We start from the raw sequence: 115,343 nt of genomic DNA, 5'->3' as shown, positions 1-115,343 counted from the left end.
TCTGGAAGTGATGGTCACTCCGGAGGACGTGTTCGTGACGCTGTCGAACGAAGGATATTTGAAGCGGACAAGCAAGCTGTCGTTCACGCGCTCCGGCGGCGAGCTGGAAAGCACAGGACTGAAGGAAGGCGATTACGTCCGCTTCCTGCTTGACGTGAATACGATCGAAAGCCTGCTCATTTTTACGCAAAAAGGACAGTACTTCCTGCTGCCTGTCCATCAGGTGCCGGAGTACAAGTGGAAGGAGAACGGGACGGCGATCGTCAACGTCATTCCGACTTCCAAGGAAGACCGGATCGTCAGCGTGATTCCGGTGAAAGGATTCGACGACCCGGGCAAATCGCTCGTCTTCGTAACGCGCAAAGGACAGGTCAAACGGACGGAACTGAAGGAGTACATGACGAACCGCTCGAACGGTATCGTAGCCTGCAAGCTGAATGAGCAGGATGAAGTGCTGCATGTTCATCTGAGCGACAATACGAAGGAAATACTGCTTGTCACCAAGCAGGGAATGAGCATCCGCTTCCGCGAAGAGGAAGTGAACCCGATGGGCCGCTCGGCCGCTGGCGTGCGCGGCATACAGCTCAAGCAAGACGATGAAGTCGTCTCGGCGGAATGGATATATGGCGATGAGGGAGAGGTGCTTGTCATCTCCGACCTCGGTTACGCCAAACGTTCCCTGGTCGTGGATTATCCGCTGCAAGGACGCGGAGGCAAAGGCATTCCGACCTTCGAATTCAAGGAGGGCAAGCGGGTCAGACCGAATGGCACGGCCTTGGTCCGCACGTTTATCGTCAAGATGGATTACGTTGTCACAGCTTTGATGAGCAGCGGTGAGAAAGTGCGCTTTTCCACGGAAACCGCGCCTCTGGAAGACCGCAAATCGACGGGCAAGCAGCTTGTGCCTGTGACGAAAACGGATGCGATCATCGATTTGTTAAGAGCGCCGCTGTAGCGGCTCAGGTTCGGCGCGCTGCCGAAATTTCTCAGTCATAGCTGACAGTGGGCGGATCCAGCTTTTCGATAAGCTGAAACGCCACTTCCAACACGACCCACAGCGGCATCGGTTCATCCAATCGATCCAGCCACTGTGGGTCTTTAATTAGACCGGCATCCAGCGCCTTTTTGCCAATTTCCTGTTTCCAAGCTTCCACCCTGAATCACTCCTTTTCGCGGTAGCAAATAACAACGGGAGTAGACGGATGCCTACTCTTGCCTTACGCCTCAGTATATGTCGGAGTCAGCCATTATGTTAACCGCGGCGCAGATCGCCGATATTTCAATCGTTTTCGACAGCATGTCCCAAGGGAGCGCGCGGACATTGTCTGAAAATATTAATGCCGTTAACCTTTAAACCGTTTTCACATCATGGTATACTGAAATCAGGGGCTTTTTAGGAAGCGAGTTGATGACTGTGTATTCAGAGGAATTCGGGAAATTATGGGTGAGGCTGTCAAAAGAGTTGAAGACGCAAATGGAGACAGGGCTTTCGCCGACGTTGACGGAAGGACAACTGAATGTGTTGGAACTGCTTTTGAACAGCGAGCGCATGAAGCCGTCCGACCTGATCGAGCATTTGGCGACGACGCCGGCCGCCGTAACGACGCTTCTGGACCGGATGGAAAAAAACGAGTTGATCGTACGCGAGCGGGATGAGCATGACCGCCGGATCGTATGGGTCAACGTGACGGACAAAGGAAAGGCGGAATGCGCGAGAGGGATTCGAATCCGCGAAGAAATGCTGGATTCTTACCTTAGCCGCGTTTCCGCCCATAATCAGAAACTGCTTATTTATTTGCTCGGCAAAGTCGCCGGCTGACGCCGCCGGCACAGACGCACGCAGGTGCAGGGCGGGAGTGCGCAAGCTAGTCCTCTGAGAAGAGGCTTGCAAACTCCCGCCACGGCCGCTCGTCCGGCGGCAGCGAGCGGAAGCGCAGCGTCTCTTTGAGCGTCGGATGCTCAAAGGCAAGCTCCGTCGACCAGAGCGCAAGCTGCTGGCCGGGCTTGTTCACGGCGGCGCCATAGCGCTGGTCGCCGTACAGCGGGCAGCCCGCCGCCGCGAGCTGGACGCGGATCTGGTGCGGCCGCCCGGTGTGCAGCTTGATCCGGATCAAGCTGAAACCGTCCCGGCTGCCGAGCAGCCTGTAGTCCAGCACGGCCTCCTTGGCGTCCGGCTGGCCTTGTTTGACCACGCTGACGGTATTCGTCCGCGTGTCTTTGCGCAGCCAGTGCCGCAGCGTAGCCTGCGGCACTGACGGCGTGCCGTGCACGACAGCGACGTACGTCTTGTCGAGCTGCCGGGTCCGCACCGCGTCCGATAACCGGGACGCGGCTTTTGACGTTTTGGCGAATACCATGACGCCGCCAACGGGACGGTCAAGCCGGTGCACGAGCCCGAGGTACACGTTGCCCGGCTTGTTGTGGCGGCGCTTCAGGTCGGCCTTCAGCGCGCTGAGCAAATCCAGGTCGCGCGAGTCGTCCTCCTGCGTCGGCATATTGACGGGCTTCACCACGACGAGCACGTGGTTGTCTTCATACAGAATCGGAATTTGCGCAGCGTCCGCTTCTTCGATCGGTCCGGCCAACGGCTTACGCCTCCCAGCGTCCGAGGATGCCGCAGGGCAGCATTAGCCCGGAATGGGTGATAGGCAGGCCGATTTCGCCGCTGGAAATCGTACCGCCGTGCCTCTGCTTCATCGCCATCGTCAAAATGTTGTGCAGCACGGTTGCGGAAATGCCGGTCGTGTAGGAATTCACGAGCATGAAGAGCGGCTTGTCCGTCAAAATCGACATGCACGTCTGGATGAACGGGAACAGATCGTCCTCCAGCTTCCACGTTTCGCCGTTCGGCCCGCGCCCGTAGGATGGCGGGTCCATAATGATGGCATCGTATTTGCTGCCCCGGCGCTGCTCCCGCTGCACGAATTTGAATACGTCGTCCGTAATGAACCGAACGGGGCGGCTGCCGAGTCCGGAGAGGTGCAGGTTCTCCTTCGCCCACTGCACGACGCCTTTGGAGGCGTCAACGTGGCATACCTCGGCGCCCGCATATGCGCAAGCGAGGGAGGCGCCGCCCGTGTAGGCGAACAGGTTCAGCACCTTGATCGGGCGGCCTGCGCCTTGAATTTTCTCGATCATCCATTTCCAGTTGACCGCCTGCTCGGGAAACAAGCCCGTATGCTTGAAACCGGTCGGCTTGATGTAGAACGTCAGCTTCTGGTCGTATGTAATCGTCCAGCGCTCGGGCAGCTCGGTGCGGTTCTCCCATTGTCCGCCTCCGCTGGAGCTGCGGTGATAATGGGCGTCCGCCTGCAGCCAGGACTTCGTTTCATTTTCCAAAGGCCAGATGATTTGCGGGTCCGGCCTTCTCAGCACGTAAGTGCCCCAGCGCTCCAGTTTCTCGCCTCCGCCGGTGTCGAGGAGTTCGTAATCGGCCCAATCTTTTGCAAAAAACATGCTGTAATCCATCCTTCAACTTGTATACTTGTCAAACATCCATTGTACACCATTTATTGACTTAAATCGATCTTTTCAATCAGCGCAGGAAGTTCTTTTTGGGCAAACTGCTGCATTTTTTCATTGGCCAATTGTTTGCGAAGATCGGCCTTCACGTCGTCGAACGTTTTGACGTTCCGCGCTTCCACTTTCATGACGTGGTATCCGAATTCGCTCTCGACCGGATCGCTGAGCTTGCCGACTTCCAGCTCGACGGCCGCTTTTTTAAAGTTCGCCACCCAGCCGCTTACTTGCGCGTTCTCGTACAATCCCCCTTTGTTTTTGGAACCGGGGTCGTCGGAGTATTCCTTAGCCAGCGCTGTGAAGTCGCCGCCGTTCTTCAGTTTCTGCTGTACTTCCTTGGCGCGGGCGAGCGCTTCTTCCTTCGTGCGCAGCGCTTTCCGGTCAGGACTGCTTGTATCGATCGTCGCGATCAGAATATGGCGGACGGAGGCCGTCGTATACGTATCCTTGTCGGCGGCTAAATTTGCGTCAAACTTGGCTTTTGCCTCCGCATCTGAGATACTGGAAGCAGCGGCGTTTTGCGCATTGAAATGAGTCGTCAAAAAGCCGCTTACATCCGCTTCGGTCAGCTTGGCAGCGGTCAGCGCATCAACAAATTGCTGTTCGGATTCCTTGGTTTTCCAAAGGGCAATTTGCTTATCCGCTTCTGTCTTGGCGTCGGCGGCTTCCGCTTCGGAAGCTTTGCTTGCCCAAATTTTCAACTGAATCAATTGCTTGACCATATACTCCCGGTAGCTGCGGTCGTTTGCATCCCCGGCGCCTTGCGGCTGCAGGAAGGCCAGCACGGCGATGAACTTGTCCAGTTCGCCTTCCGTCACTTGTCCGCCTTTGTACGTCGCTGCCACATGGCTCGGGTTTTTGCCGACCCAGATCGTTTCGTTCGCTTCATCCCATTCCACGGGTTTTCCCAACGCTTCGCTGACAAAACGCAGCGGAACGTAAGTGGAGCCCTCATAAATAAATCCTTTTCCTTCTGCGGGTGCTTTTTCCACGCCATCGAACATATACTTGAGATTTCGGAAGGCAACTTCAATTTGGCTGCCTGCTGCAAATGCAGCGGTCCCGCTCAACAGGGAACCGATCGTCAACCCGACGATCAGCCCTTTCATTTTGTCATTCATTGTCTATTTTCCACCTTTCAGCTCGATATATTTATACATTTCACCGGGAGGAGCGCATTTTCCTTTTTTCTTATTTGCGATTAAAGGAATTCCTTGATTTTTGTAGTATTTGTACTCTATGGAAGCAGGCTGAATCAGGGAGGGATATGGTGAAGATGAAAGAGATACCCAGTTCAGAAGATTTATTTTTGCTTCACGAAGGATCCCTTTACCACAGCTACAAGCTTTTGGGGGCGCATGTAAGCCGCACGCCCGGACAGGAAGGAGTCAGGTTCGCGGTTTGGGCGCCGCACGCCCGCAGGATCTGCATTCTCGGCGATTTCAACGGCTGGAGTTCTGGCAGCCATGTCATGGAGCGGCTCAGCACGCTCGGCGTCTGGATGCTGTTCGTGCCCGAAGCGCGGGAAGGCGATCATTACAAATACGAGATTCACTCCGCGAACGGCCGGATTGTGCTCAAAGCCGATCCCTATGCCTTTTACTCGGAGATTCGTCCGGGAACCGCTTCAAGGGTCTGCGATCTGCAAGGCTACGAATGGCAGGATGAGGCTTGGCAAAAGCGCAAGCAGGACGGATCGGCCTACAACAAGCCGCTGTCCATTTACGAAGTCCACCTGGGAACATGGCGCAAAAAGGACCGGCACAGCGAGGATTTGTACACGTACAGGCAATTGGCCGAGGAGCTCGTCGATTACGCCGCCGAGATGGGGTATACCCATATCGAGCTGATGCCGCTGGCGGAGCACCCCTTCGACCGCTCGTGGGGATATCAGGCGACCGGATATTACTCGGTGACCAGCAGGCACGGAACTCCGAAAGATTTCATGTATTTTGTGGACCGCTGCCATCAGCGGGGCATCGGCGTCATTATGGACTGGGTGCCGGGACACTTTTGCAAGGACGATCACGGTTTGCGCCAGTTTGACGGCGCGCCGCTGTACGAATATCAGGATTCGCGAAAAGCCGAGAAGCTGGAGTGGGGAACGCTGACGTTCGACTTCGGCAGACCGGAAGTCATCAGCTTTTTGATCTCCAACGCGGTATTTTGGATGGACATGTATCATATGGATGGGATACGGGTCGATGCGGTGGCGAGCATGCTGCACCTCAATTTCGGCAGGTGGTCCGAAGAGCCGATCTACAATCAGTACGGCGGTACGGACAATCCGGAAGCGGTCGCGTTTCTCCGCAAGCTGAATCAGGTGGTGTTCTCCTATTACCCTCATGCGCTCATGATGGCGGAGGATTCCACGGATTGGCCGCTCGTCACCGCCCCGGTTCACGACGGAGGTCTGGGCTTTAACTACAAATGGAATATGGGCTGGATGAACGACATGCTTCGCTATATGAAGCTGGATCCGATTCACCGGCGCTATCATCATAATTTGATCACTTTTTCTTTCATGTACACGTTCTCCGAAAATTACATTTTGCCGCTGTCCCATGACGAAGTCGTTCATGGCAAGCGTTCATTATTGCATAAAATGCCGGGAGATTACTGGCAAAAGTTCGCCAATCTGCGCGCCTTTTACGGTTACATGCTCGGACATCCCGGTAAAAAGCTGCTTTTCATGGGCGGGGAATTCGGGCAATTCGATGAATGGAAAGATTTAGAAGAACTGGATTGGTTCCTGCTGGAGCATTACGACATGCACCGCAGCATGCAGCATTACGTCAAGGAGCTGAACCGGTTTTACCTGGATGAGCCCGCCTTGTGGGAGCTGGATCACAGTCCGGACGGATTTCAGTGGATCAACCCCCACGATCAAAGCCAGAGCGTAGTCGCCTTTATTCGCAAAGGCGCAAGTCCCGCGGATGACCTCATCTTTGTGTGCAATTTTACCCCGGTCGTCCATCCGGATTACCGGATCGGCGTTCCGCGGCAAGGCGCGTACAAGGAAGTGTTCAACAGCGATTCGGTCAGCTACGGCGGTTCGGGTCAAAGCAATTCGGAGCTGCTGGCCAGCAAGCCTGAGCCGTGGCATGGTTTTCCGAACAGCTTGGCGCTCCGTTTACCGCCGCTAGCCGCTATCTATATCAAGTGTGTAGACGCAGTCCAAATCGACAATGCAGAAGGAATAGGGGGAATTCAACAATGCGAAGCAAAGAATGCGTTGCCATGCTCCTCGCCGGCGGGGAAGGCCGGAGATTAGGCGTACTGACGAACAATCTGGCAAAGCCTGCCGTACATTTCGGCGGAAAGTACCGGATCATTGATTTCACCCTAAGCAATTGTACGAATTCGGGGATCGACACGGTAGGCGTGCTGACCCAGTATCAGCCCCTGGTGCTGAACTCGTACATCGGGATCGGAAGCTCCTGGGATTTGGACCGCAAATACGGCGGCGTCACCGTGTTGCCCCCGTTCATGGAACAGAAGGGCGGCGACTGGTATAAAGGCACGGCCAATGCGATATACCGCAATATCGGATTTATCGAGCAGTACGATCCGGAATATGTGCTGGTCATCTCCGGTGACCACATTTATAAAATGGACTACGATTTGATGCTCAAGTACCATAAGCAAAAGAAAGCCGATGCCACAATCGCGGTCATTGAGGTGAAGTGGGAGGAAACGAGCCGCTTCGGCATCATGAGCGTGGATGAGCAGCAGGCGATTACGGAGTTTGCGGAAAAGCCGAAGGAAGCCAAAAGCAATCTGGCTTCGATGGGCATTTATATATTCAACTGGAAAGTGCTTAAAGATTATTTGACGCGGGATGAAGCGAACCCGGACTCCAGCAAAGATTTCGGCAAAGATATCATTCCGATGATGCTGAAGGAACAGGCGCGCATGTTCGCTTACCCTTTCGAAGGCTACTGGAAGGACGTAGGGACGATCGACAGCCTGTGGGAAGCGAATATGGATCTGCTCGACGACAATAACGGTTTAAACCTTAACGATAAAGATTGGCGGGTATATTCCTTGAGTCCTTACCAGCCGGCGCAGTATGTCGCTCCGACGGCCACCGTGCGCAGGTCGCTGGTGAACGAAGGATGCGCGATTTTCGGCGATGTTGATCATTCGGTGCTGTTTTACGGGGTACAGGTCGGCGAAGGCAGCAGCATCCGCGATTCGGTCATTATGCCGAATGCGAAGATCGGCAGCAATGTGACGATCAACAAAGCCATCATTGGTGAGAATACGGTAGTGGAGGACGGCGCGAAGGTCGACGGCAACGGCGAAATCGTTCTGATCGGCGGTAATGAACGGGTTCCAGCGAATACAAATCAGAAAGGATGATTTCGATATGAAGCATGTGATGGGCGTCATCAATTTAGTGAATGAACCTGACGATTTGGAGGAACTGACGTATTACCGCTGTGCCGCTTCCGTACCTTTTGCCGGGAGATACCGCCTGATTGATTTTACACTTTCGAGCATGGTGAATTCGGGCATTGATAATGTCGCCGTATTCACGCAGCATAAATATAGATCTTTGATGGATCATCTGGGGTCGGGCAAGGAGTGGGATCTCGACCGCAAGCGCGGGGGGCTGTTCGTGCTGCCTTCCGTTTTGGATGAGCCGACAGGAATTTCCCGCGGCGATTTGTATCAATTTTACAGCCACCGCGACTATTTTTACCGGGGAAAAGAAGAGCTCGTCATCATTTCGCGGAGCCATATGGTGTGCAACATCAATTATGTGGATGCGGTGCGTTTTCATCAGGAATCGCAAGCGGACATTACCGTTATTTACAAGCAGACGGATGAGGATGTGCAAGGAAAATTCCGCCGGCTTGCCGTCAAGGAGAACGGGCAGATCACGCTGATCGAGGATCATACCGGGCGGCTGCGCACGAACAACATCTCGATGGAAATGTACATCATGAGCAAAGCGCTGCTGCTGGATATGGTCGAGTCCTGCTTGGCGCAAGGATACGATCATCTCGTGCGTGACGGCATCATGAAAAACATCGACAAGCTGAGCGTTTACGGTTATAAATTCGAAGGGCACGTCGGCGTCGTGAATTCGATCCAGGGCTATTACAAGCACAGCATGCAGCTGCTCAATCCGGCCGTATGGCGGGAGCTGTTTTTCCAGAAAAATCTGATCTATACGAAAGTTAAGGATGAGCCGCCGGCCAAATATTTGGAAAGCGCAGCGGTCAAAAATGCGCTGATCGCCAACGGCTGCGTTGTCGAGGGCAAGGTGGAGAACAGCATATTGTTCCGCGGCGTAAAAATCCGCAAAGGCGCTTATGTGAAAAACAGCATCATTTTGCAAAACTGCGAGATCGAGGAAAATGTAATCATCGAGAACTCCATTCTCGATAAGGACGTCTTTATCAGCAGAGGCCGGGTGCTTACCGGAGACAACAAAGCTCCGTTTATCGCAGCCAAAACGAAGGTGATTTAAGCTTTTACAAATCCTCAGAGGAGTGGGACGATGAAAATATTGTTTGCCGCATCCGAAGCGGTGCCTTTTGCCAAAACAGGCGGCCTTGCTGACGTCATCGGCTCGCTGCCGAAGGAGCTTGCGCGCCAAGGGCTTGACGTGCGGGTCATTTTGCCGAAATACGGAAGCATCCCGCCGAAATATAAAGAGCAGATGGAATCCGAAGCGGTGTTCGACATCTATGTAGGCTGGAGAAAGCAGTTCATCGGCATCGATGTGCTTCAGGCAGACGGCGTTACCTTCTACTTTGTGGATAACGAATATTATTTTCTTCGTTCGGGGCTGTACGGGTACGGCGACGAGGCGGAACGGTTCGCCTTCTTCTGCCGAAGTGTCATCGAAGCGCTGCCGGTTCTCGATTTTCAACCTGATCTGATCCACTGCCACGATTGGCAGACGGGTATGATTCCGGTGCTGCTGAAGGCTCATTACAGCCATCTGCCTTTTTTTGCCCCGATCAAAACGATCACGACGATTCATAACTTGAAATATCAGGGCGTTTTCAGCCAATCGCTCATGAAAGATTTGTTCGGCCTAAGCGACGACCATTTCACCGGTACGGCACTCGAGCTGCATGGCGGAGCAAGCTTTTTGAAAGGCGGACTCCTTTACGCAGACCAGATTACGACGGTAAGCCAAACCTACGCCGAGGAGATTCAAACTCCGTATTACGGCGAATATTTGGACAGTTTGCTGCGGCACCGGAAGCATCAGCTGACCGGCATCGTCAACGGCATCGACTATGAAACGTTCGATCCGATGAATGACCCGCATCTGGCTGTCAATTACCGCGATTCTTTGCCCAAGAAGCAGCAAAACAAGCTGGCTTTGCAGGAGCGGCTCGGGTTTCCGGTCAACGGGGATACGCCGATGATTGCGCTGGTCACCAGGCTCGTACAGCAAAAAGGGCTGGATCTGATCCAGCACGTGCTTCAGGAAATATTGTCGCTCGACATTCAACTCGTCGTACTGGGAACGGGCGATTACGGCTACGAGCAAATGTTCCGCCACGCCGCGGAAGCGAACCCGGACAAAGTTGCGGCGCTCATTTATTTTGACGAGACGATGGCTCGTGGGCTGTACGCGGCATCCGATCTGTTCCTTATGCCGTCGCAGTTCGAGCCGTGCGGTATCGGCCAACTGATCGCGCTGCGCTACCGCTCGGTGCCGATTGTCCGGGAAACCGGCGGCCTGAAGGACACGGTGCTGCCCTACAATGAATTCACCGGCGAAGGAACGGGCTTCACATTCACCAATTATAACGCTCATGACATGCTTCATACGATCAGGCGGGCTGTGTTCTTCTACCAGAACGATCGCGAAGCGTGGCTGCGCATCCAGCAAAACATGAAAAAATGCGACTTCAGCTGGAAAAAGTCCGCACAGCAGTACATCGCGCTGTACAAAGAAACGATCCGCAGCCGTTAAACGCCCAAAACCGGAAGCCCTTAAGGGGGTTCCGGTTTTTTTTGCCGACCGGCTGCCGTCATACCGCGCAACACCGCGAGCTGGGAGCTGCGTGCGGTGCGAAATGCAGTCACGGCCGCCTCCATCCGGAACCGAATTCGGCGATTCCATTGCCCCAAATGCAACCGGCACCGCTAAAGATCTGCTGTAAATGCACGCTCTACTCCGGCTGAACGCTGCTTCCCCAAATCGAACACAACATTTAACGGCATATAGTGTCTGGAGGAGAGAGCGCCTCCGCTTGCAGAGCGGAGGTTTGCGGCATGGAGGTTGTAGTATAGTGACTCGCAGAGCGGAGGTTTGCGGTAGGGAGGTTGTAGTACAGAGACTTGCAGAGCGGAGGTTTGCGGTAGGGAGGTTGTAGTACAGAGACTTGCAGAGCGGAGGTTTGCGGTGCGAAGGCTTGTAGCATTGAGGCTTGCGGCGCGGGGGTTTGCGGCGCGAAGGCTTGTAGCATTGAGGCTTGCGACACGGAGGTTTGGAGCACCGAGATTTGTAAACACTGAGGCTTGTAGCGCGTAGAAAACCTGCGAGAGTGCAGCTTTTTGCTCGTGGGTACGCTAACACCGAAACAATCCTGTGCATTTCAGGCTGCCCAGAACCCCTCACGCCATAACCAGTTGCACAATCTGCCTGGTGGCGCGAAGAAAACCTGCAAAAGTACAGTTTTTGCTCGAAGGATACGCTAGCCACGAGATATTCCTGCAATTGTGCAGGCTTTTCGCCGCGAATATGGGCTCAGATTCATTTCCATCGAAAATTCCTGCACAATCGCAGGCTTTTCGCCAAAATGAACCACTTTTGCGGAAAAAACCTGCACTTTTGCAGGCTTTCTCCTTGCCAAGCCGCGATGTCCCCCCACTTCAGTGCCGGAACCCGTCCAGGAGAGGTGTGGGGCGGGGAAAAGCGGCTGTGCCCCTCTCAGGCTGCTCGAACAGGGTGTTGCGCAGAGTGTCACGACTTTCCCTCGGCAGATTGATTTATTAAGGTTACTTTTTTGCGCCCAAGGGTCTTTATAAATCTTCGGGTCATGACGATAAATACAATGCCGGATGAAAATAAAGACGGGAGGCGGTAGTGTACGATGCGCCGGACAGAAGTATGTTCGACAGACGCTGACCTGTACCTATGCATGTTGTTTCAGACTACAGTCGAAGTATGGTTTGACGGGGAGCTGGAGGATGCCGGAGCTTTGATCGAAGGCTACTCCGATGAAGTCATCAAAGTAGGCGGCGTCTATTATTTGCGGAAGCTGTGCCTGATAAAAAAATAGCCTTCATCCCCGGAGAGCGCTGTATTCGTTCGGAGTTCAATTCCAAAGGGCAGGGGGAGCAGGCAGGATGAGTCTCAAGGTAGTCATCCTTGGCGGCGGAGTAGCCGGAATGAGCGCGGCTCATGAATTGATGGAGCGCGGCTTTCAGGTTGCCGTATACGAAATGAAATCGATACCCGGCGGCAAGGCGCGGAGCATGCCGATGCCGAATTCGGGTACGGAAGGCAGGCGGGATTTGCCCGGCGAGCACGGGTTCCGCTTTTTTCCGAAGTTTTACAAACATATTACCGATACGATGAAGCGGATTCCTTACGGGGACAATCCGCAGGGCGTTTTCGACAATTTGGTGGAGGGCTCGCAGTTGGGACTGGCTTTCTTTGACCGGGCTATGCTGCCGTTCATGGCGGAATTTCCGCGGACGTTCCAGGATTGGAAGACGCTGATCAAATCTTTGTTTGACAACGGCCTCGGTCTTAGCGATTACGACGTGGAGCAGTATGTGTCCAGGCTGTGGCAGGTGATGACCAGCTGCGACGAGCGCAGGAAGTTGGAATACCAGCAGATCGCTTGGTGGGATTTCATTGAGGCCGATAAGCAGTCAGAGGCGTTCCGCAAGGTGTTCACGGGGCTGACGCGGATTTTGGTCGCGGCCAAGGCGCACGAGGCCAATACAGGCACAATCGGCACGGTCGGGGCCACGCTGATGATGGATATGGTGACGCCGGGCTCCAGCGCGGACCGGCTGCTGTGCGGCCCGACCAATGAGGTGTGGATTCAGCCGTGGCTCGATTATTTGACCTCGAACGGAGTGGAGTACCACCTGGACGCCAAGGTCGATTACATTCACTGTGCGGGCGGAATCATTACGGGCGCAGCGGTTACGCAGGGCGGCGCCACGACGATGGTGACGGGCGACTATTTTATTTCCGCGCTGCCCGTAGAAGTGATGGCGGAGCTGATTACAAGCGAGATGCTGCAGGCCGATGCGACGCTGTCAGGCATCAAGAAGCTTGCGGAGTCTGTGGATTGGATGAACGGGATTCAATTTTATTTGAATCGGGACGTACCGGTCATTCGCGGCCATGTCATTCATATGGACAGCCCTTGGGCGCTTACGTCGGTTTCGCAGGCCCAATTTTGGCCGGACGTGGATTTGGCCGAATATGGTAACGGCCTGGTCAAAGACGTGCTGTCGGTGGACATTTCGGACTGGCATACGCCGGGAATTTTGTACGGGAAGCCGGCGATGCGCTGCACTAAGGAGGAAATCAAGAACGAGGTCTGGGAGCAGACGAAAAAAAGCTTGAATGCCGGCGGATCCGTTGTGCTGTCCGACGATCAGCTCGTGGACTGGTTTTTGGACTCGGACATTCAGTTTCCGAATCCGCATGAAACGATCAATCTGGAGCCGCTGCTCGTGAACAAGGTCAACACCTGGTATTTGCGGCCCAACGCGTATACGGCGATTCCGAACTTGTATCTGGCGGCGGATTACGTGCGGACCAACACCGATTTGGCGACGATGGAGAGCGCGAATGAGGCCGCAAGACGGGCTGTCAATGCGATTCTCGAAGCCAGCTGCTCCGATGCCGATCCATGCGAAATATGGGAGATGTACGATCCCTTAGTGCTGTCGGCATGGCGCAAAAACGATCGCGACCGGTACCGGCAAGGCTTGCCGTGGGACGGGAAAATCGTTGGCTGACGAAGCGGGGAAATAGGGCCGTCCGGCTATTTCCCGGGCAAGCGCACGAACCGCTAGGTTCCGACATAAAGGAGTGCTATCCGCTGCGATAGAGCTCCTTTTTTTGTCATGAGCCGCGTTTATTTTCAGTCAAGAAACAATTAGGTATAATAGAATTTAACTTGCTTAAACGATTCCTCGGCGATTCGTGAAAAAGCTTCAGCGCTTTATCCGGTCACGGGAGATATGGAGTGTTCCTATGAATGTGCTTTCCCATCTGCCTACAGGTTTTATTGTGATCAACATCCTGCTCGCTTTGACTATTGTATTCCTGGAGCGGCGCAATGTGGCGGCAACCTGGTCATGGTTAATGGTGCTGCTCTTCATCCCCATTCTCGGATTTGTCTTGTACTTTATTTTCGGGCAAAATTTGAGCCGCAGAAAATTGTACAAATGGAACCAGTCGATGCTGGAGAGGGTGCAGACAGTGATCACTGAGCAGTCGCAGCAATTGAAGGACGGCTTGCTGCTTCGCGATCTTCCCGAGGTGCAGCCGTACAGCGAGTTGGTTTACTTGAACGTAGCGACGAACGATTCTTTTATTACGCACGACAATCAAGTTCGCATTTTTACGGACGGCGTGTCCAAATTCGACGATTTGCTGGACCGGATCGCACAAGCGCAAGATCATATTCATCTGCAGTACTATATTATAAAGCCCGATCAGCTGGGCAAAAAAGTGGTCGCGGCGCTGGCAAGAAAAGCCGGCGAAGGAGTTCGGGTCAGATTGCTGTATGACGATATCGGTTCGCGCTCGCTGCAGGACGCTTTTTTTCGGGAGCTGAGGGAAGCGGGCGGAGAGGTGGCGGCTTTTTTCCCGTCCCGCATTCCTTATCTCAATTACCGCGTCAATTACCGCAATCACCGCAAGCTGGTTGTAATAGACGGTATCGTCGGTTATACGGGCGGCTTTAACATCGGCGACGAATATTTGGGTCTGGACCGGCGGTTCGGCTTTTGGCGGGATACGCATTTGCGGTTGTCGGGAAGCGTCGTTCTGGCGCTGCAGGCCAGGTTCGTTCTGGACTGGAATCTGGCGTCGGCGTCCAAGATCGATATGGAACCGGCGTACTTCCCCGAGAGGACGGAACAGGAGGCGTCCGGCCGGGTGCCGATGCAAATTATCGCCAGCGGACCGAATGAGAAGTGGCCGCATTTTGTCCATACGTTTTTGAAAATGATTCATTCGGCCAAACGCCGCATTCTCGTGCAAACTCCGTATTTCATTCCCGAGGAAAGCTTGCTGAACGCTTTGCGGATCGCCGCGCTGTCGGGAATCGACGTAAGAATTATGATCCCGCAAAAAGCGGACCACTTGTTCGTGCATTGGGCTTCGCTGTATTTTGCCGGGGAGCTGCTGCAGGCGGGGGTCAAATGCTACTTGTACGATAACGGCTTCCTGCACGCCAAAACGATCGTCGTCGACGGCCGGGTCGCCTCCGTCGGGACGGCGAACCTGGACATTCGCAGTCTGCGGCTGAACTTCGAAACGAGCGCATTGATATACGATGCGGAGACGGCGACATCGCTCGAACATATTTTTTGGAAAGACATGGAAGGCTGCCTGGAATTGACGCTCGAAGAATACGAAAAGCGCTCGCTGCGCATCCGTTTTCTTGAATCGATTTCCAAGCTGATCTCGCCGATATTGTAAGCGAGGGGGCCCGCAGGTATGAATAGCGTACGAACCGAACAGTGCGCAGCGGAAATTATGCGTTGGGCGCTGTTTATTTTTTTAATTCCTATATTGTCAATCTTTGCATTTCGCATTATAGTAAATATTAGAACTTAATTACCGATAATTGGGAGAGTTATAGATGGTCTTCCTTTTTTTTATGCTGCTAAGCGTTATTGAAACTTCAGCGATGTATTATTTGATGTTCAAGCTTTTTAAATTTGACATTTATGTTTCGTCGATCGTTTTCGCCAGTATCATTGCCAGCTTTATCAGTTTCTCCCTCCGCGAGATGTACGGATATTTCACTCTGGATATACTTCTGCAGCTGGTGTTGACGTTCTTGTTCCTTTGGCTGATGTTCAGGGTTCATGTGTTTTATGCCGCGGTGATGGCCGCAACCGGTTTTATCGCTTATTTGCTCATTCAGACAGGCTTGTACTTTTTCATGAATGTGCTCGGCTTTATACATAACGAACCCGGCCCTAATCAGGCGACGACATATTTGTTGCAGCTTATATCTGCAATCATCGCCTGTCTCATCGGCAAGTTGATCCACTTAAGAAACAAAGGCTTCTCTTTCGTACCTCACAGCAATCACGGCTCGATTGCGCTTCGCGGCAAAAACAGGCATATTCTTCTGCTGTACGTGCCGGCGGTCATCCCTATCACACTGATTTACTATTTTGTACAGGCGCATATGAACAAATTGTTTTTCATCATTCCGGTCTCGCTCGGATTTGCTTTGCTGGCCTTATTGTCCTGGGCGAACAGAAGGGAGCTAAGCGATGATTGATAGTCTTGCCGCCCGCGCCGCAACTGCGATCAAGCGTGCAAATCCGGAGCAGACGAGCTCTGTCGAAGTGCTCCGATATGCGCTTATCATTTACATCAATACCACGTTGATCGTCGTGGAATCGCTTTTGATCGGTTGGCTGAGCGGCAAGCTGAAGGAGACGCTGCTGTGCCTCGTCGCCGTCAATGTGCTGCGGTATTTCTCGGGCGGCAGGCATGTGCGGACGACGTGGGGGTGCAATCTTGTCAGTGTCGCGATTTTTACGATCGTGCCCCATGTGCCGCTGTACCATTCTTCGCTGACGATGATAGCCAACCTCGCGAGCGTGCTTTTGGTCCTGCTTTTTGCGCCTAACATCGATTCGGAAACGAGCGTCGAAAAAGCGGCGCATCCCCGGCTTAAACTGATTTCGTTCTGCATAGTTGCCGTCAATTTTGCCGCGGGAAGTTGGCTGCTGGCACTGTCGTTTTTAATTCAGTCATTAACTTTACTGCCTGCGAAAGGAGGTGGTCATGATGAAAGCGGCGATAGCTAAAAAAATATCCGATATGCTGACTCGTTCTGCCAAAGGGATTCAAAAAAGAAACAAACCGTGCTTTGCTTCACCGAAAGTACCGCAAGAACTGAGACAGGCGAAGAATTAAATTCACTATTGGAGTTGGAAAGAAGAATGCGAGTTCTGCGTGAGGATGGATCTGTGTATGAGCTGGAAGAATCGGATATTTTGTATTTTACTATACATAGGAATGCAATTACTGTACATACGGAAACTGCATATTATCTATATCCCACGTCATTCGAGCAGATTCTTTCCGCATTCCAGCAGGCAGGCTTTGAACGTGTGGACCGGTCCTACATTGTTCATTTGAATCAGCTGAAAGGCTACAACGAAGACCGCCAATCCGTATATTTCGAAAACAATGACTTTGTGCCGGTTTCCGCCAAAAACTTGCAGCGCTTGCTCCGGCAAATGAAAGACCGAACGGATCGGAGCGAATAATACGATGGTGCAAACAAAATCCCCTCCGGGCAGATGCGAACGGAGGGGATTTTTGCTTGCTGCTGGTGAAGCCGGGTGGCCGCGATTACTCCGGCATGTTCCCCGCCTTAGGATCGGGGACGAAATCCGTTTTGTAATCCAGGTAGTTGACGCTCGTGACCATGCCCGCGGCGGCATGATGCAGATCGTGGCAGTGGAACATCCAGTTGCCGGGATTGTCCGCTTCGAAAGCGACGACGTATTCTTCGCCCGGTTTCACGTTTAGCGTGTCTTTGATGATCGGCGATCCTTCCAGCGGCTTGCCGTCCTTGCTTAATATTTGAAAGAAATGTCCGTGCAAATGCATCGGGTGATCGTCGGATTTGGATGTATTGGTGAGGCGAACTTTGACCAAATCCCCTGTTTTTACTTGAATCGCGTCGGTATTCGGGTACGCCTTGTTATTGATCGTGTATACGGGGTTGCCCTGATGCTCGTTCGTCCCCAGGTCCATCGTGTAATCCAGGTTGTATTTCTGGTCCAGTGTGAATTTGGCCTTGGCCGCTTTGCCGTATTTCGTAATGTCCAGAACCGGCAAATCCTTGTCGTCGTCAGCCCGGTCTTTCGAGTCCGAGGAACCCTCGTACTGAATGAGGGCTTTCATGTTTTTGACAGGAGCCTCTTTGCCGTGCTCTTCCAAGTACCATACGCCCGGGTTGACCGCTTCAAATTCAAGGTCGTATCGTTCTCCCGGAGCGACGGCAATGAGCTGATCCTTGATGAGCGGCGGATTTTGAATCGGCTGCCCGTCTGTCGCGGTCACTTTAAATTCCTGGCCGTGCAAATGCATGTTATGCGATTTATAGCCTGCGTTGATCAAACGGATGCGGACTTTGTCGCCCTTTTTGACAGTAAGCTTGTCGATGGAGGACCCGGATTTGCCGTTGATGGTGTACAGGTCATACATGCTCATATCGTGCCCTGCGGCCGCAGAGCTTTGGGAATTTGCAGTTGACGCATGGTTGGAGGCGTCCATATTCATTTTGGAATGATCCATACCGGACATATCCATTCCAGACATATCCATACCGGATGTCCCCGAGCTCATCCACTCATCCAGAACAAGCGTGTAGTCGCGGTCGGGTTTTTCCTCGTTTTTCGGCTCTACGATCAAAGAACCGTACAGACCTTTATCCACCTGATTGACGCTGTCCTGATGGGAGTGGTACCAGTAAGTGCCGGGCACTTCGGCTTTAAATTCATACGTAAACGTTTGCCCGGGCTGTACGGCGTTTTGTGTGACGCCGGGAATTCCGTCCATATTGTTCGGAACCGGCACGCCGTGCCAATGGATCGTAACGGGGGCGGACAGCTCGTTTTTCAGATTGACCTTCAGGACATCGCCTTGTTTGACCCGGATTTGCGGTCCCGGAACTGAATTGTTGTAGGTCCATACTGGGATGATTTTGCCGGGAAGCACTTCCAGATTGCTGGCTTTTGCCGTCAGTGTAATTTCTTTTGCCGTCAAGGTTTCGCTGTTGTTCGTTTTGCTCTCTGCCGATGGTCCGGTCTGCCGTGGCTCTTCCGTATTCATGGCATGATTCATTTTGGGATGATCCATGCCCTCCATGTTTTTGTCGGCGTTCGTACACCCTGCAAGCAGGGCGGAAATCGCTCCGCCAATCCACAAATATTTTAAACTCGTCACAGCTTTAATCATGTTTACCTCCAGATCTTGTTTTGTCATGCGGATCTTATAACCTCATCATAACCCGTTCATATGTAGAAGTTGTGTAGAAGCGGTTGCATTTTGCATAGGATAGGGGATATTGGTATAATCAATCGCAGAGAGGGGGACGTTTGCATGGAACCAAACCATACGGAGCTTACGGAATCTTGCCATTCCCCGGGTGAACGGAAGAGCCATCATTCGGACAAAATCAAAACGAATTTAATCAGCAGACTGAACCGCATCGAAGGACAAGTCCGCGGGGTTAAAGGGCTGATCGAGAAGGACACTTATTGCGACGATGTGTTGAATCAGATCGCCTCGATCCAATCCGCCTTGAACGGCGTCGGCAAGCTGCTGCTCGAGCATCATATGAAAAGCTGCGTCGTCGAACGGCTGCAGGAAGGCGATCATGACGTAATAGCCGAACTTTTAACGACGGTGAATAAGTTGATCAAATAAAATATATAGGGGGGTACCGTATGTTGGCCGCGGCAGCATGGCTCATTGCGAATGAGGCGCGAAGACGATGAAGACCGTACTCATGGTCGATGACGAAGCGAAAATCAGAGAAGTCGTGGCGTCCTATTTGGAAAATGAAGGATTCAAAACGCAGGAAGCCGGGACAGGCGCCGAAGCTTTGCAATATGTAGCCAAAGGCTCGATCGATTTGGTCATTCTGGACCTGATGCTGCCGGACATGATGGGAGAGCAAGTGTGCCGGCAAATCCGGCAGCGTTCGTCCGTGCCTATTTTGATGCTTACGGCAAAAGTGGCGGCCGACGACCGCATCGAAGGATTGACGCTGGGGGCCGACGACTACTTGACAAAGCCGTTCAATCCGCGCGAGCTTGTAGCCCGGGTCAGAGCCATTCTCCGAAGATCCACGGAAACCGAGCTGTTGGCCGACAGCATCCATTTTGCGGAAGGGCTTGTGATCGATACCCGCCGCCATGAGGTGTTCAAAAAGGAGCGGCCGCTGAATTTGACGCCCAACGAATACAGGCTCCTGATTTCATTGGCGCGCCACCCGGACCGTACGTTTACCCGCGAGCAGCTGATTGAAAAGGTGCTTGGCTTCGATTTCGACGGGGATGCGAGAACGATCGACCAGCATATCAAAAATCTTCGCTACAAGCTCGAAGACGATCCCAAAAACCCGCAGTTTCTCGTCACCGTCTACGGTGTCGGTTACCGCTTCGCGGGAGGTGCCGCGCTTTGAAAGGACTTTACTTACGTCTGACGATCGCTTTTGTTAGCATCGCTTCAGGCGTTTTGCTTATTTCCACGCTTACGTTTATTTGGCAAACGCACTATCATTTCTCTTTATACCAGCAGCAGGCGATGGAGCAAAATATGGATACGGCCGCTTTCGACTCCCATTTTGAAGAAGCGCTTATCCAATCCGTCGTATGGACGTCTGCGATCGTTATCGTGCTTGTCGCCGCCGTCAGCCTGCTAGTTGCCAAACGGATCACGGCCCCGCTTATTAACATGAAAAAGACGGCCGAGCAGATGGCCCGAGGAAAACTGCATGTCAGAGCGGAGCTCAGAGGAAAAGACGAGCTTGCCGATCTCGGCCAATCGTTGAATCGTCTGGCGGAGCAGTTGCAAAGACAGGAGCAGCTGCGAAAAGCGATGACCGCCGACATCGCCCACGAGCTGCGTACTCCGCTGACGACGCTCAAAAGCCATATGGCCGCGATGATGGATGGGATATGGGAGCCGTCTCCAAAGCGTCTGGAATCGTGCTATGAAGAGGTGGAGCGGTTGGCTGATCTGGTCGGGGATTTGGAGCAGCTGACGGAAATGGAGTCGCCGCATTTTCAGGTACGGATGAACCGGGAAAACTTGACGGAAATCGTGCTGCAGAGCGTGGAATCGGTAAAGGCGGCCTATTTGCAAAAAGGCGTGCAGCTTAAAGTGAAGGGAGCGAACCCGTACCTTGTTCAGGCGGACCGCAAACGGGTTATGCAGATTTTGCTGAACTTGCTGTCCAACGCCCTGAAATTTACGAAGTCCGGCGGGGAAGTCGTCATTGTCGTGAGCAGGGAACCGATGCATGCGGTATTCACCGTTGCCGATTCCGGCATTGGCATACGTCCTCAAGAGCTGCCATTCGTGTTCGAGCGATTTTACCGGGTGGATAAATCCAGGGACCGCAAATCCGGCGGCAGCGGCATCGGACTGACAATCGTGCAAAAATTAACGGAAGCTCACGGAGGCTCCGTACATATCCGGAGCGAAGAAGGAAAAGGGACCGCCGTAACGATAAAATTCCCTGCTGTGTAAGCCGACTCCATATATCGCCTGTTGTCACGTACAGCCTATGCTACATAAAATGGTTGGAACAAGTTTGCGGCTGCCCCTGCGAAGAGTGCGTTTACGCAGATCGGAGCGTGCGTGAAGGAGGCGATGTATGGATTACGCTTATTTCAAAGAAAGAAGAAGTTTCGTTCCCGGGACGGGCTCGGATGATCCGGCTTACGGCACGAATCGTGTCCTCAACGATTGGGCGATGCACGCGTATATATACGGATACCCTTTGCTGCTTATGGATATTACCCGCAGAAGCGGGTTGTTAAGTTTGGCGCAGATGAACCGGTTTTATCATCAAAAAGTGCCGGCGACACCAAAATTTACACTCGTCGTCAGACCTAACGTGGATACGCTGTATTCCTCCGCCTGGCTGGATTTGTCGCGGGGCCCGCTGCTGCTGCATGTGCCGAATACGGATGACCGCTACTACGTGCTGCCTTTGCTGGACGCCTGGTCGAACGTGTTCGCTTCCGTCGGAGCCCGCACGACAGGAACGGGTGAACGAGTGTTTGTAATCGTAGGGCCCGGCTGGCACGGCGCGCTTCCCGTCGGCATTCCTGTAATTGCCGCCCCGACCAACGCGGTATGGATTACAGGGCGCACGCAGACGAACGGCCCGGCGGATTATGCGGCGGTGCACGCCATCCAGGAGCAGTACGAATTAACAAGGCTGAACGGCTCCGTCCCTGCCGGAATGCCCGAATGGGACGCCTTGCTTCATAAACACATTATTTTGGGCCGGCGTTCTCCCAGGGATGCGATCGCATCGATGGATGCGGCTGCGTTTTTCAATTTGATGATGTCGGTGATGTATCGGAACCCGCCTTATCCGGCTATCCAGTCGCATGCCATGACGGCGGAGCTCGGAGCGCTGGGGCTCATTCCGGGTCCGCATTTCGACTTTTACAAACTTCACCCGACCGTGCAGCAGGCTTTGGCTAATGCCGTCCGCAGCGGCCCGCAAACGATCCGCACTGCCTCAGATGAATTATTTAAAAAAAGCGAAACGAACGGCTGGAGCATGCTGCTGAAAAACATGGGCTTTTATGGAAAAGATTACGTCCGGCGGGCGGTAGTGGCGATGAATTTATTTGGCGCCAACCTTCCGGAAGATGCGGTGTATGCGTACAGCTCTGTTGACAGCGACGGCAGCCCGCTGGATGGAAGCAACAATTATGTGATGCATTTCAATGCGGGCAGGCTGCCTCCGGCGAATGCTTTCTGGTCGGTGACGCTCTATAACGCCGCAGGATTTTTGGTGGAAAATCCGCTAAAACGCTATGCCGTCGCTCCGCACCTCGGAAAGCTGAACTACAATAAAGACGGCTCCCTCGATATTTATATCCAGCATGCTTCGCCGGGGCATGAGCGGGAGCCGAACTGGCTGCCGGCGCCTGCGGAACCGTTCAACCTCACACTCCGCATGTATTGGCCGCAGCAGCCCGTTCTAAAAGGCCGATGGCACTCGCCGCCGGTGGAAGTCGATCTATACAGGCCGGCGCAGGGGCCGCCGGTTAAGCGGCTTTAGCGGCCGGACGCCGGGGGGGCCGCGGGGGCTGTGGAGCGAGCTACCGGCGGAACGCTTGGCGGCGGTGTGCGGCGGGTGGAGTCAGGCCGCCGGAGGGCACAGCTGCCAGAGGTAGCGCATCGCTGGCTGGCTGGCCGGTTGGCGGCGATGCGCGGCGGGTGGAGTCAGGCCGCCGGAGGGCACAGCTGCCAGAGCTAGCGCACCGCCAGTCGGCTGGCCGGTTGGCGGCGGGGCGCGCCGGCAGTGGCATCTGCCTAGAGCAGCGCGCAGAAAGCCTGCAAAAGCGCAGTTTTTTGCCCGCTGCTCCGCTAGTAACGAAACATTCCTGCAAAAGTGCAGTTTTTTTCGCGAAAAAACGGGCGCAGACTCGTTTTGATTGGAAATTCCTGCACAATTGCAGGCTTTTCGCCAAAACGAACCATTTTCATGGAAAAAGCCTGCACTTTCGCAGGCTTTTTCGTGCTGCCGGGCCGCTTCACCCGCCGCTGCGACGTTTTTTGGCGGCATAAGAACCGGTTGCCCGCCAAACCCCCAACGGCTTTTCCGAAAACAACACGCTGTTTTCGTAAACATTGTTACTTTTTAGGTAAATTAACCTTCTATTTGTCCTAAATACCTTACTTCTTCGCCGTTTAATTTCACAATGAGTATGGGTCCACTTTTTTTCATTGGTTCGTAAATCTCGGTTCCAACAGGAAGTTGGGTCGCCATTTCATCTTTGAAAGGAAGACCATCTTTATACTGTTTCGTAATGGTCCCGATACTTTTTCCAATTGTAAGTTCTGCTTTTTGCACCCATTCTATGTTGTTAGCGTTACTGTAAACGATTCCTTTGAATTGGAAAATATCCGCATCATTGCTCGCCCCCCTTTAGAGATACTAACGGACTATTTAAGAATTTTGTTCCAAATTCCACGCCTTCAGATACCTTACGTTTTTAAACAGCCGTCCGGAATTCTTATACAGTTTTAAAATTCACCCCTTACAAGTATCCGTAACACCTTCTTCCGCCTGTCAGCAAGCTCCGGTTTCTTACGCAACTCCAAAAAACGGAACGGAATCAAAACATGTAGTTATCGATGTATTTGGTCGGCAATACCCTCGAACCTATCCATCCCCAACGTGCGCGAATCCCGGGCGCGCGTTGTGTCGCCGACGCATGGCGGCGGTCAGAACCCTATTGCTTCAAGCGAGTGTGGAACGAATTGACATGCTGGATTTGATAAATCGACTCGGATGCATGAGTTCTTCTTGGAACGATTTCATGCGTCAAAATTCTTCATCTTAGCGAAGCTAATAATCATGTATCTCCAGTTAAACGCGGTTGAAATGTGAATATTTAGCCGTTCGATGAATTTGGGGAGCGTTCAAAATATTTGGCCCGTAGATTGGGTTTATATGTGGCTGCCATCGAAGTACCTGACATGTCGTTGAAAGTTTTGTTGCAGAATTTGTTTTCATTAGTGGGCGCAATACAAGCACATAGCGTCGCCTCGAAATTTTGTTGGTCCGGGGTTTGTGGCCTGGCTGTTCACGGGGAGGGGGCCGAAATTGCAGATGACACAGGAGCGTCCTTGGTCGATTTACCGCCATCATGCAGCGCAACACCGCGCACTGGCAGCTGCGCCGCAGTTTCGGCCCGCGGTGTCGGATATGCCGATTGCATGAGTTTTGCAGATACCACAGAATTTTTTACAGAAAGGGGTAGACGGGGGTGTAATTTTACGATAAAATCTGATATATCAGATATCAAATATGATGTTTTCAAGGAGGGCTGAATTCTTTTGAGTGCTGAATCCGTTTACACAGCCTTGAATTATGCCGGAGGCCAGTGGGTACCTTCTTTGACGGGCGAAGTTGAGCCCAGCTTTGATCCGTCCGCGAAGGGCCGGATTGTCGGCTATGTGCAAAGCTCGAACGCGGACGATCTGAATGCCGCCGTGCAGGCGGCGAAGCAGGCGCAGCCGTCATGGCGCAAGCTGTCCGCGCCCGCGAGAGGCGAATTTTTATATAAAGCGGCGGCCGTTCTGGAGCGGCGGCTGGATGAAATCGCCGAGACGATGACGCGGGAGATGGGCAAGACGCTGGCGGAGGCGAAGGGGGAGACGGCGAGAGGCGTCGCGATTTTGCGCTATTACGCCGGGGAAGGCATGCGCAAGGTCGGCGATGTAATTCCTTCCACCGACAGCGGGGCGCTGATGTTCACGACGCGCGTGCCGCTCGGAGTTGTCGGCGTCATCACGCCGTGGAATTTTCCGATTGCGATTCCCGTTTGGAAAATGGCCCCTGCGCTCGTCTACGGGAATACCGTCGTCATCAAGCCTGCAACCGAGGCGGCGCTTACAGCGGTCAAGCTGGCGGAATGTTTTCATGAAGCCGGTTTTCCGGCGGGCACGGTCAATCTGGTAACCGGTCAAGGATCGGTGATCGGACAGGGCATTATCGATCATCGGGATATTAACGCGATTACTTTTACCGGATCGAATCAGGTCGGCAAAAAAGTCGCCATCGGCGCCATCGCCCGCGGAGCGAAGTTTCAGCTCGAGATGGGCGGCAAAAATCCGATCATTATCGCGGCCGACGCGGATCTGGATCAGGCCGTGGAAGCGACGGTCAGCGGCGGTTTCCGCTCCACCGGGCAAAAATGTACGGCGACGAGCCGGGTCATCGTACATACAGAGGTGTTCGGCGCGTTCACGTCCAAGCTGATTTCCCGCGTGAAACAGCTGCAAATCGGCGACGGGATGCACCCCCAAACGTGGATGGGCCCTTGCGCCAGCGAGAATCAATACAATACAGTCGCCTCTTACATCCGCAAAGGCGTCGAAGAGGGCGCCGTATTGCTGTATGGCGGCGGGCAGCCGAAAGGATTGGAAGACGGCCATTATATCGAGCCGACGATATTCGGGGAAGTAAACTCCCGGATGACGATAGCCCAAGAAGAAATATTCGGGCCGGTGCTGGCGCTGATTGAGGTCGACTCCATGGAAGAGGCACTTCATATCGCCAACGATGTGGAGTTCGGGCTGAGCGCATCGATTTTTACGCAAAATATTCAACATATGATGTCCTTTATCCAGGACATGGATGCCGGGCTCATCCGCATCAATGCGGAAAGCGCAGGGGTCGAGCTGCAGGCGCCGTTCGGCGGCATGAAGCAGTCCAGCTCGCATTCCCGCGAACAGGGCCAGGCGGCGATTGAATTTTTTACGGCGATCAAAACGGTTTTTATCAAGGCATAGCGTCGATAGGACGAAGGACGGCAAAAAAGGGGGACCCGGTATGGATGTGCAGGAACATAACGATGATATCGCTTCGCAAACGCGGTCCATTCGCGATGTCATATACGAGCGGTTGAAGGACGCGATTTTGTCGGAGCAGTACAAGCCCGGCCATCATCTGAAGGAAAGGGAGCTGGCGAAGCAGTTCGGCATCAGCACGACGCCGCTCAAGGAAGCGCTGCGCCGGCTGGAACAGGAAGGGCTTGTAACGACGAGCGCGCGGCGGGGAACTTTCGTCTCCGGGGACATTATGAACTCCGTGGAGGAAATCAACTGGGCCCGCTCCGCTTTGGAAGGAGTGGCGGCACGGCTGGCCGCTCTGAAAATAGCGGACGAGGAAATCGCGCAATTGACGGCCGTGATCGACAAGATGCGAGCCTACACGGAAGCGAAGGACGCCGGGCAGCTCATTGTGCTGAACGAGCATTTTCACAAGCTGATCCGCATGTGCGCCAAAAACAACTATATTTTTCAGCAGATCGAAGCGATCCGCTCGTTCGACCGTTCTTTCCGCAAAAAGGCTTTGTCTCATAAAGACGAGCTGGAGCGCGGTTTTCAGGAACATTACGAAATTTACCGCAACATTGTCGCCAGGGACGCCGACGGTGCGGAGAAAGCGATGATCTCGCACATTCGCCGGACAATCGTATTTGTCAAGGAAAGCACAAGCCCGAACGCCTAAATATGTTGAAAGGAGGCTATGATCTCGATGTTCGAACTTTTAAAAAGCAAGCTGAAAGGCATTAATGCGATCAACGTAACCCCGTTTGACGAGCATCTGGAAATCGACTGGGTCTCCTTGAAAGCGAATATCGATTTTTTGCTGGAGCGCCGTATCGAAGCGGTTTATCCGTGCGGCAACACCGGGGAATTTTACGCTTTGACTTTGCAGGAAGCGAAGCAGGTGACCCGGTTTGTGACGGAAACCGTCGACCGGCGGTGCGCGGTCATAGCCGGCGTCGGCTATGACGCAAGAACGGCCTGCGAGCTGGCCGTACACGCCGAGAAAGCGGGAGCCGACGGAATTATGGTCCATCAGCCGGTGCACCCTTACCTGCTGTCCCAGGGCGTCGTCGATTATTACAAACAGATCGCCGCTTCAACCTCGCTGCCGATGGTGCTGTACATCCGCAGCGAGCAGATTACGCACGAAACGATCGCGGAGGCGGCGGCGATTCCGAATGTGATCGCGGTGAAGTACGCGATCAATCATCCTCCATCGTTCAGCCGGGCGGTGCAGGAGATTAAAGAGGATATCGTCTGGATTTGCGGAACGGCCGAGATGTGGGCGCCTACGTTTTACGCTGCGGGCGCGGAAGGTTTCACCTCTGGCATGGTGAATGTCGATACGGAGCGCTCGTTCGCGATGCTCGAAGCTTTGAAAAGGCGCGACTACAAGCAGGCGATGGAAGTTTGGAAAGATATTTTACCGTTCGAGCAGCTGCGCGAGGCGAACCGGAACGGCAACAACGTCAGCGTCGTAAAGGAAGCGATGCACCAGCTCGGACGCATCGCGACGAATTCGGTTCGTCCGCCGATCAGCGTTTTGACGAGCAGGGAGATGGCGGAGGTTGCGGCTATGATCCAAGCCTGGGGGCTGCAAAAACATGCTTGACGCATAAACAAATTGAAAGCGCATTAATGGACGTATACTTACGCGGCAGGAGGAGTTTTCGTTGACGACTAACCTGAATAAAACCGGCTTGCTCAAGCTGATCCGGCTGACCGCCGAGCGGACGCTGGAATTGAGCCATACATATTCGGAGCAGCCGGGAGGCATTCGCTGGCGGAGATGGGACTGGAGCATCGGCGTGGCCTTTTACGGCGTATGCCGGGCTGAGGACGTATGGGAGGATCGCCGGTTCGAGGCCGGAATGAAGGCGTGGATCGATGAACGGATCGATTCGCATATCGAAAAAATATGCGTCAATTCGAATTCGCTGCTGCTGACGCTGCTGCGGCTGCCCGATCGCAGCGCCGACGGCAAATATGCCAAGCTGTTTCGCACATTCGACGGCTATTTGCTGGAGAGCGGTCCGCGAACGGCCTCGGGGGCGCTGGAGCACACCGTGCTCGACAATGACTGGTCGGATCAGGTGTGGGCCGATACGCTGTTCATGAGTCTGCTGTATATGGCGCAGCGGGGAACCGCCTTGCAGGACGAACGGTATTTGCAGGAAGCGGCCGAACAGCTTCATATTCACTGCCGGCTGTTGTTCGACCCGCAGGAGAAGCTGTTTTACCACGGCTGGAACGACGCGCAGCGCAAATGGATCGGCGTTCATTGGGGACGGGGCAACGCCTGGATGACGGCCGGCATTGTCGAGATTTTGGAACTGCTTGCCGACGAATTTCCGCAAAAGAATGCGATTCTGGAATGGTTGAACGCTCAGGTTGAAAGACTGATCCAGCTTCAGGACGAATCCGGATTATGGCGGACCGTCTTGAATAACGAAGCGACGTATTTGGAAACGTCGGCGACGGCGGGGATCGCTTACGGATTGCTGAAAGGCATCCGCCTTGGCTTCATCGACCGCAAGCATATGGATTCGGCCGTACGGGCGCTTGCCGCCGTTGTCCGGCAGGTGGACGAAGCCGGCAACGTTGCCGGGGGCTCTTCCGGAACGCCGGTCAAGGCCGACGCGCTGGCATACAACAGCATTCCTTATGAAATAACGCCATTTACCCAAGGGCTGGCGCTGCTCGCTTTGTGCGAGGGAACCCGGCACGATTTTGATAGGACAGGAGCGAAACCAGAATGAAGCTATCCGATATTCGGCTGACGGTAGTAGGGGTGCCCCGGGACACGGGCTTTGTAAGCAAACATGTCATCGTAGAGCTTATGACGGACGAAGGGCTGACAGGCATCGGCGAAATGTCCGACTTTTCCCACCTGCCGCATTATTCGATTGATTTGAAAGATTTGACTACAGTGCTCAAGAGCATCCTGCTCGGCAAAAATCCGTTTGACATTTCATTGATCAACATGGAACTAAAAAGCAACTTCCCAGAAGCCAATTTTTACTACGAAAAGGGCAATTTTATCCGCAACGGCATCGACGCTGCGCTTTACGATCTTTGCGGCAAAGCGCTCAACGTTTCGGTGGCCGACTTTATCGGCGGTTCGATCAAGGATAGGATCAAGGTGTGCTTCCCGATATTCCGGCACCGCTTTATGGAAGAAGTGGAAGTGAATCTAGGCGTTGTGCGAAAGCGGCTGCAGCAAGGGTTCGACACGTTCAGGCTGTACGTAGGCAAAAACCTCGATGCCGACGAAGCGTTCCTCGACGGGGTCAAGCGCGAATTCGGCTCCAGCGTGACGATCAAATCGCTCGATTTCAGCCATCTGCTGGACTGGAGAGCGTCGCTGCAAGCGGTCAAGCGGTTGTCGAAGTACGATTTTCAGATGGTTGAAAGCCCTGCCATGCAAAATGATTTCGAAGGCTTACATCATTTTCGCTTCAAATCGGATTATCCGGTCAGCGAGCATGTGTGGAGCTTCCGTCATCAATACGAGATGATCCGCCATGACAGCGTCGATATTTTCAACATTTCGCCGATCTTTATCGGAGGCATAACAGCCGCAAGGAAAGCGGCCGCCGCAGCCGAAGTGGCGGGCAAGGGCTGCCTGATGGGAACGACGCAGGAGCTTTCGATCGGCACGGCGGCCATGGCCCACCTGGGCAGCTCGCTGGTCAATCTGAACTACACGTCCGACCCGACCGGCCCCGAGCTGTACGTCGGAGATATCGTCAAGCATCCGGTAAAATACGAGAACGGCTATTTGCTTGTGCCGGGGCGGGAACTGCCGGGGCTGGGCATGGAGCTGGATTGGGATAAAATCGCCGCCTACAAGGTCGAAGATTTGAGCTGGGGCGAGGTTTCCGTCCATCAATTGCAGGACCGGACCGCCCAGACGAAAAAGTAAGCGCTGCCTTTTACATTTTATATAAAAAGGGGAAATGAACATGAGAGGCAAACGATGGCTCACAATGGCATGTTCCGGCTTGCTGACAATCGGACTTGTGGCCGGCTGCACGAATGGGGGGAAAGAGGGGGCTTCCGCCGGAACGGCCAAGCCGTCCGCCGAGTCGGCGGACGGCAAGCCTTACCCGATTTCCATAGCGCTGCGCCAGGTCGGGGACATTCCGGCCAAAGGCAACGAAGTGGAGCAGGCTATCGAAAGCTATACGAATACCAAGCTGTCGATTCAGTGGATTCCGCAGGCCGCTTTTGACGATAAAGTAAACGTGATGATCGCTTCCGGCGATCTTCCCCAAATTCTCAAGGTGAACTATGTGCCGAGCATTTTGGGCGCGGCGCGCAACGGGGCGTTCTGGGAAGTCGGGCCGTATTTGAAGGACTACAAAAATTTGGCCGCTCAGGACAAGCGCTATTACGACAATATCAAAATTGACGGCAAAGTGTACGGCATCCCTAACTACCGGGATATCGGCCGGGCGGCGGTCGTATACCGCAAAGACTGGTTCGACAGTATGGGCCTCAAGTTTCCGGTCACGCTGGATGATTGGTACAACGTTATGAAAGCGTTCGCAAAGGACGATCCGGACAAAAACGGCAAAACCGATACGTACGGCACGATGCTCTTTAAAAATTACAACGCCGGAACGCAGCCCGTTATTACGAGGCTGGCCGTCAGCATCGGCGGCGTCAACCGTTGGGGCGAAGACAAGGGCAAATTTACGCCTGAATTCGTGACCAAGCCGTACATGGACGTGCTGAAGCTGTTCAGAAAGCTGTACGAGGAAAAGCTGATCAACCCGGATTTTGCCGTGTACGATGTAACCGAGCTCGATAAAACGATGTATGACGGACGCGTGGGCATCCGGTTGAACGTCTCCGCGCAAAACGTGCAGGGCTATCAGTCCGCGATGAGCAAGACGCTGCCTGCGGCGGTGTGGGATATCGCCCCGTTCGGCGGCACCGACAACCCGCGCATTGCGGGAGAGCCGGGGAATTTCGGCTTCCTGGCCATCCCCAAATCGGCGGTAAAAACGGAAGCGGATTTGAAAAAGGTGCTGACCTTCCTCGACAAGCTGCTGGACGAGCCGATGTCCACGCTGCAGATGAGAGGCATCGAGGGCAAGCATTACGTCAAAGTTGACGGAAACCGGACGGAGTACAAAGATTTTAACTTGTTCCAGCGCGAGGTCAAGCCGTACCGCGACGGCCTGCTCAATATCGAAGGCTACAATGTGGCCGATCTCAAAGACATTCCGGTCGCGGAGAAAGCGACGAAAATAGCCAGAGAGAACATCAAGTACGCGGTGCCGAATCCGGCGCTTACTTTAAACTCGGCGACGTACAGCGAGCGCGGCAACGAGCTCGACCAGATCATCCGCGATGCGGAGACGAAGTATATCATGGGCAAAATCGACGACGCCGGCTGGCAGGCCGAGGTGGACAAATGGCGGAAGTCCGGCGGCGATAAAGTGATCAAGGAGTACGAAGAATCGTTTGCGGCGTCAAGCAAATGACCGCCATGCAAGGAGCAGCGCGCGATGTGCGCAGCTGCTCTTATTTTCAACCGGACTAGGAGGAGGAACTATGGACTCGCCAACTCATGCCCACAGCAGCGCCGTGCGTAACAAAAGCAAGGCTTCGCAGCGCAGCCCCTTGATGAGGGAATTGCTCAGAGACAAGTGGATGTACGCAATGCTGCTGCCCGGGGTGCTGTATTTTCTCATTTTCAAATACGTTCCGATGTACGGCGTCGTAATCGCTTTTCAGGATTACAAGCCCATTATCGGCGTCGCGAACAGCCAGTGGGTCGGGTTGAAGCATTTCGAGCGCTTTTTTACCGAACCGCAATTTTGGGATTTGTTCCGCAATACACTGCTGCTGGCCGTGTACAATATCGTTTTCTTTTTCCCGCTGCCGATCGTGCTTGCGCTGATGCTGAATGAAGTCAGGGTGGAAAAATTCAAGCGTTTCGTGCAGACGATGGTGTATATCCCCCACTTTGTATCCTGGGTGGTCGTGGTCGGGATCTTCTACATTTTGCTTACGACGGAGGGCGGGGTCGTCAATGAAATGCTGTCGGCCTTTACCGGACACAAGATCGCATTTTTGCTGGAGCCCGAATGGTTCAGAACCGTCATTGTGACGCAATCGATCTGGAAAGAGGTGGGCTGGGGGACGATTATTTTTTTGGCCGCATTAGCCGGAGTGGACGTGCAATTGTATGAAGCATCCCGCATCGACGGGGCGAACCGCTGGAGACAGTTGTGGCACATAACGCTGCCCGCGATCCGCAGCACGATTGTCATTTTGCTCATATTGCGCATGGGAACGTTTCTCGATTCCGGGTTCGAGCACATTTTCCTGATGCTGACTCCTACAAACCGCGAAGTCGGCGAGGTGTTCGATACGTACGTGTACGTAAAAGGATTGACGCAATCGCAATACAGCTACAGCGCAGCCGTCGGGTTGTTCAAATCGTTGGTAGGCCTCGTTTTGGTGCTCGGGTCCAACTGGCTGGCCAAAAGATTCGGCCAGGAAGGCGTGTACTAGAACGGAATACAAGTCGGGAGGGAGTTTGGCATGAATCAGACGCACATTCGGGTTGACAATACGTGGGGCAACAAAATTTTCGATTGCATGAACTATGTCGTGTTGGCGGCCATAGCGCTGGCCACCGTGCTGCCGTTCGTTTATATTTTAGCCGTCTCGTTTACGAGTCCTCAAGAGGCGGCCAAAGGAGGGTTCATTCTTTTTCCGAAGGAATTTTCCTTATCGGCGTACAAATATATTTTCTCGACGAATACGCTGCTGCGCAGCTTGCTGGTCTCGATCTACATCACCGTGCTCGGCACCGCGATCAACTTGCTGCTGACGTGTCTGATGGCCTATCCGCTGGCGCGGCAAACGCTGCGCGGCCGGCAGACGATTCTGATGGCCGTATTGTTCACGATGCTGTTTAGCGGCGGGCTGATTCCGACCTATTTCGTCGTCAGCTGGCTCGGATTGACGAATTCGCTGTGGTCGCTCATGATCCCGAATGCGATCAGCGCGTTCAACCTGATCGTGCTGAAAAACTTTTTCCAACAAATCCCCGACGGGCTCGAAGATTCCGCAAGGATCGACGGCTGCACGGATGTTGGCGTATTGTTCCGCATCGTGCTTCCTTTGTCCATGCCGGCTATCGCTACGTTCGGGATGTTTTATGCGGTGGCGCACTGGAATCAGTTTTTTAACGCGATCATGTACATCAACGACAGCCACAAATGGCCCGTGCAGGTGCTGCTGCGCGAAATCGTCATTTTGGCGCAAAGCCGGATCGGCGATACCGGGTTCGAGGAAACCGAGATCCAGCCGCAAACGATCCGTATGGCCGTTATCGTCTTTGCGACGATCCCGATTTTGCTCGTCTATCCGTTTTTGCAGAAGCATTTTGCCAAAGGCGTCATGCTCGGCTCGGTAAAAGGCTGATTCGCATAAGCCCATGCCCCTTTAAGGCGGGGAGGGCTGCCCGGGCAAATCGCGACACCCTGTGGGGGCTAGGGGAACGAGTGAGGCTAATTTGGAGGACAGCCGCTTTTTCCGGACGCTCGCCTCACCCGGTGTGGGTCGTGGAACTGCACAACTGGGCAGGGAAGCAGCTTGCCAGGGAAAAAACCTGCGAAAGTGCAGGTTTTCCCTCTTGAATTGGCTTGTTTTGGCGAAAAACCTGCAAAAGTGCAGGGATTTTCGCTGAAAGTGAGCATAGGTCTATGTGTTCGGTGAAAAGCCTGCACTTTTGCAGGAATTGTTCGTGGATAGCGATCAAGGACGCAAATTCATGTATTTTTGCAGGTTTTCTTCGTGAAGCCAGACAGATTATGGCTATCTCCTCTAACATGGAGGTTTTTCAACAGCCTGTGCCATGCCTTTTAAGGCATGGCTTTTTCTTTTTGCTCAACTATCCGTTTGCCGGCCCGAGCTGCGCACCAGCTCCCAAAACACTTCAATGGCTTTGGTCTGGAATTCCGCCGATTGCGTAATGATGGAGAACCGGCGGGTAAACGGTGTGCCGGCTGTTGCGACGATGCGCAGGGTGCCGAGGGAAAGCTCCTTTTGCGTAGCCCAGCGGGAAAGCAGGGTGATCCCGAGACCCGCTTCCACCGATTCTTTAATAAGCTGCGTGCTGCCAAATTCCAGCAGGCGCTCAGGCGCAAATTGAAAAGCGGCGAACATTTTGTCTGCGGCTTCCCTCGTCCCCGATCCGACCTCGCGAACGATCCAGGTTTCTCCCTGCAGTTGAGACTTCCGCACCTCTTGCAGCTCCGCAAACGGATGATCGGCGGAAGCGAAAATGTACATCGAATCCTCCGCAAACGACTCGGAAAAAAGCTTGTTCGAATTAAAATCCCCTTCGACGATGCCCACGTCCAACTGCCGGTTTTCCACCAGCTCGCATATTTGCTTCGTATTCCCGATCGTAACGGCCGGCACAATGCGCGGATATTGCCGCTGCAAAGAGGCGATAATACGCGGCAGCACGTATTCGCCGAACGTATAGCTCGCGCCGACGGTCAAATTCCCGCTTGCCGTATTCGCCAAATCGTCGACCAGGCGCTGCATGCGCGAATACAAGCCCAAAATTTCTTTGGCATGATGATAGACGATTTGCCCGGCTTTATTCATCCGTACGAATTTATTGCTCCGATCAAGAAGCCTGACGCCTACCGAGCGCTCAAGCGTTTGGATATATTGACTGACCGCCGGCTGGGTCATATGCATTTCTTCTGCAGCCCTCGAAAAGCTTTCCAGCTCGCATACCCTAACAAAGACGACCAAATGTTGATCCAACTGTATCAACCGCCTGTTCATCGCGATTTTATTATATATATTTACTTATGATCAATATTATAATGATTTATTTTTCTTATGTACATAAAAGGTTTAATCTGAACATGTAAAACCAATGGAGGTGAAGCATATGGCAGGAGCATCCGAAGAAAGAGTCGCCATCAAGCGGATAAAAGAAGTGAAGCCTGCGTCCGTCCGGCAGTGGCTGGGCGGCATTATGTTTACTTTCGTCATTGCATGGGCTGGTCTTGAATTATCGCGGCTTCCGGGACTTTTGCATTTGGGCCAGCTCGGATGCGCGATTTTGATTGCGGTTTTGTTTCGGCAAGTATGGGGATATCCGGAGATGTTTCGTTCGGGGATTCAGTTCTCGTCCAAAAAAGTGCTGCAGGGCGCCATCGTGCTCTATGGATTAAAATTGAACATCCATGATGTTTTTAACCAAGGATTAGGGCTGCTTGTCCGCGATGCGGGAATGATCGTCCTGGCCATTGCGGCAACGATGCTGCTCGCCAAATGGCTCAAAGCCGATCTGTCGCTTTCGCTGCTGCTCGGCATCGGAACCGGCGTTTGCGGCGCCGCAGCCATTGCCGCGGTTTCGCCGATCGTCAAAGCCAAAGACGAGGATACGGCTCTGGCAGTCGGCATCGTCGCGCTGATCGGCACCGTCTTTGCCGTCGTCTACACCGTCCTGAGGCCGTATTTGCCATTGTCGCCGGTTGAGTACGGCGTATGGTCGGGCATCAGTCTTCACGAGATCGCCCATGTGGCGCTGGCGGCGGCGCCTGCCGGGCAGGACGCTCTGACCTTTGCGCTGCTTGCCAAGCTGGGGCGCGTATGTCTGCTGGTGCCGTTATGTTTTATCCTGATGTATGGGATGAAGCGCAAAGGAAATTCCAGCGCCGGCGCGCCAATCGCGTTTCCCTGGTTTCTCCTCGGCTTCCTGGCGATGAGCCTGTTCGGCAGCTATGTGCTGACGCCTTATATTCCCGCCGCACCATCGGCGATGAACGGGATATCCGGCGTGACGGCTTTTATGCTGACGATGGCGATGACAGGGCTCGGATTAAACGTCAACTTGCGCGGTCTGGGGGCGAGAGTGCTGCGCCCTGCGGCGGCGATGACGATCGCCTCGGTGCTCCTGTCCGTGCTGGCTTATTGGCTCAGCTAGACAGGGGGCGTGCCGGGGCGTGCCGGGCGTCTTTGCGTGCCTCCCGCAGGGCGGTTGACATCGGCCAACCTTGCCGAGTAAGATGAATGAAACGTATTAGCACAGCGTCAGAACGCTGTGCGCGACAAGACTATGTACATGTCGGAGGCAATTTGGATGGCCACAATTAAAGAAATCGCCCTGTTGGCACATGTGTCCCAAGGCACCGCCTCCATCGTGCTGAACGGCAAAGGCGAGCAGTATCGCATATCGCCGGCGACGCAGCAAAAAATATTCGAAGCCGCCAGACAGCTTAACTACCGGCCGAACATTTCCGCCCGGCGTTTGCGCAGCGGCGGAGAAATCGTGCTGCCGATCATCGCCTTGTTTTGGGCGCTGGATACCCGGACCGCGCTGATCAGCCGGTTTTTGAAGGGACTCCAGGAAGCGCTTCTGGAGGTTGAAGACGAGTACGAAATGCTCATACAGCCCTACGTGGGCTCCAAATTGAAAGAGGCCCGGAGTCTGATTACGGGCACGCGGTTTAACGGGGCGATCATCGCGATTCCGACGGAGGAGGATGAGGCGTTTCTGGAGGAAGCGCAGTTGGGCGTCCCGATTGTGTTGTATCAGAGAAGTTCGGACAAATATTCGACGGTGCATGTGGACAGCTTCAGGAGCGGAGAGGAAGTCGCCCGGTTGTTTGCCGGCCGCGGACACCGGCGGGTCGGAGCTATCGTGCCGAGCGTCTCGTCCGGAGCGATCAGGCTGCGCATGAACGGCTTTCTTGCGAAGGCGGCCGAGCTTGGTTTGGAGGTGGCGGCGGAACATATTGCGTTCGCCGATTTCTCCGAGCGCGGCGGATACGAGGCGGCCGGGCGGCTGCTGTCCGGCGGCGGCGCGCAGCCGTCCGCACTGTTTGTCATCAGCGACCAGATGGCCGTGGGCGCGTTGGCTGCTTTGCACGCGTTCGGCAAAAGCGTGCCGAACGAGATCGAGATCATCGGCTACGACAACGACGATGTGACGCCTTTTACGATTCCGGCGCTGTCGACGATCCATCTGCCAGTTGAAGAAATGGCCGGCGAGTGCGTCAGGATGCTGATTAACTTGATGCATCATAAAACGACAGGTCCGGTCACCAAAATGTTCGACACGAGCTTCGTAATCCGAGAGTCCTGCGGCGATTTCCTCTAGCTGGGGCGGCTTCCTCTTGCCCGGCACGGGGACTTAGCTCAACCGGGAGACCTCATCCCTGTCAGCGATGAGGTCAGGGGTTCGAGCCTGGTTCGAGCCCCCCTAGGCTCCACCAAAATTAACGTTGCGGCACCGGGACTTCCCGGTGTTTTTTGTTTTTGACAAGAAGGCGTTTCCGCTTTAAACGGTCAAACGTGAGATCGCGCAGCAAAGTGCAGCCGGCTCGCCATCGCCCGTTCATCCAAAGACCCGGAACGAAGGTCTCCGACAACACGATTTCTCTGTTCGCCGATTCCGGCTTCATTATGGGTGGCTGACAACCAGTCCAATGACTATCTGCTTGACAACAAGTAGGATTCGAGGTGAGAGGAATACGTGACCTATAACCGGCATTGCCGCTGTTCAGTTTCGTCTTCAGCCCGGACCCGATGAAGACCGAATTGTCAGAGGCGTTGTGAAATGGCTCTTTCCTGATGCGCCTCTCCAGGCGCGGGTTGCAGTGCTGCACGGCGAGTGTCGTGCTGCGGCTTGGCAGGCTGATCTGATGAAAGCCTGCGAAAGTCAAGTCGCCCGAGAAAATCGCGGCACTTCGTTAGATTAGGGGAACCTGGCGCGCTTCCTGGCGTAGGTCGTGGAACTGCACAACCGGGCAGGAAGCGGCTTGGTAGGGAGAAAACCTGCGAAAGTACAGGCTTTTTCTCCGAAATTGGCTTGTTTTGGCGAAAAACCTGCAAAACTGCAGGAATTTCCGCTGAAAGTGAATCTGTGTCCATATATCCGGCGAAAAGCCTGCACTTTTGCAGGAATTCCTCTTGGACAGCGACCCAGGCCGCAAATTCATGTATTTTTGCAGGTTTTCTTCGTGCAGCAAGGCAGATTGTGGCTGTCGCCACTAACGCAGGGGTTTCCGGGCAGCCCGACTTTCGCAGGCTTTCTCCGCGCAGCCAAACAGCAAGGCAGCCAGGACATCCGGTTCTGCGCGCGAGTTCCGTTCCCTGACCTTTGCAGATTTTACATGCTCAACCGACAAGGGCCGCATGTAGAGTCGACCGACCGCCGTCATACGGTGCAACACCGCGCGCTGGTTGTTTGCGAACGACTGGCAATGTTGGTCATTTGCAGGTTTTTCACACCATGCCGATGATCCCGGTTATCCATTGTCCGATGGATGTATTCGTTTGTCACCCGCATAGTCTAACGACAAGAAACTATCAACAAAGGAACTTTGATCTATAGAGGCTTTCGACGTTCCAAGGGAGTCTCTTGTCGTTTTTTTCGCGACAAGAAATTACCCGCAAAGTATGTTTAGCGTCAAGATCTGAAGCCTCAGGAGGGAAACCCCGACATCAAGTGGATGTTTATGAGTCCTTTCGCGCACTTTGAGTCAGGCTATATCTCGGCAGCTTCGTTGCAATTATAGGCTGGATAACACTGCGTGCGCCAATTGTTTAACCAAGCAAGTCGGCAGGTTTGTCGATTAATTACTTTCGCTATAATAGGAGTGGCAACATGCCTGAAGCCGGCCGTAGGCGCATGCTGGGACTTCGGCGCGGGGGAGTGGCCATTCTGGAATGAATCTGGAAGCACTCCTCAATGTATCATTCTTCAAATGAGGTAGAAAGAGTTACATCCTTGTTATTTTCCAAGTCATGAATCACTCTCTTTATCTTTTCATTCGCCGCTGCATAAGCATCAGGCCCTAAAAACAGATGCAGCGGAGGAGTGGAAGTTGAGGCAATTTGTATCAAGACGTCAGCGGCCTTTGCGGGATCCCCCTGCTGTTTACCTGACGATTCAAGATAGCGATCAATTGAAGCCTGAGCTTCCATATACGCAAGGATTGGATTTGGTGAGATTGCCAATGATTCTTTGGTTAGGAAGTTGGTACGGAAAGCACCGGGATAAATAACGGTGGCCGATATTCCGAACGGTTTCACCTCAGCAGCCAAAGCCTCTGTAAGACCGGATACTGCGAATTTGGTGGCAGAGTAGCTGCCCCAACCGGAATAACCACCTCTAAACCCGCCAATGGAGGAAATATTAAAGATGTGACCTGAGCCTGCATTCCGAAGATGCGGAATAACATGACGCAATACGTTCATAATGCTAAATACGTTAATGTCGAAATGGGCGCGTATCTCTTGGTCGGTCAGCGACTCGAACGTTCCTTGCAGCCCATAGCCTGCGTTATTAACGACAACGTCAACATTGCCAAATTTGCTAATTACAGATGTAATGGCGGTTCGAACATCCTGCTCATGGGCAAGGTCAACCTGTAAAGGCAGAAAATAATCTGTTTCTTTGGTACCTACGGCTGTTATTAGCGCATCGAGGCTTCTTGACGTTGCAGCAACCCGATATCCTTCTGCCAAGAGTTTTTGTGTTAGTGCAAGCCCGAAACCTTTAGATGATCCTGTAACGAACCAAACTTTTGGATACTTCACTTATAAAAACCTCCTGTGTTAAATCGATTGATGTCCGGTCATCCGGACGGATTTTTGGATCGGGAATTTCTGCGGGATAAGATGACTGCCCAAATAGCAAACGCAATTCCAGCAGCCGCAACCCAGGTGACGGACGACAGTGATACTTGCTCTACGGCAATGCCCCCTATTCCAGCACCGGCAGCCATGGCGAGCTGAAGTACCGAATTGTTTAAGCTAAGCATAATTCCTGCAGATTCAGGAGCGAGCGTAATTAAGTGTAATTGTTGCGGAGGACCCAGAGCCCATACCGCGAACGACCAAAGGATTAACATCGGGATCAAAATAGCCGGAGAATGGATCGTTAATGCGATCATAATTAGAGTTATGCCATTAATCGATAATCCTCCGAATAGGGCGCTGTGAATTCCCCATTTGTCCGTGGCGAATCCCCCGAACCTGGATCCGATCAAGCTGGCGATGCCAATAACGAATAACGCAGTGCTTAAGGTACTATCGCTCATCCCGGTTACCGTAATAAGTAATGGTGAAATGTAGGAGTAGAAAATGGAATAGCCAACAATCCAGAAGAAAGTAACGGATAAAGCAATAACCATCTTCGTTTGCTTCAGTAGTGCGAGTTGATTACGCAAGGGTACAGGTTCCTCCCCATCTATTCGCGGAATCGTAAGCGAAATAATGATGATCGCCAGTAACCCAACCAATGCGATTCCCCCGAAAACGGCCTTCCAATCGTATGCGGTGGCAATAACTCTTCCAATCGGAACACCGAAAATCAAGGAAGCCGTAAAGCCCATAAGCACGGCTGCAAGAGCACTTCCTTGCTAGCCTGGCAGGGCAACCTTGGACGCTATCGTTAGTGCGGAAACAACCGTGACCCCTGCGCTTACACCCATAACGATCCGCGATATAATAAGTAGTTCATATCCCTGCAATACATAGGCGATTCCATTTCCTATTACAAATAAGAATAGAGCGTAAAGCAGAAGTTTTCGTCGCTCCATACGGACAGTCAAAGCCATCACGAACGGTGCACCAAAAGCGTAAGCGAGCGAAAATACGGTAATCAGTTGACCCGCTGTCACCACCGAGACACCCATTGACTCTGCAATTTTATCCAGTATACCCGCTATGATATACTCCGATGTTCCGACTAAAAAACTAAGAATCGCTAATGTGTAAATTTTTAAAGTGCTTGACATGTTTGTTTAGTTCCTCTCTCGATATGAACGTTTATTTTTCCCGATAAAAAATCATGCCTCCGTGGTAGAAAATACCGTCCCGAAAATCTCCGTCAGCAGTGAATCCGGTATCATCTACATAGTCGATATGATCTCCTTTCATGGTATAGCTGCCTTGATAGGCGCTTTTCCTATTGCCGCGGGCCTCGTCGTAACGTCCGTTAGGCAGAAGCTCATGACGAATGTAACCGTCCCGGGTAACCCACATACCGACATAGGATTGTTGTTCTACAATGTTTTTTTTCTCCATTTTGATTTCCTCCTTTGATTTATTATGGTTACTTGCGAACGCATCCTTTCAATATCCTGTAGCGTAAGTAAGCTTTTCGGTAATTTCAGTATGTAACAAATGAGATGTTATCCGGTAGCCGATTCCTGTTGAGTTATTGCATAATACTCCAAATCATAATAAAATGAAGCGAAAACGGAGCAAAGGAAGGAGGCTGTGACGATAAAAATGGCATTGGATGACGAGATCATTAGACAGCAGAAAGAATTGGCTTTGATTATTGATCGTTATAGTGAAGGAACGCATTCTACAGCCATTTCTTCATTGAAGTTCATTCGCTCTAATGGAGAATCTCAACCGGTCTATTCGATCTATAATCCATCATTGTGTATTGTTGCACAAGGATCGAAATTGATTATGCTAGGTCAAGAGAGTTATCGATATAATCCAGCGTCCTACCTGGTTGCCTCCGTACATTTGCCGATTACCGGACAAATCATCCAAGCCACTCCACAGCATCCTTACCTCAGTCTTCAACTGGATTTTAGTACGGATCAGATTGTTGATATGATCAAGGAGTTCAATACAGAATGGAATCATAAGGAAGGTTCGAGGCGCGGCCTGATGGTAAGTAAAACTAGTCCGTCTCTTCTCGATGCTGTATTGAGGTTAGTCCGTCTTTTATATACACCTCAGGATATTCCTGCTCTTGCTCCTCTAATAATCCGTGAAATTCTTTATCGGATTTTACAGGATGAACAGGGAGCTTCCGTCTTACAGTTCGCCGTGGCCGGCAGTAATGCCCAACGGATCGCAAAAGTGATTAATCTTATTAACCGCGATTTCGCTAAGCCTTTGCGTATTGATGAGCTAGCTGCGGCTGCAAGCATGAGTGCATCTTCATTGCACTCTCATTTCAAAGAAGTTACTGCAATGAGCCCCTTGCAATATCAAAAACAAGTAAGATTGCAGGAGGCTCGCCGTTTATTGCTTTCAGATATTCCGGAAGCTGCAAATGCCGGATTCCAAGTGGGCTATGAAAGTCCTTCCCAGTTCAGCCGCGAATATGCTCGAATGTTCGGTCTGCCCCCATTAAGTGATATCAAACGTCTTCGTGAGTCTATATCCTTACAAGACTCTAAGTAATGGGAAACACCATCCACCCAGTGAGAAAAGGTGGATGGTGTTTTCGAATCTTCTCTTTTAACAGGAAGGAACACGTCCCCATGAGAAAACAATTGTTCGTGCTGATCGGCATGATCGTTGTCTTTGCCGTAACCACCTCTCTCACTATCTATGAATGGCTCCATCCCGATGCGGATTACCCTGAGGCACGGGCGGGCGTGCTGGACGCCAGAGATTGGGATTTTGCGGTGCAGGGAATTATTCCGCTTCGGGGGGAATGGGAATTTTACAAGGACCGGCTGCTGACGCCCGGCGACTTCGCCGGCCATGAAGAGGAGCTGCAAGGTCAGCGGAGGCTGTTGAGCGTCCCCGGCGACTGGAAGGGCAGCGTATCGGCCAGCGGCTTCGGCGCGGGTACTTATCGGCTTCGGGTGGAAGTAAGCGATTCCGATTTTTACAGCCTGAGAGCGAAGAAAATCCGCATGTCCAGCCGCATCTATATGGCGGGCGACGATCTTGGGGGCTCCGGGCGTCCCGCTTTGGCAGTTGACCGTTTTGTTCCAAGCAACCTGCCGTTTTTCGGGACGGTTAAGGCCGAGAGCCATACGATCGAGATTATCATTCAGGTGGCGAGCTATCGTTATCTGCAAGGCGGGCTCGTGCAAGCGCCGGAGTTCGGGTTGACGGATACGGTGCAGAACCGGCGGGACAACGCCCGCATGGCCGACATGATTCTCATCACAACGCTTCTGGTTTTCGGTATTTATTTCGCAGGCATGTTCAGACAATGGAGCAGGGAACCGTACCTGATCTTTTTCAGTCTGTTTTGTCTGTCCCTGGGTCTGTTCTTTGGTATCGATGACGAGATTGTCGTGGCCTCGCTGCTGCCGACGATCTCCTTTCCGCTGCTGCAGAAGCTGCTCTTCATCCTGCCGTCGCTGTCGATTCTGTTCTTTATTCATTACGTGCGTCTCTATCTGGACGATAAGCCCGGCAGATGGCTGAAGGGGTTTCTGCGTGTTTGTTATGTGTTTATGGCTGTTTTGGTCGTGATTCCTAACGAGTATCTGGTACCGATCCTATTGCCCGGTATCCTGATGCAGATGCTGGCCTTCGGTTTCATTTTTACGTTTATTTTCCGCAATCTCCATCATGGTGTAAGGATCTATTATATTCTGCTCGGGGCATTTTTCCTCATTTTCAGCTGGGTGTTTGCCCAGACTCGCTATCAGCTGGCGCTGGACAGCCCGTACTATATGATTGTAACGCTGCTGTTGGTGGTATTGTCGCAATCGTTCCTCATGACCGACCGGATACGTACGGCTTACTTGCGGATCGAGCGGCTGGCCGAGCAATTACTGATTTATGACCGGCAAAAGGACGAATTCCTGGCCAAAACATCGCATGAGCTTCGGACGCCGCTGCACGGCATCGTCAATCTGTCGCAATCACTGCTCGACAACACCGACGCTCCGCTTGCGTCCGGGCATCGCGACAATATCCGGCTGCTGAATCTAATCGGACGGCGGCTAGCCGGGCTCGTGAACGACATTCTCGATATGAACCGGATTCGCTACGGCGAGCTGCGGGTGCAGCCGAAGCCGGTGGACCTGTACATCTCAACCGCCTTCGTGATGGAGACGCTGTCGATCGCACCGGTCAAAAGCGGAGTTCGGTTCGCTAACGAGCTGCCGCCGGGGCTGCCCCTTGTTCTGGCCGATGAGAACCGGCTGCGGCAAATTTTGCATAATTTATTGGAAAACGGATTGAAGTACACCGACCATGGAACGGTGTCCATATCGGCTCTGAGACAGGAGGGGACGTTGCTCGTCACGGTCAGCGACACCGGCAGGGGGATACCGCCGGAGATTATGGGCGCTCTATTTCATCCTTTCTTCCAATACGACGAAGAAGGCCCCCGCTCGCGCGTCGGCATCGGGCTCGGGCTGAGCATCTCGAAGCAGCTCGTCGAATTGCAGGGCGGCGTCATGCGGGTGGAATCCGAGGTGGGACGGGGCTCGCGGTTCACGTTCACGCTGCCGGTTGCCGAGAGCGCGGAGAACGAGGCGTCCGCGTCCGCGGAATATGCGGATTACACCGAGTATACCGAATTCGCGGAATTCCGGGAGAATCCGGCGCTGCTCTCCGCAGTCGGGGCGGGCGGCGACGGCGGCGGGGAAGCTTTTCACGTACTAATCGTCGACGATGAGCCCTCCAACCTGAAGGTGGCGATGGACGCGATCGCCTCCATGAAGCATACATATATGGCGGTGGGGAGCGGGGAGGAGGCGCTCGAAGCGCTTCGGAGCAGCAAGCCGGATCTGGTGCTGCTGGACCTGATGATGCCCGGCGTGTCCGGCCTGGACATCTGCCGGGATATTCGGACGCTGCACGGGCTGGCCGAGCTCCCGGTGCTCATGTTGACCGCGTCCGGGCAGACGGGGGATATTCTCGCCGCCTTTGCAGCCGGGGCCAACGATATTTTGCAGAAGCCGTTCGAGATTGCGGAGCTCAAGGCCCGCGTCCAGTCGCTGCTGGCGATGAAAAGCTCCTCGGAGCAGGCCGTGCGACGGGAGATGGATTTTTTGCAGACCCAGATTACGCCGCACTTCCTATACAACAGCCTGAACGCACTGGTCGGGCTGAGCTATAAGGATGTGGACAAGCTGCGTGAGACGATTGAGCATCTGACCACCTATCTTCGCGCCAAGTTCACGTTCATCTTCCAGGGCGAGGCGGTCCCGCTGGAACGGGAATTGGAGCTGGTCCGCGCCTACCTGGCGATTGAGCAGCTTCGCTTCGGCCAGCGGCTCCGGGTCCGGTATACGATTGACGAAAGTGCGCGCAGCCTTCTGCCGCCGCTGACCCTCCAGCCCATCGTAGAAAATGCCGTCCGCCACGGCATCGGGCCGAAGCCCGAGGGAGGAACGGTGGACATCATCGTCTGCAAGAGCGCGGACGGCGTGGAGATTGTCGTTGAGGATGACGGCGTCGGGATGGACGCGGACAAGCTGGCGCAGTTGGAGGAAGGACATACCGGCGGCATCGGGATCGGCAATGTCAACCGCCGGCTGCAAATGAGATACGGGCGGAAGCTGGAGATTGTCAGCAGCCCGGGTACCGGTACCCGAATTACGATCTTTTTGACGGAGGAGCATCATGTGGAGAGCCATTCTGATTGACGATGAAGAAATCGCGCTTGATGTACTGGAGATCAAGCTGAATGAGATCGGCAGCATGGCGGTCGTCGGCAAATTCCAACTGATCGCCGAAGCGCTTCGCCAATGCGAGGCATTGCGCCCGGATCTCATTTTCCTGGACATCGAGATGCCGGGAATGAACGGATTGGAGGCCGCCGAGGCGCTGCTCGCCCGTTGTCCTGACGCCGAAGTGATCTACGTGACGGCCTACCACCAGTATGCGGTAGATGCGTACGATACGGAAGCGATCGGATATCTGCTCAAGCCGGTGGCTAAGGATAAGCTGCTCAAAACGCTAGCGCGCTACGAGAAATTGCAAGCCAAAAAGCGGGGCCAAGGCGGCGAACAGGCTGGACCGGATAGAAAGGGCGCGCCGGAGGGGCCCGATGCAGTCAAGCCGGCGCTGTCGCTGAAGGTGCTGGGAAGCATGGAGCTGTATACCTCGGACGGCCGTCTGTTGACCTGGCGCACCCGCAAGACCAAGGAGCTGTTCGCTTTTCTTTGGCATCATCGGGGACAGCCGGTCTACAAATATGCCATTCTGGAGCATTTATGGCCGGACGATCAAGCGGAGCGGGGGCAGAAGCTGCTGCATACGTCGCTCTATTACTTGCGGAGCATGTTCAAGTCGGAGGGCTACGGGGAGATCGTCCGGTACGGCGACGAGCGGTACTGGCTCGACCCGGCGGCCATTCTTAGCGACCTGGAAGAGCTGCTGAAAGGACTTGAGACGGGCCTTCGCGGGGAAGACGGGCAGAAGGCAGTGGCGCTGTACGGAGGCGACTATCTGGAGACCGATCATTATCGTTGGGCGGACGCCTACCGGGTCGAGCTGCGCTCCGCCTTCATAGTCGGCCTTCTTGCCTCCCTGGGCGAAACCGGAAATGAGTCCAGGGTCATGCTGCTGCGCAAGCTGATTGAGCTGGAGCCGGGACGGGAGGAATATTACGATCTGCTGGCGGATGTGCATGAACGAATCGGCGATAGGGCCGGCGCCCGTCAAGCGCAAGCCATGAAAGAGCGGATACTGCTGGAGGAGAATTAGCGCGGAAGCGTGCTTGTATTCGATAGGAAACGGTTATCGGGTGTTTATCCGATGGCCGTTTTTTGTCGTTTTTTAGGGAATGTTGTAAAAATGTTGAGAACCGCTTTGTTACACTGGAGATGCCGGTTGGCATAATCAACCAGGTCCCCTTCTCAGGTCCCGGCAACGGGTCCGGATCGGGCTAAATCGAAAAGGAGTGAAGAAAGACAATGGCGGCGCTCAAAAAATGGCTTTCAATTATGCTGGCTTTCGTTATCATAGGAGCCATGATTCCGCAGTATGCGACAGCCGGTTCGTACGGCTGGGATCTCCGGAGTCCTTTGCCCACGCGCAATACGTTTAACGCCGTGGCTTACGTCAACAACATGTTCGTGGCGGTGGGAGAAAACGGGACGATTGCAACTTCCACAGACGGAATAACCTGGAGCAGCCAAAGAAGCAATTCCAACGCTATTCTTAACGGGGTTACTTATGGGAATGGCAAATATGTGGCGGTGGGAAACTGGGGGTATATCCTCACTTCAACCGATGGGGTCATATGGTCAAGTCAGCAAGTCGGCACCACCAATCTTCTGGGTGTCGCTTTCGGTGGAGGCAAGTTTGTGGCGGTGGGAGGGTCGGGAAAGATTCTGGTCTCAAGCGACGCATCTTCATGGACAGAAATAACAGGCGTTACAACGGATAGGCTCATGGCCATCACCTATGGCAACGGCTGGTTTCTTGCGACAGGAGCGTCCCCAACACGGGTGATCTCGGATGACGGGGTGACTTGGACTGACGGGGGCGCTTATACGAATTGGGAAGGATATACCGGCGTTGCCTACGGCAACAACAAGTATGTGGTGGTAGGCAGTCAGGGAGGGATTATTTATTCGACTTTTCTCTCGAGAACTAACTGGCAGGCGTGGGCAATTGGCAAGAACAGGGGCAGCGCCGCCATAGACGGTTTCTCTGGCGTCACTTATGGGAATGGCAAGTATGTCGCGGTGGGGATCGGTGGTAAGGTCTACACTGCCTCCAACTACGCAAACGACTGGCAAGCGCAGAGCAGTGGTACGACCAACAATCTGAATGCTGTGACCTATGGCAACAACATCTTTGTGGCGGTGGGCATTTATGGGTCGATCCTGACTTCTGCCGACGGTGTGACATGGACGAGTCGGATTCAAGGCACGACACAGCCCGTTCGAGGCATCGGTTTCTTCAATAACAAATTCGTGGGAGTAGGGTATTACGGAACGCTCCTGACTTCCAGCGACGGTGCGTTATGGCAGAAGCAAGCAATGGATTCGTCGATCAGTCTTGAAGACGTTAGCTATGGCAACGGCACATACGTGGCGTTAGGATCTGGCGGCAGAATCATGACTTCAACGGACGGAACAACCTGGACAAGTCAAGCGTCAGGCGGCGCGTGGACGGATTCTTATTATGGCTTGAGCTACGGCGAGGGGAAATTTGTAGCGGTCAAATATGGAGGCAAAATCCGGACCTCGCTTGACGGAGCAACCTGGACTGAAGTCACGAGTCCCACGACGAACACGCTCAATGGCATCAGCTATAGTCGTCATCTGTTTGTGGCGGTAGGCGCCGGAGGCACGGTCATCACTTCGCCAGATGGAGAGAACTGGACGCTGCAAACGAGCGGCACACAAGTCAATCTTAAAAGCATCGGCTACGGCAGCGGCAAGTTTGTAGCGGTGGGAGATACCGGAACGATCCTGACCTCAACCAACGGTGTGGATTGGGTCGCGCAAACCAGCGGAATACAGAGCATACTTAACGGCGTGGGCTACGGTAATGGCGCTTTTGTAACCGTGGGAAAAGACGGGGTTATTTTAACCTCGACCGACGGCATGAATTGGACGCCGCTGGCGAGCGGTACCCAGGAAGAACTTAACAAAGTCAGTTACGGCAACAACACCTATGTGGTGGTGGGTCAGAACGGAATCATTCTAAAGCGAACCGTGCAGCCGAACAGCACAATCGATCCGTCCGGCGCAAGCTTCGATAAGTATGCCTCGTCTGCGGATTATACCGATGTGAATGTTACGCTGTCCTTGAATGGAAATACACTGACCGGCATCAGTAACCAATCCTCGGTGCTGGGAGCGGGCGTGGACTATACGGTAAGCGGAAATACGGTGACGATCAAGAAGGAGTATTTGGCCGCGCAATCGGTTGGGACGACGAGGTTGGCCTTCACGTTCAGTGCGGGAACGGCGCAGACACTGGAGATTGCGGTCAGCGACTCAACGCCGCAGAATGCGACGGTGAGCTACGCGCCCGGGGATCATGGCACGATCAACAGAACGAGCGAGCAGGTGACGATCGGAGGGCATCCTTCGGAGGTGCCGGCGGTTACCCCTGCCAACGGCTACCGATTTGCAGGCTGGAGCAGTGACGGAGGGCTTACAAAGCTCAACAGCCAGCAGGTAGCGGCCACGACAGTAACGGCGGACGTTCTGTACACGGCGTACTATTCGAAGATCGTCATGGGCGATGCGGATGGAAGCGGGTCCGTAACCCCTGCCGATGCGCTGCTCCTGACCCAGCATATCAAGGGCAAGATCACGCTGACGCCGGAGCAATTGCAAGGACTGGACATGAACGGTGACGGGCGATGGGACGAAGCCGATGTAAAAGCAATTCTCGCGATCGTTGCAGGAAAGGGCTGATGAAATGCATTGGAAGAAACTGATTTCGATCATACTTGCTGTCAGCATGATACTGTCTTTCAGTACGCTGGCGGCCGGCGCACCGGACCCGAAGAACTCTCTCAAGGTAAGCAGTGCGGAAGGTAGTCCGGGAGGTACCGTTGAAGCGGCAGTATATCTGACGCCGATCGACTTAATTAACCAATATGACATTACGATCTCATTCGATCCCGGGTCACTGGAGCTGGTGCAGGGAAATGAAATTACCAACAATTTAGGCGTTAATCAAAATGGCGATACCTTCGTGCCGGATTTCTCCAATGCCGGTACGGTCAACGTACGAGCCAATCTGGTCGAATACTCCATCATGACTGATAATACGAAAGTATTCACCCTTCATTTCAAAATCAAAAATACCGCACAGCCTGGGGAACTGGCGCTGAATGTGCCCAAGCACGATCTCTATGAGGGGGGAAACCTCCCATTGACAAATGTGGAAGCGGGCAAGATCAACGTGATTGCCGGAACTCGCACCGTGACGTTCGATTCGCAGGGAGGCAGCGGGGTTGACACCATCACCCATGTGAGCGACGGTACGACGATTGCCGAGCCGGCGGCGCCGGCAAGGGCCGGCTACACGTTCGCAGGCTGGTACAAGGAAGCGGAAGGGAGGAACGCGTGGAATTTTGCCGTGGATACCGTAACGTCCGATGTGATGCTCTATGCGAAGTGGACGCGGAACGCGGCGCATATTGAGATCGGCGCAAAGAGCGGAACACCGGGGTCAACGGTTAACGTGCCGGTAACGGTAGCCAGCTCGACGTATGGAATCGGCGCTTACGGCGTACAAATCGATTTTGACTCGGCAGCGTTGGAAGTAACGAAGATTACGGGAGAAGCGGGAGACTACTTCGACTCCAACTACGATAACGGCACGGGCTGGCTAAAAGCCGTGTGGGCGGACAGTGATGCCGGAGATACGCCGATTGCAGCGGGAGAGAAGCTGTTCACCGTCAGCTTCAAAATCAAGAGCGGGACGACAGCGGGGGACAAGCCGTTGACGGTGCGGACTGAAGATTTGAGCCATTTCTCAATCTCGGATTCGCTAGCAAACGAAATGGAAGCAACACTGACGACCGGCAAGGTCACGGTGAGCGAAGGACCGGTGCAGTACACGATCAGCTTCGATACGCAGGGAGGCAGCGTGGTTAGCGGCATTACCGTAAACAGCGGTACGACCATCAGCGAGCCGACAGCGCCGACGAAAGCCGGTTATACGTTCGCTGGCTGGTATAAGGATGCGGCATGGACGAATGCGTGGAACTTTGCAGCGGATACGGTAACGTCCAATGTGACGCTATATGCGAAGTGGACGGCGATTCCGGCAGTTCAATACACCGTGACGTTCAATACGTATGGAGGCAGCGTGGTTAGCGGCATTACCGTAAACAGCGGTACGACCATCAGCGAGCCGACAGCGCCGACGAAGGCTGGCTATACGTTCGCAGGCTGGTACAAGGATGCGGCGTGGACGAATGCGTGGAATTTTGCAGCGGATACGGTAACGGCTGGTGTGACACTCTATGCGAAGTGGACGGCGATTCCGGCAGTTCAATACACCGTGACGTTCGATACGCAGGGAGGCAGCGTGGTTAGCGGCATTACCGTAAACAGCGGTGCGACCATCAACAAGCCGACAGCGCCGACGAAGGCCGGTTATACGTTCGCAGGGTGGTACAAGGACGCGGCGTGGACGAATGCGTGGAACTTTGCGACGGATACGGTAACGTCCAATGTGACGCTCTATGCGAAGTGGACGAGCAATTCTTCGGACAGCTCGGGTTCGGGCAATTCTTCATCTTCTTCTTCGACCAATTCAAGCGCAACCGTCGAGAAGCAAGATGGCCTGCAAGTCATCGTCGACGGCGTGGTGAAAGAGCAAATTGCCACAGGCGCAATTGCCAAGGAGAACGGCAAGAACGTGCTGACGGCCACTGTCGACCAAGCCAAGCTGGTTGAACAGTTGAAACTTGCGGCAGACAAATCCACCGTGGTCGTTCCTGTGACTGCCAGTGTGGAGAAGGTGTCGGTTGTATTGACCGGCGACGCGGTGAAGAGCATGGCAACCAAGCAGGTAGTCCTGGAGGTACAGACGCCAAACGGTATCTACAAGCTGCCGGCGCAGCAAGTCGCTATCGACGAGGTTTCCTCCAAACTGGGAACACAGGTCGGGTTGTCGAACATCGTCGTTCATGTGGACATTGCCAAGAGCGATGAATCCGTGGCGGATCTCGCAAAGACTGCGGCGACTCAAGGAAACTATGGAATCGTGGTTCCGCCTGTCAGTTTTAAGGTGACGGCCTTTTACAACGGCAAAACGGTAAGCGTGGAGCACTTCAGCAGCTACGTGGAACGCGAAATTCCGCTTCCCGACGGCCTCGACCCAAGCAAGGTGACAACGGCTGCGGTAGTGAATCCGGATGGCAGCGTTCGCCATGTTCCGACCTTCATCACGACTCGGGCAGGAAAGCATTATGCGGTAGTGAACAGTCTCACGAACAGCGACTACTCACTGATCTGGAATCCGAAGACATTCACGGATGTAGAGGGGCATTGGTCGAAGCAGGCCGTGAACGATATGGCCTCGCGGATGATTGTCAAGGGTGTGGATGCGTACCGCTATAACCCGGATGCTTCTATTACGCGGGCGGAATTCGCGGCGATTGTCGTACGGTCGTTGGGCTTGGCCGACAACGGCAGCAGCAGCGCATTCACCGATATCAAGCCCGGCGATTGGTATGCGGGGGCCGTAGCCAAGGCTGCGGAGTATGGCTTGATCGAAGGCTACAAGAACGGGATGTTCGATCCCGCTCAGACCATTAACCGGCAGGAAGCATTGGTGATCATGGCCCGGGCGATGAAGCTGGCGGGGCTAGAGACAACTGCGAGTGATGCAGAATCCTTGCTGTCCCCGTTCGCAGACCGGGGGGCGGTAGCTTCTTGGGCGAAGCCGGCCGTTGCTGCGGCCGTGAAGAACGGTCTTGTGAAGGGCTCGTCGGAAGGATTGGAGCCAATGGGCAATCTGACCCGGGCCGAGACTGCGGCGATTGTACAACGGTTCTTGATCAAAGCCAAGCTGATCGACAACGGGAACGCCACTCAAGGTTAAGCTGAAAAAAGCGCGGCAGCACCGGAGCGAAGACGGCGTCGATTGTGCAACGATGGTTGCAGACTGCCGAGTGGATTCGAGGCAAGCTAATCAAATTCACTTAAGCAGAAGGTGGAAGACAGAGCGCAGTAGCACTCACGAACGTAGGTGTAAAATTGAAAAAGCCTTGTCCCACAAGGTATTCGTAATGCAAATGTACAGAACCCCCATCGCTTCCCTGGCAGCGGTGGGGTCAGGGGGCAGATCCCTTAGGAGTCTGTCGGACGGAGTTACTTTTGTGCATATCGGGGTAAATCAGGATTGCGTATATTGCCTCTCACGATGCATAATTGCTGTCATTATCGGACAGACTCCTGGGTCTTAAAAAGAAAGCGTCACTACGATAATGTAGTGGCGTTTTCTTTTTATTTCATTTTTAGTATACTGAACGTATAGTTTATGTACCTGTTGTTCAAACATGCAGCCCAAAAAAGGGGAGGGTTCGGTGCAAGAAAAAGGAAAAAGAGGGCGTCCGCGTAATGTTGAAACGCAAAAGTCGATCCTGACCGCTTCTTATGATCTCTTATTGGAAAATGGATTTGGAGCGGTCACGGTAGAAAAAATTGCTGATCGTGCCAAGGTCAGCAAAGCTACGATTTATAAATGGTGGCCTAACAAGGCCGCCGTGGTGATGGATGGTTTTATGTCTGCCGCTGCGGCAAGACTGCCCGTGCCTGACACAGGTTCAGTATTCGATGATATTCTCATTCATGCCACGAATTTAGCCCGGTTCTTGACAAGTCGGGAGGGTATGGTGATTGCGGAATTAATCGGTGAGGGGCAGATTGATTCAGGATTGGCGGAGGAATATCGGGCCCGATATTTCCGGCCTCGCCGGCTTGAGGCCCGGCAACTTATGGAGCGGGGAGTTCAACGCGGGGAATTGAAGAATAATCTCGATACCGAATTAAGCACGGATCTCATTTACGGACCGATTTTTTATCGCTTGCTGGTAACAGGTGAAAAATTGGACGATTCATATGTCCAGCATTTGGTCACTAGCGCATTTGAAGGAATCCGCTCGCCCTGAACTTATGAAGTTTGGAGGTGCCATATAAACAATGATGCAGCGATACCGCCCCGTGCAGCCGCCCGGACTTCAGCACGATATGCTCCCTGCAGGCTTCAGCTACCGGGAATATGCGCCCTGCGAGAAGCTGGCTGCGTGTATTGCCTGTTTTTGGACCATAGATTCCCATGCATCCGCAGTGAACCGTATCATACCTGACGGCTGCGTAGACATGATTATCGACCGACACTCTGCCTCTGCCCGGAAGGCCGCGTTTATCGAAGGCTTGATGACCCGATATGAGGTAATGAGCTTTTCGGAGCCGCAATCTCTATTTGGCATCCGCTTTTATCCGGAGATGGCGCAGCGCCTGCTGCAATGTCCAGTCACCGTTTTTATCGGTCATCATGTCTATCTGGAGAAAGTTTGGGGAGCCAAAGCGCTGGAGATGGTCGAAGGGATTCTGTCCGCTTTGACCGTGAGGGATATGATCGACGTCGCAGAACGCACATTCCTTCGCTTGCTCTCCAATAGCGACGATTCCTCAGATCGGCTGCTGCTTGCCGGCATGCAATACTTGTATGCTAGCAAAGGGACGATTTCAATGTCGGCGTTGGCGGACAAGCTGAGTTTCAGCGAACGGCACATCAGGAGAACCTTCGATCGTGAGCTTGGTTTAGGTCCGAAGGAAATCGCAAGCCATTGCGATGAAATACGGCTATTATGATCAATCGCATTTCATTAAGAGCTTCAAGCGCTTTTACGGCTTATTGCCTACACAATTGTCGAAAACGGACTGAACAGGTCCGTTTTTTACTATTTATTCTTAGCGGAAACAGTTATATTAATCATTGAATCCATGGAAAGCCGGGATCTAACAAAAAGCAGGAGATGATACCAATGGGAATCAAGCTCGATATGGTCGGCATTGTGACGAAGGATATGAAGAAGGCGCTGGATTTTTATCGTTTGCTCGGCCTCGAAATTCCGGAAAGTGCAAATAGCCAAGTGCATGTAGATGTACAGCAAAACGGTTTCCGGCTGGCCTTCGACACGCGGGAAATCATTGCAGATGTGTACGGCGGATGGGAGGAACCTTCCGGACATCGAATTGAGTTGGCCTTTCTGTGCGGCAGCCGCGATGCGGTAGACGAGCTGTACACTAAAATTACGGAGCATGGATACAGTTGTCACCGTGAGCCCTGGGACGCCGTATGGGGACAGCGATACGCGATCGTGAAAGACCCCGACGGCAATCTAATCAGTTTGTTCGCCTAAACTTCATTGCATTGACTGTGAGAATTGTTTTAGCTAAACTATTCTTTACATGTCATTTGGATGAGGAGAAGACCATGAGCAAAACCGTTCCTATTATATCCGGCGTGTCGCTGCAAGCTCGCAATTTCAGGCTGCTGTCATTAAGTTTAGAACAGCTTACATACAATTTGGAGGTACTTGCTCCGCATCGGCATGATTGTTTTGAAATCTTTTGGGCCACCGGTGGATACGGGAAGTTTCAAATCGATTTTCAAAGGTACAGCTACTCTCCGCATTCACTCTGTCTGATTTCCCCCGGTCAAATTCACCGTTGGCTGGAAAATGAATCGGATGAGCCGCTTACAGGCCGCCTGCTTATCTTTTCCAAGGACATGCTCGCAGAAAATAATATAGATCAAGCGGACTGGAGCGCGGCATCTTTCTTCCATTTTATGGGCGGGCATCCGATCTACAATCTCAATCCCGATCAAGCTGCCGTTGTCCAGGACCGTTTTCGTTTATTGGAACGCGAACAGACGATGGGACTTAAAAATCGCGAGGCTGCCAAAATAGGCGATTAACCGGACTATTTATGGCACTTTCCCACCCGCCATTGACGTTGATAATGATTCTCGATTAAGATGTGACCAGAATCAGACATTGATTGCCTTAGGGGGATGACAAAGCGTGAGTTTGGAACATTTAATCAGGGAACGGCGAAGTATCCGGAAATTCAACAGCGTGCCGGTTTCGCAAGAGTTGGTCATCAAGCTGCTGCAAAAAGCCGAACAACTGTGTCCTTATGATGGAGAAGCACGTTGGCGCTATGTCTATGCAGGTACTCCCGAAGCGCGGGAACGGTTGGCTGACTACTTAATGGAAAAAATGCAGGAAAGCAAAATGGCCAGACTGGTTCTGGGCAAGCTGGCCGAGAGCTATCGCAAGCGTTTTGTGGAGGTGCCTGCCAACGTCATTGTGATGGCAAAGACGGATTCCGATCCGATCCAATACGATGAAGCTGATGGATAGGCTTATTGGGCCGCTGCACGACCTCCGATTTGAAATGCGTCCGGTTCCGCAGGCACTTGTGCTGGCTTTGGAAAAGACGCTGGGTGTAAGGGTTTCTTTCTATGACTGGATGTTTGATCGCAGGTATTGCCAAAAGCTTGGCGTATCGGAAAAGGAGAGAATCGTGGCCGTACTTGATTTGGGGTTTTATCCGCAAATACCGGAAGCGGCGCCATCATCGTCTCCGTCTTTAAGATGGAGCTTGCTGTAGAAATCGAAGCGCCACCCAAAAAAAACGCGAAGGCTCAATGCCGCGCGGTTTTTGGTTGAAGGCGGTCGAACCTGTCATGACCGGATTCGGCCTGTGCTGCAGGTTGCAATCCGGTTTTTCCGTATCATCCGCACGCCGAATCAGGCGTTTTTTTGCGTTTACAAAGAAAGAATTGACGTGAAAACGGTTTATAAATATAATAAAAACGTATTAGCAAAACGTTTTAGCATAACGTATTAGCACGAATATTTCATTTATATCGAAATGAGAGGGAGAAACGGATGAAAGCACTTGCCCAAGGCGTGTGGCCGACGATGGTCACTCCTTTTACAGCGGAAAACGAGGTTGATTACGAAGTTCTGGAACGGGCGATTGAGTGGTATATCGGCAACGGGGTGGACGGCCTTTTTGCGGTATGCCAGTCCAGCGAAATGTTTTTTCTGAGCCTGGAGGAGCGGGTTCGGGTTGCGGCTTTTGTCAAAGAGAAGGCAGCGGGACGCGTCCCTGTCATAGCTTCGGGCCATATCGCGGAAACGATGGAAGATCAGGTGGAAGAGCTGAATGCGATCGCCGCGACGGGAATTGACGCTTTGGTGCTGATTACGAACAGGCTGGCGCAGCAGGACGAGTCGGACGAGGTTTTCAAAAGCAACCTGGAGAAGCTGCTTGCACAAATTCCGGCGGACGTCCCGCTCGGGTTTTATGAATGCCCGTTTCCTTACAAAAGACTGATTTCCCCCGAATTGTTGAAATGGTCGGCGGACACCGGCAGATTCCTTTTTCTTAAAGATACGAGCTGCGATGTGGAAAATATAAAAGCAAAAATGGAAGCTGTCCAAGGCACAGGCCTTCAAATATATAACGCGAACACGGCGACGCTGCTGGAAACGATCAAGCTTGGAATTACGGGATACAGCGGCATTATGGCGAATTTCCATCCCGATTTGTACGTCTGGTTGATGCGTCATTGGGCGGAGCGGGCTGAGGAGGCCGAGCACTTGATCCAGTTTTTAAGCATAGCCTCCTTGATTGAAAAACAATTGTACCCGGTCAACGCCAAATATTACTTGATGCTGGAAGGCGTCTACTCCAACTACGTGAGCCGTTCCAAAAATTATCAGGAATTTACGGCGACGAACCGCCTCGAAGTCAGGCAGTTGTACGCTTTGTCCAAAGCTTATGCCAAACAGTACAAAAACTAACTCAAACAAGCCTACTTTCAGGAGGAATGATCGATGAGTACAGCGGTGTTCACGAATCGTTTGCAAGGAGATTTGCCGAAAATCGGAATCCGTCCGGTGATCGACGGCCGCCGGGGCGGTATCCGTGAATCGCTGGAGGAGCCGACGATGAATATGGCGAAAGCTTGTGCTCAATTTTTGAGCGAACATGTGCGCCATTCGTCCGGTCACCCGGTGGAATGCGTCATTGCCGATACGACGATCGGCGGCGTGGCCGAAGCGGCGAAAGCGGCGGAAAAATTCCGCAAGGAAGGTGTCGGGCTGACAATTACCGTAACGCCGTCTTGGTGCTATCCGCTCGAAACGATCGACACCGATCCTTGCATGCCGAAAGCGGTTTGGGGCTTCAACGGGACGGAGCGCCCCGGCGCCGTGTACCTGGCTTCGGCGCTCGCCGCCCACAATCAGAAGGGGCTTCCGGCCTTCAGCATTTACGGCAAAGACGTTCAGGATATCGGAGACAGCTCCATTCCGGAGGACGTGCAGGCCAAACTGCTGCAGTTCGCCAAAGCGGGATTGGCGGTGGCGACGCTGCGCGGCAAATCGTATTTGGCGATGGGAACCGTATCGATGGGTATCGCCGGCTGCATCGTGGACGAGACGTTTTTCCAGGAATATTTGGGCATGCGCAATGAGTATGTGGACATGTCGGAATTCGTGCGGCGGATGGAACGCGAAATTTATGACAAGGACGAATATCGCAGAGCGCTTGCCTGGACGAAGGAGAACTGCCGGACCGGAGCGGACGTCAACCCGCCGGAGCTGCAGCGGACGGCCGAGCAGAAGGAGCAGGACTGGGAAACGGTCGTGAAAATGACGCTCATTGCCCGCGATTTGATGATCGGGAATCCGAAGCTCGCCGAGATGGGCTACGAGGAGGAAGCGATGGGGCGCAATGCGATTGCCGCAGGCTTCCAAGGGCAGCGGGCTTGGACGGATCATTTTCCGAACGGCGATTTCATGGAGGCGATTTTGACCAGTTCGTTCGATTGGAACGGCATTCGCGAGCCTTTCATGCTGTCTACCGAAAATGACAATCTCAATGCGGTAACGATGCTTTTCGGGCATTTGCTGACGAACAGCGCGCAAATTTTTGCCGATGTGAGGACGTACTGGAGTCCGGAAGCCGTGAAGCGCGTGACCGGGCAAGAGCTGACGGGGGCGGCTGCGGGCGGCGTCATTCATTTGATCAATTCGGGGCCTGCGGCGTTGGATGGAACCGGTGAGCAAATGCTTAATGGGCAGCCGGCCATGAAGCCGTTCTGGGACATCAGCGATGAAGAGGCTCAAACATGTATGGACGCTGTGCAGTGGTGCCCGGCGGTCGATTTTTTCCGCGGGGGCGGGTATTCGACAGACTTTACGACGCGCGGCGGCATGCCGATGACGATGGCGAGGATCAACTTGATCAAGGGTGTCGGGCCTGTGCTGCAGCTTGCCGAAGGATATTCCGCCCGTCTGCCTCAGGAAGTTCACGACGCGCTCGATCAACGTTCGAATCCGACGTGGCCGACGACATGGTTCGTCCCGATCGTGACCGGAGAAGGCGCGTTCAAAGACGTGTACTCCGTTATGAATAACTGGGGCTCCAACCATTGTGCCGTCAGCAGCGGCCATGTCGGCGCCGAATTGATTACACTGGCGTCGATGCTGCGTATCCCGGTCTGCATGCACAATGTGTCCGAAGACCGCGTATTCCGGCCAAGCGCCTGGACGGCGTTCGGCATCAACGAGCCGTTGGGCGCAGATTATCGGGCTTGCTCGGCGTTCGGGCCTTTGTACCGGTAGAGCGGGGCGGCGCATGAAAAAGAAGTACGTCATTGGCATTGACTACGGTACGGAATCCGGGCGTGCGGTTCTCGTCGATGTCGATACCGCGGAGGAACTGGGCGTCCATGTGACGCCCTACCCGCATGGGGTCATCGACGAAGCTTTGCCTACTCGGGCAGGCCCCTTGAGCCGGATTGGACGCTGCAGCATCCTGGCGATTACATGGAAGTTTTGCGCCGTTCGGTGCCTGAGGAGTCTATCCGATGAACCACGTAGAAGGTATTTATCTGCAAAATGACAGTCATTACGCAGCGTAAGCGGCAATATATGCAGTCATTATTCACCCGGTATGCACAAAAGTAACTCCGTCGGACAGACTCCGAGGTGCTGCAAAGCTCAGGCATCGCGCCCGGGCATGTGATCGGGATCGGAGTTGATTTTACGGCGTGCACGATGCTTCCCGTCGATGAGGCCGGCGTGCCGCTGTGCATGAAGGAAGCATACCGCGATGAGCCGCATGCGTATGTCAAGCTGTGGAAGCACCATGCCGCACAGGGAGAGGCGAACCGCATCAATGAGACGGCGGAGGCGATGGGTTTGTCTTTCCTGGGACGGTACGGGGGGAAGACGTCGTCGGAGTGGATGGTTGCCAAAGCGTGGCAAACCTTGAACGAAGCCCCGCATATATACGATGCGGCGCATCAATTTATAGAAGCGGCGGACTGGGTCGTGTAACAAATGAGTCCCGGCACTCCGTGATGGTTGTGGAGGGGAAGTCTTTGACATGGGCGAAATTCGCCTGCTGCGAAGACAGCGCAGCCGTTCGCTAACCGGGGTGGCGCCCGCAAAACCTGCGAAAGTCAGGCTGTTGAAAAATCCCCGCGGTCAGCGGCGATAACTACAATCTGCCTGGCAGCACGAAGAAAACCTGCAAAAATACATGAATTTGCGTTCTTGATCGCTGGCCACGAACAATTCCTGCAATTGTGCAGGCTTTTCAGCGGGGACATGGGCTCAGGTTCAATTTCAGCGAAAATTCCTGCACTTTTGCAGGTTTTTCGCCAAAATAAGCAAATTCCAAAGAAAAAACCTGCACTTTCGCAGGCATTTTCCTATCAAGATGTCTCCTGCCCATTTTGTTCAGTTCAGTGACCTCACAAGGAGAGGTGCGCGCCCAGAAAAAGCGGTTGTTCCTCAAATTAGGGCCTCACTGTTTCCATTAGCCCAAACTGAGTATCGCGATTTTCTCGGGCAGCCTGGAAAGTGGGAGGTTCTCCGCGCTGCCAAGTAGATGTACCGGTTCTCCGCGCTGCCAATCAGATGTACCGGTTCTCTTCGCGCCACCAAGTAGATGTGCCGGCTCTAGTAGGCGGGTTTTGCATCAGCTCTTACAGCTTTTCTGCGCGCGCTGAGCAAGTTGGAAAAGTGTTATCCGCGGAGGGAGAACGAGGGCGGCGTGCTGCTTTCGCATCGTTCGGAGCGAGAAACTAAAGCCGGGAACCCTTGGGAAGGGGAATCCCGGCTTTTTGTTTCGCGGCCCGTACTTTCAGCGCGGTTCCGGTGCAACCGAAATGAACTTCCTCCGCTACCGGGCCGGTTTGCCATATCCAAGCTGTGCTTTGGCTGCGTCCGACATCATGTTCGGCGTCCAGGGCGGTTCCCATACGACTTGGACTTTGACGGATTTGAGGCCCAGCTGGCCTTGGAGGACGTACTTGGCGCCCCCGGCAATCGTATCGTGCAGCGGGCAGCCCGGCGTAGTAAGCGTCATGCGGACAACCAGCTCATCCTCTTTCCAATCTATCCCATATATAAGTCCGAGATCGACAATATTGACCCCCAACTCCGGATCGTTCACCTGCCGCAGCAGACCGAGAATGCGTTCTTCCGATCTTTCGTCCATATGCCATTGCTCCTTTCTTCATGTGTCAACGGGTAAACACAAGCGAGATGAAAGAAATATATCCGAGTGAAACGGCGGAAAATACGACTCCGCCGACGACTGTCAAAGTCTGCACGCCTAACATCAAACCGGAAAACAGAAGCAGCAGAGAGCAAGCAAGGGCGGTTAGGCCGGTTTGAACTCTTTTTTCTCCCAGCAGTTCCGCCAATGTCGGTATGCCGGGTTTTCCCGCTTGCGGGCCATATTTGTGCGTCCACCATAAAAATGGCACAATTTTGGATAAGTAACATAAAATCGTAAAGCCAACCCAACCCGCCAAATAGATCCAGCCGGCAAGCGTGACAAATTCGGCCGTCAATGTACGATGTGTGTTCCACGCTAAATACACCAGCATCACAGCGGCTGCGCCGGCAAGAACGCGGCTGCTCCAAACGGACCATGCGATCCCCGCACCCGGATGCCGCTTATGGCGGTATTTGCGGATCTGGGCAAGATGCCAATTATACGCGGCAAGGGCTAGCGTTATACATAGGAATGCGGCCCATTTTGCCCAAAAACCCCATTCAAACAGGAAGGCAGCTGCACCCGTTAAAACGCCGAGATTCCACAAACAAAGCGTAACACTCCGCGATCTTGTCGGAAATCCATGCGCCAAATAGAACATGGGCGCCATTTTGTAGCTGAATCCGGTAATGAGCATCCCGAACCAACCTACGGCCCCGAGCCAAATATGCGCGCCGAATAATCGTTCATGCAGCATGTTCCACTCACCCAGCGCAAAATTCAGCCCCATAGCCATGCCGGAAATCCCTGTCAAAGCCAGATACAAAACGGAGCAGGCCGTGCTGACAGTAATAGCGTCCCACTGTGCGGCGCGGAATAAGGTGACGGCCATGTTCCAGGCGAACAGGAAAATACCGATCAGCGCAATCGTTGCAAAGCCCGCGATCCAGGCAACTTTCCCTTCCGCAAAACCGTACAGCAATCCGGCTGTGCCAACCGTAAAAAACGCGTAATGAACATAAGCAAGCTTTTCACTGTAAACGTTCGACTGCAAAATAACATGAATGAGCTGGTATACGGCTCCCATCGCAATCATCGTGGCCCATCCCAATATGAGCAAATGAATGTGAAACCAGCCGGACGGACCGCGCATATAGCCGTTCATCCAATCGGCCAGCGCGGCCAGCGAAGATAGATGAAACAGCACAAACCCGGTGATTCCCGTTACAATGAACAAAAAGGGGAGTCGGAACATCGGCGTTCACCTCTTCACCTTTTGTATGGCAACACGGGCGGAGCCGTCCGGCTGCTCTTCGATCTTATACACATAGCCAAGAGCATTCAATTCCTCGATGAGAAAAGCGGGCACCCGATCATTGTGAATGATCACTTCGTCGCCAAGTCCGCACGCTTCCAGTGCGCTTAATGTGCGAATCATCGGCTGCGGCGGTTCAAGCCCGCGGTTGTCGAGTTCTATCGTCCTTCTATCGGCTGCCGCTGTTTCTTTGCACTCCGGGGCTTCTTCCGCCATTTTTGCCGTCCAATCCTCCGGGGAATCCAGCCATTTCTTGTTTTTCTTATTTACAAAAGTGACCTTCCAGTGCTGCAAGTCGATTTGCTCTGTTTTGTGGGCATACCCTTTCAGTTTCATAATCCCCAGCAAGGGAGTCGGCTTTATTGTGGCGTGCAAAACAAAGATATCGTCGATTTCTAATGAACGGACCTGATCCATAATCATTTGAAAAGGCTCCATTTTTTGCTGCAAATAAGGTCTTACATCCAATTCGAAAGTTCGCGAAGCTGCAGGTTTCATTTTGGATCACCTCCCCGTACCGAATATCGTTTATTTCGCCGGCAAGTTTTGATTACAGGTACAGTATAAAGGAGCGATGCGAGCAGCTTTGTGATTGGAATCACAATCAAGCAAAACGATATTCGGACATCGTGATATTGATCACAGATGGAATGTATCTGGTCCCGTACAATCGATGTAAAAGAACGTCGGGAGTGAGAGCCGAATCCGCTGCCCGGGATATCGGGCGAGCGGCTCTTGCTGCCGATCCAAGGAGGTACTGCACCATGAAGTCGGAGTTTGTTTTGGATATATGTTTTATTCGTGAAAGAAGTTTGGAGGATCGGTTCATCCAATCGGTAGAATTGCTGCTGGAGAACCTATTTGCCGGCAAAGCGCGCTGGAATGCGGCTGAAAAGCAGGAAGAAGGGCTGGACATTGTCATCGCCGAAGTTGCAGGGCATGGAGATTGGGAGGAAGAGGAGGACATGATCCGGTATTTGAAAGAGCATGCGCCTTCCCATTTTTGGGAGTGGCTGCAAGGATACCGGCTGGAGATCGATGTGAAGCAGAAGGCGGAATGCAGCCATTGCGGCAAACATGCATCCGCGGCAGGAGCTTCATGATCGGGCGGCGAGCGCTGTCATCAAAATGCGCATAATGCCGGAACATGCAAAGAAAGCGCCGGGTTAGAGGGACTGAGCTGAGACTGAGCTCCCTAACCCGGCGCTCTTTTTGCGCTGTCTTAAAAACGCGGCGATTGCGGCCAATGCGGCGGCTTGTCTCGATCGGGAATGACAAACGAAATCGTCGTTCCCACGTTCGGCTGGCTCCGAATCGTTAAGCCCCGGCCGTACCGCTGCGTCAATCGGCGGTTCGTATTCAGCAGACCGATGCCTCTTTCGTTCTTTCCGGCCTGGTCAAGCAGCTGGCGGACTTTTTGTTCGTCCATGCCTTTGCCGTCATCCTTGATCTCAAAAAGGGTGGCGCGCTCCAGGCGGGCAATCTGGATATACACCGTGCCGCCTCTGGTTCTGCTGAGCAGGCCGTGCTGGACCGCATTTTCGACCAATGGCTGCAGAGTGAGCGGCGGAAGAAGCAGATCGATGTCAGGTTCGATATCCCACTGGACGGACAGCCGCTCCTCAAAGCGTTCCTGCTCGATAAACAGATAGGCCCGCACCAACTCCAGTTCATGGGCGAGCTCAACCAGCTGCTCCGAATTCAAAAAGTCGATGCTGATTCGCAAATACGATGTAAAAGCTTCTGTGAGGCTGCGCATTTTGTCCGTGCTGATCTCGCTTAACGCCATAATGGCATTGAGCGTATTGAACAGAAAATGGGGATGAATTTGCGCTTGCAAATAGGCGGCCTCCATACGCAGGCTTTCGTTGATCGACTGCTTTAACGTCGTCAGCGACCGGACGCGGTATTTCAGCTCCATGGCGTCGACCGGCTTGGCGATGTAATCGTTGGCTCCCGACAAGAAGCCGGAATAAATATCTTCGGGCTGGCTGCGCGCAGTCAGCAGCAAAATCGGCAGCTCCGAGCTCGTGAAGCGCTCCCGCACAAGGCGCGTCAGCTCATAGCCGGACATATGCGGCATCATGACGTCGGCGATCAGCAAGTCCCACGGCTCCGTACCGAGCAGCTCCAGAGCTTCCTGGGCGGACATGACGCTTTTGATGTTAAACGGGTCCGCGGAAAAAATGCTGGCCAGCACCCGCAAATTTACCGGATCGTCGTCCACGGCAAGTATGTTCAGCCGATCGGCAGCAGGGTGCACGTCCCTCATAACGGCGGCCTCGGCGCTCATAACGGCGGCCTCGGCGGCAGCGGCATTCCCGATAAACAGCCCGCCGGCGGCTTCCATGTACGACTCGGCTCCATGGTCGGTATGCGACAGCGGGAAAGCGTCGCCTGAATGCTGGGCCAAAGGGAGCGTAAAGCTGAACACCGAGCCTTGCCCCGGCTCGGACTGCATGGACAGCACGCCGCCATGCAGCTCCACAAGCTGCTTGCAGATGCTCAGTCCAAGCCCGATGCCGCCGCCGCTTATTCCTTGCGGTCCTTGCTCGTACGGCAAAAATATGCGCTCTCGCGTTTCCACATCCATCCCGCATCCGGTATCCGTCACATGGATGACAGCTTGACCGTTTCTGACTTCCGCCGAAATCGTCACCGTGCCATAATCGGTGTATTTAATGGCGTTGTGCAGCAGGTTGAATAAAATTTGCACAAGCCTCTGCTCATCGGCAAAAACGGGCGGCATGGATTGTGCAATATCCATTTTCAGCCGGACGGGCGTGCCGTCGGTCATAAATTCAAGCATGTCGATAACGCCGGAAGCGACCGACTGGATGCCCAACGGTTCCTGCTTAAGCGCGATCCGCTTGTCTTGAAGCCGTGCGATGTCAAGCAGATCGTTCAGCATATGCGACATTCGGCGGCTGATCGTAATCAGCAGCTTCATCTCATTGAAGCTTTTTTCGCTCATCGTATGCTTTTCATTCGTCACGACGGCTTGGGCGATATTGATAATACCGTGCAGCGGCGTCCTCAGCTCGTGCGAAGTGTTGGCAAGAAATTGGTCTTTCAGCTTGTCGGCGGCCTGGAGCTGTTCGTTAAGCTTGGCGTTTTCCTCAGAATTACGGAAATACCGCTTGAACCAATAAGCCGAAAACCCGACGATCGCGGCGATGACATCGATTGGATAATACAACCGGATCGCCGTTCCGTTATGATAAATCACGCCCCAGATGACGCTGGACAAAATGCTGACGGCTGCAAACAGCAGGAATACGGAATCCTTATGATTTCTGAGAATCATCGTTCCGATCAGCCAGACAAACCAAACTATCGGGAACATATACAGAACCGCAAAAAAGTTGACTGAGGCCGGAGCATAAATATGCTGCGCCGACGCAGCCAGCACAAATGCCGAATAAAGGCCAAGCGCAGCTGAATAGCCGTAGAACAGTTTGACGCGTTCCGCATAGCCGGAGAAGCTTCTTGCCATAAGGAGTATGAAAAAGGGCAGCCATATATAGGATAGAAGCTTGATTTTCAGAGCCCACGTGTAATTGATCGGAAACCAGATCAGCAGCAGCGTTTCGTGGTCGGCCGCAATCGATACGCTGACGGTAACAAGCAGCAGAAAGAACACCAGGAACGCCTTTTGCCGGGGATTGAAAACGTACAGTATGCAGGCATACAAGCCGTGCAGCAGCAAAATGACGAACGTGACGAGCTGAAAACCGATAGAGTACCAATGCTCGGTATCAATGGCCGCCTGCGAGCCGAAGTGAATCGATCTCGTAATTCCGCCGTTCCGCGGATGGTCGAAATTGGCAGCCTGTATAATCAGTTCGATGTCCGCTTGTCCGTCTGCGGTATAAGTGGCCGTGTAAGAGACCGACTTCGGCTTGTACAATTCCGCTTGCACAGCCGGCCGCCCGATTGCGGACTCGACTTTTCCGTTTATTTCAACCATAGAGGCGGTTTCGATCTCCTGAAACCAGAATCCGTACGGCTCATCTATGGGCTTATCGATCAAAATGCGCAGCCGGTACGTTCCGTAGCCGAACGACGTGTCTCCCGCTTCGGACAAAGCGCCGCTCCAATCGCCCGGAACTTGAACATAGCGCGGCTTGCCGGCGTTTTGGCGCAGCAGGTCTTCATGCGAAACGAACTTGCCCGGATAAAATTCCCATTCGCCGTCCAGCGGGATGGAATGCGACTGTTTAAAATTCCAGCTGCGCAAATCCACTACGCCGCGCAACGCTTGCGGATGCTCCGGGGTAGCGACGATCCCGAACCAAATCAGCCGCAATCCAAGGAGTACGGCAAGAAACAACAAAATAAAAGCTGCATATTTCAACATATAGTTGCCTTGTTTTGTATTCATAATTTTAATAATTCTACGTAAAGTCAGTTTTTCCTTTTAAAAGCTTGCCGATCGTCTTCCCCGGTTTTATCCCGGCGAGCAGTTGAAAAACGCTCGATTTTGAGCAAATTGACATGGTATGGCAGTTGAAAGTATAGATTTGGCAGTGCTTTTCGGGCCAGGATCGTGGTGTCAGTCAGGCCACTAACGAATGTACAACGACTAAAGCCAGTATCGAGCCGCTCGTGCAGCGGGCCGTTATGCTTTGCTTTGGCTGAGGAGAGGAGCCGCCTGCTCAAGTTTGCCGCGGCCGATGCCGGAGACCATGACATCCGGTTTACTGCTCCCGGATAGAGCAGAAAGCACATCCTGCCCGGCAGCGTGAAGAAAAGCTGCAAAAGTGAGACTATCGATCGCCCCGCCCGTTTACGCTGCGCCTCAACCTGGCAACGTGCGAAAAGCCTGCAAAAGTGCATCTTTTTGCTCCCCGGTGCGCTTGCCTACGACAAATTCCTGCAAATCTGCAGGTTTTTCCGCCCAAACTCCCACTCTAGCCCAAATTGACCGGAAATTCCTGCACAATCGCAGGCTTTTCGCTAAACCGGGCCGTTTCCACCGAAAAAAACTGCACTTTTGCAGGTTTTGCGGGATGTGCCGGCCGCCGCTTAACGAACCAGTACCAGCTAACACGCCATGGGTACACCACGACACAAGTTGATCTGCCATAGTGGAACTATCGATCGCCCCGCCCGTTTACGCTGCGCCTCAACCTGGCAACGTGCGAAAAGCCTGCAAAAGTGCATCTTTTTGCTCCCCGGTGCGCTTGCCTACGACAAATTCCTGCAAATCTGCAGGTTTTTCCGCCCAAACTCCCACTCTAGCCCAAATTGACCGGAAATTCCTGCACAATCGCAGGCTTTTCGCCAAACCGGGCCGTTTCCACCGAAAAAAACTGCACTTTTGCAGGTTTTGCTTGCTGCATCGATCGACTGCCGTCATGCAGCGCGACATCACGCGCTGGGCAATGCGCGCGGCGCGCCAGCCTTGCCCCGGGCAGCATCCCGGTTGCCCTGCCGAAGTGTCGGGACTTTCCCGGCACTTTCTGCATGTTGCTTTTGTCAACGCTTGGAATTGGGCCACGTCTGCCGAGCCTCATATTAATTTGATATTGATAATCATTATCATGTATAATGGTGCCAACAAATGCTGTGAATATTTTGGAAACGATAACTATTCTTTAGGAGGCAGCGGCATGACACAGGCGTTGGAGCTTTACGATATAACGATTATTGGCGGGGGGCCGGCCGGGCTGTATGCGGCTTTCTACAGCGGCATGCGCGATATGAAAACGAAGCTGATCGAGGCGAAGGAGGAACTGGGCGGCCGGTTGAGAATTTATCCGGAGAAAATGATTTGGGATGTCGGAGGCGTCACGCCGATTCGCTGCGAGCATCTCATTCAGCAGATCATCCAACAGGCGCATACGTTTGATCCGACGATCGTATTAGGCCAGCAGATCAGCGGACTGGAGCGGTTGGAGGATGGCACGATGGTACTTACGGCGGAAACGGGGGAGCGGCACCATACAAGGACTATTATTCTTGCATTGGGATACGGCGTGTTGAAGATGACGAAGCTGGAGATCGAAGGAGCCGACCGCTATGAAGTAACCAATCTGCATTATACCGTGCAGGAACTGGAAGGCTTCCGCAGCAAGCGGGTGCTCATTTCCGGCGGCGGCGATTCCGCAGTCGATTGGGCCAACGAGCTGGAGCCTATTGCGGCAAGCGTAACCGTGGTGCACCGGCGCGACCGTTTTGGCGGACATGAGAAAAATGTGAAGCGAATGCAAGAATCGTCGGTCGATGTCCGCACGCCGTATGCCGTGATGCAACTGCATGGCGCAGGGGAAGCGATCGAAGCGGTAACGGTCGCCCTCGTAGATCCGGACGGCAGCTTGACAGACCAAACGGAGCGGCTGGAGGTAGATGCCGTAATCGTAAATCACGGGCTGCGCGGTGATTTCGGTTCAATTGTCGACTGGGGAATGGATATGGGGCAGTGGAATATCAATGTGAACGAAAAGCTCGCGACCAATTTGGCGGGCATTTTTGTGGCGGGAGATTCGGCGAATCACCCGAGCAAGGTGAATCTGATTGCCGGAGCGTTCACCGATGCAGCGTTGGCGGTCAACAGCGCCAAGCTGTACTTGGAACCGGAAGCGCCGAAAGCGGCATACGTTTCCTCGCATAATGCCAAGTTCAAGGAAAAGAACAAGGCGCTTGGCGTAGTGGAAGAGGAGGCGTGAGGCGGAGGGCAGCGAGGTAGCGACCAAGATTGCGTTTTGAATAGGATGCATGTTCGGCTCATGCGTATAAAAGAACTGCGGCTCAAAAAAAGGGGACGTTATGAAACGAACGGCGCTTTTTTTGGTTCCGGGGCTTTTTGGATCGATGAGCGATGTCATTATTCCGGGAACCGAGGATTGGAGTTTTGGCATGGCCGGAGCCGTATACGAGCCGTTTGTTCTCCTTTTGGAAAGCTTGGGTTACCGGCGAAATGTAAATTTGTTTATTGCTTTTTATGATTGGAAGCGGCGAATCCCGTATTCTGCGCATGCTTGATTGCCGGCATCGGCCAAAGCACGATTCAATATCTCCGCCGGGCGGATTCGCATCCGTCAGCGACAGCAGGGGCGGGAGAGAGGTTGGAGACGGTTGACAGCAGCGCCGGAGACGGCAATGTGATGGTGGAAAGTGTTTTTCTTTTGGAAGGAGATCCGTATAGGCCGAACTTCATATTTTCAAGGCGCTGCAGCCGGCGATACACCCTTGGCTCAGCCATAAACAACCGCGTGACGCTCGGGTTTCCGGGTGTTTTTTTGTTTTTTTCGGGTGCGAAAGCGGTATCTAGCCTGAAACCGTTTTGCATTATATTATAGATATTGTTCTCTGCTGCATCATCGCCAGATCAAGCTGCTTGGCACGATGCAGAGGACGGAAGACGTTCCCTCATTTTTATGCAATGGAGGCTTTTGTTGTGAATAACGTTGTCTCGGAGTGGGCCGAGTCCCACTTTCCATTATATACGGCTGACAGCATCCATTCGCTGTACAGCACCACGAAATTGCCGGAGTACAGGATTCATGAGCGTTTAACGGTGCTGATTGCGATTGCCGGCGGCAAGGGCACCCTTCGGATCGACGAAGATCAAGTTTACGAGCTTATGGAAGGAAGTGTCATCCTGCTCCCGGCGCTTAGCGATGCAACTATCGTAGCGAATGTTTTACAGCCGCTTCATGCTTACAAGCTTACAATCAGCACCCGGGAGCAGGCGATGCCGCTGCCTGAAGGCGCAATGATGCGGAAAAGCGAGGTGGTCGCAAGCTCCAATATTCAGTTGTTCCCTTATGAACCTGAGATTGTGGCTAATGTGGAGGAGCTGTATATCCACCGGTTACCCGCCAGCGAAGTCCGCCATGTGCGCAATCAAATTATGTTCCACCAAATCATTCTTCAACTGCTGGAGCGGCAGGAGGCCAAGTACGCAGCTAGTGAGCAGCCGTCCATGAAGCGCAGCATCGCTTATTTGGAAAACCATTTTAGCGAAAAAATTACCCGCGAGCAGTTGGCCGCAATGGCAGGCATAAGCCGATCTCACTATTCCATCCTGTTTAAGCAGCTTACCGGCTTTTCTCCCAACGAATACTTGTCCCGACTGCGCGTTCACCGGGCAAAGGAGCTATTGATCGGCGGCTCGGGCACGCTTAGGGAGATTGCGCTAAAGGTGGGCTATAAGGATGAATTTTATCTCAGCCGCCGTTTTAAGCAGCAGACGGGAGCGGCGCCTTCCGGCTACAACCGCGGATCGTTCCAGCGCGTGGCCGTATTGCTTGCGCCTTACGCCAGTCATCTGCAGCTGCTTGGCTTGGAACCGGCCGTCATCATTTCGGAAAGCAGCGAGTATGTGAATATTGACGGTCTGCAGCCGTCGCAAACGATCATGTTTGTCAATACGAACTGCTCTGCCGAGCAGGTGAATTCGGTATTGCTCGAGACCGACATCGAGCTGATTATTGCGGCAAAAGAGCATTTGCAGGAATACGGGCTGAATCCCGGACAATTGCGGGCCGCAGCGCCTATCGTGGAAGTTTCATGGATGGAAATGGGATGGAAAGAGCACCTGCGTCTTATCGCCCAGGCTATTCAGAGAAGCGATCGGGCAGAGCGGTGGTTGGCCGTTTTTGAACAGGAAGAGCAGGCGGCCCGTTCATTGGTGCAGCAAAGCGCAGCCGCTAATGAAATCGTAACGATTTTCGTTATTAAGCCGGAAGAACTGCTCGTATATGGAGCGCGCAATGTCGGATACGTGATGTATCAATCGCTTGGGCTGCGGCCTCCGGCAAAGATCGGGCAGAACATGGACAAGTTCGGAGATCGATTTCATTCCGTTTGCATCGAATTATCCGAGCTTGCAGATTATGCAGGGGCTCGCTTGCTGGTTGTTGTATTTCCCGATGACAAAGGCTCCACGGCCCATTCCGAAACGGTATTCCAGTCCCGTGAGTGGAACAGCCTTCCCGCCGTACAGCGGAACTGCGTGCATCTGCTTGATCTGGATGAATGGGTCCCTTACAACCCGATCTCGATTCGATTGCAGGTTCAACGCGCAGTAGCTTTATTTACCGGTAACCATTAGTCCAAGCTAATTTTCAAACAAAAAGGCATGGTTCGGCGCATAACGTATCCATATAATAGGGTATGTAATTGAGAATGATTTTCATAATCGAATCGCAGCATAGCTTTTGGAAAGGGAGAGAGTCATTTTATGAAAAAGCTTTTTATTCCGCTTGCACTTTTTGGTCTGATTGTATTGAGTGCTTGCGGTGGAAATCAAGCGGGCGAAGCCGCTAACGGCAAAAGTTCGCCGTCCCCCGCGCCTTCCGCGAAATCGGAATCCGGCAAATTTACGTATCAATCGGAGAACGGGCCGGTGGAGGTTCCGTCCAATCCCAAGCGCGTCGTTGTGCTTACCCGGTTTTTAACGGGCAACGTTATGGCGCTCGGCGTGCCTCTGGTCGGAGCAGACGAAATGTCCAAGACCAACCCGAATTTTGAAGAGAAGCTGAAAAATGTCCAGGCGGTTACGGACGAAAGCGTCGAGAAGATCATCGAGCTGGAGCCGGATCTCATTATCGGGCATTCGGACATTAAAAACATCGATAAGTTCAAAAAAATCGCCCCCACGGTTACTTATACTTACGGAAAAGTCGATTACTTGACCCAGCAGCTGGAAATCGGCAAATTGTTGAACAAAGAAAAGGAAGCGCAAGCCTGGGTCGACGATTTCAAAGCGCGGACCAAACAGGCCGGTGAAGAGATCAAGGCGAAGCTCGGCGCAGATGCGACGGTCTCGGTCATCGAGACGTTCAATAAGCAGCTCTACGTCTATGGCGATAATTTTGGCCGCGGCACCGAAATTTTGTATCAGGCATTCGGGCTCCGCATGCCCGAGAAAGTCAAGGAAGCGACGAAAAAAGACGGTTATTTTGCCGTATCGACGGAAGTGCTGAAAGATTACATGGGCGATTACGTTATTTTCAGCAAAAACGCGGACGAGGACAATTCGTTCCAAAATACCGAAACATACAAAAACATTGCCGCAGTCAAAAATCAACGCGTCTACGAGGCTAATGCCAAAGCATTCTACTTTAACGATCCGCTCAGCATGGAATACCAATTGCAATTTTTCATTAAAAGCTTTCTCGGCCGTTAGATGAGAGTCCGATGAAGAATAAACGACATTCCGTACCTTTTTTCTATAAAATCTTTGGCAGCGCGTTGGCGCTTGTTGTATGTTTCGTCATCTCCATGATATTCGGCGCAGCGGAAACGACGTTCCGCGACCTGTGGCTTGCCCTGACCTCCGGCGTGAAGGACGAAAATATCCTTATCCTGCGCGAAATTCGGCTGCCCCGCGAGCTGGCCGCGATTCTGATCGGTGCTGCTTTTGCCGTGTCCGGCGCCATCATGCAGGGGGTCACCCGCAATCCGCTGGCCGACCCGGGCCTGCTCGGCCTGACTTCCGGCGCCAACATGGCGCTCGCGCTCGCTTTTGCATTCATCCCGGGGCTGAATTACTTCGGCATCATGGTGGCCTGCTTCCTCGGCGCCGCTCTGGGAGCGGCTTTGGTCCTCGTCCTCGGCTCGATGCGCCGGGGCAGGCTGTCCCCGATCCGTATCGTGCTGGCCGGCGCCGCCGTTTCCTCATTTCTGTACGCGATCTCGGAGGGCGTCAGCATCATTTTCAAAATTTCCAAAGACGTGTCCATGTGGACTGCCGGGGGGCTGATCGGAACGACATGGGGACAGCTTCAGGCGATTGCTCCGGTGATCCTCCTTGGCATTGCGATAGCTCTGATTCTGTCCAACCAAGTGAGCATTCTCAGCCTCAGCGACGAGGTAGCGACCGGACTGGGGCAAAAGCTGGTGCGGATCAAAGCCATCCTGTTCATCCTTGTCGTCGTGCTTACCGGCGCAGCGGTTGCGCTCGTCGGGAACATGGCTTTCGTAGGGCTGATGATTCCGCACATCGTCCGCAAAATAGTTGGCACGGATTACCGGTACATCCTGCCTTTCTCGGTTTTTGCCGGCGCCACATTCATGCTGCTGGCGGATACGCTGGGCCGCACGATTCATCCGCCTTACGAGACGCCGTTGGCGGCCATCGTGGCTATGCTGGGCTTGCCGTTCTTCCTGTTCGTCGTGCGTAGAGGGGGGAAAGCTCTGTCATGACTTTGTCCGCTCTCATTCGAAAACAACGCCTGATTCTGCTCGCCGGTTCAGTGCTAATCGTTCTGACCGCTATAGTCAGCATGGGCGTGGGATATTCCTCGCTGTCATTTGACAGGCTGATTCCTGTTTTGTTCGGCCACGGCACCTTCAAGGAACAATTCGTTCTGTTTTCCGTCCGGCTGCCGCGGATTTTGATCACGCTGTTGGCGGGCATGGCGCTTGCGTTGTCCGGCTCCATTTTGCAAAGCGTCACCCGCAACGACCTGGCCGACCCGGGCATCATCGGCATCAATTCCGGCGCAGGCGTGGCGGTTGCCGTCTTCTTCCTGTTTTTCCCGATCGACGTCGGGACGTTCGTCTATGTGCTGCCGCTGGCCGCCTTTATCGGCTCGTTGGTTACGGCTGCCCTCATCTATCTGTTCTCGTACAGCCGAACGCGCGGACTTGATCCAATCCGGCTCGTGCTGGTCGGGGTCGGTTTCTCCCTCGCTCTGTCGGGGATCATGATCGTGATCATTTCCTCGGCGGAACGCTCGAAGGTCGATTTCATCGCAAAATGGATTGCGGGCAATATTTGGGGGACGGACTGGCCGTTCATTTGGGCTTTGCTTCCGTGGCTGATCCTGCTTATACCGTTCACCTTGTTCAAGTCGCTTCGGCTCAATCTTCTTGGTTTGAGCGAAGTGTCGGCGATAGGCATCGGTCTCAAGCTTGAACGGGAGCGCATCGTCCTCATTTTGACCGCTGTCGCCGCGGCCGCCTCTGCGGTATCCGTCACGGGAGGCATCGCGTTCATCGGGCTGATGGGCCCGCACATTGCCAAGGCACTGGTCGGCCCGCGCAATCAGCTGTTCATTCCTGTCGCCATTCTGCTCGGCGGATGGCTGCTGTTAACCGCTGACACGGTCGGCCGCAATCTCGTCGATCCCGACGGTATTCCCGCGGGCATCATGGTGTCGCTGATCGGTGTGCCGTATTTCGCTTATTTGCTGCTCAGAAAATAGCCGCAGGAGTCATGGAACAAGGGAATTCAGGTCGTTCAAGCGAATAAGTTATCTGAAAAACCTGCAAAACGGGAGGCGGCTTATGATGAGATTGAAATGCGCAATTTTGGACGATTACCAGCATGTCGCCATGCGTATGGCTGACTGGTCGGCGATTGCCGACAAGGTGGAAGTTGTGCCGATTCACGATCATATCGAAGGTGAAGATAACATTGCACGTGCGATATGCGATTGCGATATCGTTGTTATCATGCGGGAACGCACGCCGTTTCGCGCGTCGCTGTTTGAACGCTTGGATCGTCTGAAGCTGCTGATTACGTCCGGGATGCGCAACGCCTCTATCGATTTGGCCGCCGCTGCAGCCCACGGAGTTACGGTCTGCGGAACGGCAGGCCATTCCGAGCCGCCGACGGAGTTGGCCTGGGCTTTGATTCTAGGTTTGGCGCGCGGCATCGTGCCCGAAAACCGTTCATTTACAAATAACGGACCTTGGCAGACAACCGTCGGCGCAGACCTTCATGGAAGTACGCTGGGGCTTCTCGGACTCGGCAAAATCGGCGTCAAAATGGCACATATCGGACAGGCTTTCGGGATGAAAGTAGCGGCTTGGAGCGAAAATTTGACCCAAGAGAGAGCGGATGCTGCTGGCGTTTATTTGGCCGGTTCCAAAGAAGAACTGCTTGAAATGAGCGATTTCGTTTCCGTTCATCTTGTGCTCAGCGAGCGGACCAAAGGTTTAATCGGCACCAAAGAGCTGCAGCTTATGCGCCCGACTTCCTACCTCATCAATACGTCGCGTGCGCAAATCGTAGATCGGGAGGCTCTTATTGCGGCGCTTCAAAACAAGCGGATAGCGGGAGCGGGTATCGACGTATTCGAAATCGAGCCATTGCCGGAAGATGACATATTGCGGACTTTACCGAACTTGCTTGCAGTGCCGCATCTGGGGTACGTAACACAAAGAAATTACCGGACCTACTTCAGCGAGGCCGTACAAAATATTCAAGCGTTCATCGAAGGTTCCCCGATCCGCAAGCTTTCTTCCTAAACCAAAGGGGCGAAAACTGAGGCGCGAATAGCGGCCAAAAACACAAAAAAAAGCTCTCAGGATCGATAGATCCCGGGGCTTATTTTTTCATTTACCATGCGAGTATGCCGGAGATGCTGTGTCTCATTGCCAAATTAGGAATCGTAGCTCAGCTCCATTTTGCGTGTAAGGGAGGGCGTGCGGCCTTTGTATTTTTTGTACATTTTCGTAAAATAGTTAGGGTTGCAGCAGCCGACTCTTTCTGCGACTTCGGTGACTGAAAGGTCGCCGGAGCAAAGAAGGCGTTCCGCTTCATTCATGCGCTGCTGATTGACGTAGTCGATAAAAGTGCGCCCCGTTGCATTTTTGAACATTTTGCAAAAGTGGTAAGGGTTCAGATTAACGAGCCGGGCTGCATCGTTCACGGACAATTTGTCCGCGTAATGCTCCTCGACGTGAAGAATGAGATGCTTGAACCGGTCCATGCTCTTGCTGCCGGCGGCGGTCCCTCCCAGCCCTTTTTCGGGCAAGAAGGCGCGTGACAGCAGTGTGAATAGCAAATATAACTGCGATTTCATGACTAACTCATAACCGGGAGAACGGCGTTCGAATTCTTCGATCAGTTGGAGAATCAGCTTGCGATAAGGGGCGTTTGCTTCATTCCGGCCGTCGAACTTGACCGGGAAGCGAAGCCGTCCCTCCAAATATGGCGCCATATATCGCTCGTGCGCCTGGTCAAAGGAGAGGCCGGCGAGCAGCGAGCGGTTGAAGACGATCGCCAAGTACTCGACCTCGTCTTCACAAACCGCATAACCGACATGCAGCGCGCCAGACGGAACGATCAGCAGATCGCCGGGTTCGATTTCGTGCGGCTGGCTGTCGATGTGAAAGGCTGCCCGGCCCTGCACGAGGTAAATAAGTTCAAAATGATCGTGCCAATGCAGATAGAGGGCGCAGCGCCCCTTCGGGCCGGCCGGTATGATGTTCCGGAAAACGTTCAGCGGATAGTCGCCGACGGTCAGCCAGGTATCCTCTTTAAGCTCGTTAGGATGCGTCACAACCGAGCCTCCTTTCTCGCAAGATCGGACTAGAAAAACACAAGATTGTATAGAGATAATCAGAACAAACCTGACTATAATTGGGGTATTCACCTTCATTATAGCTTAAAATAGGAGTGATTGAGGACAAATGAGCAAATATAAGGTAGCTGTCGTCGGCTGCGGAGGGATGGCCCGTACTTGGGTCGAATACGCGATTGAACGCGAGGATGCGGAGATCGTTGCATTTGTCGATATTAAGCTGGAATTTGCGCAAGCCATGGCGGATCGTTACGGCTTGACCACAGCCGGGATTTATACCGATCTCAAACAGGCAATCACGGAAACCGGCGCTAACGTCGTGTTTGATGTGACGATTCCGGCCAGCCATTTTAACGTTTGCAGCACGGCCCTTCAGTTGGGGAGCCACGTATTCGGCGAGAAGCCGCTCGCGGCGACAATGCCCGATGCGTTGGAATTGATCCGCATTGCCGAACGTACGGGCAAGTCTTTCGCCGTCATGCAAAATCGGCGGTATGACGCGAACATCCGTGCATTGCGCGACTTGATCGGGAACGGAACGATAGGCCGCCTCGGTTATATCGGCGCGGATTTTTTCATCGGCGCCCACTTTGGCGGTTTTCGCGATGAGATGGCAAGTCCGCTTATTTTGGATATGGCTATCCATACGTTCGATCAAGCGCGTTTCATCTCGGGGGCGGACCCGGTTTCCGTATACTGCCACGAATTCAATCCGCCGGGTTCATGGTATGAGGGCAGTGCGGCTGCGATCTGTATTTTCGAAATGTCGGACGGCTCGGTATTCTGCTACCGGGGCTCGTGGTGTGCGGAAGGCGCAAACACTTCCTGGGAATCGTCCTGGCGGGTAACCGGGGAAAAGGGAACCGCGATCTGGGACGGCCGCAATGCGCCTTACGCCGAGGTCGTCATCCCGGGCGCAGGCGATCAAGCCGGCAAGTTCATACGCGACACGGAGACGGTGCAGGCTTCGTTCCGCTGGGACGGCCGCTTGGGCCACCACGGCTGTCTCGACGAAATGTTCGCTGCCGTCGAAGAAGGCAGACGCGCAGAAACCGACTGCCGCGACAACGTCAAGAGCATCGCCATGGTGCTCGGCGCCATAGAAAGCGCAAAAACCGGGCGAAAGATCGACCTGAGCACTTATTATTGAGAGTTGTCGCCGGTGGAGAGCAGCGGAACGATCAGGAACCGGGAAGCAGCGGACACGCAGCTACTCCCCGACCGCTCGATGGGCCGCCCCGAAAAGCAGTTCAACCTGCTCCCGGGGCGGCCTTGTTTATATAAGTGGGGCCCCACACGCCAGAGCCGATAGGTCGGCCGCCCGGCGGTCGTGCAGCGCAACACCGCGCGCTGGGAGTGGTGCGTGGTGCGCCCAATCAGCCTGGTTGCGCGAAGAAAACCTGCAAAAGTGCAGTTTTTGCTCGATGGATACGCTGGCCACGGCAAATTCCTGCAATTGTGCAGGCTTTTCGCCGCGAACAGGGGCTTGGATTCATTTTCAGCGAAAATTCCTGCACAATTGCAGGCTTTTCGCCAAAATGAGCCATTTCAAAGGAAAAAACCTGCACTTTCGCAGGCTTTTCCCTTTGGCCTGCCGCCAAGCCGCCTCATATACGGCGGCGCAGCTCGCGCCGGAGGAGACACGCGTTGAGAAAGAGAGGTTAAGCCCCAAATGAGGCGCCCATCTGACGTCACTTTCTCTAAAGTCTGATTTTGCGCGTTTCTGCGCGTTAGTCGCCTAAGACGCGCTTCACAGCACTAAGTGGACTGGAACCGGCTGGCGTATTCCGGTGCGTTTGATTTTCAAGATAAGTGCCTGTGATGCCTTGACAAGCAAGCGTTAACAAAGTGAGGACATATGTCCTTTCTCAATGGCCTTGATCTGTCATTTAATTAAGTACAGACAGAAATTGAGGGGAGAGGCCATGAAAGGGAGTTTATTTGCGTTATTAGGAGGGGTGTTTCTTACCCTTCAAGGAGCAGCCAATGCCCGGATTAGCCAAGATATAGGCACATGGCAAACGGCGGCGATAACCCAGTTGACGGGATTTGTGACGGCTCTGCTTATTTTGCTGTTCGTCCGCGACGGCAAATGGCAAGGATTCAAGCAGGTGAAGCCGTTATATTTATGCGGCGGCGCTTTTGCGGCTGTCATCATTTTCACCAACGTCACGGCTATTCATCAGATCGGCATCACCCTTTCGGTATCGGCTCTGCTGATTGCCCAACTGGGCCTGACTTTTATTATCGATATTAACGGATGGTTCGGCGTCGCGAAGCAGAAGATGAGGCTGCCGCAATTTATCGGCATCGGGTTGATGATAGCCGGTGTGGTTATATTAAAATTTTGATAGTATAAGCATATCGGAATGCTGCAGGTAAAAAAGCGGAGGGAACCCGAACAATGAAAGAAATCCATGATCGCGAGAAGTTGGATCATTATTTGCGAGCGCATCAATTGGAATCGATATTTAACGAGCAATTTACGCCGCATTTGTCGCTTTACTGCTACGACCAAGGGGAATTAATCTGCTCTCAAGGGGAATCCGCCCAATTTTTGTACGTGCTTGTTAAGGGAAAGCTTAAAATTTCTACGACCTCGGCGGAAGGCAAAACGCTGATTCTTTCTTTTATAAAACCACTCGATCTGATCGGGGATGTTGAATATGTGCAAGGCGCAAATATTCTCAATACGGTCGAGGCTGTATCGCCTGTTTGCATGATCGGGGTTCATCATCGCTGGTTGAATAAATACGGCAAAGAGCACTCACCTCTGCTGCAATTTTTGCTGAAAATTATTGCACGGAAGTTTTATATGAAATCCGTTTCGTTAAGCTTCAATTTGATGTATCCGGTGGAGGTGCGATTGGCAAGTTATTTGTTGTCTGTCTCATTTGACGACTCCGATACGTTATTTAAAGGGCAGCTAAGTACAGCGAGCTTGCCGGATGCGGCGAATTTAATCGGCACCAGCTACAGACATCTGAACCGGGTCATCCGGCAGTTTTGTACGGAAGGTTTGGTTGAACGCAGCAAAGGATTTATCCTTGTTAAAGACAGAGATGGGTTGAGGGCGCTGGCAAACCGAAATATTTACGAATAATTTTGCAGCATTGGTTTCGTCACAAATGAATCCCGAAGGAGAGTCGGTTATGACGCTAGGACTGTCATTGGCGCTTATTGCAGGTTCGCTGGTCAGTTTGCAAAATGTTTTCAACAGCAGGGTAAATGAACGCGCGGGATCGTGGGCAACCACTGCGCTGGTATTAGGCATGGGATTCGTCGCTTCACTGACACTGGGTCTGATTTTTGAAGGGAGGCACATGTTTATTTTGCAGCATATGCAGCCCTGGTACTGGTTCAGCGGTTTGGTCGGAGTCGGGGTTGTAACCTGCCTGGTGCAGGCCATAAGGCGGCTCGGCCCTACGTATGCCATTTCGATCGTACTGGCAGCGCAGCTCGGATTTGCGCTGTTGTGGGACACACTGGGATGGTTCGGTCTGGATAAAGTCCCTTTTACTGCCAACAAGTTGATCGGAGTGCTGGTTATTATTGGCGGTATTTTTGTATTTAAAATGGGCGGGGTACGCAAGCGCGGGTAAAGGCAGTCAGATGCTGCGCCGTCGATATTCGAACCCGCGACCACTAGGTTTGGACTACCTGCATGTAATCGATCACAATTTAGAGACACTCAGTTCTTATTTAACTGATCGAGCACTTCTTGCGTAATATCATATTCCCAACGACTAAATTTCGAAAGATAAGAAATGGTCTTCGTTTCCCCTGCTCCTTCGATAGCGTAATCAAGGGAAGCAGGTACTTTGATCAAAAGCGCATATTTTCCTGGTTCAACAATGTTCCCTTGATTATCTTTAAAATCCCATGAGGGAACATTGGCGGTGAACCAAGAACTTGCCGGCACCTTGCCTTGTAAAGGGGGCACTTTGTAATCAAACAAAACGGTATCACCTCCCGCATCCACTTTAACGATCTCATATTCGATTTGAAGTGGTTGAATATGGATTGCTTTCTTCATGGAGTTTTTGAATTGAATGAGGGGTTTAATGGATTTAGCGTTGTAGTCAATATCTGCTTTTCCAAATGATACTCCCGCGTCTTCTGCAAGGATTCCATCTTTGAACCCGTTCGTCTGAGTTAAAGTCCACGTATTCTCACTCTTCTTCCCATCCAGAATTCCGATAAATTGGATATCTATTTGATTGTCGCCATTCGTCGCAGATGATGGTGCCTGATAATCAACCTTTGCACCCAAGGATTCAGCAAACAAACGCAATGGAATATAGGTCTTGTTATTGTAATTTATTACTTGATTTTCTCCGCTCACATCCAAAACATGAGGTTCTCCGTTCACATGAAATGTTATCTTGCTGGGAAACAAATATGCTTGGATACTTTGTGATGCAAAAACTGCTGTGCAAGATGATATACCGATGCCTAAAAATAAGCCAGTAACAAATTTTTTCATAAGAATCCCCTTTTTAAATTTCAGTGATGCATGTATAGACTTAGTTTTGTCAATTTTGTTGCACGAGTGGATTTATCGCGAAACCAAGGGAAAATTACACAGGAATAAAGGAATTTTGTAATTATAGGTCGAAATTACTTTTTTATTGGGTATATTTCCCTTTATGTAACAGTTTATATGGTTCTAAAATACTAAAAAAGGATGGCGAAGCATGAGCAATCAAAATGGCAAAGATGTCTTTTTTCGTATTCATAGCAATTATAAATATATGAATCAAATGATGGTTGAGGAAATGGATATTGCTTCCTGCCACCCGGGATTAACGGGCAACCATCGGGAGGAAATGTGGCTGAAATTTTTCAGAGGTATTTTGCCTCAGAAGTTTTCATTGGCACAAGGGGTTATGATCATTGACTCCTATAACAACGTATCCAGAGAAGTGGATATCGCCGTTTACGACGAGCAATACACGCCTTACGTTTTCCAGTATAACACGTTGAAGTTTGTTCCCATTGAAGCGGTTGTTATGGTGATTGAGTGCAAAAGTACTGCTCCACAGCCGGAGCAGTTGCGGAAATGGGCTGAAAGCATCGATGGTTTGAAGACAAGGAGTACGGGTGTCGCCAGAATGGCGACGGGTTATACGATTGGGGTTAGCAATACGACACAGAAATGTACGCGGCCCATCAAAATTTTGGCTTGCATGAAAAAAACGGTGCAGGATGCGACACAGGAAAAAATGGCCGATGACTTAGGAGATATTTTTGACTTTATTGTTCATGAGAAACAGGATAGGGAGGCTGCAAATAAGCATTTTGAGGTTGTGATCAAGCATGCAAACAAGTCTCTCGGGTGGTGGGGAAGGCAGCTTAATAACGGCGCAGCGAAAGATGAGGCCGATAAAAATCTGCGTTTGCAGAACTTTACTGTGAAGCCTTCAGAGCAGTCGACGAAACAGTTTGAGAACCCATCAAGGGAGCATTGCCCGGAATTAAGTTTAGACGACAATGGATTTCTGCTAAATAAACTGGAGGACTTGGAAGTGCCCGGCAATCCGCTGTTATCCCTGAACCTGCAGCTGAACCAATTGCTGATGCTTTTAAATAATCCGATGTTATTCCCTCATCTCGCCTATGCCCAAGCGTTCAGAAATATTATCGCAAATGAGTAGGAGCAAGCGAGCGGGCGGCACTGGGTCAACATTTGAAATAGAGAGGGGCAGAACGGATTCCATGTTTACATATGCTTTCATTGATGTCTCGCAGAAGCAGGAGTTTATTTTTCAACATAATAAGCTTAGAGATAATTTATACAATTCGTTTGTTATCAAATCGGTTACTGAAGAAATGGATATGGAGAAGCGGGCTGATTTGGACCTATCTTTATGCGGATACTTGGAGGGCAACCATACGGGCCAGTTTAAATTTGTATATTCAGGCGGGGGAAACAGCATTGTGCGGTTTGATGGCTCCGATCAGGCCAAAGTATTTGTCAGAGGGTATTCTTATGCTGTGTTAGCAGCTTATCCGGACTTGGAATTGTACATCAGTCTGGTCAATGAAGCGGAAGTTACGGGGCTATGTACGGATAGCGAGGACAAGGACAAACGAATTCGAAAGCTGCTGCATCAAAGAGCGGATCAAATAAAGGACAAGCGCCGCTCCAGATTCAGGCGATGGACGTACGGGGTGGAGTTAATCAATGAAACAGGCCGAGCCGCGCGGATCGAAAAGAGGGGAGAGCGAAAGTATGACCTGTCCAGAAAACATTTGATCGAAAAGTTGGAGTCTGGACTTGAGGGAACCCCTATTGAAGTCACGATAGAATTGCAGGATTACAAGAAGGATAATGATGGAAAAAGCTACATCGGCGTTATTGTCATTGATGGTAACAAAATGGGTGAGATGGTTAACCGGATTTTGAGTTTTGGTCAGCTTCGGGGGTTTAGCGAGAAGATTGAACAGATTTATTGGGAAGCCGTAGTAGAGGCTCTCCGAGCATGTGCCGGAACAATGAAAAGCGATCATCTCGAAACCGGTCAAAGAGATCCCATATACGTGACCCCAATTGTCATGGCGGGGGACGATATTTGCTTGATTATAGAGGCGGAGTATGCGCTCTCCACCGCAGCGAATATCATTAAACAGATTCAAAAGATATCGGCCCGTGAAACCGGGCGGAACGATGGAATCGGTGAGATTTTTAAGGAAGAGCACTTGACCGCCTGCGCAGGAGTGGCGATTGTGAGATACACGTATCCGTTTTTTGAAGCCGTAAAAGTAGCCGAATCGCTCTGCCATCATGCCAAGGAATCGATCTATGCTGTAGAGAGCGGGCGTGCCGCCAACGCTTCCTTTATAGACTGGGACATCGTACAGGGACAGACGACGATTGCTCATACATATGAGGATTACGTGAAGCATAAGGACGATCGGGAGATTTTTCACATTAAGCCTCTGCGAGTGGATCAGATCGCTCCTGTCCAAGACGGTATATACAGCTTTGATTCCTTTATGGAGATGGTCAACCAAATTAGAGCAAAAACAATCAGCAACTCGACATTGGAAAAAGTCAAGAAACATATGTACGGGGGCTGGGAATCCTACAAGCTGTTTTTTGAAACGAATAAGGCAAGCGGCAAAGACCTGATTAAACTCGTGGAAGGTATATACTCCGAATATGCTGAATGCGATAGTGCGGCGATCAAAAAGGAGAGCGGTTCCGCAGTATCCTATACCTACGTTTTAAATGATGTATTGGATGCCTTGGCGTTTATTAACAAACAGGAGGGACAAACGGATGCAGCCGGAACGGAATTACAAAATAGAAGTGAAAATTTGCAGCGAAGCGATATACAGCAGCGGTGAAAAGGAGCGCAATCTGGTTCAGTCAAAAGTATTGACAGACCGTTATGGGCTTGTTTATTTTCACGCTAAAACATTCAAAGGCCAGCTTAAACGGCAGGCGTTCTGGTTGTTGGAGCAATACAAGAGTTTCGATCTGCAGAGGGCGCAAACTTTCCTGCACTCTATTGTGCGTCTATTCGGTATCAATAATCAAGAGTTAGAGGGCGCTGCTTCCTGCCTTCAGCATAAGCAAGTACAGGAAACGGGCATCATGCGGCTCAGCCATCTTGAGCTGGATGAGCAGGTTCGAACGTATTTTATCGCCTTGCAAGCGGAGAGCGAGCGGGACGGATACTATCAAATTTCCCCGCACGATCTTATTGAAGCGCAGACCCAGATTCGTACCGGAATCCAACTGGAAGAGGGCGTTGTCAAAAATAAAATGATGACGACTTATCATACTGTGAAAGATGGCCTTTTGTTCCACTCTACGCTCACTTTCGACTCTGACCCTGGTATGTATATAGCGGATTTGCAGCGTATCGTCTGCTCTTTACGCCGAATAGGCGCTGGCATTCATCGGGGCCGGGGTGAAGTGGAGGCACATTTGCTGGTAGATGGGCGGAAGCCGGACATCCCCAAGCATTTCGATAAAGAAGGTGAGCAGAGTGTATCATTATAGAGTTATTGAAATAACCAATATGGAGCCCGTAAAAATCGGCGCCGGCGGCAGCAAAGCCAATACGGAGCCTTCCAAGGACTATATCCCGGGTTCGGCGATCAGGGGAGCCGTAATCGGTTTACTAAATCGATTGAAAATTTTCAACGACGAAACAGGACCGGCTATTTTATTGAAGATGGAATGTTACAACGCTTATCCATATCGAGATAGCTGTTTGTATATGCCGACTCCGGCACATTTGCGGGTGGATAAACATAAATGGCGTGAGATCAAGATGAAGGGGGGTACTGAAGAAGCGAGAATTGAAATGACTAATTTGCTGGACGGTTACTCGAACCGAACCGATGATGCCGCCAAGAATGCTTTGGAATACCGTTTTGTAGCGATTAAGGATGACCGCTTGAGAGGAACCAAGGTAGCAAAAGAGTATCGGCTGCATCATAGCGCAAAGCGAGGGAACGAAGAAGTTCGCAAGGAAAATCTTTTTAGATACGAGGCGATTGCCGCGGGGCAAACGTTTCGCGCTATCATAAAGTTTGACAATTCACTGCGTTCGCTTTTGGAGCCTGTATTCAAAAAAATTGTGCGATTATATGTAGGTGGCTCTAAAGGCTCAGGATATGGGTTGTGCGAAATCAAGCCCAAAGGTGAACTGCTGGTCAGCTATCAGGAAGCTAAGCGTCTTGCGGGTATATCGGGAGAAATAGACTCGCAGCAAGGCAATACGCTGACGATCACTTGTTTGTCTGATTGTTTGCTGCGCGATGAGTACGGACAACCAATCAATCATATACCGGCAAGGTGCATTGAAGAAATTACGGGACATTCCGTCTTATCTGAACCCGAAACCTGCGTGCAGATCGTTCAGACGGGGCGAACGGAAGGCTACAATGCCACTTGGCAAGCCAGGTATCCGAAGGAAACTACGCTAAAAGCGGGGTCTGTTCTGCAGTACACCTTGGCTGAGGAACTCGATGAGGATAGACTGAGGCAAATGGCGGAAGCTTTGGAAAGTCGCTTGATCGGACAACGCACACAAGATGGCTATGGTTGGATTGGCGTGAATATCCGCTATCCGAAAAAGCTGCTTTTGAAAGAAGGCCAGACGCAGCAGCAGAAGGAACAGCAGGGCGACTCGGCAGTAACGGATGCAGGGTTGGAACGTCTGCTGGAAGAAGCATCGGCAAACCCGTCTATGTCGATCATTTTATCAGGGTTGGAGCAGGCCAGATGGCGTTGGCTGCAAATGATTTGTGTCAAATCGCAATTCGATAGTGCGGAAAAGCTGCCAAGTGAAGAAAGTATCCTAATTTCGAATGGCCTTAAGAAGAATCATCTCATGAGGATGAAAGAAAGATTGGAGGCATATCTGGAGAGCCTGAATAACGGGGGCGCTATTCATAACCCCGGTCAGCCTGTTCGCTATTATGAGAATGACAATCAGCTTTGCTCGATTGCCAAACTTAATTTTTCGGAAATTTTGAACTATTTGCAGGAGAAAAAGGCTGGTTCTGCAGAGCCTCTGGATCGTTATGCCGAAAATATGCTGAATAGCAAAAATGGTAAATTCTTTTATTCCCGGTCCATTCACCCCAAGAAGCAATTTATTGCTGAGTTGCTTCGCACCGGTCTGGATATTCAGCAAAGGAGGATAAACGAATGAACCAAACGGTTATCTATTATTTTACGCTTAAGGCTTCTACGCCTCTGTATTTTGGAGGAGGTAAGTTGGAGAAGCCAGGCGATCCGAACAAACTGATTCGAAATTCCGCAGGACAGCCCTTTGTACCCGGAAATTCGATCGGAGGGGCGTTAAGGGAGCATTTGAACCAAATAGGGGTGTCCAAGGACATCATTCGGTCATATATGGGAGGAATTGGGGAAAACGGCAAAGGTGAATTCGTGGAAAGCAAAATATTTATTAGCGATGGCAAAATAACTGGAGGCAATCATGTAGAGGCAGCAAGCCTTATAGTCGAAAAAGAGGGTACTGCAATTGACCGCGCCTACGGGACGGCAGCCCATCATCACAAATATACATTTGAATATTTGCCGGCAGGCACGGAGCTTGCTTTTCAAGTTGAATGCGATCTTGAAGAACAAACCGTGCCGGAGTTCGAGAAATGGATCGCTTCCTGGGCGCGAGGCTTGGCTGAACATCATTTGCTGCTAGGCGGGAAGAAAAGCAACGGATTTGGGCAATTTGAGCTGAAGGATTTGAAAAGGTCTGTTTTTTCTTTTGACTGCACCGAGGCGCTGGATGAGTTCATTTTTGAGCGGTCCATGCGCGAGCCGGAACCCTTTGCCTGGGAAGACGTGGAATTGGAAGAGCGGGAAAAGGGCGCTGTATTTACTTTTTCAATGACAGGCTCATTTCCGTATGGTGTGTATCAGGCATTCGATATCAAACATTCGCAAGAACTGATTATAGATTTGGAAAAGATGCCATTGACCGGCTTGCAGCAAAGCCGGAGCGGGGCTTATTATCTACCGTCCACGAGTGTGAAAGGTGTCGTTAGAAGTGAAGTGGAACAACTGATCAGGCGAATGATTGGGGAAACAAGCGATGGCGCAGCGGTCGAACGAAAATGCGAAGAGCTGTTCGGGAGTACGGGACGAATCGGGAAGCTTGTTTTCACGGACGTGGAATTGAACAATGCCAGCCCTGTTCAAATTAAGAGATACGATAATAATGAGGGCAAGTGGGTTTCGGGCGAACCTGTATACATCAAGATCGACCGGCTGACCGGCGGCGCCTACAATTCGGCCTTGAAGCGCCAACAAGAAATTCAGGGAACGGCCGGCATCCGGTTCCAATTGCACACCGAGCGAGAGGACGCAAGCGAAAATCCGTATATGTTCCCGCTTGTTTATGTGCTGCGCAGAATAGGAGCGGGAATCGTTCCGCTGGGAGGCAGAACGGTCATTGGTTTGGGGCAATTTGCCGCAGAACAAGTGGCCGTTGAGGTGGGCGGTATTGTCAGCGAAGTTTCTACCGATGAAATCCTGTCGGGGGAAAGCCGGGCTTGGCTTGAGTCATGCTTTGAATCGTTTAAAAGGTGGTGCAGCGATGCCGATGCGTAAAGTTTTTGATCTCGTACAGGCGGATATTGAGAATTATGATTTTATAGCGCATTTGCTTGACCGTGTGCTGATAGGCCGCGTAAACGAACCGTCGCATGACGATTTGCTCGAAGCCTTTTACCAGAACCGCATTCTGGAAGTGCATCTTTTTAATACGCAAAAAGAATTGTTTGCTTCGCTTGATCAGGGTGTACTTGTCGCCTATGCCCCGCTGGAACATTGCGAGGGCGAGGGCATTACGCGTACTTATCAGTTGGAGGAGATGTGGTCGAGTGTCTATAAAGCTCTTGAAGTAAAAGAATATATCGATTATGACGAGCATCATCTTGCTTATGTGAATAAAACCGTTTTGTACAAATTGCAACGGAAGGGGAATGCGAATGGCTGAGAACAGAAATAACAAGCGCAACGGTCGGGGTGGAAAAGGCGGTGGCGCTAGCAATCAAAATGCCGAATACGTTACATTGCCGTATGATTTTGTGCCTTTTGCCAAGGATTGCGAGTACCCATATACGCTGGAAACTGTGCCAAAGCATAATGATCAAGCGAATTTAAGTGGGGTTATCACTTACCAAATTACGCCCTGCTCCGATTTGGCCATTGAATGGAGGGAGAAACAGGGGGGAGGGCATTATGCAAGCGGCAGCCTGATTAGAGGGAAAATAAGGGCAAATGCCGAAATTTTAAGCAATAGCTATCCCGATTTTATCCATCGCGGCCAAATGCTGTACCGGGACTTGGCGAGCAATCAAAAAGTTAATTACCGCAATGCTTTGAAGTTGAAGGATGGCATAGAGCGTTCGATTCGCGCAGGCTATTTAAGAAAAATTAATAATGAATATGTTGTCATTCCTGCTAAAGAAATTGAGCCAGGCAAATATTTCGTTTCCGTGAAAGAGCATAGGCTGGTGAAGATGGGACTGAGCAGCAGAAATCGTTTATATAATTGGCATGATCAAAATAAACAGTCGGAATTCAATAAGCTCCAGCAGGAGATTGAAGCCGCAACCGCCAAAATTAAATGGCTACGCGAACAATATAAAGAAGATTTAGCTGGCATAGAGGGGGAAATGTCCAATATTTTTAAAACATATAGTTTTAATCAATGCTTTAGAAATTTAAGCGGGATGAGCAAGAATAATAGAGCACAACTTCTTCATAAGAAATATGAACAGTTGCTGGGTGAACTCAAAGTTCTATCTTCAGGCAGCCCAAAGCTGTATGAGCTTTACGAGTTAACCGCTAAAAGATGGAAGTTGAAAGCGGAAATCGATATCAAATACAATACGGAATTAGAGGGGAATCTTGATTTTATCCCATACCAGAAAATGGGTTTCTTCAAACGCAATGCCAATAACGGTATCGAATACATTTCATTCGCTCCAAGCAGCGATAAGGCTTCAGAACATACTCCTGAAAAATGCTATATATTTAACTCGACGAATGCCAGTTCGAAGCGCAGTCATTATGTTGTGTTGGAGCCTGTCGAAGATAAGACGAAAAAATACTTGGTGCCTCAGCCCTTAATCGACGGATATAACCACTATATGAAAAAATTTCGTACGCCTGGGGTGCCTGAAGAGGACCGGATAAAAGATTTTTATAATATATTCGATGAAGATAATTTCGAAAAGCTTAAAGAAGAACAGGGAGACCATGGACTCATTGTTTTTTTTAAATTGTTGGAGGAGGGTAAGCAGGGATCTGACCAAACACAAATAAAGTACATCGGCCGTACGCCGTATTTTAAAATTCCATACAAACATCAATTAAGCGAGCTCCTTCCGAAAAAGGAAGCTAATAAGGTCGATTATGCAAATGCTTTATTCGGTTTTGCTGCAGATGATGTACAAAGCGACATAAAGGCTTACAAATCCAGGCTGCGATTTAGCCCTGTCGATATTATCGGCAAACTGGATGAGTCCAGCGTTGAAGAAGCGGCTTTTCTGCTGCCCACCCCATCTGCGTCAGCAAGCGCCATGTACCTGCAGCAACAAATTGGGAAGGATTTGCAGAGCTATGCACAGCCTCCTAAGCCCGATTTAAATGGCCGGAAGTATTATCATGTACTGCCTGAAAAGCTCAGGTTCCCTGTAATGTCCAATGAGGCCGATAATGCTGATAGTAAGAAAGAGAACAAAGAGAACAAAGAGAACAAAGCGAACGAAAATATGTTAAGCCGTAAAAAGATTATTCTGTACCATGAAGACAAAAGCAAAAATGTTGTTCTGAAAGGCAAGATTTATTTCAAAAATGTGACGAAAGAAGAACTGGGACTGCTGCTCCTTAGCCTGGATTGGAAGGAACTGCAAAAATCAAGCGCATATAACCTGCACATAGCCCAGCATAAAGACAAGCTGCAACATGCTTATGAGCTAATTGGCGGCGCAAAGCCATACGGGTACGGAAAAGTTAAAATCGCGATTGAAAGTCTTCAATTCGAAGAGCAGGGAAATAGTTTTGAATCGCTGATTTTGCAAACGATGAAAACGGAGGAGCAGCGGCATGCATATATCGATGATTTCATCGGTGTAATGGGCGGACAGGCTTATTTTGAAAAAACCTCTTTTAAACATTATATCCGGAGCAAGCTAGAATTTGCCGGACAGGAGTCTCCCATACATAAGAACTGGGTAAATCTGGGGAAGGGAACGGGTGCTAAGGTTGGATACCCCAAGAACTGGCGTCTAAAGCCGAAGCAGTGATTGAACAGCAATCATTTCACACACGGAGGGAAAATCATGCTCGAATCGCTTGCTGCTATTTCAAGCTGCCGCCAGGCCCGATATGATGGTTTGGAGCGCCATGCTTGGCTGCAATACATTGTTTCGGCTGAGGAGCGTATCGTCAATTTTGAAAGAATTCATTCACTGCAGGAGCTGTCGCAAGCGAATCCGGTTTTGGATTATGTGGAAAGAAGCCTGCTTCTGCTCGATTCGCTGCATGTGTCGTTTTGGATGAAAGAACTGCTGGAGGAAGTGTTGATTTGGTCCGAGACGGCCAAAGGCGGGACATTGCGGGACCGCATCCGCTGGCAGGAAGAAGGGATTAATTGTTTTGTTCATAATATCGGTTCGGCGCAATTGTATTTGAAACACCAAAATGACAAGATGAGCGCTAAAACAAAGCTGATTCACAAGCTTATCGAGACTCACGGGCTTATCGGTCAACAGCTTCGGGGAGAAGTTCCGTCTAGTGAAAATTGGCCGCTAGCGGACTTGGTGAGCGAAGGTTTGGTGACGCCGGCCGAATTGGAGAATTTGCTGCAATCCCTCAATTATTGTATCATCGGGGCGGTCTCCGCCAAGCTTTGGGAGCAGGTTGAAGCTGAGGTTAAGGAGCTCATTCGTCACATCTCCGCCGGGGCGAAGGTTGCAGCGAACGATTTCAAGGACAGGCTGAGCAAGCTGCGTTCCTCCTCCATACTGCGGGGGGAAGATTTTGAGGGCGAGCTGCAAAAGCTGGAGGCCAAGGTCGATTTCCAGGCGCTGCAAAGTTTGTTCAACCACCGGACGTTCTGGTATGTGGAGCCCGCACTGCAAGATTTTTCACTGGAGCAGTTTCTGAAAATATTTTCGCTGATCGCCCGGGCAGCGGATCTTCAGGCCGTTAAGCACATCAGCTTCGAGACATTCATGAACGCGATGTACTACGACTACAAAGGCGTAAAAAAGATCAACATCTACAAAAAACGAATCATCGAAAAATATTTGGAGGAACTTTCTTGGGAACAAGTTGCGGCAGGGAGCATCGTTTCAAACAGTCCCCATCTCCGGCACCGGATCGAGAAAAAGGCGTATATCCCGGATACGGTTTTCTTTCGGTTCGAGTTCTCCGCCGCGGCTGACAAGCTGATCGAGTTTTGTGTGGAAGCGGAGAAGTCGCCGTTATACGAAAAGGCCGTGCTGCTGCTGTTCGATTTGTTCGAGCTGCGCAGAGACGCTTACGACCGTTTTCACAATGAAGAAGATTACTTGGCGACGATGAACCAAACCGCAGATTACAAAAAGATTATTTTGGACTACGTGGTCGGGCGGCGCGTCATCGATATCGGCCCGGGCGGAGGCGTTTTGCTCGATTTGATCGAGCGCCAGCTGCCGGACACAACTCCAATCGGGATCGATATTTCCACGAATGTCATCGAAGCGCTGAAGCGAAGAAAGCAGGTGGAAGGCCGCCGCTGGGAAGTGATGCAGGGAGATGCTCTGAATCTGAAAGACTACGTGGAGCCCGGGAGCATAGATACGGTTATTTTTTCGTCGATTCTTCACGAATTGTATTCCTACGTCCCTTACAACGGGAAAAAATTCAATCACGATACGATCGCCGCGGCGCTCCGGAGCGCATTTGACGTTTTGTCCGCCGGAGGGCGCATCATTATTCGCGACGGCATTATGACAGAGCCGGCGGCGGAGAAAAGGAAAATCCGCTTCCTGCAGGAAGACGGGATGTCTTGGCTGGAGCGGTATGCGCGCGATTTTGCCGGCCGGCAGATCGAATTTGAAAAGCTGAGCGGCGTTGAAGCGCTAATGCCTGTTAACGATGCCATGGAGTTTTTGTACACGTTCACATGGGGCGATGAAGCTTACGTTCACGAAGTCCAGGAACAATTCGGTTATTTCACGCCTTCCGGGTACCTTGATTTTATCCGGACAACGCTTGGCGAGCGCGCAAATGTGCTGACGAGCCGGCATTATCTCCAGGAGGGATATACCGAGGCGCTGGAAAGCAAAATCCGAATAACCGATGAAGCCGGAAATCCGGTTTCACTGCCTGACAGCACTTGTTTTATCGTCATAGAAAAAACGGGGAAATGACGTATTGACAAATCGTTTTTATATAATCATAATGATAATATCAAAATGAAATTATTTGACAGGCAGGTGATGGCGATGACCGAATCCATCGAGACCGAATCCATTTATTTCGCCGGCAAGTATCGCACACCCGACGGCGCGCCTGCCGATATCGTGATTTTTACGATCACTTCCACAGAGCGCAAAACAGCCAAGAAATCACTGCCGCTAAGGGAGTTGCAAGTGCTGCTCATTGCCAGAAAAAGTTGGCCTTTCGAAGGGCAGTGGGCTTTGCCCGGGGGATTTTCGAAGGAAACGGAATCGATTTATGAATGCGCGCGGCGCGAGCTTGAAGAAGAGACGAACGTAGGCGGTGTTCATATCGAATATTTGAATGTGTACAGCGCACCGGGCAGAGACCCGCGGGGATGGATCATTTCCCACGCTTTTTGTGCCCTTGTGAACGAGGTGGAGCTGGAAAACCGCAGAGCTGCCGACGATGCGAAGGATGTGCGTTTGTTTCCCGTATCCGAGGCGCTGCAGATGAATCTGGCGTTTGACCACAACGTTATTTTGCGGGACGCTTTGGATCAAATCCGCCACAAAATGCTGACCACGACGATCGCCAAACAATTTCTGCCCGAACAGTTTACGATCAGCGAGCTGTATCAGGTTATTCAAACGGTCGTACCGGAGTTCGAGGAGAAAAATTTCATCCGCAAAATAACTTCGACCCAGAGCCGCAAAGGGATCATCGAAGAAGTCCGGGACCGCGGCGGCGAGTTGAAAATGTCCAACCGCTACTCTCAGAGGGCCGCGCAGTTATACCGGTTTACAGACGTTCAGCCTCAGCTGTCGATTTACAGCTAGGCGTTTCTTTTTCGGATTTAATATTGTCATTTTGATAATATTATAAATACTATATTGACGGAGGGATGAACAATGAAAAAACAAACGTGGACGATGCTGGGGCTGATAGCAGCCATGCTGGCAGTCGCATATTTGACGTCATCATCAGCTTTGGAAATTGCAGCAACGATCACGGGTCTGCTATGCGTTTGGCTGACGGCCCGGGAAAACATTTGGGCTTGGCCGATCGGCCTCGTGAACGTCGTTTGCTTCTTTTATATGTTCTGGGAAGTGAAGCTTTACGCGGATATGACGCTTCAGGTTTTGTTTTTTATGTTGAGCGTCTATGGGTGGTTGATATGGCTGACAAAGCGGGGAACCGCCAAAGTACGGCCAACCAAAAGGATCGACCCGCGATTGGCGGCTTTTCTGCTCGTATTCCTGCTTGTCGTGACTTGGGCATGGGGAACGTTTTTAAAAAGCTACACCGACGCCTCGATTCCTTATGCCGATGCTTTTATCGCCACCTTAAGCGTGATTGCGCAGTATTTGCTATCGTATAAAGTTTTGGAGAACTGGTATGTGTGGATCGCGGTAGACATTTTATCGGTCGCCATGTATCTCTACAAAGGTTTGGATGCGGTCGCCTGCTTGTATCTCGTATTTCTGGGCATCGCCGTTATGGGATTGATATCGTGGAAAAAACAGTGGAACCGGCGCAGTTACGCGCAGAACAGACGGGCTGCCAACCTGGATTTCATGGAAAAGGAGTGAACAAACATGACAAAACGTACGGTAGGACTCACTTTGGGGAAGTTCGCTCCTTTTCACCGCGGACATCAATACGTCGTTGAGACAGCGCTTAAGGAAACGGATGAAGTCATCGTCATCATTTACGATTGTCCCGAAACGACGAATGTTCCGCTTCCTGTCCGCGCCGACTGGATTCGCAGGCTGTACCCTTCCGTGTCGGTGATCGAAGCATGGGACGGTCCGACGGTTGTCGGATATACGCCGGAAATCAAACGTATGCACGAACAATACGTGCTGGGCCTGCTTGGCGGCAAACGGGTGACTCATTTTTATTCGAGCGAATTGTACGGGGAGCATATGAGCGCCGCTCTGGGCGCAGTCAATCGGCAGGTCGACCCGCGCAGGGAACGTATTCCCGTCTCCGGCACGGCGGTACGCGCAAACCTTTTCGCGCAAAAAATGTATGTAGACCCGGTCGTATACAGCGACCTGATCACAAAAATCGTTTTTCTGGGCGCTCCGTCGACAGGAAAAACGACTTTGGCCGAACATATGGCCCGGCAGCATCAAACGGTCTGGATGCCCGAGTACGGAAGGGAATATTGGGCGCAGCATCAAGAGAACAGAAGGCTCACAAAAGAGCAGTTGGTCGAAATCGCCGAAGGCCACGTGGAGAGGGAAGATGCGCTGCTTCCGGATGCGCGTGAGTATTTGTTCGTAGATACGAATGCGATTACGACGTATATGTTTTCCCGCTATTATCATCGCGACGCAGCGCCGAGGCTGCGGCAGTTGGCTCAAGACGCCTCATCCCGCTACGATCTCGTATTTGTATGCGACACGGACATTCCGTATGACGATACTTGGGATCGTTCCGGCGACACGCAGCGGCATATGTTTCAAAAACAAATCATTGCAGATCTTCAAACGAGGAAAATGGCTTATTTTATGTTGAACGGAAGCTTGGAACAACGCGCGCAAAAAGTGAATAAGCTGCTGGCGGCCTTCAAGAAATGCCGCAGTTTGGAGGAACTGTTCTGAACCTCGAAAATATGTCACGTCACCCGTCAGGGTGAAGCGCATAGCATCCGTCAAGTGTGTTCCGAATCACAGTGAACAGAGGGCATTAGGCATATACTGTAAGGGAAAAGTTAAGACAGAGAGGATGATTCGAAATGGAACAACATTTTAACGGAGAAGAAAAAATCGGCGCTATCGTTTCCGACTTCCCGGGGGCGAGCAATTTATTCAAGGAAGTCCAGATCGATTTTTGCTGTGGAGGAGACCGCAGCCTCTTGGACGCGATCCGTCAAAAAAAACTGGATGAGCATGAGATTTTGCACCGGTTGAATGAAAGCTTTGCGGAAATGAAAAGCAGGAATGAAGCGAGTGAAACGGATTGGCGGGAAGAGCCGATAGCAGATTTAATCGATTACGTCGTCAATCATCATCATGCCTATTTGCGCAAAGAAATGCCGCTGCTGAGCGAATTTGTCACGAAAGTTTTTCGCGTTCACGGCGGAACTCATGTCGAGCTTTCGGCATTGCATAAACTTTTCCACCAAATGAAGATTGAATTGGATCAGCACTTGATTATGGAGGAAGAGGTGCTCTTCCCTCTGTTAAAGCAATATGCAAGCCATCCGACAGCCGAACTGCATCAACAGGCCATAAAAGGTTTGCATGAGCTGGAGTCGGATCATAGCGTTGTCGGGAATTATTTAAAGGAGATGAGAGCGGTCACGAACGGGTATGCCTTGCCGGAGGGTGCATGCAGAACGTACACCATTACTTTTCATAAATTAGGCGAGCTGGAATCGGATCTTTTTCAACATATCCATTTGGAAAACAACATTTTGTTCCCGCGAATTGAAGAACAATAGGCAGAAACAAAATTTTTCTGTGGGGGAGCGGTGTTCCCATGAAGAAACGGAGTGTCGTGATTCCGCATGAGCATGGCGGTTGGGCCATGGTCAGCGTACCGTTTTTGTTCGGAATGATGGCAGGAATGCCGCAATGGATGCATGTACCGTTATTTATGGCATGGCTTTTTCTTTATTTGTCATCGTATGCGTTCCTTCAATCTGTAAAAAGAACCGCTGACAGAAGTTACTGGGTCAGATGGGGCGTCTTCTACGGATTGGTTGCACTCGTGTGCTTGATACCTCCGCTAATTAGCGAGCCGTCGCTTTTGTATGTTGGCTTTCCTCTTGCTGCACTGCTGCTGATTAATATATGGCATGCAAAGCGCAAATCGGAAAGAGCGATGGTGAATGACCTGTGCGCCGTCCTCATTTTTTCCATCGGAGGCGCAGCTGCTTACCTGCTCGGCGGGGGAGGATGGGATCAAACGATGGCGGCGGTCGTTTTGTTCAGCTTTTTGCATTTTACGGGCAGCGTTTTTTTCGTAAAGTCAGTATTTCGCGAAAGAACGAATAAACGTTGGCTCGCCTATGCGCGCGTATACCACGGGTTATTGCTCATCGTTCCGTGGGCGGTCGGATATCCTTTGCTGACCGCTTCTTATTTGTTTTCAGCAGCGCGAACTTTCGCTTTTGCAGGTAAATCGCTGCGTCCATGGTCGGTGGGGATCATCGAAATCGTGGCTGCCCTGCAATTTTTGCTGCTGTCCGCATACTTGTTTTAAGTGAGTTTCTCACATCTGAATCGGATCTGCGTGCAAGAACATCCCCTGTCTTCCTCAGGTTTAACGGTGTTTATCGGATCGGTGACGTGACGAACATCACAACAATTTCAATCCATCTATGATAAAGTTAGCATCGGCTAAGATCATGGAAGAAATGAGGGAGAGGTTATTGTCGATATTGCCGCAAAAAAACGAACTTGGCTTTTACGAGATTCGATTGGAGTCGATTGGCGGGCTTGGCGCAAACCTTGCGGGTAAAATGCTGGCGGAAGTCGGCGTGATTGGCCATGGCTTGAACGGCTCGAACTTTTCATCATACGGTTCCGAAAAGAAAGGCTCGCCGGTCAAAAGCTTTGTCCGCTATTGCGACCCGGACGTCGAAATTCGCGATCATAGCCCGATCGAGCGTCCGCATGTCATCGGCGTTTTTCACGAGACGCTGTATAAAATGATAGACGTCGTAAGCGGGCTGCGTCCGAATGGCGTCGTTCTCGTCAATTCCGCGCGCGATTTCGCGCAGGTTGCCAAGGATTTGGGGCTGCGAACGGGAACATTGGCGATCGTGGATGCGCTTGGCATCGCTGTGGAGGAGAAGACGAAGGTAAATACGGCGATGCTTGGGGCCTTGTTCCGTATCTGCGATTTTCTCGATCCGGAGTCGATGAGGACCGTTATCCGCAAAACGTTCGAGAAAAAGGTGCCTCATCTGGTAGAGCCGAATTTGCGTACGTTTGACCGCGGATTTGCCGAGGTTCGCTTCGAAAGCCTGCATGCCGAAGGCTCAGGGGAAGCGGTCTACCGCCGCCCCGAGCCGGCCCTTGGCTATTTGACACAGGAGCCGGGAGGCATTTTAACGGTTGCCGCCAACAGCGTGCTCAAAAATTTAAGCGGCTCGCGTCAAGGCTATTTGCCGGAGTATCGCGAGGATGCTTGTATTCATTGCGCAGCTTGCGACACGGTATGTCCGGATTTTTGCTTTGTATGGGAAAAACGGCCGGATAAGAGAGGCAACCCGCAGATGTACTTAACGGGCATCGACTACCAATATTGCAAAGGCTGTTTGAAATGCGTTGAAGCTTGCCCGACGGATGCGCTTGGCGATTTGCGGGAAGAACCAGGTTATGCGGAGCTTCACCGTGCAGCTCAGCGTTTTCCTTATGCGACGGGAGGGCGAGTTTAATGTCAGTCAAAGAAAATGAGCAGCACGTACAACTGCAAACAACTGCGGCCGAACAACGGACCGTATTCGAATCCGGCAATGAGATGGCGGCGATGGCCGCCGCCCAAATCAACTATCATGTCATGGGCTACTTTCCGATTACACCGTCGACTGAGATCGCTCAATATTTGGATATGATGAAGGCGCGCGGTGAACACGACATCAAGCTCATTCCGGCGGATGGGGAGCATGGGTCCGCAGGAATTTGCTACGGCGCCGCCGCAGCGGGGGCGAGGGTATTTAACGCGACGAGCGCGAACGGCTTTTTGTATATGATCGAGCAGCTGCCTGTGCAGGCCGGGACGCGATTCCCAATGGTCATGAATCTGGTAACCCGCGCGGTGAGCGGGCCGCTTGACATTCGCGGAGATCATTCCGACTTGTATTACGGCCTCAATACCGGCTGGGTCATCCTGACAGCGCGCACGCCGCAGGCCGTCTATGACATGAACATCATGGCGCTGCGCATTGCGGAGCATGCGGATGTAAGACTTCCCGTCATCGTGGCGTACGACGGATTTTTCACCTCGCACCAAAAGCGCAAAGTGCAGGTTTTCGCCAACCGCAGAACGGTACAGCAGTTCGTCGGCGAGACAGCGCCCGCATCTCCTCATGTGCTCGATCCCGCCAAGCCGGTCGTCATCGGTGCATACATGAATGGGGACGATTTGATCAATAACCACTTTCAGCAGTCGGAAGCGATGCATCGAGCAGGAGAAGTATTCCGGGAAGTGGCGGATGAATACGCGGGGGTGTCCGGCCGATCCTACGGTACATTGGATTTGTACAAGATGGAGGATGCCGAGGTGGCATTGTTCCTGCTCAATTCGGCCGCCGAATCGGCGAAGGATGTCGTCGACCGGCTGCGTGCGCAAGGCATCAAAGCGGGGGTCGTCAGCCCGAATATGCTGCGGCCGTTCCCGGCCGAAGACATCCGGGACGCTGTTCGCGGGGTGAAGGCGATGCTCATCGGCGAACGGGCGGATTCGTACGGCGCGAATGGGGCGAATTTGACCCATGAGGTCAAATCGGCGCTGCAGGACGATAAAGACAACCGTACGATCGTTCTTTCCCGCATCTTCGGCGTCGGGGGCAAAGATTTCTACGCTGACGATGCCGAAAATTTGTTCCGGTTGGCGATTGAGGCCATGGAACGCGGAGCGGCGGAAGTTCCTTTCGACTATTACGGCCATTCGGCATTGGGGTCCGGGCAAAAGCTTGAGCCGGTGCTTGAGCCGATGCACGGTTCCATGTTCAAGTCCGGCCTCATTCAAGTAACGGAAAACGAAGAGACCGGCAAGCTGAAAGTGCGTATTCCGCCATTGCGCGCACTGACCGGGAAGCCGAAACGGATCGCCTCCGGGCATGGCGCTTGTCCAGGCTGCGGCATTTTCCCGGGACTGGAGCTGTTTTTTAAAGGCATCGAAGGAGATGTCGTCACACTGTTTCAAACCGGCTGCGCTTATATAACGACGACCGGGTATCCATACAATTCCCACAAGCAAAGCTTCATCCACAATTTGTTCCAGAACGGACCGGCGACGTTGTCCGGAACGGTTGAAGCGTTCCTGGAACGGAAGCGGCGCGGGGAGATCGAGCTGCCCGATGACTTTACGTTCGTTATGGTGACCGGCGACGGCGGCATGGATATCGGGATGGGCTCGGCGATCGGTACGGCGCTTCGAAATCATAAGATGATCGTCTTGGAATACGACAACGGGGGTTACATGAATACGGGGGCGCAGCTGTCTTATTCGACACCGATCGGGCACATGACGAGCACGTCAGGCGTAGGCAAGAATCAGCAGGGCAAGCCGTTCCATCACAAGGATACGCCGCAAATTATGGCGGCTACGAACATTCCTTATATTTTCACGGGAACTGAGGCTTATCCGCAGGATCTCGTGATGAAAGCCGCCAAAGCGCAATGGTATGCGCAAAACGAAGGCATGGTTTACGGAAAGCTGCTGATCGCTTGCCCGCTGAACTGGAAATCGGACGACCGTTACGGTGAGAACATTATCAAAGCGGCAGTCGACTCCTGCTTCTTCCCGCTGTACGAAGTAGAGCGCGGCGTTACAACGATCACCTACGATCCGGAGGCCAAAGGCAAAAAAGCGGCGATCTCGGAATGGCTGCGTTATATGGGCAAAACGAAGCATTTGCTCAAGGAGGAGAACAGCGGTCTGCTTGACCAATTTGAGCGCGAAGTGGAGCGGCGGTGGCAGAAATTGAAGGCCAAGCACGACAACCCGTATTTGTAAAAATGAGCATGAGCCTGTTTGCTAAAATGAGAGATTCAGATAGGTTGTGAACTGGAATGTCGGATCACTGGGTTCCTTCCCGCTTTACTCGCAGCGTGCGAATCGATGGCAAAGGCAGGATGCTTTACAACACCTATACCGGAGCGATGGCGGCCGTCCCGCCCGAGGAAGAAGCGGAAGCATGCCGCTTGCTTGAGGGAAGGGAAGCGATAGCGGCATCGGCGGGATTAGCGGCCGAATTGCGCGAAGCCGGCTTTCTTGTGCCGGCAATGACGGATGAGCTGCGGCAAGCGCAGCAGCTTCACGATGCCCAGAAGGAAGCGGCATCCATGCACCTTGTGATCATGCCGACCGAAGCATGCAATTTCCGCTGTGCGTATTGCTATCAATCTTTCCCCCGGGGAGCGATGAGCCGGGAGACGATTAACGGTCTTAAGGCTTACGTCCGGGAGGCAGCGGCCCGGATCGATCATCTGTCGGTCAGTTGGTTCGGAGGCGAACCGCTGCTTGTGCCCGGCACGATCGTTGAACTATCCGATTGCTTCATGGCAAGCTGTTCGCGGACCGGCGCCGGCTATTCGGCTGACATGTCAACCAACGGGTATTATTTGACCAAGGAGCGGCTGAGGCAGCTGCTGGACCGGAACATTACCCGATACATGGTTACATTGGATGGAACTGCTGCGGTTCACGATCAGCGAAGAAGGCTGCTTGGCGGCGGGAAAACGTATGAAACGATTATCGGAAATTTGCTGGAACTGCGCAGCCTCGACGCTTCGTTTACGATGGATCTTCGCGTCAACTTTGACGCAGATAATGTGGAGGAAGTACCCGGTTTTCTCAAGCAGTTGTCCGAATGGTTTGGAGGCGACAGCCGGTTTCAGCTCCTGGTCAGACCGATTGGCCGTTGGGGCGGACCACAGGACGATCGGATTCCCGTTTGTGACAGGACGGCGTCCGATAAGCACCTCTGGGAAATGATGGATTACGGCTTGGAACAAGGGCTGGCTGTTAGCGAGACGATTGCAGACGCACTTATGCCTTCGGGGTCCGTATGTTATGCCGCCAAGCCTAATTCGCTTGTCATTGGGGCGGACGGACAGCTGTATAAATGCTCCGTCGCATTCGATGACGAGATAAATCAAGTCGGAAGGCTGTCCAAGGATGGGCGTATGGAGCTCGATATGGACAAATTATCGCTATGGACAAGCTCGGGCGAAGACAAGGATGCGGTATGCCGCTCTTGTTTTTTTCGCCCTGCCTGCCAGGGCAACCATTGTCCGTTATATCGGATGCGCACGGGAAGACGGCCTTGTCCGCATGAGAAAAGGAAAATGAAGCGAGTGTTGAGCCTGCTATGGAAACAGGCAGATCGACACAAGGGAGGCGAATCAGGGGATGAAGCTTATTAGACCTGCCGTAACATCGGCTCAAGCATTGAAGTCCGGGAAAATTTTGAAATCGGTGCCCGGGAATTTGAAATAAAACCCATGATGTTTGAAAAGCGCGAAAGGAGGGACCACATGTCGTTCTTAGTCAAAGAACGAGATTATAACGACAATCCGTTTATCGTCATTTGGGAGGTAACCCGGGCGTGCGCCTTGAAATGTTTGCATTGCCGGGCGGAAGCGCAGTATAAGGCGGATGCCCGGCAGCTTACGTTTGAGGAAGGGAAACGGTTGATCGACAGCATTGCGGAGATGGACCATCCGCTTTTCGTGTTCACCGGGGGAGATCCGCTAATGCGGCCCGATTTGTTCGAACTTGCCCGATATGCGATCGATCGGAAGAAGCTGTCTGTCTCCATGACGCCTAGCGCAACGCCAAAAGTAACGCGCGAAGCGATTCGAACAGCCAAGGAGGTTGGATTGTCTCGTTGGGCCTTCAGTCTGGATGGGTCGCGCGCAGACATACATGATCATTTTCGAGGAACGAAGGGGTCCTACGATCTAACGATGAGAGGCATCGATTATTTGCAGGAATTGCAAATTCCAATCCAAGTGAATACGACGGTCTCGAAGTACAATCTCCACGATCTTGAGGCAATTGCAGAGAAGGTTAAAGAGATGGGAGCGGTGCTTTGGAGCGTTTTTTTTCTGGTGCCGACCGGTCGCGGGATGGAAAAAGATATGATTTCCCCGGCGCAGCACGAAGATGTCATGAAATGGCTATGCCGGGTTCAGCAAAGCATGCCATACGGCGTCAAAGCAACGGAAGCGCCGCATTACCGCAGAGTATTCCTGCAAGAGCAGCGGCGTTTGGGAGCAAATCAAGCCCAAGCAGGCGTAAAACGTGCGGATGTGCTCGGTCGTGCGCATAAAGGGGTCAATGACGGGGATGGCTTCGTCTTCATCAGCCATATCGGCGATGTTTATCCTAGCGGTTTCCTGCCTGTAAGCTGCGGGAATGTCCGTGAGCAGGCACTGACGGACATTTATCGCAATTCTCCCGTTTTGAAGCAGCTGCGCGACAAGTCGTTGTTAAAGGGCAAATGCGGAGTTTGCGAATTCAAGGAGCTTTGCGGCGGCTCCAGAGCCAGAGCCTATGCGGCAACGGGTGATTATTTGGAAAGCGATCCTTATTGCGCTTATGTGCCGAAAGCGTGGGAGAATCAGGCTTATTAAAAAATGGATACAGAAATTTATCAAAAGACTGCTTATGGCGGCCTTTTTCTTTTTTTGTTTACTAAATAAATCTCGTTTTATATAATGATCTATGATTTATATCATTTATAACTAAATATATTTAATTATAAAATACATATCAGCACGATTCTACAAGATAGGAGAAAATAGATGAAAACCAACAGATCCCTTTTAACCTTATTCGTATGTGCTTTGCTGCTAGTGCTCTCGCTGAGCGGTTGCGGCAGCGCTGCGAATACAACCAAAGAACCTCAGACCGAGGCGCAAGCCGGCGAGTCCGCCCGTCAAACTTATACCATTGTCGATCAACTGGGCCGCACTGTAGAAATTCCTCAACATGTCAAAAGAATCGTTGCTCTGCAGCATCACACTTTGGATATTATGCTTGAACTGCAAGCTCAAGATAAGCTCGTAGGGGTGATGAGCGATTGGGAAAGCTTGCTCGGCAGTTATGTCGGGGATGTTTTTCCGGGAATCAAGAACTTGAAAACGCCGGGAACCATTTCGGATTTGAATGTGGAAGCTGTCGCTGATTTGAAGCCTGATGTCGTATTTATTTCCAACCAGGTGCCGAAAAAGACGATCGCGCAGCTTGAACAACTCGGCATACCTGTCGTAGGCATTACCTTATATGTGGCGGATAAAGAGCAGGCTTCGACGATACATCCCGATCTTGTCAATCCGGACGAGGCGTATACCGAAGGACTCAAACAAGCGATGACCCTTATTGGCCAAATTACGGACAAGAAAGAGAAAGCTTCCGAATTGTGGGATTATATCGTAAGCAATCGGGCTATCGTATCCAAACACCTCCGTGAAATCCCGGAGAAGGATAGAATCAAAGTGTACATGGCTAACGAGAATATGTACACGTACGGAACGGGCAAATATGTTGGCGTTGCTATGGCCAAAGCCGGCGCCCGCAACGTTGCGGAAACGATTAAAGGATACAAGCAGGTGAGCGTCGAGCAGGTTGCGCAGTGGAATCCCGATGTCATCTTTGTGCAAAGCCGCTATTTGTTCGTATTGGATGAAATAAGAAAAAACAGCGCATGGGCTGAAATCAGTGCGGTCAAGAACAACAAGCTGATCATTGTGCCGGACTATACGAAACCTTGGGGGAATCCGGCACCGGAATCGATGGCCTTGGGAGAAATCTGGCTGGCGAAAACATTGTATCCGGAAGCTTTTAAAGACGTGGACCTGGGCGCGATGGTGCAATATTTTTACAAACACTTTTACGGCATCGATTATAAAGAATAGCGAAATTTGTTGCGGAAAGGAAAGAACCATGCGCCATGTCCAACGCGGTGAAACGTTATAAGTTTGAAAGAAACAAGATGCCCAAGCTGATGGGGGTGATCTTGGTCGCTCTACCGGCAGTCATTTTCGTTCTATCTCTGATGATGGGAAAATATGATGTCGGGGCAGGGGAAGTATGCCAAATTCTTTTGAGCAAAATGTTCCCTCTGGAAAAAACCTGGGCATCTTTAACGGAAAATATCATTCTGGAAGTACGGCTTCCGCGTGTCATTGCCGCCATGCTCGTCGGCGCCGGGCTAGCGGTGTCGGGCGCTGTTTTCCAGGGTATTTTCCGGAATCCGTTAGCGTCGCCATACACGCTTGGCGTTTCCAACGGTGCCGGATTTGGCGCTGCTTTGGCCATCCTTTTGATGAATCGTTCATGGGCCGTGCAAGCTTTCGCGTTGATCTTTAGTCTCGTTTCCGTAGGCTTGACATTTTTGCTGAGCTCTAGAGCCAGAAACTCCGCCATTACTTTGGTTTTAGGCGGGGTTATTGTCGGGTCTTTATTTTCGGCGCTTGTCTCGCTTATCAAATTTGTAGCGGATCCCCTTGACAAACTTCCTGCGATTGTATTTTGGCTGATGGGGAGCTTGTCGTCCGTCAGCACGTCGATGCTTTTGGCAGCGCTGCCTTTGTCTGTTATTTGCATCGTTGTTATTTGGCTGTTTCGTTGGCGGCTGAATGTATTAAGTTTGGGCGACGAAGAGGCGAAATCTTACGGCGTAGACGTCAGACGAGACCGAATCATGATCATTGTCTGCTGCAGTATGTTAACCGCCGCCGCTGTCAGCATTGCAGGTGTAATAGGCTGGGTCGGGCTGATCATTCCCCACTTGGGAAGAATGCTGGTCGGACCTGATTTCAGAAAGCTGCTGCCTGTCTGCATTTGCCTCGGCTCTTCTTATCTGCTGCTTATCGATGATTTGTGCAGAGCCTTGACAACGGTAGAAGTGCCTTTGGGCGTTATAACCGCAATGGTAGGCACGCCTTTGTTCGCTTACTTCATGCTCAGGGAGAAGGTGAACTGGTAATGAAAATAAGGGCGGACAACATCGCCTTTCAATACAAAGACGGCCGGCCAATATTTCATGACATTTCATTCGAAGTCACTTCGCCAAACGTGCTGTGCATTCTTGGATCCAATGGCGCAGGCAAAAGCACGCTGCTCAAATGCTTGGTCAATCAGCACAAACCGACAAAAGGACAAGTGTATTACGATGACAAGCCCGTTCAAAGCTACACGAACAAACAATTGGCCTCTTGTATGGCTTACATTCCGCAGATGCATGCCCCGACGTTCCCCTTTTCCGTACTGGATGTAGTGATGATGGGACGAACGGCCCATTTTGGCTATTTGGCGTCTCCGGGGAAAAGAGATATGACGATTGCTATGGACAATCTGAGTTTTTTGGGGATCGAGCATTTGGCCGGGCAGCCGTATACCCACATTTCAGGCGGCGAGCGTCAACTCGTGATGATGGCCGCCGCTTTAACCCAGCAACCGCAAATACTGCTGCTGGATGAACCGACCGCACATCTGGATTTTGGCAACCAGTTTCGTTTTCTGCAGGTCATAAAAACATTGAAAAACAAGGGAGTCGGAATCATGATGACGTCCCATTGCCCGGATCATGCTTTGGAAGCTGCCGATTATGTGGCTGTGATGAAGCATGGCAGTTTTGTTCATTATGGAGAGCCTGACGCAGTGATCACGCAGAAAAACATGGAGGAACTTTACGATATCCCTGTTCGAATGATTGCTATAGAAGGCAAAGAGAAAAGGAACTGTATAGCCGGAGCCTGAAAGGAGGCATCGAATGATGCAAGAACGGATTGACAGCTATTGGACAGGGCGTGCCGACGAATTCAGCGGGCTGCGGCTTGACGATTTTAAAAGCGATTTGCGCCATAAATACACGGAAGTTATTCAGGAACGCATCCCCCATTCCGGTCCTGTAAGAGTTCTTGACCTGGGCACAGGCGCCGGATTTTTTGCTTTTATTATGACTGACCTGGGCTGCGACGTTACCGGCATTGATTACTCAACCGCGATGCTGAGAAATGCCGAGACAAATGCAATAAATCTGGGCTATAACGGGATCACCTTCCGGCAGATGGATGCCCATCATCTTGGTTTTCCCGACGCAAGTTTCGATTTCATTATTACCCGCAATGTGACGTGGACGCTGCATGACCCTCATCAAGCATATCGCGAAATGTACCGCGTGCTCGCGCCCGGCGGCAGTATTTTGAATTTTGACGCCAACTATGGCCAAGCCTTCAAGCAAGCCGATGAAAAAGGGGAGCGTGTATGCCATCCGACGCAAACCCAGGAACAACTGAAGGAACGCAATGTCATTGCCAAATCGTTATACATTTGCGAAAAAAATCGTCCTCAGTGGGATGTGGAAGTTTTGCTCTCACTCGGTATGACATACATCGAAGTGGATCTGGATATCCAAAAACGGCTCCATGACGACAAAAACCGCTATGGCAGCTATACTTCCGTCTCCAAAAGCGTGACCTCACCGCTGTTCATGGTGCATGCAAGGAAATAATGTGATGTAACCCTGCTCAATTGTGCACGAAAAGTCGGATAGTGCCGTGCCGCTTCTGCTATGTTATATATACAGGGAGGAGGTGCGCATGAATTTGCTTGAGCACATGAATCGGGCGTTAAACTATATCGAAGAAAATGTTACGCATGAGATTGACTTCAAAGAAGTGGCAAAGCTGGCTTTTTGTTCGGAATTTCATTTTAAAAGAATGTTTTCGCTGCTTGCAGGCGTAACACTGTCCGAGTACGTTCGCCGCAGGCGCCTTACGCTTGCAGCGTTTGAGCTCAACAATAGCCGCATGAGAATCATTGACGTTGCGGTCAAATACGGGTACAATTCGCCGGACTCTTTTACAAGAGCGTTCCAAAGCGTACATGGCATTACGCCGACTGAGGCCAGAATGACCGGCCAATCTTTGAAAGCTTATCTTCGGATGACTTTTCAACTATCTGTCAAAGGAGGGGAAGAAATGAACTATCGGATGGAAGAAAAAGCTCCTTTTCGTATCATTGGCATCAAGAAAAGGGTCCCCATTATATTCCATGGGGTTAATCCGGAGATTGCTTCCATGTGGAAAAGCTTAAACGATGAGGCGATCAGCGATCTTAAGAAGCTGTCTGACGTATCGCCACCCGGGCTGCTAAACGCATCCGTGAACTTTTCCGAAGGGCGGATGAATGAACAAGGAGAGCTGGACCATTACATCGGCGTGGCGTCAACGGAGGAGTGTCCTGATCGTTGGTCATGCCTTGAAGTTCCCGCCTCGTCATGGGCTGTATTTACGGCGGTGGGGCCGTTTCCCGGTACGCTGCAGGAGGTGTGGGGCCGCATTTATTCCGAATGGTTTCCGTCCTCGGGCTATGAACAAACAAACGGGCCGGAGATTTTGTGGAACGAAAACAAAGATGTCGCGTCCCCGACTTTTAAAAGCGAAATATGGATACCCGTATGTAAAAAGTAAACGATCCATGAAGCGGCAATGGCGGAGAAATCGCCAAATGTACTTCAGCATGCATGCCGCAAAGTCGCGGGTTTTTACGCAACCGCAATCGGTTCGAACGAATGATAAGCTGCCGCTCCCGCGAGGAGCGGTTTTTTTTGCGAAAAACCTCGTTCGTCTGAGGGCTCGGGAAAGCTTATGGCTATGAGAAGACATCCCTTGAACACGCATGATGAGAGGGGGGCGGTCTAGGGCCGGTCTGCCAACCGCTACCGCTTGCGAATCGTGGAAATCTGCTCGAAATTTCATACAGAAATTGTACTGATTTCGTAAAATCGAAAAATGAGAATGAAAAATCGAACAGAATCGTGCAAAAGGGCTGCAATAGGCCGGCTCATGGCAACCAACTACAGCATCCGCTCGACGCAGCCCGACTTGAGATCGAGCCCGCCAGCCTGCATGTGCCCGAACATCCCCATTCCAGTCTGTCGCCAGGCGGACGAATCCAAATGATTGACCAACCCGTTTACAGGTGAGCCGGTGAAAAAGGGCGGGTAAAGAGGCCCCTTTCTTACCCGTGGTAACGCGGCAGCACGCGGTTGGCAGATTTTCAGTGCGCTTTACCTTAGAGGCGCTTGCTAAAACCGTTGGTTATGACTTTTGGCGCGGTCAGAATTGCTGACCGTATTTGTCAGTATTTATTTGATATACTAGGCAATGTGAGTGGAAAAATGAATAGAGGAGTGTTCGCGAATGTTTAACAGTATCGACGAGTTCGTAAAGGAATTCGAAATGGAATCGGCAATAACGGAAAAAGCGCTCGACTCGCTTACGGATGAATCGCTCTCTCAGGCTGTTACGGACAAGCACCGGACGCTTGGCTCCATCGCCTGGCACCTCGTGCTGTCGTACAATTACATGACCTACCTGGGGCTATCTTATGACGAGCCCTTGGCCGATGAGGCAGTGCCTTCATCAGCGGCCGCCATCGCCGGCGAGTATCGCCGTATGAGCCGAACTTTCCTGCGCGCCGTACGGAGTCAATGGACGGACGAGTCGCTTGTGCAGGCCGTGAATATGTTCGGGGAGGACTGGCAGAACGGTGCTTCCTTGCGATTTACGCTGCGCCACGAAATCCATCATCGCGGTCAAATGACGGTGCTGATGCGTCAAGCGGGGCTGCGCGTGCCGGACCTTTTGGGTCCCACACGCGACGATTGGATCGATAAGGGCGAGGAGCCTCGCGCTTAAAAGAGATCATGGACAGGGAGCAGCCGCCCTGTCCATTGTCTTTTTCTGCGAAGCCTGCTCACGGTCACGCTAACAAAGCCAACGCTTTCCGCCCCCAAGTCTGCGGATCAACGGTGCACAGAGCGTTGATGGCCGGCATTTTGGCGATCATGGCTCTGGCCATGTTCATTTGCCGATCAGCATTCGTCTCTGGCCGCTGGGCTTCATCCCCTTTTTCCTATGGGGCATGACCGGGCGGGCATCGCAGCAGCATGTTCTGCTGCGGCTGCAGTCCCGGCACGGGCCGCCGGCCGTCGCGCTGAACAGCTCGGCCAATTATTTGGGCAGCTCTTGTCGGCGCTTCGCTTGGCGGAGGCGTCATGCTCATCGGTTAACGCCTTCCCAACTTCCCTATTTGGCAGGCTGTCTTGCAATCGCGGCGCTGCTCGGTCAAGGACTACTCATTTTGAGGAGCAAGGTTGAGACCGGGAAGACGGCCGATTTTCATAGCTAATGGAGGACTGGCAAGTACGCGAAAGTTAAATTCGTTCTGGACGAGGCTTTCCAAAAGGGAGACGACCCTAGAGGAGGGCCTTTTTAGGGATCTGAAGCAAAGGGACAAGGTGGCTTGCAGAGAAAAGCCTGCGAAAGTGCAGGTTTTTCCCATGGAAACGGTTCGTTTTGGTGAAAAGCCTGCAATTGTGCAGGAATTTTCTATAAACATGCATCTGAGCCCATGTTCGCGTCGACAAACCTGCACAATTGCAGGAATATGCCGTGGGCCAGCGTATCCATCGAGCAAAAACTGTATTTTTGCAGGTTTTTTCGCGCAATCAGTCAGACGTTCGACCGGCTCTGGCATATGGGTTTCTCCATTGCCGATTTACTTGAGCAATGTAAGTATCGTCGCTACGCTATTTTCCGCAAATGACCGTTCGGGTCGGGATTTCATCAATACGGTAAGTCCGATCATTGAAATGACCATTGTTTGCGCCAAAGTTTTTGCATTCGCAGCTTTTTCAAGCTCCCCGGTTCGTATGCCCCGTTCAATGGCTTCTTGAAAAATTGCGGAGAGATACATCTGATGTTCCCGGGTAAGCACTTCAAATTTTGCGTCATGCGGCGCAAGTTCAACCATGACATTGAGGCAAAAACATCCCCGGTTAGGGCCTTCCTCGTATACTTCCGCCACAATGCCTTCAAAAAAGGAGCGAAACGCTTCTTTTACGGATGAACTGTTTTGAAATCGGGCGCGGACGGAGGAAGCATGGGATTGATTGTATTTGCGGAGCGCGGCTTCAAAAAGTTCTTTTTTATCTCCGAATGCCGCGTAAATGCTAGGTCGTTGAATGCCCATTCCGGACGTCAAATCGCTTAATGAGGTAGCTTCGTACCCTTTTTCCCAAAATATTTCCATAGCTGCATGCAAAGCATTTTCTTCGTCAAATGCCCGGGGCCGTACCATATGAAATCCCCTTTTCGTATCGTTTAGTATATTATGATCTTATTATTTAAAGGATATAATGTCAAATTTCAGTGCTTTATGCTTGACATCATGCGTTTGAGCGAGCTATATTTGGTTATGTCAATTTTGTACCGATTGGTATATTATATTGTTCGGTACGTAATCGTCAAAGGAGATGCTGCAAATGCGATAATGAGCGAGAAATTACGGGCAAACAAGGTACTCGTCACAATAAATGCAGGGTTCGCTCGAACAACCCGAGACTTGAGGAGTGTGAAAATATGGAGAGGCTTGAAAATAGCGTGGAGACCGCGAACGGAAATTCCAGCGGCATCGGGCTTGAAGCGAAACAGGAAGAGACCGCCGCATTCGAATCAGGCTCCGCCGTATCGTTGCCGCGCTCGGTGGCGCTGCTGTTTGCGGTCGCCTGCGGGCTCGCCGTTGCCAACGTCTACTACGCCCAGCCGCTGCTCGACGCCATGGCGAGCGAATTCGGCATCAACCAGTCGACCGTTGGCATTGTTGTTACCATAACTCAGATCGGTTATGCGCTAGGTCTGCTGCTGCTTGTTCCGCTTGGCGATTTGTTGAATCGTCGCAGGTTGATCGTCATTCAGTCGCTGCTATCCGTGCTGGCACTGACCGTAGTTGGCATCGCCCCAAACAACACGCTGCTGTTGGCGGGCAGTGCCGCAGTCGGTTTGCTTGCAGTCGTAACGCAGGTGCTTGTAGCGTACTCGGCAGTGCTGGCTCTACCGGCCGAACGCGGCCGTGTAGTCGGGACTGTGACTAGCGGCATCGTAATCGGCATTTTGCTCGCGCGGACTGTGGCAGGTTTAATGGCCGACCTTGCCGGCTGGCGTATGATTTATTTTATTTCTGCGGCGCTGACGCTGCTCATAACGGGTCTTTTGTTCCGAGTGCTGCCGGCGCGCGACAAGGTGAAGGTTTCAACCTCTTATCCGCAGTTATTGCGCTCGGTTTTCGCGCTGTTCGTTGAGGAGCCGATACTGGGCATACGCGCTTTGATCGCTCTGCTGATTTTTACCTCGACCTCGATATTATGGACTCCGATGGTATTTCCTCTCAGCGAACCGCCGCTTTCGCTTTCGCATACGGAGATCGGGTTGTTTGGCCTGGCGGGGGCAGCAGGTGCATTAGGGGCGGCTCGGGCGGGGCAGCTGGCGGATCGCGGTTTGAGTCAATGGGTCACAGGCGTCGGGCTGCTCATCATGCTGGCGTCCTGGCTGCCGGTCGGTTTGACGATGCATTCGTTATGGGCGTTGACCGTCGGTGTTATCGCCTTCGACCTCGGGCTGCAGGCCGTACACGTCGCAAATCAGAGCTTGATCTACAGCGTGCGCCCGGAAGCCCATAGCCGGCTTACCGCCGGTTATATGATTTTCTATTCCATCGGCAGCGCCATCGGTTCGATTGTCTCGACGGTCGTGTATGCATGGGCCGGATGGACCGGAGTGTGTCTGCTGGGTGCGGCAATCAGCGCTCTCGCCCTATTGTTCTGGGCGTTCACCCGGCATCTGACGCCTGAAGCGTTGACATAAGGGAGCCCACGGGTTCCCGGCTTGGTAAAAAACGACATTTAAAGGAGATGCTCAATGACTCAAAATCCGGCTATTGACAATGACAAGCTGAACGATTTCGACGGCAGCTTTCCGTTCGCTCCGCACTTCACTGACGCTCCCGGCTTCGCCATGCACTATGTCGACGAAGGGCCGCGCGAAGGCGAGACGATTCTCTGCCTTCACGGCGAGCCGACGTGGGGCTATCTTTTTCGGCATCTTATCCCGGTGCTGAGCAAGGATTACCGCGTCATCGTCCCTGACCATATGGGCTTCGGCAAAAGCGAGACGCCGCAGGACCGCAGCTACTGGCTGCAGGATCATATCGACAATCTCGAGTGGTTTGTCCTGGCGCTCGACTTGCGAGACATCACCCTCGTCATGCACGATTTTGGCGGGCCGGTAGGCATGGGTCTCGCGTCGCGTCATCCGAACCGCATCCGCCGTCTGATCTCGACCAACGGGCCAACGCCGTTCGGCCAGCCTGACCTCGTCGACAGGATGACCGCAAATGGCGGCATCTCGCCTTGGTTTCAATGGATCATGAGGGCTGAAAAGGAAGGGACCCTCGAGACTGTTCTGGGCCAGCTCGGCTTCAACATTTTAAGCACGCTCAAGCTGAACGGCTTCGAAAACAACGCGCTGATCACCGGCACCTGGCTCGCGGCTTACGGCTCGCGTTTCGCCAGCCCTGCCGACTGTCTCGGTGCGATCGGCTGGGCGAAGGGCTTCGCCACCGGCGCGCACCGATTTGAGACGCCCGACGCTGCAGCGGTGCGCGTCATCTGCGCGAAGCCGGCGCTCGCGATCTGGGGCGAGGCCGACCGCACGCTCCATGCCGAGCATTTCCTGCCGCTCTTCACCGCGCTGTTCCCGAACGCTCCCGTCCATCGGCTCGCGGGCGTAGGCCATTACTGCCTGGAAGACGCGCCGAACGAAGTCGGGCGCCTCATCGCGGACTTCATCCGGCAAAGCTAGCTTTGGGAACTAGAGATAAACATAAAAAAGAGGCACGCTGCAACGGCCTCTTTTTCCTATTCATTCGCTCCGATAAAATGGTCCGTCACAAACTGCTTGAAGCGCAGAACTGCGGGGGATACGTACATGCCCTCTACCCAGGCCATTCCGATAATGCGCCTGCATTCGGGCCAGTTTACGCGAATTTTTGCTATTTTACTTTGATCCAAGCCTTTGAGATCGGGTAGGAGCGAGACGCCCAGTCCGGCAGCGACAAGCCCTGCGACAGTGGCTACTTCTTCTCCCTCGAACGTTATTTTGGGGCTTATTCCCGCTTGAATAAACAACTGATCGGTGGTGATTCGGAGCGCATAGCCCTTTTTCAAAGAGATGAACGACTCATCTGCGATTTCGCCTAATGCAATACTCTCTCGATTCGATAAGGGGTGCCCTTTGGGAACGATGGCAAAAAGTTCCTCGCTCCATAGAGGCATCCACTGAATCGGCGATTTAGGCTCAAAAGAAGCAAGCAGGCAGAGATCCAATTCTCCTTGTTTCAGCTGCTCAAGAAGCCAGTAGGAGTGGTTTTGCCGCAGTTGAAAGTTGATATTAGGATGATGCGTGCGGAAAGAGCCGATTAAATCCGGAACAAGATTCGTACCGAGTGTATGGAGGAAGCCGAGTGAGATCTCCCCACGTTGTGGATCGACGAGTTCCTGGATCTCTTGCTTACCTTCCTGAAATTCTTTCATAATACGATTCACACGCGCTAGAAACAGGCTACCATACCGGTTTAAGCGAATGGAGCGCCCTTGACGTTCAAAAAGAGGGACGCCGAGTTCATTTTCCAGTCGGGCAATGGAACGGCTCAGGGCCGGTTGGGAGATCGACATCGTTTCCGCCGCTCGCGTCATATGCTGCAAACGTGCCAGGGTTTGAAAATATTCGAGCTGCTGCCACTCCATTCATGCTCACCTCTGGATCATCATTTGTCCAATTCATTACCCAAACGCATTAAAATAATGAAAATAATATATTATACATCATAAAAAGTCAATGATAGTATGGAGTCAAGAGCAGAACCGATAAGTTCATCCATGGAGCGAAGGATTTCGGGAGGCAGCAATCCAAGAATAGAAAGAGTTCGGGGAGGCTTCATCCAAGATGAGTTACATTCAAAAAGGCACGTCCGCCTTTCGAAAATCCAATTTTGCATTTTTCGCAGCCGGGTTCAATACGTTTGCTATTCTTTACAGCACGCAGCCGTTGATGCCCGAATTTACGAAGGAGTTTCACATTACGCCTGCAATGGCCAGTCTGTCTCTTTCCGTGACGACGATATCGCTGGCGGTAAGCATGCTGTTTTTCGGTTCCTTGTCGGAAGTGTGGGGCCGAAAGCCTATCATGCTGATCTCGATGATGGCCGCTTCCGCTTTGTCCATTTTGACCGCTTTCAGCACTACTTTTGAAGTTTTGCTGGTGGTGCGAGTCGTTCAGGGAATCGCCTTGGGCGGGCTTCCATCCATCGCCATGGCTTACCTGGGGGAAGAAATTGAGCCCAAAAGCCTCGGCGGGGCGATAGGGCTTTATATTAGCGGCAATTCCCTCGGAGCCGTTTGCGGCAGAATCATTGCCGCCACGTTGTCGGACTTGTTCAACTGGCATGCTGCAATGGGCGCGATAAGCTTCATCAGTCTTGCGGCCAGTTTGATTTTTTGGGCGAGTTTGCCGAACTCTCGCAATTTTCATTCCCGCTCGCCGGAAATCGGCAAGCTGTTCGCCTCTTTGCTCCATCATTTGAAAAATCCGGGTATGCTTTGCTTGTTCGGCATCGGTTTTCTTATCCTCGGCAGCAACGTCGCCTTGTACAACTACATCGGCTACGTGTTGGCAGCCCCGCCGTACTCCTTAAGTCAGACGTTAGTCGGGTGGGTTTTTATCGTATTTCTCGTAGGTATGGTAAGCTCAATATGGATGGCGAAGCTGGCGCAAAAGTACGGCCTCCCCAAAGTGCTGATGCTCTCTTTGCTCATTACGATGGCGGGAGCCTGTCTAACGTTAGATGCCGACCTGTGGGTTAAAATTGCAGGGCTGCCGATTTTGACGTTCGGCTTCTTCGGAAGCCACTCCGTCGCCAGCGGCTGGGTGGGGCGCATTGCTTTCCGCAACAAAGCGCAGGCTTCGTCGCTCTACCTGTTTTTTTACTATGCCGGGTCAAGTATCGGAGGAACAGCAGGCGGGCAATTTTGGACTTTGTTCGGGTGGAGCGGGGTCGTGGGGATGATCATAGGATTTCTGTTGATCGCACTTATATTTGCGGCCAAGCTCTCAAAAACGTCTACGGCCGGCCTGTATCAGTCCCAGCACGGATAATGAAAAAGGAAGGGGATATTTTATGAAAATCGATCGGCTGGATCATTTGGTGCTGACAGTAAGCGATATCCAAAAGACGGCAGCGTTCTATGAAACGGTGCTCGGAATGGAAGTCGTGCAATTTGGCGACCTGCGCTACGCTTTGCGTTTTGGAGGGCAAAAGATCAACCTGCATGAGCGGGGAAAAGAATTCGAGCCGAAGGCGAATACGCCGCTGCCGGGAACGGCCGACTTATGTTTTATCGCGGAAACGCCGCTGCAAGATGTCATAACCCATCTGAGACAGTGCAACGTAAAGATCGAAGAAGGTCCGGTAACTCGAACAGGAGCCGTGGGAACCATCCGATCGATATATTTCCGCGACTCAGACCTTAATCTGATCGAAGTATCCAACTACGAGTAACGATTTAACGTAGCAAAACGCCAATCTGTTCAAAGGAGTAGAAGGCGGGCTCTATGGGGCCAACACGCTCAAAACCTTTTGG

The 115,343-nt window shown here is 52.2% G+C and carries 101 protein-coding genes and 5 pseudogenes (1 of these 106 cut by a window edge); 85 read left to right on the top strand and 21 right to left on the bottom strand.

Features of this window, described 5'->3' with window-relative positions; translation table 11 throughout:
* Positions 1–955: the end of a DNA gyrase subunit A gene (gyrA, locus tag AC3G2T_RS17040; RefSeq protein ID WP_488436271.1), read on the top strand. The gene continues 1,484 nt to the left of window position 1, outside the view; only the last 955 of its 2,439 coding nucleotides appear in the window; its start codon lies beyond the left edge, outside the window; it ends in the stop codon at positions 953–955.
* 31 nt (positions 956–986) lie between these two features.
* On the opposite strand, the gene AC3G2T_RS17035 is transcribed toward gyrA, so the two are convergent.
* Entirely contained in the window at positions 987–1,154 is a 168-nt protein-coding gene (locus AC3G2T_RS17035) for a hypothetical protein (protein WP_474681968.1), read from the bottom strand.
* A gap of 254 nt (positions 1,155–1,408) precedes the next feature.
* On the opposite strand from AC3G2T_RS17035, the gene AC3G2T_RS17030 reads away from it, so the two are divergent.
* Positions 1,409–1,819, top strand: a complete 411-nt coding sequence (locus AC3G2T_RS17030; protein ID WP_474681967.1) for a MarR family winged helix-turn-helix transcriptional regulator — start codon at positions 1,409–1,411, stop codon at positions 1,817–1,819.
* A gap of 46 nt (positions 1,820–1,865) precedes the next feature.
* Here AC3G2T_RS17030 and AC3G2T_RS17025 read toward each other — a convergent pair whose 3' ends face one another.
* From AC3G2T_RS17025 to AC3G2T_RS17015, 3 genes are read right to left on the bottom strand one after another with little or no spacing between them, the layout of a single operon-like run.
* On the bottom strand, positions 1,866–2,585 hold the full coding sequence (locus AC3G2T_RS17025; protein ID WP_488436270.1) for an RluA family pseudouridine synthase: 720 nt from the start codon (positions 2,583–2,585) through the stop codon (positions 1,866–1,868).
* 4 nt (positions 2,586–2,589) lie between these two features.
* On the bottom strand, positions 2,590–3,456 hold the full coding sequence (locus AC3G2T_RS17020) for a class I SAM-dependent methyltransferase (RefSeq protein WP_488436269.1): 867 nt from the start codon (positions 3,454–3,456) through the stop codon (positions 2,590–2,592).
* A gap of 53 nt (positions 3,457–3,509) precedes the next feature.
* Positions 3,510–4,640, bottom strand: coding sequence for a peptidylprolyl isomerase (locus tag AC3G2T_RS17015; protein WP_474681964.1), 1,131 nt, complete (start codon positions 4,638–4,640; stop codon positions 3,510–3,512).
* A gap of 155 nt (positions 4,641–4,795) precedes the next feature.
* On the opposite strand from AC3G2T_RS17015, the gene glgB reads away from it, so the two are divergent.
* The 12 genes and pseudogenes from glgB to AC3G2T_RS16955 all read left to right on the top strand — a co-directional run bounded on the left by glgB (position 4,796) and on the right by AC3G2T_RS16955 (position 16,995).
* A complete protein-coding gene (gene glgB, locus AC3G2T_RS17010; protein WP_488436268.1) occupies positions 4,796–6,793 on the top strand; it encodes a 1,4-alpha-glucan branching protein GlgB in 1,998 nt (665 codons plus the stop codon).
* Positions 6,736–7,884, top strand: a complete 1,149-nt coding sequence (locus AC3G2T_RS17005; protein ID WP_488436267.1) for a glucose-1-phosphate adenylyltransferase — start codon at positions 6,736–6,738, stop codon at positions 7,882–7,884. Before glgB ends, AC3G2T_RS17005 begins: the two co-directional genes overlap by 58 nt.
* A gap of 7 nt (positions 7,885–7,891) precedes the next feature.
* A complete protein-coding gene (gene glgD / locus AC3G2T_RS17000) occupies positions 7,892–9,001 on the top strand; it encodes a glucose-1-phosphate adenylyltransferase subunit GlgD (RefSeq protein WP_474681961.1) in 1,110 nt (369 codons plus the stop codon).
* Between the two features lie 30 nt (positions 9,002–9,031).
* On the top strand, positions 9,032–10,468 hold the full coding sequence (gene glgA, locus AC3G2T_RS16995) for a glycogen synthase GlgA (protein ID WP_488436266.1): 1,437 nt from the start codon (positions 9,032–9,034) through the stop codon (positions 10,466–10,468).
* Between the two features lie 407 nt (positions 10,469–10,875).
* A pseudogene (locus AC3G2T_RS16990) lies at positions 10,876–11,013 on the top strand (Cys-every-fifth RiPP peptide CefA); the annotation flags it as partial.
* Positions 11,014–11,591: 578 nt separating this feature from the next.
* On the top strand, positions 11,592–11,780 hold the full coding sequence (locus AC3G2T_RS16985) for a hypothetical protein (protein WP_474681958.1): 189 nt from the start codon (positions 11,592–11,594) through the stop codon (positions 11,778–11,780).
* A 67-nt stretch (positions 11,781–11,847) separates the two neighbouring features.
* Entirely contained in the window at positions 11,848–13,485 is a 1,638-nt protein-coding gene (locus tag AC3G2T_RS16980) for a hydroxysqualene dehydroxylase (protein ID WP_488436265.1), read from the top strand.
* A 238-nt stretch (positions 13,486–13,723) separates the two neighbouring features.
* Positions 13,724–15,178: a cardiolipin synthase gene (cls, locus tag AC3G2T_RS16975; RefSeq protein WP_474681956.1), complete on the top strand. Its 1,455-nt coding sequence runs from the start codon at positions 13,724–13,726 to the stop codon at positions 15,176–15,178.
* A 163-nt stretch (positions 15,179–15,341) separates the two neighbouring features.
* Positions 15,342–15,995 carry a hypothetical protein gene (locus AC3G2T_RS16970; protein WP_488436264.1) on the top strand — a complete coding sequence of 218 codons (654 nt, stop codon included), beginning with the start codon at positions 15,342–15,344 and terminating at the stop codon, positions 15,993–15,995.
* Positions 15,988–16,530, top strand: a complete 543-nt coding sequence (locus tag AC3G2T_RS16965) for an accessory gene regulator ArgB-like protein (RefSeq protein ID WP_474681954.1) — start codon at positions 15,988–15,990, stop codon at positions 16,528–16,530. The genes AC3G2T_RS16970 and AC3G2T_RS16965 overlap by 8 nt, the downstream gene beginning before the upstream one ends.
* Positions 16,508–16,639, top strand: coding sequence for a hypothetical protein (locus tag AC3G2T_RS16960; RefSeq protein WP_474681953.1), 132 nt, complete (start codon positions 16,508–16,510; stop codon positions 16,637–16,639). Before AC3G2T_RS16965 ends, AC3G2T_RS16960 begins: the two co-directional genes overlap by 23 nt.
* A gap of 26 nt (positions 16,640–16,665) precedes the next feature.
* A complete protein-coding gene (locus AC3G2T_RS16955) occupies positions 16,666–16,995 on the top strand; it encodes a LytTR family transcriptional regulator DNA-binding domain-containing protein (protein ID WP_474681952.1) in 330 nt (109 codons plus the stop codon).
* 85 nt (positions 16,996–17,080) lie between these two features.
* On the opposite strand, the gene AC3G2T_RS16950 is transcribed toward AC3G2T_RS16955, so the two are convergent.
* On the bottom strand, positions 17,081–18,694 hold the full coding sequence (locus tag AC3G2T_RS16950; RefSeq protein ID WP_488436263.1) for a multicopper oxidase family protein: 1,614 nt from the start codon (positions 18,692–18,694) through the stop codon (positions 17,081–17,083).
* A 144-nt stretch (positions 18,695–18,838) separates the two neighbouring features.
* On the opposite strand from AC3G2T_RS16950, the gene AC3G2T_RS16945 reads away from it, so the two are divergent.
* The 4 genes from AC3G2T_RS16945 to AC3G2T_RS16930 all read left to right on the top strand — a co-directional run bounded on the left by AC3G2T_RS16945 (position 18,839) and on the right by AC3G2T_RS16930 (position 22,550).
* On the top strand, positions 18,839–19,165 hold the full coding sequence (locus tag AC3G2T_RS16945) for a metal-sensitive transcriptional regulator (protein ID WP_474681950.1): 327 nt from the start codon (positions 18,839–18,841) through the stop codon (positions 19,163–19,165).
* A gap of 67 nt (positions 19,166–19,232) precedes the next feature.
* Entirely contained in the window at positions 19,233–19,925 is a 693-nt protein-coding gene (locus tag AC3G2T_RS16940) for a response regulator transcription factor (protein WP_474681949.1), read from the top strand.
* Positions 19,922–20,995: a sensor histidine kinase gene (locus tag AC3G2T_RS16935; protein ID WP_488436262.1), complete on the top strand. Its 1,074-nt coding sequence runs from the start codon at positions 19,922–19,924 to the stop codon at positions 20,993–20,995. The genes AC3G2T_RS16940 and AC3G2T_RS16935 overlap by 4 nt, the downstream gene beginning before the upstream one ends.
* A 127-nt stretch (positions 20,996–21,122) precedes the next feature.
* On the top strand, positions 21,123–22,550 hold the full coding sequence (locus AC3G2T_RS16930) for a DUF1254 domain-containing protein (RefSeq protein WP_488436261.1): 1,428 nt from the start codon (positions 21,123–21,125) through the stop codon (positions 22,548–22,550).
* A gap of 591 nt (positions 22,551–23,141) precedes the next feature.
* Here the strand turns inward: AC3G2T_RS16930 and AC3G2T_RS16925 are convergent.
* A complete protein-coding gene (locus tag AC3G2T_RS16925; protein ID WP_488436260.1) occupies positions 23,142–23,345 on the bottom strand; it encodes a hypothetical protein in 204 nt (67 codons plus the stop codon).
* 989 nt (positions 23,346–24,334) lie between these two features.
* Here AC3G2T_RS16925 and gucD point away from each other — a divergent pair.
* From gucD to AC3G2T_RS16885, 8 genes are all read left to right on the top strand, one after another.
* Positions 24,335–25,792, top strand: coding sequence for an alpha-ketoglutaric semialdehyde dehydrogenase GucD (gene gucD / locus AC3G2T_RS16920; RefSeq protein ID WP_488436259.1), 1,458 nt, complete (start codon positions 24,335–24,337; stop codon positions 25,790–25,792).
* A 40-nt stretch (positions 25,793–25,832) separates the two neighbouring features.
* On the top strand, positions 25,833–26,513 hold the full coding sequence (locus AC3G2T_RS16915) for a GntR family transcriptional regulator (protein ID WP_488436258.1): 681 nt from the start codon (positions 25,833–25,835) through the stop codon (positions 26,511–26,513).
* 27 nt (positions 26,514–26,540) lie between these two features.
* Complete coding sequence (locus AC3G2T_RS16910) at positions 26,541–27,446, top strand: dihydrodipicolinate synthase family protein (protein WP_474681943.1); 906 nt, start codon at positions 26,541–26,543, stop codon at positions 27,444–27,446.
* 61 nt (positions 27,447–27,507) lie between these two features.
* Entirely contained in the window at positions 27,508–28,593 is a 1,086-nt protein-coding gene (locus AC3G2T_RS16905; protein WP_488436257.1) for a glycoside hydrolase family 88/105 protein, read from the top strand.
* Positions 28,590–29,759 carry a mandelate racemase/muconate lactonizing enzyme family protein gene (locus tag AC3G2T_RS16900; protein WP_488436256.1) on the top strand — a complete coding sequence of 390 codons (1,170 nt, stop codon included), beginning with the start codon at positions 28,590–28,592 and terminating at the stop codon, positions 29,757–29,759. Before AC3G2T_RS16905 ends, AC3G2T_RS16900 begins: the two co-directional genes overlap by 4 nt.
* A 40-nt stretch (positions 29,760–29,799) precedes the next feature.
* Positions 29,800–31,329 (top strand): extracellular solute-binding protein, encoded by a 1,530-nt coding sequence (locus tag AC3G2T_RS16895; RefSeq protein ID WP_488436255.1) that lies wholly within the window; start codon positions 29,800–29,802, stop codon positions 31,327–31,329.
* A 142-nt stretch (positions 31,330–31,471) separates the two neighbouring features.
* The gene (locus AC3G2T_RS16890) at positions 31,472–32,365 is read left to right on the top strand and encodes an ABC transporter permease (protein ID WP_474681995.1); all 894 of its coding nucleotides are present in this window, start codon (positions 31,472–31,474) and stop codon (positions 32,363–32,365) included.
* A gap of 30 nt (positions 32,366–32,395) precedes the next feature.
* Positions 32,396–33,283 carry a carbohydrate ABC transporter permease gene (locus AC3G2T_RS16885; RefSeq protein ID WP_488436254.1) on the top strand — a complete coding sequence of 296 codons (888 nt, stop codon included), beginning with the start codon at positions 32,396–32,398 and terminating at the stop codon, positions 33,281–33,283.
* Between the two features lie 465 nt (positions 33,284–33,748).
* On the opposite strand, the gene AC3G2T_RS16880 is transcribed toward AC3G2T_RS16885, so the two are convergent.
* A complete protein-coding gene (locus AC3G2T_RS16880; RefSeq protein WP_488436253.1) occupies positions 33,749–34,642 on the bottom strand; it encodes a LysR family transcriptional regulator in 894 nt (297 codons plus the stop codon).
* Positions 34,643–34,772: 130 nt separating this feature from the next.
* Between AC3G2T_RS16880 and AC3G2T_RS16875 the strand changes: the two genes are divergently transcribed.
* The 3 genes from AC3G2T_RS16875 to AC3G2T_RS16865 all read left to right on the top strand — a co-directional run bounded on the left by AC3G2T_RS16875 (position 34,773) and on the right by AC3G2T_RS16865 (position 38,133).
* On the top strand, positions 34,773–35,813 hold the full coding sequence (locus tag AC3G2T_RS16875; protein WP_488436252.1) for a YeiH family protein: 1,041 nt from the start codon (positions 34,773–34,775) through the stop codon (positions 35,811–35,813).
* 156 nt (positions 35,814–35,969) lie between these two features.
* Complete coding sequence (locus AC3G2T_RS16870) at positions 35,970–36,989, top strand: LacI family DNA-binding transcriptional regulator (RefSeq protein ID WP_488436251.1); 1,020 nt, start codon at positions 35,970–35,972, stop codon at positions 36,987–36,989.
* Positions 36,990–37,620: 631 nt separating this feature from the next.
* Complete coding sequence (locus tag AC3G2T_RS16865; RefSeq protein ID WP_488436250.1) at positions 37,621–38,133, top strand: hypothetical protein; 513 nt, start codon at positions 37,621–37,623, stop codon at positions 38,131–38,133.
* 454 nt (positions 38,134–38,587) lie between these two features.
* On the opposite strand, the gene AC3G2T_RS16860 is transcribed toward AC3G2T_RS16865, so the two are convergent.
* From AC3G2T_RS16860 to AC3G2T_RS16850, 3 genes and pseudogenes are all read right to left on the bottom strand, one after another.
* Positions 38,588–39,433, bottom strand: a complete 846-nt coding sequence (locus tag AC3G2T_RS16860; RefSeq protein WP_488436249.1) for an SDR family NAD(P)-dependent oxidoreductase — start codon at positions 39,431–39,433, stop codon at positions 38,588–38,590.
* Positions 39,434–39,471: 38 nt separating this feature from the next.
* Positions 39,472–40,635 (bottom strand): annotated as a pseudogene (locus tag AC3G2T_RS16855) (MFS transporter).
* 31 nt (positions 40,636–40,666) lie between these two features.
* Complete coding sequence (locus AC3G2T_RS16850) at positions 40,667–40,924, bottom strand: Atu4866 domain-containing protein (RefSeq protein ID WP_474681933.1); 258 nt, start codon at positions 40,922–40,924, stop codon at positions 40,667–40,669.
* 207 nt (positions 40,925–41,131) lie between these two features.
* On the opposite strand from AC3G2T_RS16850, the gene AC3G2T_RS16845 reads away from it, so the two are divergent.
* The 16 genes and pseudogenes from AC3G2T_RS16845 to AC3G2T_RS16770 all read left to right on the top strand — a co-directional run.
* Positions 41,132–42,049: an AraC family transcriptional regulator N-terminal domain-containing protein gene (locus AC3G2T_RS16845; RefSeq protein ID WP_474681932.1), complete on the top strand. Its 918-nt coding sequence runs from the start codon at positions 41,132–41,134 to the stop codon at positions 42,047–42,049.
* 80 nt (positions 42,050–42,129) lie between these two features.
* Positions 42,130–45,210: a hybrid sensor histidine kinase/response regulator gene (locus AC3G2T_RS16840; RefSeq protein ID WP_488436248.1), complete on the top strand. Its 3,081-nt coding sequence runs from the start codon at positions 42,130–42,132 to the stop codon at positions 45,208–45,210.
* Positions 45,188–46,273: a response regulator gene (locus tag AC3G2T_RS16835; protein ID WP_488436247.1), complete on the top strand. Its 1,086-nt coding sequence runs from the start codon at positions 45,188–45,190 to the stop codon at positions 46,271–46,273. Before AC3G2T_RS16840 ends, AC3G2T_RS16835 begins: the two co-directional genes overlap by 23 nt.
* A gap of 209 nt (positions 46,274–46,482) precedes the next feature.
* Positions 46,483–48,948 (top strand): X2-like carbohydrate binding domain-containing protein, encoded by a 2,466-nt coding sequence (locus AC3G2T_RS16830; RefSeq protein WP_488436246.1) that lies wholly within the window; start codon positions 46,483–46,485, stop codon positions 48,946–48,948.
* A gap of 4 nt (positions 48,949–48,952) precedes the next feature.
* Positions 48,953–52,096: an InlB B-repeat-containing protein gene (locus AC3G2T_RS16825; protein ID WP_488436245.1), complete on the top strand. Its 3,144-nt coding sequence runs from the start codon at positions 48,953–48,955 to the stop codon at positions 52,094–52,096.
* A gap of 484 nt (positions 52,097–52,580) precedes the next feature.
* Entirely contained in the window at positions 52,581–53,165 is a 585-nt protein-coding gene (locus AC3G2T_RS16820; RefSeq protein WP_474681927.1) for a TetR/AcrR family transcriptional regulator, read from the top strand.
* Positions 53,166–53,196: 31 nt separating this feature from the next.
* Positions 53,197–53,871 (top strand): DUF6597 domain-containing transcriptional factor, encoded by a 675-nt coding sequence (locus AC3G2T_RS16815; protein ID WP_488436244.1) that lies wholly within the window; start codon positions 53,197–53,199, stop codon positions 53,869–53,871.
* Complete coding sequence (locus tag AC3G2T_RS16810) at positions 53,852–53,944, top strand: helix-turn-helix domain-containing protein (protein ID WP_474681925.1); 93 nt, start codon at positions 53,852–53,854, stop codon at positions 53,942–53,944. The genes AC3G2T_RS16815 and AC3G2T_RS16810 overlap by 20 nt, the downstream gene beginning before the upstream one ends.
* Positions 53,945–54,044: 100 nt before the next feature.
* A complete protein-coding gene (locus AC3G2T_RS16805) occupies positions 54,045–54,422 on the top strand; it encodes a VOC family protein (RefSeq protein ID WP_488436243.1) in 378 nt (125 codons plus the stop codon).
* Between the two features lie 74 nt (positions 54,423–54,496).
* Positions 54,497–54,982 carry a cupin domain-containing protein gene (locus AC3G2T_RS16800; protein WP_488436242.1) on the top strand — a complete coding sequence of 162 codons (486 nt, stop codon included), beginning with the start codon at positions 54,497–54,499 and terminating at the stop codon, positions 54,980–54,982.
* A 106-nt stretch (positions 54,983–55,088) separates the two neighbouring features.
* On the top strand, positions 55,089–55,430 hold the full coding sequence (locus tag AC3G2T_RS16795; RefSeq protein WP_488436241.1) for a nitroreductase family protein: 342 nt from the start codon (positions 55,089–55,091) through the stop codon (positions 55,428–55,430).
* Positions 55,423–55,680 (top strand): hypothetical protein, encoded by a 258-nt coding sequence (locus AC3G2T_RS16790; protein ID WP_488436240.1) that lies wholly within the window; start codon positions 55,423–55,425, stop codon positions 55,678–55,680. Before AC3G2T_RS16795 ends, AC3G2T_RS16790 begins: the two co-directional genes overlap by 8 nt.
* A 281-nt stretch (positions 55,681–55,961) precedes the next feature.
* The gene (locus AC3G2T_RS16785) at positions 55,962–56,882 is read left to right on the top strand and encodes a dihydrodipicolinate synthase family protein (protein WP_488436239.1); all 921 of its coding nucleotides are present in this window, start codon (positions 55,962–55,964) and stop codon (positions 56,880–56,882) included.
* A gap of 33 nt (positions 56,883–56,915) precedes the next feature.
* Positions 56,916–58,709 (top strand): L-fucose isomerase, encoded by a 1,794-nt coding sequence (locus tag AC3G2T_RS16780; RefSeq protein ID WP_488436238.1) that lies wholly within the window; start codon positions 56,916–56,918, stop codon positions 58,707–58,709.
* 13 nt (positions 58,710–58,722) lie between these two features.
* Positions 58,723–58,940, top strand: a pseudogene (locus AC3G2T_RS16775) (ribulokinase); the annotation flags it as partial.
* 135 nt (positions 58,941–59,075) lie between these two features.
* Positions 59,076–59,423: pseudogene (locus AC3G2T_RS16770) on the top strand (ribulokinase); the annotation flags it as partial.
* 265 nt (positions 59,424–59,688) lie between these two features.
* On the opposite strand, the gene AC3G2T_RS16765 reads toward AC3G2T_RS16770, so the two are convergent.
* The 4 genes from AC3G2T_RS16765 to AC3G2T_RS16750 all read right to left on the bottom strand — a co-directional run bounded on the left by AC3G2T_RS16765 (position 59,689) and on the right by AC3G2T_RS16750 (position 62,410).
* Entirely contained in the window at positions 59,689–59,889 is a 201-nt protein-coding gene (locus AC3G2T_RS16765; protein ID WP_488436237.1) for a hypothetical protein, read from the bottom strand.
* Positions 59,890–60,276: 387 nt separating this feature from the next.
* Positions 60,277–60,594, bottom strand: a complete 318-nt coding sequence (locus AC3G2T_RS16760) for a metal-sulfur cluster assembly factor (protein WP_488436236.1) — start codon at positions 60,592–60,594, stop codon at positions 60,277–60,279.
* A 25-nt stretch (positions 60,595–60,619) separates the two neighbouring features.
* Positions 60,620–61,852 (bottom strand): hypothetical protein, encoded by a 1,233-nt coding sequence (locus AC3G2T_RS16755; RefSeq protein WP_488436235.1) that lies wholly within the window; start codon positions 61,850–61,852, stop codon positions 60,620–60,622.
* Between the two features lie 6 nt (positions 61,853–61,858).
* Positions 61,859–62,410 carry a DUF2249 domain-containing protein gene (locus AC3G2T_RS16750; protein ID WP_488436234.1) on the bottom strand — a complete coding sequence of 184 codons (552 nt, stop codon included), beginning with the start codon at positions 62,408–62,410 and terminating at the stop codon, positions 61,859–61,861.
* Between the two features lie 266 nt (positions 62,411–62,676).
* Between AC3G2T_RS16750 and AC3G2T_RS16745 the strand changes: the two genes are divergently transcribed.
* Complete coding sequence (locus AC3G2T_RS16745; RefSeq protein WP_488436233.1) at positions 62,677–63,015, top strand: hypothetical protein; 339 nt, start codon at positions 62,677–62,679, stop codon at positions 63,013–63,015.
* Positions 63,016–63,134: 119 nt separating this feature from the next.
* Here the strand turns inward: AC3G2T_RS16745 and AC3G2T_RS16740 are convergent, their stop codons facing one another.
* On the bottom strand, positions 63,135–66,296 hold the full coding sequence (locus AC3G2T_RS16740) for an ATP-binding protein (protein WP_488436232.1): 3,162 nt from the start codon (positions 66,294–66,296) through the stop codon (positions 63,135–63,137).
* Between the two features lie 856 nt (positions 66,297–67,152).
* On the bottom strand, positions 67,153–67,335 hold the full coding sequence (locus tag AC3G2T_RS16735) for a hypothetical protein (protein ID WP_488436231.1): 183 nt from the start codon (positions 67,333–67,335) through the stop codon (positions 67,153–67,155).
* A 192-nt stretch (positions 67,336–67,527) separates the two neighbouring features.
* Between AC3G2T_RS16735 and AC3G2T_RS16730 the strand changes: the two genes are divergently transcribed.
* The 7 genes and pseudogenes from AC3G2T_RS16730 to AC3G2T_RS16700 all read left to right on the top strand — a co-directional run bounded on the left by AC3G2T_RS16730 (position 67,528) and on the right by AC3G2T_RS16700 (position 75,121).
* Entirely contained in the window at positions 67,528–68,583 is a 1,056-nt protein-coding gene (locus tag AC3G2T_RS16730; RefSeq protein WP_488436230.1) for an NAD(P)/FAD-dependent oxidoreductase, read from the top strand.
* A gap of 100 nt (positions 68,584–68,683) precedes the next feature.
* A pseudogene (locus AC3G2T_RS16725) lies at positions 68,684–68,887 on the top strand (acetyltransferase); the annotation flags it as partial.
* A gap of 427 nt (positions 68,888–69,314) precedes the next feature.
* Positions 69,315–70,973, top strand: coding sequence for a helix-turn-helix domain-containing protein (locus AC3G2T_RS16720; RefSeq protein WP_488436229.1), 1,659 nt, complete (start codon positions 69,315–69,317; stop codon positions 70,971–70,973).
* 129 nt (positions 70,974–71,102) lie between these two features.
* Positions 71,103–72,050 carry an iron-hydroxamate ABC transporter substrate-binding protein gene (locus tag AC3G2T_RS16715; RefSeq protein ID WP_488436228.1) on the top strand — a complete coding sequence of 316 codons (948 nt, stop codon included), beginning with the start codon at positions 71,103–71,105 and terminating at the stop codon, positions 72,048–72,050.
* Between the two features lie 11 nt (positions 72,051–72,061).
* The gene (locus AC3G2T_RS16710) at positions 72,062–73,069 is read left to right on the top strand and encodes a FecCD family ABC transporter permease (RefSeq protein WP_488436227.1); all 1,008 of its coding nucleotides are present in this window, start codon (positions 72,062–72,064) and stop codon (positions 73,067–73,069) included.
* Complete coding sequence (locus AC3G2T_RS16705) at positions 73,066–74,073, top strand: FecCD family ABC transporter permease (protein ID WP_474681908.1); 1,008 nt, start codon at positions 73,066–73,068, stop codon at positions 74,071–74,073. Before AC3G2T_RS16710 ends, AC3G2T_RS16705 begins: the two co-directional genes overlap by 4 nt.
* 82 nt (positions 74,074–74,155) lie before the next feature.
* Positions 74,156–75,121, top strand: a complete 966-nt coding sequence (locus tag AC3G2T_RS16700; protein ID WP_488436226.1) for a D-2-hydroxyacid dehydrogenase family protein — start codon at positions 74,156–74,158, stop codon at positions 75,119–75,121.
* Positions 75,122–75,255: 134 nt separating this feature from the next.
* Here AC3G2T_RS16700 and AC3G2T_RS16695 read toward each other — a convergent pair whose 3' ends face one another.
* Positions 75,256–76,158: a helix-turn-helix transcriptional regulator gene (locus AC3G2T_RS16695; RefSeq protein ID WP_488436225.1), complete on the bottom strand. Its 903-nt coding sequence runs from the start codon at positions 76,156–76,158 to the stop codon at positions 75,256–75,258.
* A 130-nt stretch (positions 76,159–76,288) separates the two neighbouring features.
* Between AC3G2T_RS16695 and AC3G2T_RS16690 the strand changes: the two genes are divergently transcribed.
* The 5 genes from AC3G2T_RS16690 (at position 76,289) to AC3G2T_RS16670 (ending at position 79,781) form a co-directional block, all read left to right on the top strand.
* The gene (locus tag AC3G2T_RS16690; RefSeq protein ID WP_488436224.1) at positions 76,289–77,329 is read left to right on the top strand and encodes a Gfo/Idh/MocA family protein; all 1,041 of its coding nucleotides are present in this window, start codon (positions 76,289–76,291) and stop codon (positions 77,327–77,329) included.
* Positions 77,330–77,542: 213 nt separating this feature from the next.
* The gene (locus tag AC3G2T_RS16685; RefSeq protein ID WP_488436223.1) at positions 77,543–77,830 is read left to right on the top strand and encodes a hypothetical protein; all 288 of its coding nucleotides are present in this window, start codon (positions 77,543–77,545) and stop codon (positions 77,828–77,830) included.
* A 274-nt stretch (positions 77,831–78,104) separates the two neighbouring features.
* Positions 78,105–78,530, top strand: coding sequence for a DMT family transporter (locus AC3G2T_RS16680; protein WP_474681903.1), 426 nt, complete (start codon positions 78,105–78,107; stop codon positions 78,528–78,530).
* Between the two features lie 53 nt (positions 78,531–78,583).
* The gene (locus AC3G2T_RS16675; protein WP_488436222.1) at positions 78,584–79,282 is read left to right on the top strand and encodes a Crp/Fnr family transcriptional regulator; all 699 of its coding nucleotides are present in this window, start codon (positions 78,584–78,586) and stop codon (positions 79,280–79,282) included.
* A 49-nt stretch (positions 79,283–79,331) separates the two neighbouring features.
* Positions 79,332–79,781: a DMT family transporter gene (locus AC3G2T_RS16670; protein WP_474681901.1), complete on the top strand. Its 450-nt coding sequence runs from the start codon at positions 79,332–79,334 to the stop codon at positions 79,779–79,781.
* A gap of 89 nt (positions 79,782–79,870) precedes the next feature.
* On the opposite strand, the gene AC3G2T_RS16665 is transcribed toward AC3G2T_RS16670, so the two are convergent.
* Complete coding sequence (locus tag AC3G2T_RS16665; protein WP_488436221.1) at positions 79,871–80,665, bottom strand: stalk domain-containing protein; 795 nt, start codon at positions 80,663–80,665, stop codon at positions 79,871–79,873.
* Positions 80,666–80,876: 211 nt separating this feature from the next.
* Between AC3G2T_RS16665 and AC3G2T_RS16660 the strand changes: the two genes are divergently transcribed.
* The 23 genes from AC3G2T_RS16660 (at position 80,877) to AC3G2T_RS16550 (ending at position 108,504) form a co-directional block, all read left to right on the top strand.
* Positions 80,877–81,836, top strand: a complete 960-nt coding sequence (locus AC3G2T_RS16660; protein WP_488436220.1) for a DUF6602 domain-containing protein — start codon at positions 80,877–80,879, stop codon at positions 81,834–81,836.
* Between the two features lie 61 nt (positions 81,837–81,897).
* Positions 81,898–83,532 carry a Cas10/Cmr2 second palm domain-containing protein gene (locus AC3G2T_RS16655; protein WP_488436219.1) on the top strand — a complete coding sequence of 545 codons (1,635 nt, stop codon included), beginning with the start codon at positions 81,898–81,900 and terminating at the stop codon, positions 83,530–83,532.
* On the top strand, positions 83,465–84,193 hold the full coding sequence (locus AC3G2T_RS16650; protein ID WP_488436218.1) for a hypothetical protein: 729 nt from the start codon (positions 83,465–83,467) through the stop codon (positions 84,191–84,193). The genes AC3G2T_RS16655 and AC3G2T_RS16650 overlap by 68 nt, the downstream gene beginning before the upstream one ends.
* A 19-nt stretch (positions 84,194–84,212) precedes the next feature.
* Positions 84,213–85,856 carry an RAMP superfamily CRISPR-associated protein gene (locus AC3G2T_RS16645; protein ID WP_488436217.1) on the top strand — a complete coding sequence of 548 codons (1,644 nt, stop codon included), beginning with the start codon at positions 84,213–84,215 and terminating at the stop codon, positions 85,854–85,856.
* Positions 85,853–87,277, top strand: a complete 1,425-nt coding sequence (locus AC3G2T_RS16640; protein ID WP_488436216.1) for an RAMP superfamily CRISPR-associated protein — start codon at positions 85,853–85,855, stop codon at positions 87,275–87,277. The genes AC3G2T_RS16645 and AC3G2T_RS16640 overlap by 4 nt, the downstream gene beginning before the upstream one ends.
* Positions 87,264–87,665, top strand: a complete 402-nt coding sequence (locus tag AC3G2T_RS16635; protein ID WP_488436215.1) for a hypothetical protein — start codon at positions 87,264–87,266, stop codon at positions 87,663–87,665. Before AC3G2T_RS16640 ends, AC3G2T_RS16635 begins: the two co-directional genes overlap by 14 nt.
* Positions 87,658–89,982 carry a hypothetical protein gene (locus tag AC3G2T_RS16630; RefSeq protein WP_488436214.1) on the top strand — a complete coding sequence of 775 codons (2,325 nt, stop codon included), beginning with the start codon at positions 87,658–87,660 and terminating at the stop codon, positions 89,980–89,982. The genes AC3G2T_RS16635 and AC3G2T_RS16630 overlap by 8 nt, the downstream gene beginning before the upstream one ends.
* Before the next feature lie 36 nt (positions 89,983–90,018).
* A complete protein-coding gene (locus AC3G2T_RS16625) occupies positions 90,019–92,094 on the top strand; it encodes a class I SAM-dependent methyltransferase (protein WP_488436213.1) in 2,076 nt (691 codons plus the stop codon).
* Between the two features lie 45 nt (positions 92,095–92,139).
* The gene (locus AC3G2T_RS16620) at positions 92,140–92,943 is read left to right on the top strand and encodes an NUDIX domain-containing protein (RefSeq protein WP_488436212.1); all 804 of its coding nucleotides are present in this window, start codon (positions 92,140–92,142) and stop codon (positions 92,941–92,943) included.
* A gap of 72 nt (positions 92,944–93,015) precedes the next feature.
* Positions 93,016–93,696, top strand: a complete 681-nt coding sequence (pnuC, locus tag AC3G2T_RS16615; RefSeq protein ID WP_488436211.1) for a nicotinamide riboside transporter PnuC — start codon at positions 93,016–93,018, stop codon at positions 93,694–93,696.
* Between the two features lie 6 nt (positions 93,697–93,702).
* Positions 93,703–94,716: an AAA family ATPase gene (locus AC3G2T_RS16610; protein ID WP_488436210.1), complete on the top strand. Its 1,014-nt coding sequence runs from the start codon at positions 93,703–93,705 to the stop codon at positions 94,714–94,716.
* A gap of 134 nt (positions 94,717–94,850) precedes the next feature.
* A complete protein-coding gene (ric, locus tag AC3G2T_RS16605; protein ID WP_474681887.1) occupies positions 94,851–95,558 on the top strand; it encodes an iron-sulfur cluster repair di-iron protein in 708 nt (235 codons plus the stop codon).
* 38 nt (positions 95,559–95,596) lie between these two features.
* Positions 95,597–96,322, top strand: coding sequence for a YwiC-like family protein (locus tag AC3G2T_RS16600; RefSeq protein ID WP_488436209.1), 726 nt, complete (start codon positions 95,597–95,599; stop codon positions 96,320–96,322).
* A 169-nt stretch (positions 96,323–96,491) separates the two neighbouring features.
* Positions 96,492–97,502, top strand: coding sequence for a 2-oxoacid:acceptor oxidoreductase family protein (locus AC3G2T_RS16595; RefSeq protein ID WP_488436208.1), 1,011 nt, complete (start codon positions 96,492–96,494; stop codon positions 97,500–97,502).
* A complete protein-coding gene (locus tag AC3G2T_RS16590) occupies positions 97,502–99,805 on the top strand; it encodes a thiamine pyrophosphate-dependent enzyme (protein ID WP_488436207.1) in 2,304 nt (767 codons plus the stop codon). Before AC3G2T_RS16595 ends, AC3G2T_RS16590 begins: the two co-directional genes overlap by 1 nt.
* Before the next feature lie 56 nt (positions 99,806–99,861).
* Entirely contained in the window at positions 99,862–101,217 is a 1,356-nt protein-coding gene (locus AC3G2T_RS16585; RefSeq protein ID WP_488436206.1) for a radical SAM protein, read from the top strand.
* A 111-nt stretch (positions 101,218–101,328) separates the two neighbouring features.
* Positions 101,329–102,429 carry a TIGR04053 family radical SAM/SPASM domain-containing protein gene (locus tag AC3G2T_RS16580; RefSeq protein WP_488436205.1) on the top strand — a complete coding sequence of 367 codons (1,101 nt, stop codon included), beginning with the start codon at positions 101,329–101,331 and terminating at the stop codon, positions 102,427–102,429.
* 171 nt (positions 102,430–102,600) lie between these two features.
* Positions 102,601–103,713, top strand: coding sequence for an ABC transporter substrate-binding protein (locus tag AC3G2T_RS16575; protein ID WP_488436204.1), 1,113 nt, complete (start codon positions 102,601–102,603; stop codon positions 103,711–103,713).
* Positions 103,714–103,748: 35 nt separating this feature from the next.
* Positions 103,749–104,786 carry a FecCD family ABC transporter permease gene (locus tag AC3G2T_RS16570; protein WP_488436203.1) on the top strand — a complete coding sequence of 346 codons (1,038 nt, stop codon included), beginning with the start codon at positions 103,749–103,751 and terminating at the stop codon, positions 104,784–104,786.
* The gene (locus AC3G2T_RS16565) at positions 104,786–105,559 is read left to right on the top strand and encodes an ABC transporter ATP-binding protein (RefSeq protein ID WP_488436202.1); all 774 of its coding nucleotides are present in this window, start codon (positions 104,786–104,788) and stop codon (positions 105,557–105,559) included. Before AC3G2T_RS16570 ends, AC3G2T_RS16565 begins: the two co-directional genes overlap by 1 nt.
* 13 nt (positions 105,560–105,572) lie before the next feature.
* Complete coding sequence (locus tag AC3G2T_RS16560; protein ID WP_488436201.1) at positions 105,573–106,313, top strand: class I SAM-dependent methyltransferase; 741 nt, start codon at positions 105,573–105,575, stop codon at positions 106,311–106,313.
* 88 nt (positions 106,314–106,401) lie between these two features.
* Complete coding sequence (locus AC3G2T_RS16555) at positions 106,402–107,274, top strand: AraC family transcriptional regulator (RefSeq protein WP_488436200.1); 873 nt, start codon at positions 106,402–106,404, stop codon at positions 107,272–107,274.
* A 732-nt stretch (positions 107,275–108,006) separates the two neighbouring features.
* A complete protein-coding gene (locus AC3G2T_RS16550) occupies positions 108,007–108,504 on the top strand; it encodes a DinB family protein (protein WP_488436199.1) in 498 nt (165 codons plus the stop codon).
* Between the two features lie 436 nt (positions 108,505–108,940).
* Here the strand turns inward: AC3G2T_RS16550 and AC3G2T_RS16545 are convergent, their stop codons facing one another.
* Together AC3G2T_RS16545 and AC3G2T_RS16540 are read right to left on the bottom strand one after the other, a co-directional pair.
* A complete protein-coding gene (locus tag AC3G2T_RS16545) occupies positions 108,941–109,345 on the bottom strand; it encodes a hypothetical protein (protein ID WP_488436198.1) in 405 nt (134 codons plus the stop codon).
* A 21-nt stretch (positions 109,346–109,366) separates the two neighbouring features.
* Positions 109,367–109,948 carry a TetR/AcrR family transcriptional regulator gene (locus AC3G2T_RS16540; protein ID WP_488436197.1) on the bottom strand — a complete coding sequence of 194 codons (582 nt, stop codon included), beginning with the start codon at positions 109,946–109,948 and terminating at the stop codon, positions 109,367–109,369.
* Positions 109,949–110,229: 281 nt separating this feature from the next.
* Between AC3G2T_RS16540 and AC3G2T_RS16535 the strand changes: the two genes are divergently transcribed.
* Positions 110,230–111,510, top strand: a complete 1,281-nt coding sequence (locus AC3G2T_RS16535) for an MFS transporter (RefSeq protein ID WP_488436196.1) — start codon at positions 110,230–110,232, stop codon at positions 111,508–111,510.
* Positions 111,511–111,564: 54 nt separating this feature from the next.
* The gene (locus tag AC3G2T_RS16530; RefSeq protein WP_488436195.1) at positions 111,565–112,506 is read left to right on the top strand and encodes an alpha/beta fold hydrolase; all 942 of its coding nucleotides are present in this window, start codon (positions 111,565–111,567) and stop codon (positions 112,504–112,506) included.
* A 56-nt stretch (positions 112,507–112,562) separates the two neighbouring features.
* Here the strand turns inward: AC3G2T_RS16530 and AC3G2T_RS16525 are convergent, their stop codons facing one another.
* Positions 112,563–113,450, bottom strand: a complete 888-nt coding sequence (locus tag AC3G2T_RS16525) for a LysR family transcriptional regulator (protein ID WP_488436194.1) — start codon at positions 113,448–113,450, stop codon at positions 112,563–112,565.
* A 199-nt stretch (positions 113,451–113,649) separates the two neighbouring features.
* Between AC3G2T_RS16525 and AC3G2T_RS16520 the strand changes: the two genes are divergently transcribed.
* Positions 113,650–114,858 (top strand): MFS transporter, encoded by a 1,209-nt coding sequence (locus AC3G2T_RS16520; RefSeq protein ID WP_488436193.1) that lies wholly within the window; start codon positions 113,650–113,652, stop codon positions 114,856–114,858.
* A gap of 22 nt (positions 114,859–114,880) precedes the next feature.
* Positions 114,881–115,261: a VOC family protein gene (locus tag AC3G2T_RS16515; RefSeq protein WP_488436192.1), complete on the top strand. Its 381-nt coding sequence runs from the start codon at positions 114,881–114,883 to the stop codon at positions 115,259–115,261.
* The last annotated feature ends 82 nt before the right edge of the window (positions 115,262–115,343 follow it).

It is taken from the genome of Paenibacillus sp. sgz302191 (assembly GCF_057749925.1).
This window is presented reverse-complemented; position numbering and strand designations above follow the sequence as displayed.

What these genes read in the sequence shown, in the direction of transcription:
- AC3G2T_RS16915 (WP_488436258.1), top strand. Translation starts at nt 25,833, where the DNA reads ATGGATGTGCAGGAACATAACGATGATATCGCTTCGCAAACGCGGTCC.
- AC3G2T_RS16640 (WP_488436216.1), top strand. Translation starts at nt 85,853, where the DNA reads ATGAACCAAACGGTTATCTATTATTTTACGCTTAAGGCTTCTACGCCT.
- AC3G2T_RS16635 (WP_488436215.1), top strand. Translation starts at nt 87,264, where the DNA reads ATGCCGATGCGTAAAGTTTTTGATCTCGTACAGGCGGATATTGAGAAT.
- AC3G2T_RS16580 (WP_488436205.1), top strand. Translation starts at nt 101,329, where the DNA reads ATGTCGTTCTTAGTCAAAGAACGAGATTATAACGACAATCCGTTTATC.
- ric (WP_474681887.1), top strand. Translation starts at nt 94,851, where the DNA reads ATGGAACAACATTTTAACGGAGAAGAAAAAATCGGCGCTATCGTTTCC.
- AC3G2T_RS16955 (WP_474681952.1), top strand. Translation starts at nt 16,666, where the DNA reads ATGCGAGTTCTGCGTGAGGATGGATCTGTGTATGAGCTGGAAGAATCG.
- AC3G2T_RS16815 (WP_488436244.1), top strand. Translation starts at nt 53,197, where the DNA reads ATGATGCAGCGATACCGCCCCGTGCAGCCGCCCGGACTTCAGCACGAT.
- AC3G2T_RS16705 (WP_474681908.1), top strand. Translation starts at nt 73,066, where the DNA reads ATGACTTTGTCCGCTCTCATTCGAAAACAACGCCTGATTCTGCTCGCC.
- AC3G2T_RS16805 (WP_488436243.1), top strand. Translation starts at nt 54,045, where the DNA reads ATGGGAATCAAGCTCGATATGGTCGGCATTGTGACGAAGGATATGAAG.
- AC3G2T_RS16870 (WP_488436251.1), top strand. Translation starts at nt 35,970, where the DNA reads ATGGCCACAATTAAAGAAATCGCCCTGTTGGCACATGTGTCCCAAGGC.
- AC3G2T_RS16650 (WP_488436218.1), top strand. Translation starts at nt 83,465, where the DNA reads ATGCAGCCGGAACGGAATTACAAAATAGAAGTGAAAATTTGCAGCGAA.
- AC3G2T_RS16780 (WP_488436238.1), top strand. Translation starts at nt 56,916, where the DNA reads ATGAGTACAGCGGTGTTCACGAATCGTTTGCAAGGAGATTTGCCGAAA.
- glgA (WP_488436266.1), top strand. Translation starts at nt 9,032, where the DNA reads ATGAAAATATTGTTTGCCGCATCCGAAGCGGTGCCTTTTGCCAAAACA.
- AC3G2T_RS16985 (WP_474681958.1), top strand. Translation starts at nt 11,592, where the DNA reads ATGCGCCGGACAGAAGTATGTTCGACAGACGCTGACCTGTACCTATGC.
- AC3G2T_RS16945 (WP_474681950.1), top strand. Translation starts at nt 18,839, where the DNA reads ATGGAACCAAACCATACGGAGCTTACGGAATCTTGCCATTCCCCGGGT.
- AC3G2T_RS16895 (WP_488436255.1), top strand. Translation starts at nt 29,800, where the DNA reads ATGAGAGGCAAACGATGGCTCACAATGGCATGTTCCGGCTTGCTGACA.
- AC3G2T_RS16825 (WP_488436245.1), top strand. Translation starts at nt 48,953, where the DNA reads ATGCATTGGAAGAAACTGATTTCGATCATACTTGCTGTCAGCATGATA.
- pnuC (WP_488436211.1), top strand. Translation starts at nt 93,016, where the DNA reads ATGAAAAAACAAACGTGGACGATGCTGGGGCTGATAGCAGCCATGCTG.
- AC3G2T_RS16950 (WP_488436263.1), bottom strand. Translation starts at nt 18,694, where the DNA reads ATGATTAAAGCTGTGACGAGTTTAAAATATTTGTGGATTGGCGGAGCG.
- AC3G2T_RS16940 (WP_474681949.1), top strand. Translation starts at nt 19,233, where the DNA reads ATGAAGACCGTACTCATGGTCGATGACGAAGCGAAAATCAGAGAAGTC.
- AC3G2T_RS16885 (WP_488436254.1), top strand. Translation starts at nt 32,396, where the DNA reads ATGAATCAGACGCACATTCGGGTTGACAATACGTGGGGCAACAAAATT.
- AC3G2T_RS16690 (WP_488436224.1), top strand. Translation starts at nt 76,289, where the DNA reads ATGAGCAAATATAAGGTAGCTGTCGTCGGCTGCGGAGGGATGGCCCGT.
- AC3G2T_RS17005 (WP_488436267.1), top strand. Translation starts at nt 6,736, where the DNA reads ATGCGAAGCAAAGAATGCGTTGCCATGCTCCTCGCCGGCGGGGAAGGC.
- AC3G2T_RS16875 (WP_488436252.1), top strand. Translation starts at nt 34,773, where the DNA reads ATGGCAGGAGCATCCGAAGAAAGAGTCGCCATCAAGCGGATAAAAGAA.
- AC3G2T_RS16890 (WP_474681995.1), top strand. Translation starts at nt 31,472, where the DNA reads ATGAGGGAATTGCTCAGAGACAAGTGGATGTACGCAATGCTGCTGCCC.
- AC3G2T_RS16735 (WP_488436231.1), bottom strand. Translation starts at nt 67,335, where the DNA reads ATGCTGCCCGGGGCAAGGCTGGCGCGCCGCGCGCATTGCCCAGCGCGT.
- AC3G2T_RS17030 (WP_474681967.1), top strand. Translation starts at nt 1,409, where the DNA reads ATGACTGTGTATTCAGAGGAATTCGGGAAATTATGGGTGAGGCTGTCA.
- AC3G2T_RS16830 (WP_488436246.1), top strand. Translation starts at nt 46,483, where the DNA reads ATGGCGGCGCTCAAAAAATGGCTTTCAATTATGCTGGCTTTCGTTATC.
- AC3G2T_RS16835 (WP_488436247.1), top strand. Translation starts at nt 45,188, where the DNA reads ATGTGGAGAGCCATTCTGATTGACGATGAAGAAATCGCGCTTGATGTA.
- AC3G2T_RS16535 (WP_488436196.1), top strand. Translation starts at nt 110,230, where the DNA reads ATGGAGAGGCTTGAAAATAGCGTGGAGACCGCGAACGGAAATTCCAGC.
- AC3G2T_RS16730 (WP_488436230.1), top strand. Translation starts at nt 67,528, where the DNA reads ATGACACAGGCGTTGGAGCTTTACGATATAACGATTATTGGCGGGGGG.
- AC3G2T_RS16785 (WP_488436239.1), top strand. Translation starts at nt 55,962, where the DNA reads ATGAAAGCACTTGCCCAAGGCGTGTGGCCGACGATGGTCACTCCTTTT.
- AC3G2T_RS16675 (WP_488436222.1), top strand. Translation starts at nt 78,584, where the DNA reads ATGAAAGAAATCCATGATCGCGAGAAGTTGGATCATTATTTGCGAGCG.
- AC3G2T_RS17015 (WP_474681964.1), bottom strand. Translation starts at nt 4,640, where the DNA reads ATGAATGACAAAATGAAAGGGCTGATCGTCGGGTTGACGATCGGTTCC.
- AC3G2T_RS16670 (WP_474681901.1), top strand. Translation starts at nt 79,332, where the DNA reads ATGACGCTAGGACTGTCATTGGCGCTTATTGCAGGTTCGCTGGTCAGT.
- AC3G2T_RS16570 (WP_488436203.1), top strand. Translation starts at nt 103,749, where the DNA reads ATGTCCAACGCGGTGAAACGTTATAAGTTTGAAAGAAACAAGATGCCC.
- AC3G2T_RS16620 (WP_488436212.1), top strand. Translation starts at nt 92,140, where the DNA reads ATGAAATTATTTGACAGGCAGGTGATGGCGATGACCGAATCCATCGAG.
- AC3G2T_RS17020 (WP_488436269.1), bottom strand. Translation starts at nt 3,456, where the DNA reads ATGTTTTTTGCAAAAGATTGGGCCGATTACGAACTCCTCGACACCGGC.
- AC3G2T_RS16750 (WP_488436234.1), bottom strand. Translation starts at nt 62,410, where the DNA reads ATGAAACCTGCAGCTTCGCGAACTTTCGAATTGGATGTAAGACCTTAT.
- AC3G2T_RS16930 (WP_488436261.1), top strand. Translation starts at nt 21,123, where the DNA reads ATGGATTACGCTTATTTCAAAGAAAGAAGAAGTTTCGTTCCCGGGACG.
- AC3G2T_RS16590 (WP_488436207.1), top strand. Translation starts at nt 97,502, where the DNA reads ATGTCAGTCAAAGAAAATGAGCAGCACGTACAACTGCAAACAACTGCG.
- AC3G2T_RS16800 (WP_488436242.1), top strand. Translation starts at nt 54,497, where the DNA reads ATGAGCAAAACCGTTCCTATTATATCCGGCGTGTCGCTGCAAGCTCGC.
- glgD (WP_474681961.1), top strand. Translation starts at nt 7,892, where the DNA reads ATGAAGCATGTGATGGGCGTCATCAATTTAGTGAATGAACCTGACGAT.
- AC3G2T_RS16600 (WP_488436209.1), top strand. Translation starts at nt 95,597, where the DNA reads ATGAAGAAACGGAGTGTCGTGATTCCGCATGAGCATGGCGGTTGGGCC.
- AC3G2T_RS16550 (WP_488436199.1), top strand. Translation starts at nt 108,007, where the DNA reads ATGTTTAACAGTATCGACGAGTTCGTAAAGGAATTCGAAATGGAATCG.
- AC3G2T_RS16980 (WP_488436265.1), top strand. Translation starts at nt 11,848, where the DNA reads ATGAGTCTCAAGGTAGTCATCCTTGGCGGCGGAGTAGCCGGAATGAGC.
- AC3G2T_RS16645 (WP_488436217.1), top strand. Translation starts at nt 84,213, where the DNA reads ATGGAGCCCGTAAAAATCGGCGCCGGCGGCAGCAAAGCCAATACGGAG.
- AC3G2T_RS16625 (WP_488436213.1), top strand. Translation starts at nt 90,019, where the DNA reads ATGCTCGAATCGCTTGCTGCTATTTCAAGCTGCCGCCAGGCCCGATAT.
- AC3G2T_RS16810 (WP_474681925.1), top strand. Translation starts at nt 53,852, where the DNA reads ATGAAATACGGCTATTATGATCAATCGCATTTCATTAAGAGCTTCAAG.
- AC3G2T_RS16545 (WP_488436198.1), bottom strand. Translation starts at nt 109,345, where the DNA reads ATGCCAGAGCCGGTCGAACGTCTGACTGATTGCGCGAAAAAACCTGCA.
- AC3G2T_RS16840 (WP_488436248.1), top strand. Translation starts at nt 42,130, where the DNA reads ATGAGAAAACAATTGTTCGTGCTGATCGGCATGATCGTTGTCTTTGCC.
- AC3G2T_RS16960 (WP_474681953.1), top strand. Translation starts at nt 16,508, where the DNA reads ATGATGAAAGCGGCGATAGCTAAAAAAATATCCGATATGCTGACTCGT.
- AC3G2T_RS16845 (WP_474681932.1), top strand. Translation starts at nt 41,132, where the DNA reads ATGGCATTGGATGACGAGATCATTAGACAGCAGAAAGAATTGGCTTTG.
- cls (WP_474681956.1), top strand. Translation starts at nt 13,724, where the DNA reads ATGAATGTGCTTTCCCATCTGCCTACAGGTTTTATTGTGATCAACATC.
- AC3G2T_RS16665 (WP_488436221.1), bottom strand. Translation starts at nt 80,665, where the DNA reads ATGAAAAAATTTGTTACTGGCTTATTTTTAGGCATCGGTATATCATCT.
- AC3G2T_RS16700 (WP_488436226.1), top strand. Translation starts at nt 74,156, where the DNA reads ATGATGAGATTGAAATGCGCAATTTTGGACGATTACCAGCATGTCGCC.
- AC3G2T_RS16655 (WP_488436219.1), top strand. Translation starts at nt 81,898, where the DNA reads ATGTTTACATATGCTTTCATTGATGTCTCGCAGAAGCAGGAGTTTATT.
- AC3G2T_RS16740 (WP_488436232.1), bottom strand. Translation starts at nt 66,296, where the DNA reads ATGAATACAAAACAAGGCAACTATATGTTGAAATATGCAGCTTTTATT.
- AC3G2T_RS16560 (WP_488436201.1), top strand. Translation starts at nt 105,573, where the DNA reads ATGATGCAAGAACGGATTGACAGCTATTGGACAGGGCGTGCCGACGAA.
- AC3G2T_RS16790 (WP_488436240.1), top strand. Translation starts at nt 55,423, where the DNA reads ATGGATAGGCTTATTGGGCCGCTGCACGACCTCCGATTTGAAATGCGT.
- glgB (WP_488436268.1), top strand. Translation starts at nt 4,796, where the DNA reads ATGAAAGAGATACCCAGTTCAGAAGATTTATTTTTGCTTCACGAAGGA.
- AC3G2T_RS16660 (WP_488436220.1), top strand. Translation starts at nt 80,877, where the DNA reads ATGAGCAATCAAAATGGCAAAGATGTCTTTTTTCGTATTCATAGCAAT.
- AC3G2T_RS16575 (WP_488436204.1), top strand. Translation starts at nt 102,601, where the DNA reads ATGAAAACCAACAGATCCCTTTTAACCTTATTCGTATGTGCTTTGCTG.
- AC3G2T_RS16555 (WP_488436200.1), top strand. Translation starts at nt 106,402, where the DNA reads ATGAATTTGCTTGAGCACATGAATCGGGCGTTAAACTATATCGAAGAA.
- AC3G2T_RS16630 (WP_488436214.1), top strand. Translation starts at nt 87,658, where the DNA reads ATGGCTGAGAACAGAAATAACAAGCGCAACGGTCGGGGTGGAAAAGGC.
- AC3G2T_RS16755 (WP_488436235.1), bottom strand. Translation starts at nt 61,852, where the DNA reads ATGTTCCGACTCCCCTTTTTGTTCATTGTAACGGGAATCACCGGGTTT.
- AC3G2T_RS16540 (WP_488436197.1), bottom strand. Translation starts at nt 109,948, where the DNA reads ATGGTACGGCCCCGGGCATTTGACGAAGAAAATGCTTTGCATGCAGCT.
- AC3G2T_RS16715 (WP_488436228.1), top strand. Translation starts at nt 71,103, where the DNA reads ATGAAAAAGCTTTTTATTCCGCTTGCACTTTTTGGTCTGATTGTATTG.
- AC3G2T_RS16565 (WP_488436202.1), top strand. Translation starts at nt 104,786, where the DNA reads ATGAAAATAAGGGCGGACAACATCGCCTTTCAATACAAAGACGGCCGG.
- AC3G2T_RS16760 (WP_488436236.1), bottom strand. Translation starts at nt 60,594, where the DNA reads ATGGACGAAAGATCGGAAGAACGCATTCTCGGTCTGCTGCGGCAGGTG.
- AC3G2T_RS16610 (WP_488436210.1), top strand. Translation starts at nt 93,703, where the DNA reads ATGACAAAACGTACGGTAGGACTCACTTTGGGGAAGTTCGCTCCTTTT.
- AC3G2T_RS16515 (WP_488436192.1), top strand. Translation starts at nt 114,881, where the DNA reads ATGAAAATCGATCGGCTGGATCATTTGGTGCTGACAGTAAGCGATATC.
- AC3G2T_RS16525 (WP_488436194.1), bottom strand. Translation starts at nt 113,450, where the DNA reads ATGGAGTGGCAGCAGCTCGAATATTTTCAAACCCTGGCACGTTTGCAG.
- AC3G2T_RS16680 (WP_474681903.1), top strand. Translation starts at nt 78,105, where the DNA reads ATGAAAGGGAGTTTATTTGCGTTATTAGGAGGGGTGTTTCTTACCCTT.
- AC3G2T_RS16745 (WP_488436233.1), top strand. Translation starts at nt 62,677, where the DNA reads ATGAAGTCGGAGTTTGTTTTGGATATATGTTTTATTCGTGAAAGAAGT.
- AC3G2T_RS16585 (WP_488436206.1), top strand. Translation starts at nt 99,862, where the DNA reads ATGTCGGATCACTGGGTTCCTTCCCGCTTTACTCGCAGCGTGCGAATC.
- AC3G2T_RS16530 (WP_488436195.1), top strand. Translation starts at nt 111,565, where the DNA reads ATGACTCAAAATCCGGCTATTGACAATGACAAGCTGAACGATTTCGAC.
- AC3G2T_RS16710 (WP_488436227.1), top strand. Translation starts at nt 72,062, where the DNA reads ATGAAGAATAAACGACATTCCGTACCTTTTTTCTATAAAATCTTTGGC.
- AC3G2T_RS16850 (WP_474681933.1), bottom strand. Translation starts at nt 40,924, where the DNA reads ATGGAGAAAAAAAACATTGTAGAACAACAATCCTATGTCGGTATGTGG.
- AC3G2T_RS16970 (WP_488436264.1), top strand. Translation starts at nt 15,342, where the DNA reads ATGGTCTTCCTTTTTTTTATGCTGCTAAGCGTTATTGAAACTTCAGCG.
- AC3G2T_RS16900 (WP_488436256.1), top strand. Translation starts at nt 28,590, where the DNA reads ATGAAGCTATCCGATATTCGGCTGACGGTAGTAGGGGTGCCCCGGGAC.
- AC3G2T_RS16965 (WP_474681954.1), top strand. Translation starts at nt 15,988, where the DNA reads ATGATTGATAGTCTTGCCGCCCGCGCCGCAACTGCGATCAAGCGTGCA.
- AC3G2T_RS16910 (WP_474681943.1), top strand. Translation starts at nt 26,541, where the DNA reads ATGTTCGAACTTTTAAAAAGCAAGCTGAAAGGCATTAATGCGATCAAC.
- AC3G2T_RS16520 (WP_488436193.1), top strand. Translation starts at nt 113,650, where the DNA reads ATGAGTTACATTCAAAAAGGCACGTCCGCCTTTCGAAAATCCAATTTT.